The sequence below is a fragment of the Kocuria sp. PD6 genome (assembly GCF_031844145.1).
Classification (GTDB): domain Bacteria; phylum Actinomycetota; class Actinomycetes; order Actinomycetales; family Micrococcaceae; genus Kocuria; species Kocuria marina.
In genome coordinates this window covers 115,344-226,854 of record NZ_JAUZUS010000003.1, presented here as the reverse complement: position 1 = coordinate 226,854, position 111,511 = coordinate 115,344, and the positions used below count along the sequence as shown (strand labels likewise).

At 68.5% G+C, this 111,511-nt stretch carries 116 protein-coding genes, 4 tRNA genes and 1 riboswitch (2 of these 121 only partly in view); of the genes, 27 read left to right on the top strand and 93 right to left on the bottom strand.

Features of this window, described 5'->3' with window-relative positions; all coding sequences use genetic code 11:
• Positions 1–887, top strand: partial view of a type I pantothenate kinase gene (gene coaA / locus Q9R22_RS04150; RefSeq protein ID WP_131332476.1) — the 3' portion only. 70 nt of this gene lie to the left of the window's left edge; the window shows 887 of its 957 coding nt (coding positions 71–957); the start codon falls outside the window, past its left edge; it ends in the stop codon at positions 885–887.
• 36 nt (positions 888–923) lie between these two features.
• Complete coding sequence (gene mscL / locus Q9R22_RS04145; protein WP_242670606.1) at positions 924–1,391, top strand: large conductance mechanosensitive channel protein MscL; 468 nt, start codon at positions 924–926, stop codon at positions 1,389–1,391.
• Between the two features lie 86 nt (positions 1,392–1,477).
• Here the strand turns inward: mscL and glmM are convergent, their stop codons facing one another.
• The 61 genes from glmM to glp form a co-directional block, all read right to left on the bottom strand.
• Positions 1,478–2,827: a phosphoglucosamine mutase gene (glmM, locus tag Q9R22_RS04140; protein WP_131332475.1), complete on the bottom strand. Its 1,350-nt coding sequence runs from the start codon at positions 2,825–2,827 to the stop codon at positions 1,478–1,480.
• Between the two features lie 48 nt (positions 2,828–2,875).
• Positions 2,876–3,916, bottom strand: coding sequence for a polyphosphate kinase 2 (gene ppk2, locus Q9R22_RS04135; RefSeq protein WP_131332474.1), 1,041 nt, complete (start codon positions 3,914–3,916; stop codon positions 2,876–2,878).
• A gap of 184 nt (positions 3,917–4,100) precedes the next feature.
• Positions 4,101–4,601: a 30S ribosomal protein S9 gene (rpsI, locus tag Q9R22_RS04130; RefSeq protein WP_064847346.1), complete on the bottom strand. Its 501-nt coding sequence runs from the start codon at positions 4,599–4,601 to the stop codon at positions 4,101–4,103.
• Positions 4,602–4,633: 32 nt separating this feature from the next.
• On the bottom strand, positions 4,634–5,077 hold the full coding sequence (gene rplM, locus Q9R22_RS04125) for a 50S ribosomal protein L13 (protein WP_035959569.1): 444 nt from the start codon (positions 5,075–5,077) through the stop codon (positions 4,634–4,636).
• 237 nt (positions 5,078–5,314) lie between these two features.
• The gene (locus Q9R22_RS04120) at positions 5,315–6,295 is read right to left on the bottom strand and encodes a tRNA pseudouridine synthase A (RefSeq protein WP_311254075.1); all 981 of its coding nucleotides are present in this window, start codon (positions 6,293–6,295) and stop codon (positions 5,315–5,317) included.
• A gap of 83 nt (positions 6,296–6,378) precedes the next feature.
• Complete coding sequence (gene rplQ, locus Q9R22_RS04115; RefSeq protein ID WP_035959585.1) at positions 6,379–7,143, bottom strand: 50S ribosomal protein L17; 765 nt, start codon at positions 7,141–7,143, stop codon at positions 6,379–6,381.
• Between the two features lie 71 nt (positions 7,144–7,214).
• Entirely contained in the window at positions 7,215–8,234 is a 1,020-nt protein-coding gene (locus tag Q9R22_RS04110) for a DNA-directed RNA polymerase subunit alpha (RefSeq protein WP_064847278.1), read from the bottom strand.
• Positions 8,235–8,383: 149 nt separating this feature from the next.
• Positions 8,384–8,788, bottom strand: coding sequence for a 30S ribosomal protein S11 (gene rpsK / locus Q9R22_RS04105; RefSeq protein ID WP_012397714.1), 405 nt, complete (start codon positions 8,786–8,788; stop codon positions 8,384–8,386).
• 59 nt (positions 8,789–8,847) lie between these two features.
• Complete coding sequence (rpsM, locus tag Q9R22_RS04100; protein WP_035959599.1) at positions 8,848–9,216, bottom strand: 30S ribosomal protein S13; 369 nt, start codon at positions 9,214–9,216, stop codon at positions 8,848–8,850.
• 157 nt (positions 9,217–9,373) lie between these two features.
• Positions 9,374–9,487 (bottom strand): 50S ribosomal protein L36, encoded by a 114-nt coding sequence (gene rpmJ, locus Q9R22_RS04095; protein WP_012397712.1) that lies wholly within the window; start codon positions 9,485–9,487, stop codon positions 9,374–9,376.
• An 88-nt stretch (positions 9,488–9,575) separates the two neighbouring features.
• The gene (gene infA / locus Q9R22_RS04090) at positions 9,576–9,797 is read right to left on the bottom strand and encodes a translation initiation factor IF-1 (protein WP_012397711.1); all 222 of its coding nucleotides are present in this window, start codon (positions 9,795–9,797) and stop codon (positions 9,576–9,578) included.
• A gap of 362 nt (positions 9,798–10,159) precedes the next feature.
• Positions 10,160–11,308, bottom strand: a complete 1,149-nt coding sequence (gene rlmN, locus Q9R22_RS04085; protein WP_311254074.1) for a 23S rRNA (adenine(2503)-C(2))-methyltransferase RlmN — start codon at positions 11,306–11,308, stop codon at positions 10,160–10,162.
• 99 nt (positions 11,309–11,407) lie between these two features.
• Positions 11,408–12,241, bottom strand: a complete 834-nt coding sequence (gene map, locus Q9R22_RS04080) for a type I methionyl aminopeptidase (protein WP_131332472.1) — start codon at positions 12,239–12,241, stop codon at positions 11,408–11,410.
• Between the two features lie 153 nt (positions 12,242–12,394).
• Positions 12,395–12,961 carry an adenylate kinase gene (locus tag Q9R22_RS04075; protein ID WP_064847280.1) on the bottom strand — a complete coding sequence of 189 codons (567 nt, stop codon included), beginning with the start codon at positions 12,959–12,961 and terminating at the stop codon, positions 12,395–12,397.
• Between the two features lie 78 nt (positions 12,962–13,039).
• Entirely contained in the window at positions 13,040–14,353 is a 1,314-nt protein-coding gene (secY, locus tag Q9R22_RS04070; RefSeq protein ID WP_098054382.1) for a preprotein translocase subunit SecY, read from the bottom strand.
• 230 nt (positions 14,354–14,583) lie between these two features.
• Entirely contained in the window at positions 14,584–15,051 is a 468-nt protein-coding gene (gene rplO, locus Q9R22_RS04065) for a 50S ribosomal protein L15 (protein ID WP_064845207.1), read from the bottom strand.
• Between the two features lie 2 nt (positions 15,052–15,053).
• Positions 15,054–15,260 (bottom strand): 50S ribosomal protein L30, encoded by a 207-nt coding sequence (gene rpmD, locus Q9R22_RS04060; RefSeq protein WP_035959642.1) that lies wholly within the window; start codon positions 15,258–15,260, stop codon positions 15,054–15,056.
• Positions 15,260–15,988 carry a 30S ribosomal protein S5 gene (rpsE, locus tag Q9R22_RS04055; RefSeq protein WP_064845208.1) on the bottom strand — a complete coding sequence of 243 codons (729 nt, stop codon included), beginning with the start codon at positions 15,986–15,988 and terminating at the stop codon, positions 15,260–15,262. The genes rpmD and rpsE overlap by 1 nt, the downstream gene beginning before the upstream one ends.
• A complete protein-coding gene (gene rplR, locus Q9R22_RS04050; RefSeq protein ID WP_098054387.1) occupies positions 15,985–16,356 on the bottom strand; it encodes a 50S ribosomal protein L18 in 372 nt (123 codons plus the stop codon). Before rplR ends, rpsE begins: the two co-directional genes overlap by 4 nt.
• Positions 16,357–16,358: 2 nt before the next feature.
• Positions 16,359–16,895: a 50S ribosomal protein L6 gene (gene rplF / locus Q9R22_RS04045; protein ID WP_064845209.1), complete on the bottom strand. Its 537-nt coding sequence runs from the start codon at positions 16,893–16,895 to the stop codon at positions 16,359–16,361.
• Positions 16,896–16,926: 31 nt separating this feature from the next.
• Positions 16,927–17,325, bottom strand: a complete 399-nt coding sequence (gene rpsH / locus Q9R22_RS04040; RefSeq protein ID WP_035959672.1) for a 30S ribosomal protein S8 — start codon at positions 17,323–17,325, stop codon at positions 16,927–16,929.
• 74 nt (positions 17,326–17,399) lie between these two features.
• Positions 17,400–17,969: a 50S ribosomal protein L5 gene (gene rplE, locus Q9R22_RS04035; RefSeq protein WP_035959679.1), complete on the bottom strand. Its 570-nt coding sequence runs from the start codon at positions 17,967–17,969 to the stop codon at positions 17,400–17,402.
• A complete protein-coding gene (gene rplX / locus Q9R22_RS04030; RefSeq protein WP_035959685.1) occupies positions 17,969–18,307 on the bottom strand; it encodes a 50S ribosomal protein L24 in 339 nt (112 codons plus the stop codon). Before rplX ends, rplE begins: the two co-directional genes overlap by 1 nt.
• 1 nt (position 18,308) lies before the next feature.
• Complete coding sequence (gene rplN / locus Q9R22_RS04025; protein ID WP_035959693.1) at positions 18,309–18,677, bottom strand: 50S ribosomal protein L14; 369 nt, start codon at positions 18,675–18,677, stop codon at positions 18,309–18,311.
• Between the two features lie 553 nt (positions 18,678–19,230).
• On the bottom strand, positions 19,231–19,518 hold the full coding sequence (gene rpsQ, locus Q9R22_RS04020; protein WP_035959699.1) for a 30S ribosomal protein S17: 288 nt from the start codon (positions 19,516–19,518) through the stop codon (positions 19,231–19,233).
• The gene (gene rpmC / locus Q9R22_RS04015) at positions 19,515–19,811 is read right to left on the bottom strand and encodes a 50S ribosomal protein L29 (protein WP_035959707.1); all 297 of its coding nucleotides are present in this window, start codon (positions 19,809–19,811) and stop codon (positions 19,515–19,517) included. The genes rpsQ and rpmC overlap by 4 nt, the downstream gene beginning before the upstream one ends.
• 3 nt (positions 19,812–19,814) lie before the next feature.
• Positions 19,815–20,231, bottom strand: coding sequence for a 50S ribosomal protein L16 (gene rplP / locus Q9R22_RS04010; protein WP_064845210.1), 417 nt, complete (start codon positions 20,229–20,231; stop codon positions 19,815–19,817).
• Positions 20,231–21,055, bottom strand: a complete 825-nt coding sequence (gene rpsC, locus Q9R22_RS04005) for a 30S ribosomal protein S3 (protein ID WP_035959714.1) — start codon at positions 21,053–21,055, stop codon at positions 20,231–20,233. Before rpsC ends, rplP begins: the two co-directional genes overlap by 1 nt.
• Positions 21,056–21,421, bottom strand: coding sequence for a 50S ribosomal protein L22 (gene rplV, locus Q9R22_RS04000; RefSeq protein ID WP_012397693.1), 366 nt, complete (start codon positions 21,419–21,421; stop codon positions 21,056–21,058). It abuts the gene before it with no gap.
• A 52-nt stretch (positions 21,422–21,473) separates the two neighbouring features.
• Positions 21,474–21,755: a 30S ribosomal protein S19 gene (rpsS, locus tag Q9R22_RS03995; RefSeq protein WP_035959716.1), complete on the bottom strand. Its 282-nt coding sequence runs from the start codon at positions 21,753–21,755 to the stop codon at positions 21,474–21,476.
• A gap of 12 nt (positions 21,756–21,767) precedes the next feature.
• Complete coding sequence (gene rplB / locus Q9R22_RS03990; RefSeq protein ID WP_035959718.1) at positions 21,768–22,607, bottom strand: 50S ribosomal protein L2; 840 nt, start codon at positions 22,605–22,607, stop codon at positions 21,768–21,770.
• Positions 22,608–22,638: 31 nt separating this feature from the next.
• The gene (gene rplW / locus Q9R22_RS03985) at positions 22,639–22,944 is read right to left on the bottom strand and encodes a 50S ribosomal protein L23 (protein WP_131332471.1); all 306 of its coding nucleotides are present in this window, start codon (positions 22,942–22,944) and stop codon (positions 22,639–22,641) included.
• A complete protein-coding gene (rplD, locus tag Q9R22_RS03980) occupies positions 22,941–23,564 on the bottom strand; it encodes a 50S ribosomal protein L4 (protein WP_035959733.1) in 624 nt (207 codons plus the stop codon). The genes rplW and rplD overlap by 4 nt, the downstream gene beginning before the upstream one ends.
• 5 nt (positions 23,565–23,569) lie before the next feature.
• A complete protein-coding gene (rplC, locus tag Q9R22_RS03975) occupies positions 23,570–24,226 on the bottom strand; it encodes a 50S ribosomal protein L3 (RefSeq protein WP_035959743.1) in 657 nt (218 codons plus the stop codon).
• Positions 24,227–24,242: 16 nt separating this feature from the next.
• The gene (rpsJ, locus tag Q9R22_RS03970) at positions 24,243–24,551 is read right to left on the bottom strand and encodes a 30S ribosomal protein S10 (protein WP_003803825.1); all 309 of its coding nucleotides are present in this window, start codon (positions 24,549–24,551) and stop codon (positions 24,243–24,245) included.
• A 515-nt stretch (positions 24,552–25,066) separates the two neighbouring features.
• On the bottom strand, positions 25,067–26,257 hold the full coding sequence (gene tuf / locus Q9R22_RS03965; protein WP_064845211.1) for an elongation factor Tu: 1,191 nt from the start codon (positions 26,255–26,257) through the stop codon (positions 25,067–25,069).
• A 160-nt stretch (positions 26,258–26,417) separates the two neighbouring features.
• Positions 26,418–28,532, bottom strand: coding sequence for an elongation factor G (gene fusA, locus Q9R22_RS03960; RefSeq protein WP_131332470.1), 2,115 nt, complete (start codon positions 28,530–28,532; stop codon positions 26,418–26,420).
• Positions 28,533–28,611: 79 nt separating this feature from the next.
• Positions 28,612–29,082 (bottom strand): 30S ribosomal protein S7, encoded by a 471-nt coding sequence (gene rpsG / locus Q9R22_RS03955; protein ID WP_064845213.1) that lies wholly within the window; start codon positions 29,080–29,082, stop codon positions 28,612–28,614.
• The gene (gene rpsL / locus Q9R22_RS03950) at positions 29,082–29,456 is read right to left on the bottom strand and encodes a 30S ribosomal protein S12 (RefSeq protein WP_012397684.1); all 375 of its coding nucleotides are present in this window, start codon (positions 29,454–29,456) and stop codon (positions 29,082–29,084) included. Before rpsL ends, rpsG begins: the two co-directional genes overlap by 1 nt.
• Before the next feature lie 229 nt (positions 29,457–29,685).
• On the bottom strand, positions 29,686–30,504 hold the full coding sequence (locus tag Q9R22_RS03945) for an IclR family transcriptional regulator C-terminal domain-containing protein (protein ID WP_242670604.1): 819 nt from the start codon (positions 30,502–30,504) through the stop codon (positions 29,686–29,688).
• A 108-nt stretch (positions 30,505–30,612) separates the two neighbouring features.
• Complete coding sequence (locus tag Q9R22_RS03940) at positions 30,613–31,272, bottom strand: 3-oxoacid CoA-transferase subunit B (RefSeq protein WP_131332469.1); 660 nt, start codon at positions 31,270–31,272, stop codon at positions 30,613–30,615.
• A complete protein-coding gene (locus tag Q9R22_RS03935) occupies positions 31,269–31,967 on the bottom strand; it encodes a 3-oxoacid CoA-transferase subunit A (RefSeq protein ID WP_064845216.1) in 699 nt (232 codons plus the stop codon). The genes Q9R22_RS03940 and Q9R22_RS03935 overlap by 4 nt, the downstream gene beginning before the upstream one ends.
• A 32-nt stretch (positions 31,968–31,999) precedes the next feature.
• Positions 32,000–33,211 (bottom strand): thiolase family protein, encoded by a 1,212-nt coding sequence (locus tag Q9R22_RS03930; protein WP_064845217.1) that lies wholly within the window; start codon positions 33,209–33,211, stop codon positions 32,000–32,002.
• Positions 33,212–33,352: 141 nt separating this feature from the next.
• On the bottom strand, positions 33,353–33,751 hold the full coding sequence (locus tag Q9R22_RS03925; protein ID WP_131332468.1) for a carboxymuconolactone decarboxylase family protein: 399 nt from the start codon (positions 33,749–33,751) through the stop codon (positions 33,353–33,355).
• Positions 33,752–33,897: 146 nt separating this feature from the next.
• Positions 33,898–34,686, bottom strand: a complete 789-nt coding sequence (locus tag Q9R22_RS03920) for an alpha/beta fold hydrolase (RefSeq protein WP_131332467.1) — start codon at positions 34,684–34,686, stop codon at positions 33,898–33,900.
• Positions 34,683–36,125: a lyase family protein gene (locus tag Q9R22_RS03915; RefSeq protein ID WP_311254073.1), complete on the bottom strand. Its 1,443-nt coding sequence runs from the start codon at positions 36,123–36,125 to the stop codon at positions 34,683–34,685. Before Q9R22_RS03915 ends, Q9R22_RS03920 begins: the two co-directional genes overlap by 4 nt.
• Positions 36,125–36,697: a protocatechuate 3,4-dioxygenase subunit alpha gene (gene pcaG / locus Q9R22_RS03910; RefSeq protein WP_131332465.1), complete on the bottom strand. Its 573-nt coding sequence runs from the start codon at positions 36,695–36,697 to the stop codon at positions 36,125–36,127. The genes Q9R22_RS03915 and pcaG overlap by 1 nt, the downstream gene beginning before the upstream one ends.
• Positions 36,690–37,502 carry a protocatechuate 3,4-dioxygenase subunit beta gene (gene pcaH, locus Q9R22_RS03905; protein ID WP_085106480.1) on the bottom strand — a complete coding sequence of 271 codons (813 nt, stop codon included), beginning with the start codon at positions 37,500–37,502 and terminating at the stop codon, positions 36,690–36,692. The genes pcaG and pcaH overlap by 8 nt, the downstream gene beginning before the upstream one ends.
• Positions 37,503–37,547: 45 nt before the next feature.
• Positions 37,548–38,747: a 4-hydroxybenzoate 3-monooxygenase gene (locus Q9R22_RS03900; RefSeq protein WP_311254072.1), complete on the bottom strand. Its 1,200-nt coding sequence runs from the start codon at positions 38,745–38,747 to the stop codon at positions 37,548–37,550.
• Positions 38,748–38,935: 188 nt separating this feature from the next.
• Positions 38,936–39,712: an IclR family transcriptional regulator gene (locus Q9R22_RS03895; protein ID WP_311254071.1), complete on the bottom strand. Its 777-nt coding sequence runs from the start codon at positions 39,710–39,712 to the stop codon at positions 38,936–38,938.
• 268 nt (positions 39,713–39,980) lie between these two features.
• The gene (locus Q9R22_RS03890; protein ID WP_131332462.1) at positions 39,981–43,871 is read right to left on the bottom strand and encodes a DNA-directed RNA polymerase subunit beta'; all 3,891 of its coding nucleotides are present in this window, start codon (positions 43,869–43,871) and stop codon (positions 39,981–39,983) included.
• 65 nt (positions 43,872–43,936) lie between these two features.
• Positions 43,937–47,446 carry a DNA-directed RNA polymerase subunit beta gene (gene rpoB, locus Q9R22_RS03885; protein WP_131332461.1) on the bottom strand — a complete coding sequence of 1,170 codons (3,510 nt, stop codon included), beginning with the start codon at positions 47,444–47,446 and terminating at the stop codon, positions 43,937–43,939.
• 239 nt (positions 47,447–47,685) lie between these two features.
• Positions 47,686–48,429, bottom strand: a complete 744-nt coding sequence (locus Q9R22_RS03880; RefSeq protein WP_098054410.1) for an MBL fold metallo-hydrolase — start codon at positions 48,427–48,429, stop codon at positions 47,686–47,688.
• 134 nt (positions 48,430–48,563) lie between these two features.
• On the bottom strand, positions 48,564–49,709 hold the full coding sequence (gene gcvT / locus Q9R22_RS03875) for a glycine cleavage system aminomethyltransferase GcvT (RefSeq protein ID WP_131332460.1): 1,146 nt from the start codon (positions 49,707–49,709) through the stop codon (positions 48,564–48,566).
• A complete protein-coding gene (gene gcvP / locus Q9R22_RS03870) occupies positions 49,706–52,609 on the bottom strand; it encodes an aminomethyl-transferring glycine dehydrogenase (protein ID WP_131332459.1) in 2,904 nt (967 codons plus the stop codon). Before gcvP ends, gcvT begins: the two co-directional genes overlap by 4 nt.
• Positions 52,610–52,771: 162 nt before the next feature.
• Positions 52,772–52,905: riboswitch (glycine riboswitch) on the bottom strand.
• Positions 52,906–53,063: 158 nt separating this feature from the next.
• On the bottom strand, positions 53,064–53,450 hold the full coding sequence (gene rplL / locus Q9R22_RS03865) for a 50S ribosomal protein L7/L12 (protein ID WP_131332458.1): 387 nt from the start codon (positions 53,448–53,450) through the stop codon (positions 53,064–53,066).
• A 122-nt stretch (positions 53,451–53,572) separates the two neighbouring features.
• A complete protein-coding gene (rplJ, locus tag Q9R22_RS03860; RefSeq protein WP_035959878.1) occupies positions 53,573–54,106 on the bottom strand; it encodes a 50S ribosomal protein L10 in 534 nt (177 codons plus the stop codon).
• Between the two features lie 280 nt (positions 54,107–54,386).
• Positions 54,387–55,223: a formate dehydrogenase accessory sulfurtransferase FdhD gene (gene fdhD / locus Q9R22_RS03855; protein ID WP_064845229.1), complete on the bottom strand. Its 837-nt coding sequence runs from the start codon at positions 55,221–55,223 to the stop codon at positions 54,387–54,389.
• A 1-nt stretch (position 55,224) separates the two neighbouring features.
• On the bottom strand, positions 55,225–56,400 hold the full coding sequence (locus tag Q9R22_RS03850) for a molybdenum cofactor biosynthesis protein MoaE (protein ID WP_131332457.1): 1,176 nt from the start codon (positions 56,398–56,400) through the stop codon (positions 55,225–55,227).
• A complete protein-coding gene (gene moaC, locus Q9R22_RS03845) occupies positions 56,397–56,894 on the bottom strand; it encodes a cyclic pyranopterin monophosphate synthase MoaC (protein WP_085106393.1) in 498 nt (165 codons plus the stop codon). The genes Q9R22_RS03850 and moaC overlap by 4 nt, the downstream gene beginning before the upstream one ends.
• Positions 56,891–58,240, bottom strand: coding sequence for a gephyrin-like molybdotransferase Glp (glp, locus tag Q9R22_RS03840; RefSeq protein WP_131332456.1), 1,350 nt, complete (start codon positions 58,238–58,240; stop codon positions 56,891–56,893). The genes moaC and glp overlap by 4 nt, the downstream gene beginning before the upstream one ends.
• Before the next feature lie 66 nt (positions 58,241–58,306).
• On the opposite strand from glp, the gene moaA reads away from it, so the two are divergent.
• The 3 genes from moaA to Q9R22_RS03825 are packed head-to-tail and all read left to right on the top strand — an operon-like array spanning position 58,307 to position 60,960.
• Complete coding sequence (gene moaA / locus Q9R22_RS03835; RefSeq protein WP_131332455.1) at positions 58,307–59,383, top strand: GTP 3',8-cyclase MoaA; 1,077 nt, start codon at positions 58,307–58,309, stop codon at positions 59,381–59,383.
• 4 nt (positions 59,384–59,387) lie between these two features.
• Positions 59,388–59,651, top strand: coding sequence for a MoaD/ThiS family protein (locus Q9R22_RS03830; protein ID WP_131332454.1), 264 nt, complete (start codon positions 59,388–59,390; stop codon positions 59,649–59,651).
• A 4-nt stretch (positions 59,652–59,655) separates the two neighbouring features.
• Positions 59,656–60,960 (top strand): molybdopterin molybdotransferase MoeA, encoded by a 1,305-nt coding sequence (locus Q9R22_RS03825; protein ID WP_131332453.1) that lies wholly within the window; start codon positions 59,656–59,658, stop codon positions 60,958–60,960.
• 16 nt (positions 60,961–60,976) lie between these two features.
• Here the strand turns inward: Q9R22_RS03825 and Q9R22_RS03820 are convergent, their stop codons facing one another.
• The 6 genes from Q9R22_RS03820 to Q9R22_RS03795 all read right to left on the bottom strand — a co-directional run bounded on the left by Q9R22_RS03820 (position 60,977) and on the right by Q9R22_RS03795 (position 65,023).
• Complete coding sequence (locus Q9R22_RS03820; RefSeq protein ID WP_131332452.1) at positions 60,977–62,143, bottom strand: GNAT family N-acetyltransferase; 1,167 nt, start codon at positions 62,141–62,143, stop codon at positions 60,977–60,979.
• A 197-nt stretch (positions 62,144–62,340) separates the two neighbouring features.
• Positions 62,341–63,051 carry a 50S ribosomal protein L1 gene (gene rplA / locus Q9R22_RS03815; RefSeq protein WP_035959904.1) on the bottom strand — a complete coding sequence of 237 codons (711 nt, stop codon included), beginning with the start codon at positions 63,049–63,051 and terminating at the stop codon, positions 62,341–62,343.
• An 86-nt stretch (positions 63,052–63,137) separates the two neighbouring features.
• The gene (gene rplK / locus Q9R22_RS03810) at positions 63,138–63,566 is read right to left on the bottom strand and encodes a 50S ribosomal protein L11 (RefSeq protein WP_035959909.1); all 429 of its coding nucleotides are present in this window, start codon (positions 63,564–63,566) and stop codon (positions 63,138–63,140) included.
• A gap of 136 nt (positions 63,567–63,702) precedes the next feature.
• A complete protein-coding gene (gene nusG / locus Q9R22_RS03805; protein WP_131332451.1) occupies positions 63,703–64,575 on the bottom strand; it encodes a transcription termination/antitermination protein NusG in 873 nt (290 codons plus the stop codon).
• Between the two features lie 45 nt (positions 64,576–64,620).
• The gene (secE, locus tag Q9R22_RS03800; protein WP_064845237.1) at positions 64,621–64,887 is read right to left on the bottom strand and encodes a preprotein translocase subunit SecE; all 267 of its coding nucleotides are present in this window, start codon (positions 64,885–64,887) and stop codon (positions 64,621–64,623) included.
• A gap of 63 nt (positions 64,888–64,950) precedes the next feature.
• Positions 64,951–65,023, bottom strand: a tRNA-Trp gene (locus Q9R22_RS03795).
• A gap of 314 nt (positions 65,024–65,337) precedes the next feature.
• Here Q9R22_RS03795 and Q9R22_RS03790 point away from each other — a divergent pair.
• Both Q9R22_RS03790 and Q9R22_RS03785 read left to right on the top strand, forming a co-directional pair.
• A complete protein-coding gene (locus Q9R22_RS03790; protein ID WP_186313787.1) occupies positions 65,338–66,558 on the top strand; it encodes a pyridoxal phosphate-dependent aminotransferase in 1,221 nt (406 codons plus the stop codon).
• Positions 66,555–66,923: a hypothetical protein gene (locus Q9R22_RS03785; protein ID WP_131332449.1), complete on the top strand. Its 369-nt coding sequence runs from the start codon at positions 66,555–66,557 to the stop codon at positions 66,921–66,923. Before Q9R22_RS03790 ends, Q9R22_RS03785 begins: the two co-directional genes overlap by 4 nt.
• Before the next feature lie 521 nt (positions 66,924–67,444).
• Here Q9R22_RS03785 and Q9R22_RS03780 read toward each other — a convergent pair.
• Positions 67,445–67,822, bottom strand: coding sequence for a hypothetical protein (locus Q9R22_RS03780; protein ID WP_242670603.1), 378 nt, complete (start codon positions 67,820–67,822; stop codon positions 67,445–67,447).
• Between the two features lie 70 nt (positions 67,823–67,892).
• On the bottom strand, positions 67,893–68,804 hold the full coding sequence (ppk2, locus tag Q9R22_RS03775) for a polyphosphate kinase 2 (RefSeq protein ID WP_172644385.1): 912 nt from the start codon (positions 68,802–68,804) through the stop codon (positions 67,893–67,895).
• Positions 68,805–69,013: 209 nt separating this feature from the next.
• Between ppk2 (Q9R22_RS03775) and Q9R22_RS03770 the strand changes: the two genes are divergently transcribed.
• Positions 69,014–70,045 (top strand): 6-phosphofructokinase, encoded by a 1,032-nt coding sequence (locus tag Q9R22_RS03770; protein WP_085108437.1) that lies wholly within the window; start codon positions 69,014–69,016, stop codon positions 70,043–70,045.
• A gap of 72 nt (positions 70,046–70,117) precedes the next feature.
• Here Q9R22_RS03770 and Q9R22_RS03765 read toward each other — a convergent pair whose 3' ends face one another.
• From Q9R22_RS03765 to Q9R22_RS03755, 3 genes are all read right to left on the bottom strand, one after another.
• Positions 70,118–71,341 (bottom strand): folate-binding protein YgfZ, encoded by a 1,224-nt coding sequence (locus tag Q9R22_RS03765; protein WP_242670602.1) that lies wholly within the window; start codon positions 71,339–71,341, stop codon positions 70,118–70,120.
• Positions 71,338–71,946, bottom strand: coding sequence for an FABP family protein (locus Q9R22_RS03760; RefSeq protein ID WP_131332447.1), 609 nt, complete (start codon positions 71,944–71,946; stop codon positions 71,338–71,340). The genes Q9R22_RS03765 and Q9R22_RS03760 overlap by 4 nt, the downstream gene beginning before the upstream one ends.
• Positions 71,947–72,061: 115 nt before the next feature.
• Positions 72,062–72,670: a hypothetical protein gene (locus tag Q9R22_RS03755; RefSeq protein WP_035959995.1), complete on the bottom strand. Its 609-nt coding sequence runs from the start codon at positions 72,668–72,670 to the stop codon at positions 72,062–72,064.
• A 181-nt stretch (positions 72,671–72,851) separates the two neighbouring features.
• Between Q9R22_RS03755 and Q9R22_RS03750 the strand changes: the two genes are divergently transcribed.
• The 7 genes from Q9R22_RS03750 (at position 72,852) to asd (ending at position 78,752) form a co-directional block, all read left to right on the top strand.
• On the top strand, positions 72,852–73,541 hold the full coding sequence (locus tag Q9R22_RS03750) for a response regulator transcription factor (RefSeq protein ID WP_131332446.1): 690 nt from the start codon (positions 72,852–72,854) through the stop codon (positions 73,539–73,541).
• Positions 73,542–73,573: 32 nt separating this feature from the next.
• Positions 73,574–74,485 (top strand): mycothiol synthase, encoded by a 912-nt coding sequence (mshD, locus tag Q9R22_RS03745; RefSeq protein ID WP_131332445.1) that lies wholly within the window; start codon positions 73,574–73,576, stop codon positions 74,483–74,485.
• Between the two features lie 74 nt (positions 74,486–74,559).
• On the top strand, positions 74,560–75,510 hold the full coding sequence (locus Q9R22_RS03740; RefSeq protein ID WP_098055935.1) for an NUDIX hydrolase: 951 nt from the start codon (positions 74,560–74,562) through the stop codon (positions 75,508–75,510).
• Positions 75,511–75,648: 138 nt separating this feature from the next.
• Positions 75,649–76,467 carry a thymidylate synthase gene (locus Q9R22_RS03735; protein ID WP_131332444.1) on the top strand — a complete coding sequence of 273 codons (819 nt, stop codon included), beginning with the start codon at positions 75,649–75,651 and terminating at the stop codon, positions 76,465–76,467.
• Entirely contained in the window at positions 76,464–77,210 is a 747-nt protein-coding gene (locus tag Q9R22_RS03730; protein ID WP_131332443.1) for a dihydrofolate reductase, read from the top strand. Before Q9R22_RS03735 ends, Q9R22_RS03730 begins: the two co-directional genes overlap by 4 nt.
• 33 nt (positions 77,211–77,243) lie before the next feature.
• Positions 77,244–77,588 carry a GNAT family N-acetyltransferase gene (locus tag Q9R22_RS03725; RefSeq protein ID WP_242670601.1) on the top strand — a complete coding sequence of 115 codons (345 nt, stop codon included), beginning with the start codon at positions 77,244–77,246 and terminating at the stop codon, positions 77,586–77,588.
• A gap of 27 nt (positions 77,589–77,615) precedes the next feature.
• The gene (gene asd, locus Q9R22_RS03720) at positions 77,616–78,752 is read left to right on the top strand and encodes an aspartate-semialdehyde dehydrogenase (RefSeq protein ID WP_131332441.1); all 1,137 of its coding nucleotides are present in this window, start codon (positions 77,616–77,618) and stop codon (positions 78,750–78,752) included.
• Between the two features lie 84 nt (positions 78,753–78,836).
• On the opposite strand, the gene Q9R22_RS03715 is transcribed toward asd, so the two are convergent.
• From Q9R22_RS03715 to Q9R22_RS03670, 10 genes are all read right to left on the bottom strand, one after another.
• The gene (locus tag Q9R22_RS03715) at positions 78,837–79,244 is read right to left on the bottom strand and encodes a PGPGW domain-containing protein (RefSeq protein ID WP_035960049.1); all 408 of its coding nucleotides are present in this window, start codon (positions 79,242–79,244) and stop codon (positions 78,837–78,839) included.
• 88 nt (positions 79,245–79,332) lie between these two features.
• Positions 79,333–80,466, bottom strand: coding sequence for a UDP-N-acetylmuramate dehydrogenase (locus Q9R22_RS03710; protein ID WP_131332440.1), 1,134 nt, complete (start codon positions 80,464–80,466; stop codon positions 79,333–79,335).
• Between the two features lie 11 nt (positions 80,467–80,477).
• On the bottom strand, positions 80,478–80,960 hold the full coding sequence (locus Q9R22_RS03705; RefSeq protein ID WP_131332439.1) for a MaoC/PaaZ C-terminal domain-containing protein: 483 nt from the start codon (positions 80,958–80,960) through the stop codon (positions 80,478–80,480).
• On the bottom strand, positions 80,957–81,406 hold the full coding sequence (locus tag Q9R22_RS03700; RefSeq protein WP_064845251.1) for a MaoC family dehydratase N-terminal domain-containing protein: 450 nt from the start codon (positions 81,404–81,406) through the stop codon (positions 80,957–80,959). Before Q9R22_RS03700 ends, Q9R22_RS03705 begins: the two co-directional genes overlap by 4 nt.
• A gap of 62 nt (positions 81,407–81,468) precedes the next feature.
• Positions 81,469–82,425 carry a substrate-binding domain-containing protein gene (locus tag Q9R22_RS03695; RefSeq protein ID WP_131332438.1) on the bottom strand — a complete coding sequence of 319 codons (957 nt, stop codon included), beginning with the start codon at positions 82,423–82,425 and terminating at the stop codon, positions 81,469–81,471.
• The gene (locus Q9R22_RS03690; protein ID WP_131332437.1) at positions 82,425–82,751 is read right to left on the bottom strand and encodes a hypothetical protein; all 327 of its coding nucleotides are present in this window, start codon (positions 82,749–82,751) and stop codon (positions 82,425–82,427) included. The genes Q9R22_RS03695 and Q9R22_RS03690 overlap by 1 nt, the downstream gene beginning before the upstream one ends.
• Positions 82,752–82,787: 36 nt before the next feature.
• Positions 82,788–84,035, bottom strand: a complete 1,248-nt coding sequence (locus tag Q9R22_RS03685) for a Na/Pi symporter (RefSeq protein WP_131332436.1) — start codon at positions 84,033–84,035, stop codon at positions 82,788–82,790.
• Between the two features lie 309 nt (positions 84,036–84,344).
• A tRNA-Met gene (locus Q9R22_RS03680) sits at positions 84,345–84,418 on the bottom strand.
• A 54-nt stretch (positions 84,419–84,472) separates the two neighbouring features.
• Positions 84,473–84,544 (bottom strand) — tRNA-Thr (locus Q9R22_RS03675).
• A gap of 49 nt (positions 84,545–84,593) precedes the next feature.
• The gene (locus tag Q9R22_RS03670; RefSeq protein ID WP_131332435.1) at positions 84,594–85,010 is read right to left on the bottom strand and encodes an FCD domain-containing protein; all 417 of its coding nucleotides are present in this window, start codon (positions 85,008–85,010) and stop codon (positions 84,594–84,596) included.
• A 14-nt stretch (positions 85,011–85,024) separates the two neighbouring features.
• On the opposite strand from Q9R22_RS03670, the gene Q9R22_RS03665 reads away from it, so the two are divergent.
• Entirely contained in the window at positions 85,025–85,462 is a 438-nt protein-coding gene (locus Q9R22_RS03665; protein WP_207387883.1) for a hypothetical protein, read from the top strand.
• A gap of 242 nt (positions 85,463–85,704) precedes the next feature.
• On the opposite strand, the gene Q9R22_RS03660 is transcribed toward Q9R22_RS03665, so the two are convergent.
• Positions 85,705–87,996: a DEAD/DEAH box helicase gene (locus tag Q9R22_RS03660; RefSeq protein ID WP_396415662.1), complete on the bottom strand. Its 2,292-nt coding sequence runs from the start codon at positions 87,994–87,996 to the stop codon at positions 85,705–85,707.
• Between the two features lie 78 nt (positions 87,997–88,074).
• Entirely contained in the window at positions 88,075–89,823 is a 1,749-nt protein-coding gene (locus Q9R22_RS03655) for a DUF2079 domain-containing protein (RefSeq protein ID WP_242670600.1), read from the bottom strand.
• 103 nt (positions 89,824–89,926) lie between these two features.
• Between Q9R22_RS03655 and Q9R22_RS03650 the strand changes: the two genes are divergently transcribed.
• Both Q9R22_RS03650 and Q9R22_RS03645 read left to right on the top strand, forming a co-directional pair.
• Positions 89,927–90,925, top strand: a complete 999-nt coding sequence (locus tag Q9R22_RS03650; RefSeq protein ID WP_131332432.1) for a DNA-3-methyladenine glycosylase — start codon at positions 89,927–89,929, stop codon at positions 90,923–90,925.
• Positions 90,926–91,115: 190 nt separating this feature from the next.
• Positions 91,116–91,829 (top strand): VIT family protein, encoded by a 714-nt coding sequence (locus Q9R22_RS03645; RefSeq protein ID WP_131332431.1) that lies wholly within the window; start codon positions 91,116–91,118, stop codon positions 91,827–91,829.
• Between the two features lie 217 nt (positions 91,830–92,046).
• Here the strand turns inward: Q9R22_RS03645 and Q9R22_RS03640 are convergent, their stop codons facing one another.
• Positions 92,047–92,445, bottom strand: coding sequence for a co-chaperone YbbN (locus Q9R22_RS03640; protein ID WP_064846723.1), 399 nt, complete (start codon positions 92,443–92,445; stop codon positions 92,047–92,049).
• 115 nt (positions 92,446–92,560) lie between these two features.
• On the opposite strand from Q9R22_RS03640, the gene Q9R22_RS03635 reads away from it, so the two are divergent.
• Complete coding sequence (locus Q9R22_RS03635) at positions 92,561–93,601, top strand: LLM class flavin-dependent oxidoreductase (RefSeq protein ID WP_165489770.1); 1,041 nt, start codon at positions 92,561–92,563, stop codon at positions 93,599–93,601.
• Positions 93,602–93,914: 313 nt separating this feature from the next.
• On the opposite strand, the gene Q9R22_RS03630 is transcribed toward Q9R22_RS03635, so the two are convergent.
• A tRNA-Tyr gene (locus Q9R22_RS03630) sits at positions 93,915–93,996 on the bottom strand.
• A 267-nt stretch (positions 93,997–94,263) separates the two neighbouring features.
• On the opposite strand from Q9R22_RS03630, the gene Q9R22_RS03625 reads away from it, so the two are divergent.
• Positions 94,264–94,755, top strand: a complete 492-nt coding sequence (locus Q9R22_RS03625) for a YajQ family cyclic di-GMP-binding protein (RefSeq protein WP_035960096.1) — start codon at positions 94,264–94,266, stop codon at positions 94,753–94,755.
• Between the two features lie 232 nt (positions 94,756–94,987).
• Here the strand turns inward: Q9R22_RS03625 and htpX are convergent, their stop codons facing one another.
• Together htpX and Q9R22_RS03615 are read right to left on the bottom strand one after the other, a co-directional pair.
• Positions 94,988–95,887 (bottom strand): zinc metalloprotease HtpX, encoded by a 900-nt coding sequence (gene htpX, locus Q9R22_RS03620; protein ID WP_035960103.1) that lies wholly within the window; start codon positions 95,885–95,887, stop codon positions 94,988–94,990.
• Positions 95,888–95,907: 20 nt separating this feature from the next.
• On the bottom strand, positions 95,908–97,818 hold the full coding sequence (locus Q9R22_RS03615; protein WP_165489769.1) for a sigma-70 family RNA polymerase sigma factor: 1,911 nt from the start codon (positions 97,816–97,818) through the stop codon (positions 95,908–95,910).
• Between the two features lie 604 nt (positions 97,819–98,422).
• On the opposite strand from Q9R22_RS03615, the gene Q9R22_RS03610 reads away from it, so the two are divergent.
• Positions 98,423–98,899, top strand: a complete 477-nt coding sequence (locus Q9R22_RS03610; protein WP_064846699.1) for a Fur family transcriptional regulator — start codon at positions 98,423–98,425, stop codon at positions 98,897–98,899.
• A gap of 126 nt (positions 98,900–99,025) precedes the next feature.
• Here Q9R22_RS03610 and Q9R22_RS03605 read toward each other — a convergent pair whose 3' ends face one another.
• Positions 99,026–100,390: an SseB family protein gene (locus Q9R22_RS03605; RefSeq protein ID WP_131332428.1), complete on the bottom strand. Its 1,365-nt coding sequence runs from the start codon at positions 100,388–100,390 to the stop codon at positions 99,026–99,028.
• A gap of 267 nt (positions 100,391–100,657) precedes the next feature.
• Between Q9R22_RS03605 and Q9R22_RS03600 the strand changes: the two genes are divergently transcribed.
• Both Q9R22_RS03600 and rarD read left to right on the top strand, forming a co-directional pair.
• Positions 100,658–102,091: a DUF6882 domain-containing protein gene (locus tag Q9R22_RS03600; RefSeq protein ID WP_131332427.1), complete on the top strand. Its 1,434-nt coding sequence runs from the start codon at positions 100,658–100,660 to the stop codon at positions 102,089–102,091.
• A gap of 41 nt (positions 102,092–102,132) precedes the next feature.
• Positions 102,133–103,071 carry an EamA family transporter RarD gene (rarD, locus tag Q9R22_RS03595; RefSeq protein ID WP_131332426.1) on the top strand — a complete coding sequence of 313 codons (939 nt, stop codon included), beginning with the start codon at positions 102,133–102,135 and terminating at the stop codon, positions 103,069–103,071.
• A 122-nt stretch (positions 103,072–103,193) separates the two neighbouring features.
• Here rarD and Q9R22_RS03590 read toward each other — a convergent pair whose 3' ends face one another.
• The 4 genes from Q9R22_RS03590 to Q9R22_RS03575 all read right to left on the bottom strand — a co-directional run bounded on the left by Q9R22_RS03590 (position 103,194) and on the right by Q9R22_RS03575 (position 107,629).
• Positions 103,194–103,412: a methionine/alanine import family NSS transporter small subunit gene (locus Q9R22_RS03590; protein ID WP_131332425.1), complete on the bottom strand. Its 219-nt coding sequence runs from the start codon at positions 103,410–103,412 to the stop codon at positions 103,194–103,196.
• A complete protein-coding gene (locus Q9R22_RS03585) occupies positions 103,409–105,190 on the bottom strand; it encodes a sodium-dependent transporter (RefSeq protein WP_311254070.1) in 1,782 nt (593 codons plus the stop codon). Before Q9R22_RS03585 ends, Q9R22_RS03590 begins: the two co-directional genes overlap by 4 nt.
• A gap of 95 nt (positions 105,191–105,285) precedes the next feature.
• Positions 105,286–106,248 carry a polyprenyl synthetase family protein gene (locus Q9R22_RS03580; RefSeq protein WP_085108442.1) on the bottom strand — a complete coding sequence of 321 codons (963 nt, stop codon included), beginning with the start codon at positions 106,246–106,248 and terminating at the stop codon, positions 105,286–105,288.
• A 109-nt stretch (positions 106,249–106,357) separates the two neighbouring features.
• Positions 106,358–107,629: a geranylgeranyl reductase family protein gene (locus Q9R22_RS03575; RefSeq protein WP_311254069.1), complete on the bottom strand. Its 1,272-nt coding sequence runs from the start codon at positions 107,627–107,629 to the stop codon at positions 106,358–106,360.
• 274 nt (positions 107,630–107,903) lie between these two features.
• On the opposite strand from Q9R22_RS03575, the gene Q9R22_RS03570 reads away from it, so the two are divergent.
• The 4 genes from Q9R22_RS03570 to Q9R22_RS03555 form a co-directional block, all read left to right on the top strand.
• On the top strand, positions 107,904–109,328 hold the full coding sequence (locus tag Q9R22_RS03570; RefSeq protein ID WP_098054813.1) for an isochorismate synthase MenF: 1,425 nt from the start codon (positions 107,904–107,906) through the stop codon (positions 109,326–109,328).
• Between the two features lie 84 nt (positions 109,329–109,412).
• Complete coding sequence (locus tag Q9R22_RS03565) at positions 109,413–110,180, top strand: ABC transporter substrate-binding protein (RefSeq protein ID WP_064846690.1); 768 nt, start codon at positions 109,413–109,415, stop codon at positions 110,178–110,180.
• A 91-nt stretch (positions 110,181–110,271) separates the two neighbouring features.
• The gene (locus Q9R22_RS03560; protein ID WP_064846689.1) at positions 110,272–111,066 is read left to right on the top strand and encodes an amino acid ABC transporter permease; all 795 of its coding nucleotides are present in this window, start codon (positions 110,272–110,274) and stop codon (positions 111,064–111,066) included.
• Positions 111,067–111,300: 234 nt separating this feature from the next.
• Positions 111,301–111,511, top strand: the start of a protein-coding gene (locus tag Q9R22_RS03555; protein ID WP_064846722.1) for an amino acid ABC transporter ATP-binding protein. Its footprint extends 536 nt past the window's final position; 211 of the gene's 747 nt are visible here — the first part of the coding sequence; its start codon is at positions 111,301–111,303; its stop codon lies off the right edge, out of view.

Below are 111,511 nucleotides of genomic sequence, written 5' to 3'. Positions count from 1 at the left end.
TTTCGCACGAGATCGAGGTCCCGCTCACCGCGCAGGAGATCGAGAACCTGCGCGGTCTCGGTGACCGGTTGGACGTGGACGAGGTCCGCGAGGTCTATCTGCCCCTTTCGCGGTTGCTCACGCTGTACGACATGTCCTCCACGCAGCTCAATGCCGCCACCAACTCGTTCCTGGGCGAGCATCACGCGCGCACCCCGTTCGTGATCGGGATCGCCGGGTCCGTGGCGGCGGGTAAGTCCACCACGGCCCGCTTGCTGCGCGAGATGCTGGCCCGCTGGCCGTCCACCCCGAACGTGCAGCTGGTGACCACAGACGGTTTCCTCTACCCCAACGCTGAACTACGACGGCGCGGACTCATGGACCGCAAGGGCTTCCCCGAGTCCTACGACCGGCGCGGGCTGCTGCGCTTCGTCTCCGAGATCAAGTCCGGCGCCCCCGAGGTGCGTGCCCCCAAGTACTCCCACGTCACCTACGACATCCTCCCGGACGAAGAAGTGGTAGTGACCCGCCCCGACGTCGTGATCGTGGAGGGCCTGAACGTGCTCGCGCCCGCGAAGCTGGAGAGCGGCAAACGCACCGCGCTCGCGCTGAGCGATTTCTTCGACTTCAGCATCTACGTGGACGCCCGCACCCAGGACATCGAACGCTGGTACGTGGAGCGCTTCCAGGCCCTGCGCTCCTCCGCGTTCTCGGACCCCGAGTCCTACTTCCACCGCTACGCGGACCTCACGGACGAGCAGGCACAGGACGTGGCCACGGACATCTGGCGGCGGATCAACGAACCTAACTTGGAGCAGAACGTGCGCCCCACGCGCGGCCGCGCCCGGCTGATCCTCTCCAAAGACCACGATCACAAGATCCGCAGGGTGCTGCTGCGAAAGAACTGATATTTTCCGGCCCGTTTTCACTGTACGATGACCGCCATGCTCAGTGGTTTCAAAGAATTCATCATGAAGGGCAACGTGATGGATCTGGCCGTTGCCGTGATTATTGGCGCCGCCTTCTCCAAGATCGTCAATGCTCTCGTCGAGAACGTCCTCATGCCCGCCATCTCGGGACTCGTCGGTTCGCCCAACTTCGACAATTTCGCCGCCGTCACGTTCAACGGCAACCAGGTCAAGTTCGGTGTGCTGCTGACCGCGATCGTGAACTTCCTGCTCATCGCCGCCGCTGTGTACTTCTGCATCGTGCTGCCCATGAACAAGATGATCGAACGCCGCAACCGCCGGCTGGGCATCGAGCCCACCGAGGAGCCGGCCGACCCCAACACCGTGCTGCTCACCGAGATCCGCGACGCGCTCACCGGGCACAACACCGACGCGCTGCGCACGGACGGCACGCAGACCGGCCTCTCGGGGCAGCCCGGTACCACCGGAGGAACGATCCGCTGACCCCCACCACCCCTTCGACGTCAGGAAACGGCGAGGCCCCGCACCACTTCCGGTGCGGGGCCTCGCCGTTGGTCCGTACGGTGACGCTACAGGCTGAGGTGCTGTTCCACCACGGACACGAGCTCTTCCGCCTCGCGCTGGGCGATGTCCTGCGAAGCCGCCTCCACCATGACCCGCACCACGGGTTCGGTGCCGGAGGGGCGCAATAGCACCCGCCCCTCGCTGCCGAGCCGCTCCTCCGTGCGGGCGACGGCGTCGAGCACCGGTTCGCTCGTTTTGGCCGCCGCCTTGTCCACGCCCTTGACGTTGATCATCACCTGGGGCATGCGCGTCATGGACTTGGCGAGCTCCTGCAACGGCATGCCTGTCTGAGCCACCCGTGAGGCGAGCATCAGACCCGTGAGCAGACCGTCACCGGTGGTCGCGTAATCCGCCATGATCACGTGCCCGGACTGTTCGCCACCCAGGTTGTAGCCGTTGGCCACCATGGATTCCAGGACGTAGCGGTCCCCCACAGAGGCGCGCACGAGCTGGATCCCGGCCTCGTCCAGGGCCAGTTGCAGACCCAGGTTGCTCATGACCGTGGCCACGAGCGTGTTCTGGTTGAGCCTGCCCGCGTCCTTCATGGCCATGGCAAGGATGCACATGATCTGGTCGCCGTCCACCTCCGTGCCGGTGTGGTCCACGGCCAGGCAGCGATCTGCGTCGCCGTCGTGTGCGATGCCCAGATCCGCGCCCAGCTCACGCACGGCCTGCTTGAGCGGACCCAGGTGGGTGGAGCCCACGCCGTCGTTGATGTTCAGCCCGTCCGGTTCCGCACCGATCACGTGCACCTTGGCACCGGCACCGCGGAACGCGTCCGGTGAGGCCCCGGACGCCGCGCCGTTCGCGCAGTCGAGCACGATCGACAGCCCGTCCAGACGGTGCGGGATGGCACCGACCAGGTGCAGGATGTAGCGGTCCTCGGCGTCCGACAAGCGGGTCACGCGGCCCACTTCCGCACCCGTGGGGCGGCGGAAATCCTTGGCCTCGTAAACCTCCTGGATAGTGTCCTCGATCGAGTCCGGCAGTTTCTTGCCCCCGTGCGCCAGGAACTTAATGCCGTTGTCCGGCGCGGGGTTGTGGGACGCGGAGATCATCACGCCGAAATCGGCGTCGATGTCCCCCACCAGGTAGGCGGCTGCCGGCGTGGGCAGCATCCCGGCGTCGTAGACGTCCACGCCGGAGCTCGCGAGACCCGCGATCACGGCCGCGCCGAGGAACTCCCCGCTCGCGCGCCCGTCCCGTGCCACGACGGCGGTGGGTCGCTTCCCGGCCTCCGCGTGGCCGTGGCCCAGGACGATCGCCGCCGCCTGGGACAGCTCCATGGCAAGTTCTGCTGTGAGGAGGCCGTTCGCGAGACCGCGAACGCCGTCCGTTCCAAAGATTCTAGACATCGAGAGTCATCTTACGACCAACGCCCGCGCAAACCCTGCGCATTCGACTCAGCCCTTCCCAGGCCGGACCACCGGGAAACCGTCCGGGTTCTCGTTGCTGTCCTCCGTGAGATCCGCCGCCCCACCCACGATCTTGGTGTCCGGCGTGCCCACCACGGAGTGGTCCTTGTTGGGGTAGTCGAACTGCGTCAGGACGTAGCGCATGGCCTCGAGCCGCGCGCGTTTCTTGTCATTGGACTTGATCACGGTCCACGGGGCGTCCCCCGTGTCCGTGTAGAAGAACATGGCCTCCTTGGCCTCCGTGTAGTCGTCCCACTTGTCCAGGGATGCCACGTCCGTGGGCGAGAGCTTCCACTGCCGCACCGGGTCCGTCCGGCGGGACTGGAACCGCGCGAGCTGCTCCGCGCGCGTTACGGAGAACCAGAACTTGATCAGGTGCGTGTCCGAGTTCACGAGCATCCGTTCGAATTCCGGCGCCTGACGCATGAACTCGTAATACTGCTGGGACGTGCAGTAGCCCATGACCCGTTCCACACCCGCCCGGTTGTACCACGAGCGGTCCATCAGCACGATCTCCCCACCGGACGGCAGGTGCTTGACGTAGCGCTGGAAGTACCATTGCGTCTGCTCGATGTCCGTGGGCTTCTCGAGCGCCACGACCCGCGCACCACGGGGGTTCAGGTGCTCCGTGAACCGCTTGATCGCCCCGCCCTTGCCCGCGGCGTCCCGGCCCTCGAAGATGATGAGCAGCTTCTGGCCGGTCTCCTTGATCCACAACTGCAGCTTGAGCAGTTCGATCTGCAGGGCCCGCTTGGTGCGCTCGTAGTCCTTGCGGGGCAGCTTCTCGTCGTACGGGTAGCCCAGTTTCCACGCGGTGGACGGTTCCGCCCCGCTCACGTCGTGGAGTTTCTTCCCGAGCTCCGCGATCTCGTCGAGTTCGGCCGCGTAGTCCTCCACCACGGAGACCCGGTGCTGTTCCTTCTTGAGGGCCTCGTCCACCGCCACCCGCTGCTCTGTGCGCTGTTCCGTCTCGGCCTGCTGCTCCTCGACGACGGCGTTCCCCGACTTCTGCTCCGACTGCTTGCTCATACGGGCCCTCTCTCGATGGTACGGCGGGAGCGACGTCGCTCCACACCTTCATGTTACGTCCGTCACCGCGGCAGATGGCCGCATGGCAACGCCCGGGCAACGAAACAGGGTCCCGTTCCCCGGCCGAAACCGAGGAACGGGACCCTGCACGAAAACGCCCGGCCGAGGCTTGGGCTGCTTCGTTTTAGCGCTTGGAGTACTGCGGAGCCTTGCGGGCCTTCTTGAGGCCTGCCTTCTTGCGCTCGATGACGCGGGCGTCACGGGTCAGGAAGCCGGCCTTCTTGAGGGCGGGGCGGTTGTGCTCGGCGTCGATCTCGTTGAGCGCGCGGGCCACGCCGAGGCGCAGCGCACCGGCCTGGCCGGAGGGGCCGCCGCCGCTGATGCGGGCGATGACGTCGTACGCGCCCTGCAGTTCGAGCAGGCGGAAGGGGTCGTTGACCTCCTGCTGGTGCAGCTTGTTGGGGAAGTACTCCTCGAGGCTGCGACCGTTGACGCTCCACTGCCCGGAACCGGGGACCACGCGCACGCGGGCGATGGCCTGCTTGCGGCGGCCCACGGCCTGGCCGGAGACGGTCAGGGCGGGGCGGTCGGACAGGGCGGCACCGGCGACGGGCTCGGTGGACTCGGAGGTGTAGCTGGTCAGCTCCACGTCCTCGGTGATCTGCTCTTCAGTGTTCTGAGCCACGATTCTCCTTATGTGTTATTCGTTGGCCCGAATTACTGGGCGACCTGGGTGAATTCGTAGGGCTTGGGCTGCTGAGCCTGGTGCGGGTGCTCGGCACCGGCGTAGACCTTCAGCTTGGACAGTTGCTGAGCGGCCAGCTTGTTCTTGGGCAGCATGCCCTTGACGGCCTTCTCCACGGCGCGCGTGGGGTTCTTCTCGAGCAGCTCGGCGTAGCTGGTGGACTTGAGCCCGCCAGGGTAGCCGGAGTGACGGTAGGCGCGCTTCTTCTCGAGCTTGGCACCCGTGAGGGCGACCTTTTCCGCGTTGATGATGATGACGAAATCGCCGGTGTCCACGTGGGGAGCGAAGGTCGGCTTGTGCTTCCCACGCAGCAGTGTTGCGGTCTGACTGGCAAGACGACCCAGGACGACGTCGGTGGCGTCGATGACGTGCCACTGACGCTGGACGTCACCGGGCTTCGGAGTGTACGTACGCACGTTGATCTGCCTTCGTTTGTCTGCTGATGACACGAATGCTCGTGTCCGATGGTTCCGCTGTGCTTCGGGGCCCGGGTGAGATCCGGGCGGCATCCGTGCGTCCACAACCCGGTGCACCGCACGGCCCTGCGCTCTGCAACATGAGCGACCGATGCGGGTACACGTGAACCGGGGCAGAACACGCACAACAGCATTCCATATTACCGGATCTCCGCCCGCCCCGCCAGTCGTGGGGCGCTATTCGTCGTGTTGGGCGGGGCGCCGAGCGCGCGTGAGCCGGGCGCGTTCGGCGAGCTGGGATGGGTCGGGATAGCGCACGGCATCAAGGACGAGACCGTGCGCGGGTGCCATGAGGACGTTCGCGTCCCGGACCCGGGCGCGCAGCCGCTGACCCGGCCACGCGGCGTCGTACCGCCCCTCCCCCACGCGGACCACCGCGCCCACGATGCAGCGCACCATGTGGTGGCAGAAGGCATCCGCCTGCAGGGCGATCGTGATCATGCCGCTCTCGTCGCGGTGCACGCCCGCGCGCTGCAGGTCGCGGATCGTGGTGGCGCCCTCGCGGGGTTTGCAGAAGCTCAGGAAGTCGTGCAGCCCCAGCAGTTTGCGCACGGCCCGGTCCATCGCGGGCACGTCGAGGTGCCAGGGGACCCACCACGAGAACGTGCGCGTCAGGGGGTCGTGGCCGGTCACGGCGTCCGCCACGCGATACGTGTAGCCGCGGGAGAGCGCGGAGAACCGGGCGTCGAAACCCTCGGGGGCCACGACGACGTCGTGCACCACGATTGCGCCCACGGCGGGGTCCCAGCCGTGGGCCGCACGGTCCTTACCCAGGACCCGGTTGAGGGCGCCGTTGAGCTTGCGCGTGAGCCCCGCGGCGGCGGCATCGCGGGCCGCGACGTCCTGCACGTCGGCGGGACCGCCTGCGCTGAGATCGCCGGTGTCCGCATCACTTGCCAGGGGACCGCGGGGACGCGGGCACGCGAACCGGGCCCACAACGGCTCGGGAACGTTCACGTGGACGGTCTGTCGACGCGCATGCACACCCGTGTCCGTGCGCCCGGCCACGACCGTGGCGCACGGCGCGCGGAAGATCAGCTCGAGCGCGTCCTCGAGCGCGCCCTGCACGCTCGGTAGCCCGGGTTGTCGGGCCCAGCCCTTGAACGGGGCGCCGTCGTAGCCCAGTTCCACCCGCAGTCTGAGGGTCTCCCCCGTCATCTGTGCGTTCCTCCCGAGGATGACGACGCCGCCGCAGGAACCTGCGGCGGCGTCGTGACGGTCGTGCTACTCAGAAGTCCCGATCACTCGGAGATTTTCTGGGCGGCGGCACCGCCGGCGGGCTGGAAGCCGGCTGCCTCGGCATTGGCCGGGGAGTCGAACCAGATCTCGGCGGTCGTGCCGGAGTACCAGCGCGAACCGGGCACGTGGTACTTCATGGAGTTGCGGTTGCCCTTGACGGTGAAGCCCTCGGGGGCCTCGCCGGACTCGAGCGGCGCGTGGGAACCGGCGAACTCGGCGTCCTGGTTCTCCTCGGCGACCTCGGCGGCCTCCTCGGAGCCAATGGCCGGAGCCTGCTCTTCGGCGGGGATCTCGTTCTCCTTGACGTCCTCGGCGGTAGAACCGGCGGGGGTGTCCACGGGAGCGGCGGGCTCGGCGGCGGCCTTGGTCGTGGCGCGCTCGGCCTCGGCCACGGTCTCCCGCTTGGCCACGGGCTCCATGACGAGCTCGATCACGGCCATGGGGGCGTTGTCGCCCTTGCGGTTGCCGATCTTGGTGATGCGGGTGTACCCGCCGTCGCGGCCTTCCATGGCGGGCGCGATGCTGGTGAACAGCTCGTGCACCACGGACTTGTCCGTCAGCTGACGCATGACACGACGGCGGGCCGCGAGGTCACCGCGCTTGGCGAACGTGATCAGGCGCTCGGCCACGGGACGCAGGCGCTTGGCCTTGGTCACGGTGGTGGTGATGCGCTTGTGCTCGAACAGCTGCTGCGACAGGTTCGAGAGGATCATGCGCTGGTGGGTCGGCCCGGCGCCGAGACGGGGTCCCTTGGTAGGGGTAGGCATAGTAGGTCTCCTGATGATCGGGCCCGTGCGGTCCGCTCAGCGGCCGCGGGGCACGGAAAGTGGTGTGGGCGTCAGTCGAGATCGACGTCGAACGGGTTGTTGTTCTCGTCCTCGTCCTCAAGCGACGCCGCGTGGGCGGCGAGGTCGTAACCCGGAGGGGAATCCTTCAGGGCCAGACCGAGCTCACCGAGCTTCTCCTTGACTTCATCGATGGACTTGGCACCGAAGTTGCGGATGTCCATGAGGTCCGCTTCGGAGCGGCCCACGAGTTCACCCACGCTGTGGATGCCCTCGCGCTTGAGGCAGTTGTACGAACGCACGGACAGCTCGAGGTCCTCGATGGGCAGCGCCATGTCCGCGGCAGCCGCGGCGTCCGTGGGCGAAGGCCCGATCTCGATGCCCTCGGCAGCCGAGTTCAGCTCGCGCGCCAGGCCGAACAGCTCGACCAGCGTGGTGCCCGCCGAAGCCACCGCGTCACGCGGGGAGATGGCTTCCTTGGTCTCGACGTCCAGGATGAGCTTGTCGAAGTCGGTGCGCTGTTCCACACGGGTGGCCTCCACGCGGAAGGTCACCTTCAGGACGGGGGAGTAGATGGAATCCACGGGGATCCGACCGACTTCCGCGTCACCCGACTTGTTCTGCGACGCCGAGACGTAACCGCGCCCGCGCTCGATGGTCAGCTCGATCTCGAGCTGGCCCTTGGAGTTCAAGGTCGCGATGTGCAGATCGGGGTTGTGGACCTCGACACCGGCCGGGGCGGAGATGTCCGCTGCGGTGACCTCGCCCGGGCCCTGCTTGCGCAGCCACGCGGTGACAGGCTCGTCCTCCTCGGAGGACAGGGAGAGTTTCTTGATGTTGAGAATGAGCTCGGTGACGTCCTCTTTGACACCCTCCACGGTGGAGAACTCGTGCAGCACACCGTCGATGCGGATGCTGGTCACGGAGGCCCCGGGGATGGAGGACAGGAGCGTACGGCGCAGGGAGTTACCGAGGGTGTAACCGAAACCCGGTTCCAGCGGTTCGATCACGAACCGGGAACGGTTCTCGGCCACAGCCTCTTCCGTGAGGGTGGGGCGCTGTGCGATGAGCACTGATGTTTCCTTTCAGCGTGCCTCCGCCATATGACGCACGCAGGTGGTGGAAAACAAAATGGGTGGGTGCCGCGGTGAGCAGGCGTGAAACACCGCGTCGAAGCGTGGTCACCCGCACCCAGGGGGCACGGGCGACCAGGCGGGACGTGTCAGACGCGGCGGCGCTTGGGGGGCCGGCAGCCGTTGTGCGCGGACGGGGTGACGTCCTGGATGGACCCGACCTCCAACCCGGTGGCCTGCAGTGCGCGGATCGCGGTCTCGCGGCCCGAACCGGGGCCCTTGACGAACACGTCCACCTTGCGCATGCCGTGCTCCTGCGCGCCCTTGGCAGCGGCCTCGGCGGCCTGCTGCGCGGCGAACGGGGTGGACTTCCGCGAACCCTTGAAGCCCATGCCGCCGGCCGAGGCCCACGACAGGACCGCACCCGAGGGGTCGGTGATGGAAACGATGGTGTTGTTGAACGTGGACTTGATGTGGGCCTGGCCCTGCGTCACGTTCTTGTTAACCTTGCGACGCGGCTTGCGAGCAGCCGTCGCACGAGTCTTCTGAGCCATGAATTCTCCTACAAAGATCTTCGACGTAGATCAGCCACCGGCGGCGGTGGCGACCACGATTACTTCTTCTTGCCGGCGACCGTGCGCTTGGGACCCTTGCGGGTGCGAGCGTTGGTCTTCGTGCGCTGGCCGTGGACCGGGAGGCCACGGCGGTGACGCAGTCCCTGGTAGCTGCCGATCTCGACCTTGCGGCGGATGTCGGCGGCAACCTCGCGGCGCAGATCGCCTTCGACCTTGTAGTTGCCTTCGATGTAGTCGCGCAGCTCCACGAGCTGGGCGTCGGTGAGATCCTTGACGCGCACGTCGCCCGAGATGCCGGTGGCATCCAGGGTTGCGAGAGCGCGCGTGCGTCCCACGCCGTAGATGTAGGTCAGCGCGATTTCCAGCCGCTTTTCGCGGGGGAGGTCGACGCCTGCGAGACGAGCCATATCGGCGGTTCTCCTTGTACTGTCCGGAGGTCTTGAACACTGCGTCCCGGATGTTTCGTCACATCCGGTCTCCGGCCTCCGTGCCGGGGGTTGCCGCACCTGTGGGTGCCAGCTGCAGTGCCCGTTCTGTCAATCCACTTGCGTGGGGGCGTTCCCGTCAGCCCTGGCGCTGCTTGTGCCGGGGGTTCTCGCAGATCACCATGACCCGCCCGTTACGGCGAATCACCTTGCACTTGTCGCAGATCTGCTTGACGCTCGGTTGGACCTTCATCGCATTCCTTCGCGTACTCGTAATGGCGTGTGCACCGGAGACACCGCGCCCGGGCCGGGGTACCGGCCGTGCACGGTGGTTCTGGGTCTTACTTGTAGCGGTAGACGATCCGGCCTCGGGAAAGGTCATAGGGGCTGAGCTCCACCACGACGCGGTCCTCAGGGAGGATCCGGATGTAGTGCTGGCGCATCTTGCCAGAGATGTGGGCGAGCACCTTGTGACCGTTGGTCAGCTCAACACGAAACGACGCATTGGGCAGTGCCTCGACCACAGTGCCTTCGATCTCGATGACTCCGTCTTTCTTGGCCATATCCTCCGCTAACTTCTCGAGGGGTCCGGTTGTCCTACCGGACGGCGGTGCCCGGACCGGTAGTCCCCCCAGACGAACAACCCCGCACTACGATTCGCAGTGGGGGTCATGGGATGGGTGGGCACGGCTCGGTCTGCGAGCACAAACAACCAACGCACGACACTACGCTGTTTCGCCCGTCTTCGCAAGCTGGAGGGCAGCGCCAGACGCCGCCGCGCTGCCCCGCCGTCAGCCCCCGACACCGCGGTAGTGCTCTTCCGTGAGTGTGGTCCCGCTAGTCCCTGAGCCTGGTCCCGTCGGCCGACACCGGGCCGCCCGTTTGCTGGGCCCACCCCTCACGACGCGGGTGACCCCGCGCCGGCTCAGACGTCCGTGGCCAACTGGCCGCACGCGCCGTCGATGTCGGAGCCGCGAGTGTCCCGCACCGTGGTGGGGATGCCGTGGGCGCGCAAGCGCTCCACGAAGTTCTGCTCCACGCCACGGCGCGAGGCCGTCCACTTGGAGCCGGGGGTGGGGTTGAGCGGGATGGGGTTCACGTGTACCCACCCGGCACCACGCTTGTTGAGCTTCTCCCCCAGCAGGTCCGCCCGCCAGCCCTGGTCGTTGATGTCACGGATCAGCGCGTACTCGATCGACACGCGCCGGCCGGTGGCGTCGTAGTAGTCGCGCGCGGCGTCGAGCGCCTCGTCCACCTTCCAGCGAGTGTTGATGGGGATCAGTTCGTCGCGCAGTTCGTCGTCCGGGGCGTGCAGGGACAGCGCCAGCGTGATGGGCAGCTTCTCGAGGGTGAACTTGCGGATCCCGGGAACCAGACCCACGGTGGACATGGTGAGCCCGCGCGCGGAGATCCCGAGTCCTTCCGGGGAGGGGTCGATGATCCGATGTACGGCGCCCATGGTGGCCTTGTAGTTGGCGAGGGCCTCCCCCATGCCCATGAACACGATGTTGGACACCCGCTGGGGCACGTCCTCCGGGTCCCCCACCATGCCGTCGCGCAGCGCCCGCACACCCTGGACCACTTGATCGGCGATCTCGGCGGCGGAGAGGTTGCGTGTGAGGCCGGACTGGCCGGTCGCACAGAACGGGCAGTTCATCCCGCACCCCGCCTGGGACGAGATGCACATGGTCACGCGCTTGTCGTAGCGCATGAGCACCGACTCGACCATGGCGCCGTCGAACAACTGGTGGACGGACTTGACGGTCATCCCCTGGTCCGCGCGCAATTGCCGCACGGTGGTCAACAGCGGCGGCAGGGCCTTGGCCGCGAGCTCGTCCCGCTGGGCGGCGGGCAGATCCGTCATGGCCGCGGGGTCCGCCTCGAAGCGCTCGAAGTAGTGCTTGGACAGCTGCGACGCCCGGAACGCGGGGTAGCCCGCGTCCTGCAGGAACTGCTTGCGGCCGGCCATGTCGAAGTCCGCGAGGTGCAGCGGGGGCTTGCCGCGCCGCGCGGGCTTGAACACGAGCTGGCCGGTCTTGGGTTTCGGGGTGATCTCAACGGGTTGTGCCGTCATGGGAATCCTCTCCCTGTTCTCGGGGTGGTTCTGTGGTGTCAGGGGTCGGGTGGACGTTGCGGGACGAGCTGTGACGATCGGACCTGCGGCGGCAGGCCGTCAGGCAGCGGGGATCGGGACCGGGCGGACCCCCAAGGGTTCGAGTTCGGAGCGGCCACCGTCCTCCGCGGTGAGCACCCACACGCCCTGGCTGTGGCGGCACACGGTGTGCTCCCACTGGCTCGCGCGCGAGCCGTCCGTGGTCACGACCGTCCATTCGTCCTCGAGCACGCGGGTCTCGATCCCGCCGCGCACGAGCATCGGTTCGATGGCCAGAGCCATGCCCGTGACGAGTTTGGGCCCGCGATTGCTGACCGCGTAGTTGGGGACGTCCGGGGCCATGTGCATCTCGGTGCCGATGCCGTGGCCCACGTAGTCCTCGAGGATCCCGAGACGCCCGCCCACGGTGTCCCGCACGTGGTCCTCGACCGCGCGGCCGATGTCCCCCACGTGGGTACCGGTGGCCATCGCGGCGATGCCGCGCCACATGGCCGCACGCGTGACGTCCGACAGTTCCTGGTCGGCGGGGTCGTGGGTCGTCCCCACGAGAACGGTGCGCGCGGAGTCCCCGTGCCAACCGGCCACGATCGCACCGCCGTCGATCGATACGATGTCACCGTCCGCCAAGACGCGCTGCCCGGGGATTCCGTGCACGACCTCGTGGTTGACGGAGGTGCACACCGTGGCCGGGTAGCCGTAGTAGCCCAGGAAGTTGGACTGCGCGTCGTACTCGTCCAGGACCTCGCGGAATGCACGGTCGAGGTCCGCGGTGGTGGCCCCGGGGACGGCGGCCGCGACCGCAGCGTCGAGCGCGAGTGACGTGACCACGCCCGCCCGGGACATGGCCGCCAACTCGGCGTCCGACTTCAATTGGATCTTGCGGCGTCCGAACACGGTGCTCGGGACCTCCCCTGATGGTTGATGTTCGTCTGACGGGCGAGCCCCCGGACCGACGCGTCGCGCCGGTCTGGGGGCTCGTGATGGTTCTGGTGATCGACGGCGCACCCCCGGCCGCGGCCGAGCGGCGCCGTTCGTGTGGATTGCGGCTCAGGCGGGCAATGCCGCCAGGATGCGCTCGGTGACCTCGTCGATGCCGCCGAGTCCGTCCACGCGCGTGACGATGCCCCGGTCCTCGTACAGCTCCACGACCGGTGCGGTCTGCTCGTCGTAGACGTCCAGACGGTGCCGGATGACGTCCTCGGTGTCGTCCGTGCGGCCCTGGTCCTGGGCGCGGCCCAACAACCGGGAGACGAGTTCCTCGTTGTCCGCGGTAAGCAGCAGCACCACGTCCAGGGAGACCCCGTTGGCCTCGAGGATCCGGTCCAGTTCACGGACCTGGGCCACGGTGCGCGGGTAGCCGTCCAGCAGGAAACCGTCGCGGACGTCGTCGTGCGACAACCGGTCACGCACCATGTTGTTGGTCACGGAATCCGGGACCAGGTTCCCGGCGTCCGTGTAGCGCTGGGCTTCCTTGCCGAGTTCGGTCTGTTCCTTGATGTTGGCGCGAAAGATGTCACCGGTCGAGATCGCGGGAACGCCTAGTCGCTCGCAGATCCGCGCGGCCTGGGTACCCTTGCCCGCGCCCGGCGGTCCAATGATCAACATGCGGGTCATGTTCTCTCCTTGCGTCAACGTCAGGTTCTCCCCCACTCTACCGGGCGGTGGACCCGCCTGCCGTGGCCGTGCACGGGCTCAGGTGCGCAGCAGACCCTCGTAGTGGCGCTGTTGCAACTGGGCGTCGATCTGCTTGACGGTGTCCAGACCCACGCCCACCATGATCAGCAGCGACGGGCCACCGAAGGGGAAGTTCTGGTTGGCGTCGAAGAGCACGAGCGCCACGAGCGGGATCATGGACACGATGCCCAGGTACAGCGCACCGGGCAGCGTAATCCGGGAGAGCACGTAGCGCAGGTAGTTCTCGGTGGGACGGCCCGCGCGGATCCCCGGGATGAAGCCGCCGTAGCGCTTCATGTTGTCGGAGACCTCTTCGGGGTTGAACGTGATGGACACGTAGAAGTACGTGAAGGCCACGATCAGCAGGAAGTAGACCGTCATGTAGATCGGGTGGTCACCGCGGGCCAGGTACGTATTGATCCAGTTGACCCACCCCGGAACGGGGCTGCCGTCGTCGGGCATCGCGAACTGCGCGATCATCGTGGGCAGCATGAGCATGGAGGACGCGAAGATGATGGGGATCACGCCGGCCATGTTGACCTTGAGCGGGATGTAGGTGCTGGTCCCGCCGATCGTGCGGCGACCCACCATGCGCTTGGCGTACTGCACCGGGATCCGGCGCTGCGACTGCTCCACGAACACCACGCATGTGATGACCACCAGTCCCACGGCACACACGCCCAGGAACAGGCCCCAACCGCGGGTGCGCAGGATGTCACCGAGCGCGGACGGGAACGTGGCCGCAATGGAGGTGAAGATCAGCAGGGACATGCCGTTACCCACGCCGCGGTCCGTGATGCGCTCACCGAGCCACATGATCACGGTGGTGCCCGCGGTCATCGTGAGGATCATGATCACGAGCACCAAGAGGGAGTCGTCCGGGATGACGGGCAGGGGGCAGTTGCCGAGCAGGTTGCCCGAACGCGCCAGGGAGATCACGGTGGTCGCGTTCAACGCGGCCAGCCCGATCGTGAGGTAGCGGGTGTACTGCGTGAGCTTGGTCTGCCCCTGCGCTCCCTCCTCGTGCAGTTCCTGGAACCGCGGGATCACCACGCGCAGCAACTGCACGATGATGCTCGCGGTGATGTAGGGCATCACGCCCAGCGCGAAGATGGACAGCTGCAACAGGGCCCCACCGCTGAACAGGTTGACCAGGTCGTACGCGCCACCCGTGGTGTTGCCCAGGGCGAGACACTGCTGCACGTTGCCGTAGTCCACACCCGGTGCGGGGATGAACGTCCCCAACCGGTAGATCACAATGATCCCCAGTGTGAACAGCAGCTTGTTGCGCAGCTCCGGCGTGGTAAACGCCCGTGCGAAAGCACTGAGCACAGGTCCTCCTCCAAAAACGTGGTGGCCCGGTGGGTTCCGACCCCGGGCAAGTCTAGCGAAGGATCCGCTGCGACCCCGGCGGTCGGTCTTGCGACATCCTGGTAAAGCGATTCCGGCGCCGCGGTCCGGGCGTCGTCGTGGGGGTAACGCAACGGGCCCCGCGCCGGCAATCCGGCACGGGGCCCGTTCCAGTTCAGGGATTCACCCTACAACCGAACACTGGCATCGGTTCATGCGTTCTGCGTGGACCCACCAGCCGCGGCGATCTTCTCCGACGCGGACGCGGAGAACTTGTCCGCGGTGATGTTCAGCGCCACGGAGATCTCCCCGCTGCCGAGCACCTTCACGGGCTGGTTCTTGCGCACCGCACCCTTGGCGACCAGGTCCGCGACGGTGACCGTGCCACCCTCGGGGAACAGCTCGCCCAGGCGGTCCAAGTTCACGACCTGATACTCCACGCGGAACGGGTTCTTGAACCCGCGCAGCTTGGGCAGGCGCATGTGCAGCGGCAGCTGACCGCCCGCGAAACCGGCCTTGACCTGGTAACGCGCCTTGGTGCCCTTGGTACCACGGCCCGCGGTCTTACCCTTCGAGGCCTCGCCACGGCCAAGACGCGTCTTGGCCTGGTGCGAGCCGGGGGCGGGACGCAGGTGGTGGACCTTCAGAGCGTGGCGCTTGCTCTCGGTGTTTTCAGCCATGCTCAGGCCTCCTCAACCTCTACGAGATGCGACACCGTGTTGATCATGCCCACGGTGGCGGCATCGGCCTTGCGCTCCACGACCTGGCCCGGACGCTTGAGACCGAGCGAACGCAGCGTGTCGCGCATGTTCTGCTTCTGACCGACCACGGAGCGGACCTGCTTCACGCGCAGGGACGCGCCGGTGGCCTGAATGCGCTTTCCGTTCATCAGGCACCTGCCTTCTGGATGTCACGCAGCAACGGCGCGGGAACGACCTCGTCCATGGGCAGGCCACGGCGGGCCGCCACGGAGGCGGGCTCCTCGAGCTCACGCAGCGCCTGGATGGTCGCGTGCACGATGTTGATCTGGTTGGACGAGCCCAGGGACTTGGACAGCACGTCGTGGATACCGGCGCACTCGAGCACCGCACGCACCGGACCACCGGCGATCACACCGGTACCCGGGGTCGCCGGGCGCAGCATGACGACGCCAGCCGCGGCCTCACCCTGCACACGGTGCGGGATGGTGCGGTTCTCCACGCGGGGGACCCGGAAGAAGTTCTTCTTGGCCTCCTCCACGCCCTTGGAGATCGCGGCGGGAACTTCCTTGGCCTTGCCGTAGCCCACGCCGACCATGCCGTTGCCGTCACCGACGACCACGAGAGCGGTGAAGCTGAAGCGACGACCACCCTTGACGACCTTGGACACACGGTTGATGGTCACGACGCGCTCGAGGAACTTGTCCTTGTCGTCGTCGCGCCCGCCGCGGCCCCCACGACCACCACGGTCGTTGCGGCCACCGCGCTCGTTGCGACCGCCCCGGTCGTTACGACCGCCGCGGCCACCGCGGTTCTCGTCGGTCCCCTGGCGCTCCGAGGTGTTCGCCTCGGTCGTCGTGTTGGAACCGTTGGTGGCTTCGCTCACCTGAGTTTCCTTCTCGTTCTTCTGCTCGCTCACAGCGCCAGACCTCCTTCACGGGCACCCTCGGCCACCGCGGCCACGCGGCCGTGGTACTTGTTGCCGCCGCGGTCGAACACGACGGTCTCGATCCCCGCAGCCTTGGCACGCTCGGCGATCAGCTCACCGATGCGCTTGGCCTTGGCGGTCTTGTCGTCGGACGACGCACGCAGATCGCTTTCCATGGTGGACGCCGAGATCAGGGTGAAACCCTTGTCGTCGTCGATCACCTGGGCGACCATGTGGCGGGTGGAACGCGTGACCACCAGACGGGGGCGCAGCGCGGTTCCGGCGATGTGCTTGCGCACACGGCGGTGACGCCGTGCCCGCTGAGCAGCCTTCGACTTTCCCTTGATTACGAGAGCCATGATTACTTACCAGCCTTTCCGGCCTTGCGGCGGATCTGCTCGCCGGCGTAGCGCACGCCCTTGCCCTTGTAGGGATCGGGCAGACGCAGGGAGCGGATCTTCGCGGCGACCTGGCCAACCTGCTGCTTATCGATACCGGAAACGGTGACCTTGTTGGCGCCCTCGACGGACAGCGTGATGCCGTCCGGAGCGTTGAAGGGCACCGGGTGGCTGTAACCCAGAGCGAACTCCAGGTTGGCACCCCTGGCCTGGACACGGTAACCCGTGCCCACGATCTCCAGCTGCTTGGCGTAGCCCTGCGAGACACCCTGGATCATGTTGGAGATCAGGGTGCGCGTGAGGCCGTGCAAGGAACGGGATTCGCGCTCGTCGTTGGGGCGGGACACCTGCACGGTGCCGTCCTCGACGACCACGGTGATGGGCGCGGGCACGGTGTGGGTCAGTTCGCCCTTGGGGCCCTTGACCTGCACCACGGAACCGTCCACAGAGACCTCCACACCGGCGGGCACAGAGATCGGGAGACGTCCAATACGTGACATGTCTTCTTCCTTTCTTCTTCTGTGCTACCGGTTACCAGACGTACGCGAGGACTTCCCCGCCCACGCCCTTCTTGCCGGCCTGCTTGTCGGTCAGCAGCCCGGAGGACGTGGAGAGGATCGCGATGCCGAGGCCGCCGAACACGCGGGGCAGCTCGGTGGACTTCGCGTACACGCGCAGGCCCGGCTTGGAGATGCGGCGGACACCGGCGATCGAGCGCTCACGGTTGGAACCGAACTTCAGCGACAGGGTCAGGGTCTTGCCCACCCGTGCGGGTTCTTCGGACCAGTCGGCGATGTAGCCCTCGGCCTTGAGGATGTCCGCGATCCGAGCCTTGAGCTTGGAGTACGGCATGCTCACGGTGTCGTGGTAGGCCGAGTTCGCGTTGCGCAGCCGCGTCAGCATGTCTGCGACGGGATCTGTCATTGTCATGTGGGCTTCAGCCCTTCCTCGTCAGGGTTTCCCTGCCGGTTGCAGCCCGCAGGGACCTTCTGACGTCGATGGAATCAGTTGGTCTTGAACGGGAAACCGAGCGCCTTGAGCAGCGCGCGACCCTCGTCGTCGGTCTTGGCGGAGGTGACCACGGTGATGTCCATACCGCGCACGCGGTCGATCTTGTCCTGATCGATCTCGTGGAACATGGACTGTTCCGTCAGACCGAAGGTGTAGTTGCCGTTGCCGTCGAAGTGACGGTCGGACAGACCACGGAAGTCACGGATACGCGGCAGCGCGAGCGTGACGAGACGGTCCAGGAATTCCCACATCCGCTCGCCACGCATGGTGACGTGCGCGCCGATGGGCATTCCCTCACGCAGCTTGAACTGCGCAATGGACTTCTTGGCCCGGTTGACCACGGGCTTCTGACCGGTGATGGCGGTGAGGTCCTTGATGGCGTTGTCCACCAGCTTGGAGTCCTTGGCCGCCTCGCCCAGACCCATGTTGACCACGACCTTGACCACGCGCGGCATCTGCATGACGTTCGCGTAGCCGAACTGCTCCTGCAGGGCCGGGACGACGGTCTCCTGGTACTTGGTCTTGAACCGGGGGGTGAACTTGGTTTCGGTGGTTTCGCTCATCACAGATCCTTGCCGGTGCTCTTGGACACGCGAACGCGGACGGTCTTCTGCTTGCCGTTGCGCTCCACGGTCTCGGTGCGGTAGCCCACACGGGTCGGCTTGCCGGTCTCCGGGTCCACGAGCATCACGTTGGAGATGTGGATCGGAGCCTCGGACTTGACGAGGCCGCCGGCTTCGCCCTGGGCGTTGGCGCGCTTGTGCTTGGTCACGACGTTGACGCCCTCGACCACCACGCGGGAGGTCTCGGTGATCACGCGCAGGACCTTGCCCTGCTCGCCCTTGTTCTTACCGGTGATGACCTGAACCAGGTCGCCGGTCTTGATCTTGAATTTCGCCATGTCAGAGCACCTCCGGGGCCAGCGAGACGATCTTCATGAACTTCTTGTCGCGCAGCTCGCGGCCCACGGGGCCGAAGATGCGCGTGCCGCGGGGGTCCCCGTCGTTCTTCAAGATCACTGCGGCGTTCTCGTCGAAACGGATGTAGGAACCGTCGGGACGGCGCCTCTGCTTCTTGGTACGGACCACAACCGCCTTGACGACGTCACCCTTCTTGACGTTGCCGCCGGGGATGGCGTCCTTGACGGTGGCGACGATGATGTCGCCAATGCCTGCGTAACGGCGTCCGGATCCACCGAGCACACGGATGGTGAGAATTTCCTTCGCACCCGTGTTGTCGGCGACCCTCAGCCGCGATTCCTGCTGAATCACTGATTTACTCCTGTCGTCGCGCTGGTTCTCATCCGATGGTGCTGAATGCCGAGCCTTGCGGAACGGTGGTCGTGTGAACGCTCCACGCCACGGTGTTCCCCGTGACCGTAGGAGGGGTCCGGGGCGTGCGCGGAGTTCGTACGCGATGATCGCTCACACATGGATGGCGAACGGGTTCGCCGTGCTGCCCTGCTCGGATTCGTGGCTGAATGCAGAATCAACGAGCAAGTTGTGGCAGCAACCGCGGCGTGCAACGCGCGGAGCCGCCCACGGACGCACCGTGGGGCTTGCCGCCGTCCCGGTACGGTGCGCACAGCGCACGTGGGGCGGACGTGGATTCTGACTCAGCAGGGTCGAAGTCAGAGTGGGCACACGTGTGTCGACACGCGTACTGACCTACTCTACCGCGCCCCGGCGGGTAACGCCAATCGATGTACAGGCCGGCGGCCGGGGCGCGGGTGGACGCGGGAACGGCGCCGGGCAGCGCCGTCGTGCACGCGCAAGGGCCCCCGACCGCAACCGGTCGGGGGCCCTTGACGCTGTCGAGGAGGACTTACTTGGCCTTCTCGATGATCTCCACGATCCGCCAGTTCTTGGTGGCGGACAGCGGACGGGTCTCGGCGATGCGCACGAGGTCCCCGACGCCGCAGGTGTTCTGCTCGTCGTGGGCCTTCACACGCTTGGACTTGCGCAGCACCTTGCCGTACAGGGCGTGCTTGACGCGGTCCTCGACCTGGACGACCACGGTCTTGTCCATCTTGTCGGAGACCACGTAGCCCTGGCGGGTCTTGCGGTCACCGCGCTCGGCCGCGGCCGATTCGTTGTTAACCTGCTCGCTCACTTGGCATCATCCTCAGACTTGGCAGCCTTCTTCGAGGCCTTCTTCTCGGTCTTCTCAGCAGCCGGCGCCACGTCCTCGCGGATCCCGAGCTCGCGCTCACGCAGCACGGTGTAGATCCGGGCAATGTCGCGTTTGACGGACTTGAGACGCCCGTTGCTCTCGAGCTGACCGGTCGCGGCCTGGAAGCGCAGGTTGAACAGCTCTTCCTTGGACTTGCGCAGCTGGTCGGTGAGGGCACCGGTGTCGAGAGCCGCGAGGTTCTCCATGTTCAGATCCTTGGATCCAATAGCCATTGATCATTCACCGCCTTCGCGACGCACGATGCGTGCCTTCATCGGGAGCTTGTGGATGGCCAGGCGCAGCGCCTCACGTGCCACGTCCTCGCTCACGCCGGAGATCTCGAACAACACGCGTCCGGGCTTGACGTTAGCGATCCACCACTCGGGGGAACCCTTACCGGAACCCATGCGGGTCTCGGCGGGCTTCTTGGTCAGGGGACGATCCGGGTAGATGTTGATCCAGACCTTGCCGCCACGCTTGATGTGACGGGTCATGGCGATACGCGCGGCCTCGATCTGACGGTTCGTGACGTACGCCGGGCTCAGCGCCTGGATGCCCCACTCGCCGAACGTGACCTGGGTTCCGCCCTTCGCCTGACCCCGACGACGCGGGTGGTGCTGCTTACGGAACTTCACACGACGTGGGATGAGCATTACTTACCACCCTCTGCGTTGGTCGCCTCCGCAGCGGTGTTCTGCTGCGGGGCTGCGGCGGAGTCGCGCTCACGGCGTCCACCACGGTCGTTACGGTCATTGCGACGACGCCGCTCGCCACCGCCGCGACGGTCGTTGCGTCCGCGCGAGGACGGAGCAGCGGCCTGCTGGGCGGCGAGTTCCTTATCGGTGAGGTCGCCCTTGTAGATCCAGACCTTCACGCCGATGCGGCCGAAGGTGGTCTTGGCCTCGAAGAAGCCGTAGTCGATGTTCGCGCGCAGGGTGTGCAGAGGCACACGGCCTTCGCGGTAGAACTCCGAACGGGACATCTCCGCGCCGCCGAGGCGGCCGGCGCACTGGATCCGGATGCCCTTGGCACCGGCGCGCTGCGCGGACTGGATGGCCTTCTTCATGGCGCGACGGAACGCGACACGGGAGGCCAGCTGCTCGGCGACACCCTGAGCGACGAGCTGGGCGTCGGTCTCCGGGTTCTTGACCTCGAGGATGTTGAGCTGGATCTGCTTGCCGGTGAGCTTCTCGAGCTCACCGCGGATCCGGTCCGCCTCGGCGCCGCGGCGGCCGATCACGATGCCCGGGCGCGCCGTGTGGATGTCCACGCGGACGCGGTCACGGGTGCGCTCGATCTCGACCTTGGCGATGCCGGCGCGCTCCATGCCCGTGGACATGAGCTCGCGGATTTTCACGTCCTCGCGGATGTAGTCCTTGTAGCGCTGACCCGGCTGGTTCGAGTCCGCGTACCAGTGCGAGACGTGGTCGGTGGTGATGCCCAGACGGAATCCGTTGGGGTTGATTTTCTGTCCCACTTAGCGGACCTCCTCCTTCTCCGGTGTCGCCACGACCACGGTCACGTGGCTCGTGCGCTTGTTAATGCGGAACGCACGGCCCTGGGCACGCGGCTGGAACCGCTTCATGGTGGGTCCCTCGTCCACGAAGGCCGCGGAGACCACGAGGTCTTCCGGCTTGAACGCGAGACCCTCGCGGTCGGCCTTCTGCCGGGCGTTGGCCACGGCGGATTCGAGAACCTTGAACACCGGCTCTGAAGCTGCCTGCGGGGCAAACTTCAGGATCGCCAACGCCTCATTCGCCTGCTGGCCACGAATCAGGTTGACGACGCGCCGGGCCTTCATAGGCGTCACGCGGATGTAGCGCGCAGATGCCTTGGCTTCCATTGCTTTCCTTCTCTCGTCTTGTCGAAGAAGTGCAGCGTTGCGACCGCGAGGGTCAGCGACGCTTGCCCTTCTTGTCGTCCTTCACATGGCCGCGGAACGTGCGGGTGGGGGCGAATTCGCCGAGCTTGTGCCCGACCATCGACTCAGTGATGAACACCGGGACATGCTTGCGTCCGTCGTGCACGGCAATCGTGTGTCCGAGCATGTCGGGCACGATCATCGAGCGGCGGGACCACGTCTTGATGACGTTCTTGGTGCCCTTCTCGTTCTCCTTGGCGACCTTCACGAAGAGGTGCTGATCAACGAAAGGGCCCTTCTTGAGGCTGCGTGGCATTAGTCAGGCTCCTTAGCGCTTGTTCTTGCCGGTACGACGACGACGCACGATGAGCTTGTCGCTTTCCTTGTTAGGGCGACGGGTGCGTCCCTCGGGCTTACCGTTGGGGTTGACCGGGTGACGACCACCGGAGGTCTTGCCCTCGCCACCACCGTGCGGGTGGTCCACGGGGTTCATGACCACACCGCGGACGGTCGGGCGGATGCCCTTCCAACGGTTACGTCCGGCCTTGCCCCAGTTGATGTTGGACTGCTCGGCGTTGCCGACCTCGCCCACGGTCGCGCGGCAGCGCACGTCCACGTTGCGGATTTCACCGGAGGGCAGGCGCAGCTGACCGTACTTGCCCTCACGGGCGACCAGCTGCACGGATGCGCCGGCGGAACGGGCGAGCTTGGCTCCCCCGCCCGGACGCAGCTCCACCGCGTGCAGCACGGTACCCACGGGGATGTTGCGCAGCGGCAGGTTGTTGCCCGGCTTGATGTCGGCGTTGGGGCCAGACTCCACGACGTCGCCCTGACGCAGGCGGTTCGGCGCGATGATGTATCGCTTGGTGCCGTCCACGTAGTGCAACAGCGCGATCCGAGCCGTACGGTTCGGGTCGTACTCGATGTGGGCGACCTTCGCGTCCACGCCGTCCTTGTCGTGACGACGGAAGTCAATCACGCGGTACTGGCGCTTGTGCCCGCCACCCTTGTGACGGGTGGTGATGCGGCCGGTGTTATTACGACCGCCCTTCTTGGGCAGCGGACGCACCAGGGACTTCTCGGGCGTGGTGCGCGTGATTTCTACGAAGTCCGCAACCGACGAGCCACGACGGCCCGGGGTTGTCGGCTTGTGCTTACGGATAGCCATGTTTTGAGTTCCTCGTTAAAGTGGTCTCCGCTCAAGAGAGCGGACCGCCGAAGATGTCGATGGAGCCTTCCCGGAGGGACACGATGGCACGCTTGGTGGCCTTACGCTGTCCCCAGCCGAAGCGCGTGCGCTTACGCTTACCGGGACGGTTGAGGGTGTTCACGGACGCGACCTTGACACCGAAGATGTGCTCGATCGCGTGCTTGATCTCGGTCTTGTTGGCGGAGGGGGCCACCTGGAAGGTGTATTTGCCCTCGTCGATCAGACCGTAGGACTTCTCGGAGACCACGGGACGGATGATGACGTCGCGCGGGTCCTTGTTGTAGATAACGCTCACTTGGCGTCCTCCTGCTTGCTACCGGACGCGGCTGCGACGAACGAGTCGTAAGCGGCCTTGGTGAAGACCACGTCGTCCGAGACGAGCACGTCGTACGTGTTGAGCTGATCGGCGTACACGGCGTGCACGTTGACCAGGTTGCGCACAGACAGCGCGGCGTTGTCCTCGCCACGGTTCAGCACCACGAGCAGGTTCTTGCGCTCGGTGAGCGAACGCAGCGCCTCCTTGGCGGCCTTCGTGGACGGCTGCTCGCCGCTCACCAGGTCCGCCACCACGTGGATGCGGCCGTTACGGGCCCGGTCCGAGAGGGCACCGCGCAGGGCGGCAGCCTTCATCTTCTTGGGCGTGCGCTGGGAGTAGTCACGCGGCGTGGGGCCGTGCACCACGCCACCGCCGGTCATGTGCGGGGCGCGGATGGAGCCCTGACGAGCCCGGCCGGTGCCCTTCTGCTTGAACGGCTTGCGACCGGCGCCGGAGACCTCCGCGCGGGTCTTGGTCTTGTGCGTGCCCTGACGGGCGGCGGCCAGCTGGGCGACGACGACCTGGTGCAGCAGCGCCACGTTGGTCTGGGCGTCGAAGATCTCAGCGGGCAGCTCGACGTTGACGGTTTCAGTTGCCATGAGTATCAGGCTCCCTTCACGGTGGAACGGACGAGGACGACCGATCCCTTGGGGCCCGGCAGGGCGCCCTTGATGAGCAGCAGGGAGTTCTCGGCGTCGACAGCGTGCACGGTCAGGTTCATGGTCGTGTGACGGGCGTTGCCCATCCGGCCGGCCATGCGCATGCCCTTGAACACGCGAGCGGGGTACGATGCGCCGCCGATGGAACCCGGCTTGCGGTGGTTCTTGTGTGCACCGTGGGAGGCGCCCACACCGGCGAAGCCGTGGCGCTTCATGACACCCGCGGTGCCCTTGCCCTTGGTGGTGCCGACGACGTCGACCTTGGCACCGGCCTCGAAGAGCTCCACGGACAGTTCCTGTCCCAGCTCGTACTCAGCGGCGTCGGAAGTACGAAGTTCGACGACATGACGACGGGGCGTCACGCCTGCAGCGGCGAAGTGACCGGCCAGTGGCTTGGTCACCTTGCGGGGATCGATCGCACCGAAGCCGATCTGCACGGCGTTGTAGCCGTCCTTGTCCTCGTTGCGCAGCTGCGTCACGACGTTGGAGTCGGCCTTGACCACGGTCACCGGCACGAACTTCCCGTTCTCGTCCCAGACCTGGGTCATGCCGAGCTTCGTGCCCAGCAGGCCCTTCACCTGGCGTTCGAAAGTGGTAGTCATTGGGGTGCGATCCTTTTTACAGCTTGATTTCGATGTTCACGTCAGCGGGCAGGTCGAGACGCATGAGCGAGTCGACGGCCTTGGGCGTGGGGTCGATGATGTCGATCAGCCGCTTGTGGGTGCGCATCTCGAAATGCTCACGGCTGTCCTTGTACTTGTGCGGCGAGCGGATCACGCAGTACACATTCTTCTCGGTGGGCAGCGGGACGGGTCCCACCACCGTGGCGCCTGCGCGCGTCACCGTCTCAACGATCTTCCGTGCCGAGACGTCGATGACCTCGTGGTCATAGGACTTCAGCCGGATGCGGATTTTTTGTCCCGCCATGGCGTCGTGACTCTCTTTCTTCAAGTACTTCCCTGTATGGAGTCCGCGGACTCCTTGTGCTCGGCGATCGTGCTCGCCACCCCGCACAGACTGAATCCGGAAACTTCCGGGTTCCTCACCCTGTCGAGGCCCCGGCACCCGAACTCGGGCGTGTCGCGCGAGGAGCGCGCCGCCCGGTCCACACAATGATGCGGTGCCGGTTGAAAAATGGTTGTCCGCGGTGATATCCGCGTGGAAGTTCGCTGCATTGCGTTTGCTTCGGTTGCGCGACTGCTCCGCACCCGGTTCTCGCAATGGACTCCACGCGCTCGACCGGCGCACGGGAATCCCGCGTCGCTGAGCGAACAACAGCGACCATTCTGCCAGAGATCCGGGGGAGCGCGCAAACCGGCCACGTCCCTACTCCCTCGGGCCGGCGGGCACGCCGCCGCCCGAACATGCGAGAACCCCGCGGTCCTGAACGGACCACGGGGTTCTCGAAGGTTCGACTCAGCGCCTCACCGGATCAACGGGTCTTACTTGTTGATCTTGGTCACACGACCGGAGCCCACGGTGCGGCCACCCTCACGGATGGCGAAGCCGAGGCCTTCCTCCATGGCGATCGGCTGGATCAGCTCGACCGTCATCTCGGTGTTGTCACCGGGCATGACCATCTCGGTGCCCTCGGGCAGGGTGATGACGCCGGTGACGTCCGTGGTGCGGAAGTAGAACTGCGGGCGGTAGTTCGAGTAGAACGGGTTGTGACGCCCGCCCTCTTCCTTGGACAGGATGTAGACGTTGGCCTCGAAGTCGGTGTGCGGGGTGATGGAACCCGGCTTGCACACGACCTGGCCACGCTCGACGTCGTCGCGCTTGAGACCGCGCAGCAGCAGACCGCAGTTCTCGCCGGCCATGGCCTCGTCCATCTGCTTGTGGAACATCTCGATACCGGTCACCGTGGTCTTCTGCACGGGGCGGATGCCCACGATCTCGACCTCGGAGTTGATCGGCAGGGTACCGCGCTCGGCGCGGCCGGTCACCACGGTGCCGCGACCGGTGATCGTGAAGACGTCCTCGATGGGCATCAGGAAGGGCTTGTCGGTGTCACGCACGGGGTCCGGGACGTTCTCGTCCACGGCCTCCATGAGGTCCTCGACAGACTTGACCCACTCTGCGTCGCCCTCGAGGGCCTTCAGAGCGGAGACGCGCACCACGGGGGCGTTGTCGCCGTCGAAGCCCTGGTCGGACAGCAGCTCGCGGACCTCCATCTCGACGAGGTCGAGCAGCTCTTCGTCGTCGACCATGTCGGACTTGTTCAGCGCCACCAGCAGGTAAGGCACGCCCACCTGGCGGGCGAGCAGGACGTGCTCGCGGGTCTGGGCCATGGGGCCGTCGGTCGCGGCGACCACGAGGATCGCGCCGTCCATCTGAGCGGCACCGGTGATCATGTTCTTCACGTAGTCGGCGTGACCGGGGGCGTCCACGTGGGCGTAGTGACGCTTGTCGGTCTGGTACTCGATGTGAGAGATGTTGATCGTGATGCCGCGCTGCTTCTCCTCCGGGGCGGAGTCGATCGCACCGAAGTCACGCTGCTCGTTGACGTCCGGGTACTTGTCGGCCAGGACCTTGGAGATCGCAGCGGTGAGCGTGGTCTTGCCGTGGTCAACGTGGCCGATGGTGCCAATGTTGAGGTGCGGCTTGGTGCGCTCGAACTTGGCCTTCGCCATGATGTGTTCCTCCTAGAACATTGAGGTGAGACTTGCTCGACTGCTCCGGACCACGGAGCGTGGGACCACAGCGCTTCAGACGCTGCGCGTGTCGAAACCTGTGCAAGTCTACTTCTGGATTACGAATTTACTGAAATCACGGGGCGTGGGCCCCGCCGGCTCACTCGCCGCGGTTCTTCTGGATGATCTCCTCGGCCACGGCCTTGGGGACCTCCGAGTAGCTGTCGAACTCCATCGAGTACACCGCGCGACCCTGGGTCTTGGACCGCAGGTCACCGATGTAGCCGAACATCTCCGACAAGGGCACCAGGGCCTTCACGAGCTTGACACCCGCGACGTCCTCCATGGACTGGATCTGGCCGCGGCGGGAGTTCAGGTCACCGATGACGTCACCCATGTACTCTTCCGGGGTACGCACCTCCACGGCCATGAGCGGCTCGAGCAGGACCGGGTTGGCACGCCGGGCACCTTCCTTGAACACCATCGAACCGGCGATCTTGAACGCCATTTCCGAGGAGTCCACGTCGTGGTAGGCACCGTCGATCAGGGTGGCCTTGACGCCCACCACCGGGTAGCCCGCGAGGATGCCCAACTGCATGGCGTCCTGGATACCGTGGTCCACCGAGGGGATGTACTCGCGCGGCACGCGACCACCGGTCACGGCATTGTCGAACTCGTACAGCTCCTCCGCGTCCAGCGGCAGCGGCTCGAAGGAAACCTGCACCTTGGCGAACTGGCCGGAACCACCGGTCTGCTTCTTGTGGGTGTAGTCGACCTTGTCCACGGCCTTCTTGATGGTCTCGCGGTAGGCCACCTGCGGCTTGCCCACGTTGGCCTCGACCTTGAACTCGCGCTTCATGCGGTCCACCAGGATGTCCAGGTGCAGCTCGCCCATGCCGCCGATCTCGGTCTGGCCGGTCTCGTCGTTGAGGGACACCGTGAAGGTGGGGTCCTCCGCGGAGAGCTTCTGGATGGCGGTGGACAGCTTCTCCTGGTCACCCTTGGTCTTGGGCTCGATGGCCACGAAGATCACAGGCTGGGGGAAGCTCATGGACTCCAGCACGATCTGGTTGTTCGAATCGCACAGGGTGTCGCCCGTGGTGGTGTCCTTCAGACCGATCGCCGCGTAGATGTGACCGGCGGAGATCTCGTCCACCGGGTTCTCCTTGTTGGAGTGCATCTGGAAGAGCTTGCCGATGCGCTCGCGCTTGCCCTTGGTAGAGTTCATGACCTGCTCGCCGGCCTTCGCCTTGCCGGAGTACACGCGGATGTACGTGAGCTGGCCGTAGAACGGGTGCGAGGCGACCTTGAACGCGAGGGCCGCGAAGGGGCCGTTGGCGTCCGCGGCGCGGGTCATGACCTCTTCCTCGTCGTTGATGGCGTGGCCCTGCACGTCCTCCACGTCGAGCGGGGAGGGCAGGTAGTCCACCACGGCGTCGAGCATGGGCTGCACGCCGCGGTTCTTGAACGCCGAGCCACACAGCACGGGGTAGGCCTGGGAGGTGATCGTCAGCTTGCGGATGCCGGCCTTGATCTCGTCCTCGGTGAGCTCCTCGCCGCCGAGGTACTTCTCCATGAGCTCGTCGTCCGCCTCCGCGACGGCCTCGACGAGCTGGTTGCGGTAGTCATCCGCGCGGTCCTTCAGATCCTCCGGGATCTCGCGCGTCTCGTACTTGGCGCCCAGGGAGACGTCACCCTTGGAGTCGCCCTCCCACACGAGAGCCTTCATGGTCACCAGGTCGATGACGCCCACGAAGTCGTTCTCGGCACCGATCGGCAGCTGCAACACGAGCGGGGTCGCGCCCAGGCGGGACTTGATGGTGTCCACGGTGAAGTAGAAGTCGGCGCCCAGCTTGTCCATCTTGTTGACGAAGCAGATGCGGGGCACTTCGTACTTATCGGCCTGGCGCCACACGGTCTCGGACTGGGGCTCCACGCCCTCTTTGCCGTCGAAGACGGCCACGGCGCCGTCGAGCACGCGCAGAGAGCGCTCGACCTCGACCGTGAAGTCCACGTGACCCGGGGTGTCGATGATGTTGATCTGGTAGTCGTGCCAGTAGCACGAGGTCGCGGCGGACGTGATGGTGATGCCGCGTTCCTGCTCCTGAGCCATCCAGTCCATCGTGGATGCACCGTCGTGCGTTTCGCCGAGCTTGTGGTTGATGCCCGTGTAGAACAGGATTCGTTCGGTGGTCGTGGTCTTACCGGCATCGATGTGAGCCATGATGCCGATATTGCGGACCTTCTTGAGGTCGGTAAGCACGTCGAGTGCCACGATGGTTCCCTTCGTAAAAGGTAGTGCCGGGCCCTGGTGTCGGCCCCGCGCAGCGCGGGGCCGACAGGACTACCGAATTTTACCAGCGGTAGTGGGCGAAGGCCTTGTTGGATTCGGCCATCTTGTGGGTGTCCTCGCGGCGCTTCACAGCGGCACCGAGGCCGTTGGAGGCGTCGAGGATCTCGTTCTGCAGACGCTCGGTCATGGTGTTCTCACGACGGGCCTTGGAGTAGCCCACGAGCCAGCGCAGGGACAGTGCCTGGGCGCGGCCTGCCTTGACCTCGACCGGCACCTGGTAGGTGGCGCCACCGACACGACGGGAGCGGACCTCGAGGGCGGGCTTGACGTTGTCGAGGGCCTTCTTCAGGGTGGCCACGGGATCGGAGTTGGTCTTGTTGCGCACACCCTCGAGGGCACCGTAGACGATGCGCTCAGCGGTGGACTTCTTGCCGTCCTGCAGGACCTTGTTGATCAGCTGAGTGACCACGGGCGAGCCGTAGACGGGATCGACGACGAGGGGGCGCTTGGGAGCGGGACCTTTACGAGGCATTACTTCTTCTCCTTCTTCGCGCCGTAGCGGGAGCGAGCCTGCTGACGGCCCTTGACACCCTGGGTGTCGAGCGCGCCGCGCACGATCTTGTAACGGACACCCGGCAGGTCCTTCACACGACCACCGCGCACGAGCACGATGGAGTGTTCCTGAAGGTTGTGACCCTCACCCGGGATGTAGGCGGTGACTTCCACGCCGCCGTTGAGCTTCACACGGGCCACCTTGCGCAGCGCCGAATTCGGCTTCTTGGGGGTCGTGGTGAACACGCGGGTGCAGACGCCGCGCTTCATGGGGTTGCCCTTGAGCGCGGGAGCCTTGGTCTTCACGACCTTGGAGTGCCGGCCCTTGCGGACCAGTTGCTGGATAGTTGGCACAGTGCCTCCTGTTGGAACGGGACCGGTGGTGGCCGCCCCCGTTGATGGCGGAATATTGATCCCGGGCCCGCCGGGACGGATCAGCAGTAGTGACTGCGACGAAACCGTGTCCGAGCATGACGAAAGATGGCATCTAGGTACAAGGGGCGTACCACAGGACGGTGTCCGATTTGCCATCTGAGGACTGCCCGGAATCGAGCAATTCTTCCTTAGCATAGCAGCTCGCGTCTCAGGAGGAAAAATCGCTTCTGCCGGAGGTCACGACGTCCGCCGACAGGGCGGCGGCGCACCGTTGCAGGGCGGGGACCACGCGGCGGTCCAGGTGTTCCACGTCCCCGGATCCGAGGCCCACGCGCATGGACACGTTGATCGCGGCCACCACCGCTCCCGTGCCGTCCGTCACCGGCACGGCCACGGAGCGCAGCCCGAGTTCGAGTTCCTGGTCCACCACGGCGTGGCCGGCACGACGCACGGCGGCGATCTGCGCCCGCAGCTGCGTGTGGTCCGTGAGTGTCAGCGGGGTCAGGCTGCGCGGTTGCGCCCGCTCGAGCAGTTCCGCGAGCTCCTCGGGGGGCAGTGCCGCGAGCAGGACCCGGCCCATGGAGGTTGCGTACGCCGGGAACCTCGTGCCGAGCGAGATGCTCACGCTCATGATCCGCTGGGTGGCCACGCGCGCGACGTAGACGATCTCCGCGCCGTCGAGCACGGACATGGACGTGGATTCCCCGAGCTCGTCCGACAACGAACGCAGGTGGGGCTGGGCCAGTTGCGGCAGCGACAGCGCGGAGAGATAGGAGTAGCCCAGGCTCAGTACCTTGGGCGTGAGTTCGAAGCGCCGCCCGTCCGAGCGCACGTAACCCAGGGACTCGAGCGTGAGCAGGAACCGGCGGGCAGTCGCGCGGGTCAGCTGGGTCTGCCGGGCCACCTCGGACAGGCTCATGGCGGGGCGTTCGGCGTCGAACGCCCCGATCACGGCGAGCCCGCGCGCGAGCGACTGCACGAAACCGTCCCCGGGGGCGGAGTCGTTGCTACCGGTCGTGGTGACCACCCTCTCTCCCCCCACGACGCCGCGTGGGTCACTGATCGACACGGCGATGGCACCGCGAACGGTCCGCGCGACACCATCGGCACACTACCCGGCAGAATACCGAGCGGGTCACTGGGCGGGTGTCAGCTCCACATCCACCTGCTGGGCGAGTTCGTCGAAGCCGACACCGAAGGTCTCGCGCACCGTGACCTTGCCGTCCTCGAGGAGGAACACGCCGAGGTCCGTGTAGATCCGGGACACGCAGCCCACGCCCGTGAGCGGCATGGTGCACTCCTTCACGAGCTTCGACTGACCCTTCTTGGTCTTCAGGGTCATCATCACGAAGGTCTGCTTGGCGCCGGTGGCGAGGTCCATGGCACCGCCCACGGCGGGGATCGCGTCCGGCTTACCGGTGTGCCAGTTGGCGAGGTTGCCTTGCTGGTCCACCTGGAACGCACCCAGCACGCAGCAGTCCAGGTGACCGCCGCGCATCATGGCGAACGAGTCCGCGTGGTGGAAGTACGAGCAGCCCTCGGTCTCGACCACGGGGATCTTGCCGGCGTTGATCAGGTCCGGGTCCACCTCGTCCCCGTGGGCCTCCGCACCCATCCCGAGCATCCCGTTCTCGGTGTGCAGGGTGACGTCGTCCTCGGCGCTGAGGTAGTTGGAGACCAGGGTGGGCTGGCCGATGCCCAGGTTCACATACGCCCCGGCGGGGATGTCCCGCGCCACGACCTCCGCGAGTTCCTCCGGGCTCAACGGGTGATCACTGTTCTGCAGAACGCTCATGCCGCACCTTCCTCTCGCGGGTCCTGCTGCTGGGGCCGGTTGATCTGCACCACGGTGTCCACGTAGATCCCAGGGGTCACCACGACCTCGGGATCGATCTGCCCGCGCTCCACGATGTCGCTGACCTGCACGATGGAGTGCGTGGCCGCCGCAGCCATGATGGGGCCGAAGTTGCGCGCCGTCTTGCGGTACACGAGGTTGCCGGCCTTGTCCGCCCGGTACGCCTTGGTCAGGGAGAAATCCGCGTGGATGGGATACTCAAGCACCTGGTGCTTGCCGTCCAGCTCGCGCACCTCCTTGCCCTCGGCCAGGGGCGTGCCGTAACCGGTGGGCGTGAAGAACGCCCCGATCCCGGCACCGGCGGCGCGGATCCGCTCGGCGAGGTTGCCCTGCGGGACGACCTCGAGCTCGATCTCACCGGCGCGGTACTTCTCATCGAAGTGCCACGAGTCCGACTGGCGCGGGAACGAGCAGATGATCTTCTGCACGCGGCCCAGCTGGATCAGCTTGGCGAGACCCACGTCCCCGTTGCCGGCGTTGTTGTTCACGACCGTGAGGTCCTTGGCGCCGTGTTCGATCAGGGCGTCGATGAGTTCCACGGGCTGACCGGCCACACCGAAGCCGCCGATCATCACGCACGCACCGTCGTGGATGAGCTCCACGGCCGCCGCGGCGCTGTCTGCAATGTTGAGCATGGTGTGCCTTTCTCGAAAAGGTTGGAGGGGTCTCAGCCCTGGGCGTTCTCGTTCTCGAGCACCACCGCGAGGCCCTGCCCCACGCCGATGCACAGGCTGGCCACACCCCAGCGCTGCCCGCTCTCCTGCAACCGGCGGGCCAGGGTCCCCAACACGCGGGTCCCGGAGGCGCCGAGCGGGTGGCCGATCGCGATGGCCCCGCCCCACTGGTTGACGATGCTCTGGTCCACACCCCACTGGCGCAGGCACGCGAGCGACTGCGCGGCGAAGGCCTCGTTGAGTTCCACGGCGGCGACGTCGTCCCACGTGATCCCCGCGCGGCGCACGGCGATGTTGGCCGCCTCCACGGGCGCCTCACCGAAGAACTGTGGTTCGTTGGCGGCGGCACCGCGGCCGGCGATACGGGCGATGGGCTCGCGACCGAGCAGCTGCGCACCGCGCTCGCTGCCGAGCCACACGGCGGACGCGCCGTCGTTCATGGGAGAGGAGTTACCGGCGGTGACGGTCGCGTTGTCACCGCTGCGGAACACGGTGCGCAGACCGGCGAGCGTCTCCGGGGTGGAGTCCCCGCGCACGGTTTCGTCCCGGGTGAGCTCCACGCCCTTCTTGGTGTTGGGTGCCACGCTGACCGTGATGTCGTCGTACTTGCCCTCGTCCCACGCCTTGGCCGCGAGCTGGTGGGAGGTGGCCGCGAACGCGTCCTGGTCCTCGCGCGAGATGCCGTGCTTCTCGCGCAACTGCTCGGTGGCCTCACCGAGGGACACCGTCCACTCACTCGGCATGTCCGGGTTCACGAGGCGCCAGCCCAGGGTCGTGTTGGCGAGCTCGAGGTTCTGCATGGGGTAGGGCCGCTCGGTCTTGGGCAGCACCCACGGCGCGCGGGACATGGACTCGACGCCGCCTACGAGCAGCAAGTCCCCTTCCCCCACCTCGATCTGACGGGAGCCCATCATCGCGGCGTCCAGGGACGAACCGCACAACCGGTTGATCGTGGAGCCGGGGACGGACACGGGCAGACCCGCGAGCAGCGTGGCCATGCGCGCCACGTTGCGGTTCTCCTCACCGGCGCCGTTGGCGTTGCCTAAGTAGACCTCGTCGATCGTGGCGGGGTCCAGCTCGGGTGCGCGCTCCACGAGCGTGCGCACCACGAGGGCCGCGAGGTCGTCGGGACGGTGGCTCGCGAGCGCGCCACCCACCTTCCCGAACGGGGTACGGATGGCGTCGTAGACGTATGCGTGGTTCATGGGGATCCTCACCGTGGTAACTCACCCGGCCGCGGCCGGGGCGGCGCCGGGCTCGGGTGTCCGGTCACCGCGTTGCATGTGGTCAGTCTAGAGCGCAGTGATCGCGATGTGAACACTTGTTCGCATGACGAACAACTCCGGTCAACCCGAGTACTCCGACAGCGCCTTCTGCGCGTGCTTGAACGCGTTGTTGGCGGACGGGACGGAGAGGTAGATCGCGGACTGCAGCAGGATCTCCTTGATCTCGTCCGTGCTCAGCCCGTTGCGCAACGCCGCCTTGACGTGCATCTCGAACTCCTCCCAGTGACCGACGGCGATCAGCGCGGTCAACACGCACGCGCTGCGCATCCGGCGGTCCAGGCCGGGCCGGGTCCAGATCTCGCCCCACGCGTAGCGCGAGATGAAGTCCTGGAAGTCCTCCGTGAACTCGGTCTTGCCGGATTCCGCGCGGTCCACGTGGGCGTCCGAGAGCACCTCCCGGCGCACGGTCATCCCGTCCTGCAGGGCCTGTGCTTCGGTGCGTTGCGAGCGTGGGTTCATGTTTGTTCCTCGTTCCTGGTCTCGTGCTGGTTCGTGTCGTCGTTCCCGAGCTCGTGGCCCGTCATGCCGCGTCCCGTGAATCCGTGTCTCGTGCGCTCGCGGCTCCCCGCGGGTGCCGCGGATCGATCGAGCGCGCGTGGACCGCGTCAGCGCGCGGCCGCCACGAGCTCCGCGATCGTGTGGGCCACGAGCTCGGGTGCGGCCACAGGTACGAGGTGGGCGGCGTCGTCGACGACCTCGCAGCGCGCGTGCAGCGCGTCCGCGAGACCCTGGGCGACGTCGGGCCCCACCATGGCGTCCTGCGCACCGGCCACGACTGCGGTGGGGACGGACGCGGGGCGCGTGCGCTCCCGCACGTCGAAACCACCCAGCGCACGGCAGGCCGCGGCGTAACTGAACCGGTCCGTCCCCTGCAGGTCGTGCAGCAGCGGGGTCCCGCGTTCCGAGTGCTCGGCCAGGAAATCGGGGGCGAACCACGCCTTGGCACACCCGATCACCTGGGTGGGTGTGCCGGCACTCGCGACGAGCTCGGCCCGCTCGCGCCACATCCGCGGGTCCGGGAAGTAGTTGCTCGTGGCGATCAACGCCGCGGACGCCACCCGCTCGGGATCCTGGGCGAGCAATTGCTGCACCGCCGCTCCCCCGATCGAGGTCCCCACCATGTGCCACGACCGCGCACCGGTGTGCTCGGTGACGGCGTCCGCCACGGCGCGGGCGAGTTCTCCGAGCGTGAATTCCTGCGCGGGATCGCTGACCCCGTGGCCCGGAAGGTCCCAGCCGATCACGTGGAACCGCTCGGCCAGCAGCGGGGCCACGGCCGCGTAGAGATGGGTGACCGAGGTGCCCAGTGCGGGGCCGAGCACCACGAGGGGCGCACCCTCCGCGAGGTCCTGCGGTCGGGTGAATTCCACGAGTCCCGGTGCGGGAACCGTCATGCCGTCGTCCTTTCCTCGTGCCGGGCCACGGCCCGGTCACACAGTTCGCCCGACGCGCCCAGGTAACCGCGCGGGTCCAGCAGGCTCCGGACCCAGCGGGTCACGGCCTGCGGATCCCCGACGGACACTCCCTCGGGCAGAGTCGGGTCCTCTTGCGCCGCGATCTCCCGCGCCAGGGCGCTCGCGAGCGCGTCCGCGTCCCACGGCTCGGCGCGCACCGCGGCCTGCACGCGCTGTTTCGCGTTCTTGCCCTCGCGCTCGCTCAGCACCGGCGCGAGTGCCGCGCTCAGCCGTTCCGCCATCACGCCCGTTCCCGCGCGCTCAAGGTTCTGCGCCATGCGCTCGGTGTCCACCGTGAGCCCCCCGGCCAGCTCGGCAGCGTGCGACGACGCCGCGGTCGCCAGTACCGCGAGCTCGCGCAACGCGGCCCATTCGGCATGCCAGCCGCCGTCCGGGCGTTCGTCGTCCGCGGCGCTCGCACCCGCGAACACCTGGGACAGCAGCCCCGGGGCCGCGATGCCCGTGCGCTTGAGCAGTACGCTCAGCACGGGGTTCTGCTTCTGCGGCATGGCCGAGGAAACACCTCGCCCCTCCGCGGTGGGTTCGCGCAGCTCCCCCACCTCCGGCCGGGACATCATGAGGACGTCATTGGCCATGCGGGCCAGTGCGGCGGTGGTCTGCGCGTAGCCGCTCGCGACCCGCAGCACCGGCACGCGGTCGGTGTGCCACACACCGTTCGGCAGCTCCAGGCCGAGCTCGTCCGCCCAGTGGCCCAGCAAATCGGTGACCCGCCCGAAGGTCTGCTCCGACGTTGCGCCGTCGGAGCAGCGGGCCATCGTGGCGGCCAGGCTCCCGGACGCCCCGCCGTACGACACGGGAAGCCGTGCGGCGAGCACGGCGTCCACGGCGTCGTCGACCGCTGCGAGCCACGAGGCGGCCTTGAGACCGAAAGAAATGGGGAGTGCGTGCTGGGTGAGGGTCCGTCCGACCATCACGGTGTCGCGGTGCTCAGCCACGATGCGAGCGAGAGCATCCCCCGTGCGGGCGAGGTGCGCGAGGATGCTCGAGCGGACGTCATGCATCACCAGCGCGAGGGCCGTGTCCATGACGTCCTGGCTGGTCAACGAGGCGTGCACCGCACTAATCGGCGCGCCGTTCTCCTCGGTGACCGCCGCACGGTAGGCCGCGAGCAGGGGGATCACGGGATTGCCCCCGCCCTCGGACGCGATCGCGAGGTCGTTCAGGGCCGCTTCGTCGAGCGCCACGCTTTCAGCTGCGGCGTGGGCCGCCCGAGCGGCGTCGGGCGCAACGAGCCCGGACCGCGACTGGGCCGCGACCCACGCGTCCTCCACACGGAGGATCGCGCGGGTCACGGCACGGTCGTCGGCGAGCTCTGCGGCTCGGTGGCTCCCCGGAGTGAGAAGACCGGTGAAGATCATCAGATCCCCGGGTAGGCCAGGAACACGGTCTCGCGGTCCCCTTGCAGGTGCACGTCGAAGTGCAACGAGCCGTCCGACTGACGCTCTGCGATCATCGTGGCGCGTTCGGCCTCGGACAGCGAGGACAGCAGCGGATCGTTGGTCAGTGCGTCCGCATCCTCGGGGAGGTACACGCGGGTGAACAGGCGGTTCAGCAGACCGCGCGCGAACACCGTGAGGCAGATGAACGGGGCCTTGCCGTCCTCGGTAGGGCCGGGGTTGACCGTGGTGAAGTCGTAGTGCCCCACGTTGTCCACCGCCACGCGGCCGAAACCGGTGAAGGTGTAGCCGTCCCGCTTGAGCGAACCGGGCTCCTGCGAGACCTGGCCGTTCTCGTCCGCCTGCCAGATCTCGAGCATGGAGTCCGGAACCGGCGTGCCGTGGCCGTCGTACACCGTGCCGTGCAGGCGCACGGCGTTCGGGTGCGAACGGTCCACGAGGAATTCCCCGCCCTCGTAGGGCAGCGCGTAGCCGTAGAAGGGTCCGATGGTCTGGCCCGGGGTGGGCACCAGGCGCTCAGTGTTCTCAGACATTGCTGTCGTCCTCCGTCCAGGTTCGGTTCGAACCGCTCAGCACGATGTCCCAGCGGTAGCCGAGCAGCCATTCGTGCTCGGAGATGTCGTGGTCGTAGTCCGCCACGAGACGCTCGCGCGCCTTGGGGTCCACGATCGACTGGTAGATGGGGTCCAACGCGAACAGCGGGTCACCCGGGAAGTACATCTGGGTGATCATGCGCTGCGTGAAGTCCGTGCCGAACAGCGAGAAGTGCACGTGCGCGGGGCGCCATGCGTTGAGGTGGTTCTTCCACGGGTACGGGCCCGGCTTGATGGTGATGAACGAGTAGGAACCGTCGTCACCCGTCAGACAGCGGCCCACGCCCGTGAAGTTCGGGTCGATCGGGGCCGGGTGCTGATCGCGCTTGTGGATGTAGCGACCGGCGGCGTTGGCCTGCCAGATCTCCACGAGCTGGTTGCGCACGGGGCGGCCGTCGCCGTCCAGGATGCGCCCGGAGATCCGGATCCGCTCACCGATGGGCTCGCCGCCGTCCTGGATTGTCAGATCCGACTCCAGCGCGTGCACGTCCCGCTGGCCGAAGGCCGGCGCGTAGAGCTCGATGGTCTCCGGGTCCGCGTGGCGGGGGTCCTTGGTGGGGTGACGCAGGATCGAGCTGCGGTACGGGGCGTAGTCCAGACGAGGCTGGGTCTCCTCCGTGCCGGCCTTCTCGTACTGCTTGCTGATGGCGGCCATCTCGTCGTTGAGCTGGTTCTGGGTGTCGGCGGCGTCGTCCGCGCCCTTGACGTACGGCGGGTCGAAGGTGTCGTCGTTCTCGGTGGTCATGATCATCTCCTCGGGTGAGTGGATCGGAGTCTAGGTCCGGTGTGCTCAGGTGCGGTCCTGCCAGACGGTGTATGACTCGGCGAAGTAGCCCGAGCCGTACGTGGAGTTCGTGACGGTCTCGAACTCGCCCCGGCGGCGCTTCATGTTGAAGGGGTTCTCCCCCGGCTGGATGTGCATCAGGTTGGTGACCCAGTACGAGAAGTTCTGGGCCTTCCAGATCCGGTCCAGGGCCTTGGCGGAGTACCCGGCCAACCCGCGCTCGTCACCGGAACCGAAGAACTCGATGATCGCCGGCGCGAGCACCCGCACGTCGCAGAACGCGAGGTTCAGACCCTTGGCGCCCGTGGGCGGCACGGTGTGCCCGGCGTCCCCCACCAGGAACATGTTCCCGTAGCGCAGGGGCTCGCACACGTACGAGCGGAACGGCAGCACGGTTTTGTCGAAGATGGGCCCGCGCTGCAGCTGCAACCCGTCCGGGCCGTCGATGCGCCGCTGCAACTCGGTCCAGATCCGCTCGTCGTCCCAGTCGTCCACGTTCTCGTTGGGGTCGCACTGGAAGTACATGCGCTGCACGGTGTCGCTGCGCTGCGAGATCAACGCGAAACCGTACTGCGAGTTCGCGTAGATGAGCTCGGGGGCCGACGGCGGCGCTTCGCACAGGATCCCGAACCACGCGAACGGGTACTCGATGAAATTGTCCGTGCGCACGTCCTGCGGGATCTGACGCTTGCAGATGCCCTTGGAACCGTCCGCGCCCACGAGCAGGCGGCTACGGATCTCGAGCTTCTCGCCCTCCTTGGTGGTGCACAGCACCGTGGGCTGCTCCGTGGTCAGGTCCCGGACCTCGGTGTCCGTGACTTCCCAGCGCACGTCACCGCCGTCGCGCTCGCGCGCCGCCGCAAGATCCACGAAGACCTCGTTCTGGGGGTACAGCCACACGGAGTGACCCACGAGCTTTTGGAAGTCGATCCGACGGCTCTCGCCCTCGAAGCGCAGCACGGTGCCCTCGTGCTCGTGGCCGTGCGACAGCACGCGCCCGTCCACGCCGGTCTCGGCGAGCATCTGCACGGTCCCCGCTTCGAGGATGCCCGCGCGGTGGGTGTTAGCGATCTCGTCGTGGCTGCGTTTCTCCACGACCACGTTGTCGATCCCGGCCCGGTACAACAGGTGGGAGAGCATCAGTCCGGCGGGCCCCGCCCCCACGATGGCCACCTGGGTGTCGATGATCGTTCGCTCCTCGAGCATGTGTCCTCCTTGCGCACGTTGTGGGTCACATTATGTTGGAGCCACATGGCGCGTATCTCATTGATTCCGTTCAATGGGACGGGGGTCGCGTCTGTGACGCGGGGTACGACATGGCTGCGGCCGGTACGAGGCTCCCCGTTGCGCCTTGGGCGGAGGGGTTTCCCGCGAAGATCACCCACAAGAGGTTGTCAGAATGTCCCCAGGGCGCGGGAGATCCCGTGGCCGGCAACCCGTAACGTTTGCACGATGGCCGAGACGTCCGGATCCCGCATGTCGCTCAGGGGCAGCACCGCTCCTAGGGCCGCCGCGCGGTGCCCCGGGGGGACCTTGAGTGGGACCGCCACTCCCCCACTGCCCTCGTCGATGCGTTCGCGCTGGATCGCATAACCGCGCTGCGCGAAGACCCGCAGGTCCGCCGCGAAGCGTTCCTTGCCCACGAGGGCACCGCCCGGTTCGTCCGCGACCGCCCGCGCCGCGGCGGCGTCATGGTACTGCGCGATGAACTCGTCCGAACAGTGGCACAACAGGGCGAGACCCGTGGCCGAGCGGTGCAGTGGAAGGCGTCCGGCGACGATCGAGCGCAGTGGGACCGCCGAGTCACTCGCGGCGATCCGCTCGGCGAACAGGACGTCGTGGCCCTCGATCACCCCCACGTGCACGTGTTGGCGCAGCACCGCGTGCACGTCCGACATGAACGGGATCGCGACCGCTGCGAGGTTCTCGGCGGATGCCGCGCGGGACGCGAGCTCCCATAACCGGGTCCCCACCCGGTAGGTCTGCGCGGAACCGGACTCGAGCCACCTCGCGCGCTTCATGTCCCCCAGGATCCGGTGCACCGTGGAGGATGGCAACCCGGTGGCCGCGCAGATCTCGCGGAAGGTCAGCTCGGGACGTGCGGGGCCGAACGCGTCCAGGACGCGATCGAACCGGGTGATCAGTGATTCACCGGACGCCGAGTTGGCCATGCTTCGCCTCCGTTCATGGCTCCCGCGAAAGCCGAACCGCGGGATCCTTGCCCGCTCCAGCCTACGACCCCGCGGCCGTGCCTCTCCCGGCACGAGGCCGCGGCGAGGGTGGCCGCGACCGGGACGAACGCGTTCGGGTCGGTCGCAACCGGGGCGCGGTGGCCGGGTACCGCGCCGTCGTCCGGAACGGGTCCGGGTACGCGAGAGCCCGGGTGGCCCTCCCCGAAGGGAAGCCCACCCGGGCTCTCAGATCACACGCCTACTCGGCTCAGTGACCGCCGAAATCGTAGTCGTCCAGGGGGATCGCATGGAACTCGGAACCGAGCCCCCCGGCGTTCTCCTCGGCGTAGCTGAAATCGGTGAACGCGGAGGGATCCGTGAACATGGAGGCCTTGGCCTCCTCGGTGGGCTCCACGTCCACGCTGTTGTACCGCTCCAGACCGGTACCGGCGGGGATGAGCTTACCGATGATCACGTTCTCCTTCAGACCCAGAAGCGGATCCGACTTGCCCTCCATGGCGGCCTGCGTGAGCACACGGGTGGTCTCCTGGAAGGACGCGGCGGACAGCCACGAGTCCGTGGCCAGGGAGGCCTTGGTGATGCCCATGAGCTCCGGACGCCCGGCCGCGGGACGCTTGCCCTCCGCCACCGCGGCGCGGTTGGCCTCGAGGAAGCGCACGTTGTCCACCAGCTCACCCGGCAGCAACGAGGTGTCGCCGGACTCGATGATGGTCACGCGCCGCAGCATCTGGCGCACGATGACCTCCACGTGCTTGTCGTGGATGCCCACGCCCTGGGAGCGGTACACGCCCTGGACCTCATCCACGAGGTGCTTCTGCGCCTCACGAGGACCGCGGATACGCAGTACCTCCTTGGGGTCCACGGCACCGGTCACGAGCTGCTGACCGACCTCCACGTGATCGCCGTCCGCGACGAGCAGCTTGGCGCGGCGCAGCACCGGGTAGGCGAACTCCTCGTCACCGTTGTCCGGGACCACCACGATCTTCAGCGACTTGTCCGTGTCCTCGATGCGGATCCGGCCGGCCACCTCGGAGATTGGGGCCACGCCCTTGGGCGTGCGGGCCTCGAACAGCTCCTGGATACGGGGCAGACCCTGCGTGATGTCACCGTCCGAGGACGCCACACCACCGGTGTGGAACGTACGCATGGTCAGCTGGGTACCGGGCTCACCGATGGACTGGGCGGCCACGATGCCCACAGCCTCGCCGATGTCCACCAACTGGTTGGTGGCCAGCGAACGGCCGTAGCACGCGGCGCACACGCCCACGGCGGACTCGCACGTGAGGACCGAGCGCACGCGCACCTGGTCCACACCGGCGTTGTAGAGCTTGTTGATCATGGCGTCGGACATGTCCGCGCCCGACTCGGCAAGCACTTCGCCGTTCTCGTCCGCCACGGCGCTGGCCAGCACGCGGCCGTGCACCGTGTTCTCGATGTCCTCGTGCAGCGTGCGCACACCGGTGTCGGTGATGTCCGCGAGCGGCAGGGTCAACCCGCGCACCGTCTGGCAATCGGACTCTCGCACGATCACGTCCTGCGAGACGTCCACCAGTCGACGGGTCAGGTAACCCGAGTTGGCGGTACGCAGAGCGGTGTCCGCGAGGCCCTTACGCGCACCGTGGGTCGCGATGAAGTACTCCAACACGGACAGGCCCTCACGGTAGGAGGACTTGATCGGTCGGGGCATGATCTCGCCCTTGGGGTTCGCCACCAGACCACGGATACCCGCGATCTGACGCACCTGCATCCAGTTACCACGTGCACCGGAGGAGACCATCCGGTTGATCGTGTTCCCGGCGGTCAGGTTGTTGCGCATGGCCTCGGCGACCTCATCGGTGGCCTTGGACCAGATGTCGATGAGCTCGGAGCGGCGCTCGTCGTCGTCGATCAGACCCTTGTCGTACTGGCCCTGGATCCGCGCGGCCTGCGCCTCGTAGCCCTCCATGATGGCGGGCTTCTCCGGCGGGGTGGCGATGTCCGAGATGGCCACGGTGACACCCGATCGGGAGGCCCAGTGGAAGCCGGCGTCCTTGAGGTTGTCCAAGGTCTTGGCCACCTGGGTCATGGGGTAACGCTCTGCGAGGTCGTTCACGAGCGCGGACAGGTGCTTCTTGTCCGCGACGTTCTCGTCCCACGGGTAGTCGGCAGGCAGCGTCTCGTTGAACAGCACGCGACCAAGCGTGGTCTCCACGACGGCGGGCTGACCTTGCTCCCAGCCCTCGGGCGCTTCCCACCCGGCGTACGGCACGAAGTCCTCGAGCTCGATCTTGCAGCGCGAGTTCAGGTGCAGCTCACCGGAGTCCGCGGCCATGATGGCCTCGGCCACGGAGGAGTAGCTGTTGCCCTCCCCGGCCCAACCCTCACGCACGGTGGTGAGGTGGTACAGGCCGATGATCATGTCCTGCGAGGGCAGGGCGATCGGCTTGCCGTCCGAGGGCTTGAGGATGTTGTTCGAGGACAGCATCAGCACACGCGCCTCGGCCTGCGCCTCCGGAGACAGCGGCAGGTGCACGGCCATCTGGTCACCGTCGAAGTCGGCGTTGAACGCGCCGCACACGAGCGGGTGCAGCTGGATGGCCTTGCCCTCCACGAGCTGCGGCTCGAACGCCTGGATGCCCAGACGGTGCAGGGTCGGTGCGCGGTTGAGCAGCACGGGGTGCTCCGTGATGACCTCTTCCAACACGTCCCACACCTGCGGGCGGTAGCGCTCCACCATCCGCTTGGCGGACTTGATGTTCTGCGCGTGGTTGAGGTCCACGAGGCGCTTCATCACGAAGGGCTTGAACAGCTCCAACGCCATCTGCTTGGGCAGCCCGCACTGGTGCAGCTTGAGCTGCGGGCCCACCACGATCACGGAACGACCGGAGTAGTCCACGCGTTTGCCCAGCAGGTTCTGACGGAAGCGGCCCTGCTTGCCCTTGAGCATGTCGGACAGCGACTTCAACGCACGGTTGCCGGGGCCCGTGACCGGGCGACCGCGGCGGCCGTTGTCGAACAGCGAGTCCACGGCCTCCTGGAGCATGCGCTTCTCGTTGTTCACGATGATCTCGGGCGCACCGAGGTCCAACAGCCGCTTGAGGCGGTTGTTGCGGTTGATCACACGACGGTAGAGGTCGTTGAGATCGGACGTCGCGAACCGGCCACCGTCCAGCTGCACCATGGGGCGCAGTTCCGGCGGGATCACCGGGACGGCGTCCAGTACCATGCCGAGCGGCGAGTTGTTCGTGGTCAGGAACGCGTTGACCACCTTGAGGCGCTTGAGGGCGCGGGTCTTGCGCTGACCCTTGCCCGTGGCGATGGTCTCGCGCAGGGCCTCGGCCTCCGCGGCGAGATCGAAGGTCTCGAGGCGCTTCTTGATGGACTCGGCGCCCATGGAACCCTCGAAGTACATGCCGTAGCGGTCCACCATCTGGCGATACAGGGCCTCATCACCCTCGAGGTCGTTGACCTTGAGGTTCTTGAAACGGTCCCAGACCTTCTCGAGGTAGTCGATCTCACGATCGGCGCGCTTGCGCACGTTCGCCATCTGACGGTCTGCGGAGTCACGCAGCTTGCGCTTCTCGGCGGCCTTGCCGCCCTCCTCCTCGACGCGCGCGAGATCGTTCTCGAGGTCACGGGCGATCGCGTTGATGTCCGCGTCGCGGGTGTCCTCAAGCTGCTTCTTCTCACGGTCGATCGCGGCCTGTAGGTTGGGCAGGTCGTCGTGACGGGCCTGCTCGTCCACGGACGTGATCATGTACGCCGCGAAATAGATGACCTTCTCGAGGTCCTTCGGGGCGAGGTCCAGCAGGTATCCCAAGCGCGAGGGCACGCCCTTGAAGTACCAGATGTGGGTCACGGGAGCGGCGAGCTCGATGTGACCCATCCGCTCACGACGCACCTTGGCGCGCGTGACCTCCACGCCGCAGCGCTCGCAGATGATGCCTTTGTAGCGCACACGCTTGTACTTACCGCAGTAGCACTCCCAGTCCCGGGTGGGGCCGAAGATCTTCTCGCAGAACAAGCCGTCCTTCTCAGGCTTGAGCGTGCGGTAGTTGATGGTCTCGGGCTTCTTGACCTCGCCGTAGGACCAGCCGCGGATCTGATCCGCGGTCGCGAGGCCGATACGCATGAGGCCCAGTGAAGAATCGTTGGACATAAGGTCCTGTCCCTCTTTCTAAAATCCTGAAGTGTGTTCGGGCTGATCGATGAACGAAAGGGGTCTCAGACCTCTTCGACCGAGCTGGGCTCGGAGTGGGAGAGGTCGATACCGAGTTCGTCCGCAGCCCGGAAGCTGTCGTCCTCGGAATCACGCATTTCCACCGCGTTACCGTCCGCGGAGAGGACCTCCACGTTCAGGCACAGGGACTGCATTTCCTTGATGAGCACCTTGAAGGATTCGGGCACACCCGGTTCAGGGATGTTCTCGCCCTTGACGATCGCCTCGTACACCTTGACGCGGCCGTGGACGTCGTCCGACTTGACGGTGAGCAGTTCCTGCAGGGTGTAGGCCGCGCCGTACGCCTCGAGCGCCCACACCTCCATCTCACCGAAACGCTGACCGCCGAACTGCGCCTTACCGCCCAGCGGCTGCTGGGTGATCATGGAGTATGGGCCGGTGGAGCGCGCGTGGATCTTGTCGTCCACCAGGTGGTGGAGCTTCAAGATGTACTGGTAGCCCACGGACACGGGGTCCGGGAACGGCTGACCGGAACGGCCGTCGTAGAGCTTGGCCTTGCCGGAACGCCCGATCAGGCGGTCACCGTCCCGCGTGGGGTTGGTGTGGTCCAGCAGGTCGAAGATCTCGTCCTCGCGCGCGCCGTCGAACACCGGGGTGGCCACGTTAGTGGGACCGGTGGACTTCGGGAAGTTGCTCAGACCGTGCAGCCACTCGGGGTCGCCCTCGATGTTCCAGCCCTGCTTGGCGAGCCAACCGGTGTGGACCTCGAGCACCTGGCCCAGGTTCATACGACCGGGCACGCCCAGCGGGTTCAGGATCACGTCCACGGGGGTGCCGTCCTCCATGAACGGCATGTCCTCGATGGGCAGGATCTTGGAGATGACGCCCTTGTTGCCGTGACGACCGGCGAGCTTGTCGCCGTCCGTGATCTTGCGCTTCTGCGCCACGTACACGCGCACGACCTGGTTGACGCCGGCTGGGAGGTCGTCGTCCTCGTCGTCGCGGTCGAACACGCGCACACCGATCACGGTGCCGGACTCGCCGTGGGGAACCTTGAGGGAGGTGTCACGGACCTCGCGGGACTTCTCACCGAAGATCGCGCGCAGCAGCCGCTCCTCCGGGGTCAGTTCGGTCTCGCCCTTGGGCGTGACCTTACCCACGAGGATGTCACCGGCCTGGACCTCGGCACCGATGTGGATGATGCCTCGCTCGTCCAGGGCGGAGAGCACCTCTTCCGACACGTTGGGGATGTCACGGGTGATCTCCTCGGCACCGAGCTTGGTGTCGCGGGCGTCGATCTCGTGCTCCTCGATGTGGATGGACGTCAGGACGTCCTCGGAGACCATGCGCTGGGACAGGATGATGGCGTCCTCGTAGTTGAGGCCTTCCCAGGACATGTACGCAATCAGCAGGTTCTTGCCCAGTGCGAGTTCACCGTGGTCGGTGGAGGGCCCGTCCGCGATCACGGTGCGGGGCTCCACGCGGTCGCCCTCGGAGACGATCACGCGCTGGTTGTACGTGTTGCCCGGGTTCGAGCGCACGAACTTGTTGATCGGGTAGAGCTTGGTGGTGCCGTCGTCGTTCAGGACGGTCACGAGGTCCGCGGAGACTTCCTCGACCACGCCGGACTTGGTGGCCAGCACCGAGTCGCCGGCGTCCAGGGCCGCGTAGCGCTCCATACCGGTGCCCACGAGCGGCGCCTCGGACGTGAGCAGCGGCACGGCCTGACGCTGCATGTTGGCGCCCATGAGCGCGCGGTTGGCGTCGTCGTGCTCGAGGTACGGGATCAGGGCGGTGGCCACCGACACCATCTGGCGCGGGGACACGTCCATGAACTCGATGTCCGTGGGGGCCACGAGCACCGCTTCACCCGAGCCGTCGGAGGCACGCGCGAGGACGGCGTCCTCGGCGAAGCGACCGTCGTCGGTCAACGGAGCGTTGGCCTGCGCAATGGTGAGCCCGCGCTCGTCGTCCGCGGTGAGGTAGACGACGTCGTTGGTTACGGTGCCGTCCACGACGCGGCGGTAGGGCGTCTCGATGAAACCGAACGGGTTGATCCGCGCGTAGGTCGCGAGCGAACCGATCAGACCGATGTTCGAGCCTTCCGGCGTCTCGATTGGGCACATGCGGCCGTAGTGCGAGGGGTGCACGTCACGGACCTCCATGCCCGCGCGATCGCGGGAGAGGCCACCGGGACCCAGCGCGGATAGACGACGCTTGTGCGTGAGGCCCGCGAGCGGGTTGTTCTGGTCCATGAACTGCGACAGCTGGGAGGTCCCGAAGAACTCCTTGATCGCGGCCACGACCGGGCGGATGTTGATCAGGGTCTGCGGCGTGATCGCCTCGACGTCCTGGGTGGTCATCCGCTCGCGCACCACGCGCTCCATGCGGGACAGACCCGTGCGGATCTGGTTCTCGATCAGCTCGCCCACCGCGCGGATGCGACGGTTGCCGAAGTGGTCGATGTCGTCCACGTCCACGTGGATCTCACGGGCCTCGCCGTCACGCGTACCGGGCATGGTGGAGCCGCCGTCGTGCAGGGTCACGAGGTAGCGAATCATGGCGACGATGTCGTCGAGGGACAGCACCGAGGCGTCCGAGTCCGTGAACGGCTTGTCCAGACCGAGCTTGCGGTTGAGCTTGTAGCGGCCCACCTTGGCGAGGTCGTAGCGCTTGGGGTTGAAGTACATGTTGTCCAGCAGGGACTGGGCGGCGTCCACCGTGGGCGGCTCCCCCGGGCGCAACTTGCGGTAGATGTCCAGCAGCGCCTCCTCGCGGGTCTCCGTAGTGTCCTTCTCCAGCGTCGCGCGGATGGAGTCGAACTCGCCGAACTCCTCGAGGATCTTGGACTCGGTCCAGCCCAGCGCCTTGAGCAGCACGGTCACGGACTGCTTGCGCTTGCGGTCCAGGCGCACACCCACCTGATCGCGCTTGTCGATCTCGAGCTCGAACCACGCACCGCGGGACGGGATGATCTTGGCGGAGTAGATGTCTTTGTCGGACGTGCGGTCCTGGCCCTTCTCGAAGTAGGCACCCGGGGAACGCACGAGCTGGGAGACGACGACGCGCTCGGAGCCGTTGATCACGAACGTGCCCTTGTCGGTCATCAGGGGGAAGTCGCCCATGAACACGGTCTGCTGCTTGATCTCGCCCGTGTTGTTGTTCATGAACTCGGCCTTGACGTACAGCGGGGCCGAGAAGGTCGCGTCGCGGTCCTTGCACTCGACCATTGTGTACTTGGGGTCGTAGAACTCCGGCTCGGAGAAGGACAGGGACATGGTGCCCTGGAAGTCCTCAATCGGGGAGATCTCCTCGAAGATGTCGGACAGACCGGAGGTCGTGGGAACGCTGGTGTCACCCGTCTCCTGGGCTTCGACCACGCGTGCCTGCCAGCGCTCGTTGCCGACCAGCCGATCGAAGCTGTCGGTCTGCAGAGCAAGCAGGTTGGGGACGTCCAGCGGTTCGTGGATCTTCGCGAAGGAAACGCGGCGAGGAGTGTTATCACTCGTGGGGTGGTTGGCGGAGACGTTCGTATCGGTGCTCGAGGCGACCAAGATGTGATCCTTCCACAGACATGCAGTGAATACGCGAGGTTCCCGGGGAGAGAAAAAGGGGCCGGTTTTCGATGCTCGTCGACAACCGCCCCTGCGGCGCCCACCGCTATATGAAGGCACGCATGCATAAGGGACAACGCAAAGTACTAGCTTAGGCGAACTGCGCCCGTTTGTCCACACCGGTGCTGGACGAAATCCCGTCCGGGCCGTAAGATGCCCGCCCCTCGGGCGGCGCACCCTCAGGCGACCCCGTTCTCCCGGGCCAGTTCGACGGCGCGTCCCACGCCTTCACGCCACGGGTCGCCGTGTCCGGGCAGCACCAGGGTGGCTCCCGTGACCTCGAGTGCGGCGAGGGATTCCACGGCCATCGCGCTGTCCGCGGTGGCGGCGCGAGCCACGATGCGGGGGCCCGTGAGACCCGAGTAGGGGTCCAGGGTCACGAGCGCGTCCCCCGATATCACGGCGTCCGCTGTGGGGACGTACAGCGCGCAGTGCCCGTACGTGTGGCCCGCGGTGAACACGACCCGCGGGCGGCCCGGGACGGGGACGGTCTCCCCCGCGGTCAGCTCGCGGGTCACGGTCACGCCCCGCACCATCGCGGCGCCACCGGCAATCATGGAGGCGAGGATCGGCACGGCGCGCGGGTGACGCAGCGGGTAGACGGCCGTGGGGTTCTCGTGCGCGTAGCTGTAAGGGTGTGCCGCGAGGTGCTTGTCCCGCTGGTGGGCGTAAACGGGGATCCCGAGCCGGTCCACGAGTTTCGCGGCGACCCCCACGTGGTCGAAGTGCGCATGGGTCAACACGAGCGCTTTGATGTCCTCCGGGGCGTGGCCGAGTTCGCGCACGGCCCACCCGAGTTCGTTCCACACCCTGGGCAGACCGGCGTCCACGACCGTGAGGCCGTCCGAGTCCTCCAGGACATAGCAGTTCACGTTGTGGTTCTGGATCATATGGATCCCGGGGGCGGCGTCGCGCAGGAACACGGCGTTCTCCTTGTCCGTCCCGCCCCGATCACACGGGGCGGGACCCTCACCGGCCCGCGCGGTCCTCGGAACGTGCACGGCGGAGCGGGCCTGCCTAGAGACTACTCCGGGCGGCTCGCTCCCCACACCACCCTTCAGGACCGCTTGTAGAAGGGCAGCGCGGTGCGCGTGACCTCCACGGCGCGCCCGCGTGCGTCCTGGACGCTCACCTCACCGGCGTCGATCCCGTCGACGGCGTCCGTGGCCACGAGCGCCATGGCCACCGGCTTGCCCAGCGTGGGCGAGGGCAGCCCGCTCGTCACCTCACCCACGGTGCGCTCCCCCACGTGCACGGTGTAGCCCGCGCGCACGGGTTTGCGACCCAGGCCCTCCAGACCGATGAGGGTGCGTTCGGGCGTGCCTTCCAGCATCGCCGCGAGCACGTCCCCGCCAACCGTGGTGGTGCCGGCCTCCGCCTTCCTGCGCAGGGCGATCTCCACGAGCTTGCCGAGTCCCGCTTCGACCGGGGTGATCTCCGTGGACAGTTCGTGACCGTACAGCGGCATCCCGGCCTCGAGCCGCAGGGAGTCGCGCGCCGCGAGACCCGCCGCTCCCACGGGGGCCTCCTCCGTGCCGAGCTCGGCCGCGGTCGCCAGGAGCGCGTCCCACAGCACGGGCGCGTCCTGGTTGTCGCAGTACAGTTCGAAACCGTCCTCGCCCGTGTACCCGGTGCGGGCCACGAGCACGGCCACGTCCGCGCAGCGTGCGCGCACGCACGCGTAGTACTTCAGCGCGGCGACGTCCTCGGCCGGTTCCAAGCGCGTGGCCTCGAGCACCTCGAGGGCGCGCGGACCCTGGACGGCGATCAGCGACGTCGCCGGACCGTTGTCCGTGACGCGCACGTCGAAGCCCTGGGCGCGCTCCTGGAGCGCACGCACGACCGTCTCCTGGTTGCCCGCGTTCGGCACCACGAGGTACTCGTCCTCGTCCGTACGGTAGGTAATGAGGTCGTCCAGGATCCTGCCCTGTTCGTCCACGATGATCGAGTACTTGGCGCGGCCCACCGTGAGCCCGGAGAGCACACCCACGAGGGCGTAGTCCAGGAACGCGCCGGCCTGCGGACCCGAGACCGAGACCTCCCCCATGTGGGACAGGTCGAAGATCCCGGCGCCGCGGCGCACCGCGTGGTGCTCGGCGGTGTCGCTCGCGTAGCGCACGGGCATGGTCCAGCCACCGAAGTCGGTGAACCGCGCCCCCAACCGCTCGTGGGCCTCGTACAGTGCGGTGTGCTGCTCGCTCATCGAGTCTCCCCCTGTGCTACTGCTGCGGTGTTGTACGCGGCGTCGAACGCCTCGATGGGCGGGCACTCGCACACGAGGTTGCGGTCCCCCGCGGCGTTGTCGATCCGGCCCACGGGGGGCCAGTACTTGACCCGGCGCAGGGACGCGACCGGGTAGGCGGCCTGCGAGCGCGGGTAGGCGCGCTGCCACTCGTCCGCGGTGAGCACTTGGGCGGTGTGCGGGGCGTTGCGGATCACGGAGTCCTCGAGGGACACGGTGCCGTCCGCGATCTCCTGCATCTCCGCGTGGATCGTGCGCATCGCGGCGATGAACCGGTCCTGCTCCTCGAGGCCCTCGGACTCGGTGGGCTCGACCATCAGGGTCCCGGCGACCGGGAACGCGAGCGTGGGCGCGTGGAATCCGAAGTCCACGAGGCGCTTGCACACGTCCTCAGCCGTGACGCCGGAGGCCTTGGTCATGGGCCGCAGGTCCAGGATGCACTCGTGGGCCACGAGCCCGCCGTCCCCGGTGTACAGCGTGGGGAACACGTCCGCGAGCGCGCGGGAGATGAAGTTGGCCCCGAGCACCGCGGTGCGCGTGGACTCGGTCAGCCCCTGCGCGCCCGTCATGGCGATGTACATCCACGTGATGGGCAGAACCCCCGCGGAACCGTAGGGAGCCTGCGCCACGGGGAAGCCCGCGCCGTGCTCGTCCAGGTCCGCGTCCGCCGGGTTGCCCGGCAGGTACGGCACGAGGTGTTCGGCCACGGCCACGGGACCCACACCGGGCCCGCCGCCGCCGTGCGGGATGCAGAAGGTCTTGTGCAGGTTCAGGTGGGAGACGTCCCCGCCGAAGCGGCCGGGCCGTGCCAGCCCCATGAGCGCGTTGAGGTTCGCGCCGTCCACGTAGACCTGACCACCGGCGTCGTGTACCGCGGCGCACACCTCGGTGATGTCCGTGTCGTAGACGCCGTGGGTCGAGGGGTAGGTGACCATGATGCCCGCGAGCTCGTCCCCCACCGCCTCGATCTTGGCCGCGAGGTCCGCCTGATCGATCGTGCCGTCCGCGGCGGTCGCCACGACCACGACCTTGAGGTCCGCGAGCACGGCCGACGCCGCGTTGGTCCCATGCGCGGAGGACGGGATGAGGATCGTCTTGCGCTGACCCTCGCCGCGGGCCAGCTGGTACCGCCGGATGGCCAGCAGACCCGCGAGTTCACCCTGCGAACCGGCGTTGGGCTGCACGGACACCGCCGCGTAGCCGGTGATCTCCGCGAGCCATGTCTGCAACTGCTCGATCAGTTCGGTCCAGCCCCGGGTCTGATCCGCAGGGGCCAACGGGTGGATACTCGCGAACTCGGGCCACGAGATGGGTTCCATCTCCGCCGCCGCGTTGAGCTTCATGGTGCACGAGCCCAGCGGGATCATGGTGCGGTCCAGCGCCAGGTCCTTGTCGGAGAGTTCGCGCAGCCACCGCATGAGCGAGGTCTCGGAGCGGTGCGTGTGGAAGACCGGGTGGGTCATGTACTCGTCCGTGCGCAGCCACTCGTCCGGCAGTGCGTCCGCGCTCGCGGCTTCCCCGGAGTCCGAGGTGCGCGCGCCGCACGCCTCGGACACCGCGGTGAGCACGTCCTGGACGTCCCGCTGCGTATGGGGTTCACCGAAGCTCACGCCCACCGTGTCCTGGTCGATGCGGCGGAGGTTGATCCCGCGGTCCGCGGCCGCGGCCACGATGCCGTCCGCCCGGCCCGGCGCGGAGAAGGTCACGGTGTCGAAGAACCGCTCGTGGGCGACGTCGATCCCGCGCTCCCGCAACCCGGCGGCGAGCTCCGTGGCGAGACCGTGCAGCCGCTCGGCGAGGGCACGCAGTGCGACGGGACCGTGGTGCACCGCGTAGGCCGCGGCCACGATCGCGAGCAGGGCCTGCGCCGTGCAGATGTTGGAGGTCGCCTTCTCGCGTCGGATGTGCTGCTCGCGTGTCTGCAGCGCGAGCCGGTACGCGGGTGCGCCCGAGGAATCGGTGGACACCCCCACGATGCGCCCCGGCAAGGAGCGTTCGGTACCCTTGCGGGTCGCCATGAACGCGGCGTGCGGGCCCCCGAAGAACAGGGGCACCCCGAAGCGCTGGGCCGAACCGACCGCGATGTCCGCGCCCAGCTCACCCGGGCTGCGCAGCATGGTCAAGGCGAGCAGGTCGGTGCTCACGGTCACGAGCGCGCCCGCCTCGTGCGCGGCGTCGATCACCGCGGTGGGATCCGTGACGTCCCCGTCCGCACCGATCTGCGCGACGACGACGCCGAAGACGTCACCCTCCGAGACCGCCCGCGCGGCGGCGTCGGGATCACCGAGGTCCGCCGTGACAAGCTCGATACCCGCGGCACGGGTGCGGCCCGTGAGCACGGCGAGGGTCTGGGGCAGGCTGCGGCTGTCCACGAGCACGCGCAGGCTCTTGGATCGGCGGTTGGCGCGGCGCATCATGAGCACGGCCTCGGCCACGGCGGAGGACTCGTCCAGAAGGGACGCGTTGGCCACCTCGAGGCCGGTGAGGTCGATCACCGCGTTCTGGAACGTGAGCAGCAACTCGAGCCGGCCTTGGGAGATCTCGGGCTGGTACGGCGTGTAGGACGTGTAGAACCCGGGGTTCTCCAGGATGTTGCGTCGGATCGCGGCGGGCGTCACGGTGTCGTGGTAGCCCTGCCCGATCATCTGGCGCATCACGGTGTTGCGCGCAGCGATCGAGCGCAGGGCCGCGAGGGCCTCGGGCTCGTCGAGGGGTTCCGGCAGGTCCAGGGCGTCCCGGACACGGATGCTCTCGGGGACGGCGCGGTCGATCAGTTCGTCGAGGCTGGCTACCCCCACGGTGCGGAGCATGACGGCCATGTCATCGGCGTCGGGGCCGATGTGGCGTGACAGGAAGGACATACGAGGGTCTCCTGGGCTGCTTGTGGGCGCGCGAGGGCCCGGTGAGTCCTCCCCGCTCTGTATCGCAACCTGAGAGATTTCGCCGGCGGGCGCAGCAGCTCGCGCCCGTCGACCTGCCCCGTCGGTGCTCTCCCCGTGACAGGGGTGAGCTCTTCAGAGTGGCCCGGTGCGGCGGTACGGGTGCCTGAGAGATTCCCGGGGAGGGTTTGCTCCTTCGGCGATGGCGCGATGCCCGCGGTACAGGCACACGTGGTTCCGGCTCACGAGGATCCGCCATGCTCTCCCGCCGTACGGTGACGGCCAGATGGTCACACATAGTTTCGCACATCACACCGCTACGGGGAATGCGCGAAACCCCGCACCGATCATCGGTGCGGGGTTTCGCGGTGATGTCGTGCCGAACGAACCCGGGGGTCACGTCACGGGACACGGCGGGCGCACGAGGCGCCGTGGATCACTTGACGGTGACGGTGGCGCCGGCGCCCTCGAGGGCTTCCTTCGCCTTGTCAGCGGCTTCCTTGGTGGCGCCTTCGAGGACGGCCTTGGGAGCGCTGTCCACGAGGTCCTTGGCTTCCTTCAGGCCCAGGGAGGTCAGGCCGCGAACTTCCTTGATGACCTGGATCTTCTTGTCACCGGCGGATTCGAGGATGACGTCGAACTCGGTCTTCTCCTCCTCGGCCGCACCGGCGTCGCCGCCGGCGGGAGCGGCACCGGCCACGGCCACGGGGGCGGCAGCGGTGACGTCGAAGGTCTCCTCGAACGCCTTCACGAACTCGGACAGCTCGATGAGGGACAGTTCCTTGAAGGCCTCGATGAGTTCTTCGGTGGTCAGCTTAGCCATGGTATTGGCTCCTTACTTGTACGTGGTGCCGGTGCTGGTGGCGCCGGCGAGGTGTGCGTGGGAAGAACACGGGTGTTTCCCGGGCAATCGCCCGGGACCCCCCAACCGGGTCCCCGAAGGGATCAGGCGGCGTTCTCGCCCTGTTCGTCCAGCTTGGCGCGCAGGGCCTCGGCGGTGCGCACGGTCTTGGACAGCGGGGCCTGGAACAGCGCAGCGGCCTTGGACATCGACGCCTTGGCGGCGCCGGCGACCTTGGCCAGCAGAACCTCGCGGGACTCGAGGTCCGCGAGCTTCTTGATCTCGGACTCGTCCATCGCGACGCCATCCAGGTAACCGCCCTTGACGACCAACTGGGGGTTGTCCTTGGCGAAGTCACGCAGACTCTTGGCGGCCTCGACGGCGTCACCGGAGACGAACGCGATGGCCGAGGGGCCCGTGAGCTTGCCCTCGAACGCGTCGATACCGGACTCGCGAGCCGCGATGGCGGTGAGCGTGTTCTTCACCACGGCGTATTCGGCGTTCTCACCGAGGGAACGGCGCAGCGTCTTCAGCTGAGCCACGGTGAGACCGCGGTACTCCGTCAGGACGGCAGCGTGCGAGTTGGAGAAGAATTCCTTCAACTCCGCAACCGCGGCAGCCTTTTCAGGATTCGCCATGGTGCTCCTTCCTTACATGTGGGTGCCGGCCCGCGTCCCGTACGAGGACACGAAAAAAGCCCCGCGCAGATGCCCGGGGCTCGAGACCACGCCCTGATCACACGCATGAAAATGCGTGTTTTGAGGAGCGGAATTCGTGCTGGTTCACCTGCGCTGGACGGTTCACGTTTCCGAGAACCTCTTAGATCGCGCGTACCGGGGCACGCGTGATGACCGGCGGTCTTTGGTACATCCATCGTACCCCAGGGCGCGGGTGCCCATCAAATCGTCAGGGCCCGGTTCACTCCCCCGTGATGCGCTCCGGGTGGGTGTAGACGTTGCACCGACCCTTGCGGTTGAACCCCACGACCGTGACCCCGCGCTCTCGCCCGTGGGTCACGGCGAGTGCGGAGGGTGCGCTGACCGCGGAGAGCACGGGGATCCCGGCCATGGCGGCCTTGCTCACAAGCTCGAACGACGCCCGAGCGGAGACCTGCAGGACCGCTTCGTGCAGCGGCAGCAGTCCTCGCTGCACCGCCCACCCGATGACCTTGTCCACGGCGTTGTGCCGGCCCACGTCCTCCCGGACCACGAGGGGTTCGTCCCGGCCCACGGGGAACAGCGCCGCCGCGTGCACCCCGCCCGTGGCGGAGAAGACCCGCTGGTGCTCCCGCAACTCATCCGGCAGGGACACGAGCCGCGCCGCGGTGACGAGTGGACGCGGGTGCGCCACGGGGTACGCGGAGGACTTGACCACCCCGTCCAACGACGGCGTGCCGCACACCCCGCACGACGAGGATGTGAACACCTGGCGCTGGGCGTCCGCGCGCGGCCCCGGGGCCGCCGGTGCGAGCCGGACGTCCACCACGTTGTACGTGCGGTGCCCGTCCTGGTCCACGCCCGAGCGGTAGTCCATCTTCACGATGTGCGAGACCTCCGTGATCACGGCCTCGCTCAGCAGCAGCCCCGTCACGAGTTCGAAGTCGTCCCCGGGTGTGCGCATGGTCACGGTGAACTGTTGCCCGTTCAGCCGGATCTCCAGGGGTTCCTCCCCCGCGAGCCGGTCCGGCCCCGCGCGCACTTCCCCGTGGGCGTCGAACGTGCGCACGCGGGCGGGGACGATGATCCGAGCGGCCATCTCAGGCGTCCAGCCCCACCCAGTTGTGCTGCCCGTCCTCGAAGCTCTGCCGCTTCCAGATGGGCACGCGTTCCTTGATGAGGTCCACGAGCTGCGCGCACGCTTTGAACGCCTCGCGACGGTGTCCCGCGGCCACGGCCACCTCGAGCGCGCTGTCCCCCACGGCGAGCGCGCCGATCCGGTGCGCGGCCCACAAGCGCACGTCCGGGTGGGCGCTCGCGATCTCACCGACCACGTCCCGCATGACCTCGCCCGCGCTGGGGTGGGCGCTGTACTCAAGCGCCGTGACACCGTCCTTGCCGCCGTCGTGGTCGCGGATCACGCCGCTGAACCCGACGACCGCCCCGCACCGCGGATGCTGGACCGCACGCTGCGCCTCGGCCGCATCCAGGGGGTCGGTCGTGACGAGCGCCAGCAGCACCTCGCCCGCCGAGGGCTCGGCGCCCGGCGCGGCGTCGTCGTCGGACGACGACGACGCTGCGGGCACCCGCGCGCCGACCGTGCCCGCGGCGGGGGCGGCGTCATGGCCGGGCACGTCCGTGCGCTCGGCGTGGCCCGGGGAGTCCGGGACCGCCGCGGGGACGACCTCCCCCTGCGCGGAGCGCGTCACGGAGCGGTCCTCCCCGTGACCGTGCACGTCCTCGAGCTGCGCGCTGATGTGGTCCAGCAGGGGGTCCAACACGGTCATCCCGTCCTTGACGCCCCCGCGCGAGCCCGGGAGGTTCACCATGAAGGTCTGGCCGGTGTGCCCCGCGACCCCGCGGCTCATCACGGCCGTGGGGGTCTTCTGCAGCCCCGCGCTCCACAGCGCGTGCATGATCCCCGGCGACTCGCGCTCCAGCACCCGGGCCGTGGACTCGGGCGTGACGTCGTCCGAGTTCAGTCCGGTGCCCCCGGTCGTGATCACGAACCGCGGGGCGGCAGGCCCGGATGCCGATGTGAGGTTGCGCAGCAGCTTGAGGACCTCGGGCCCGTCCGGGATCACGCGCAGCGTCACGTCCAGGCCGCGGCCCCGCAACCAGTCCCGCAGTAGCGGCCCGCAGCGGTCCTCCGCCGTGCCCGACGCCGCCGAGCTGGACACCACGACCACCACGGCGCCGCGCCCCTCCAGGTGAGTGTCGCCCACCTCGTGTTGACGGGAGGGACGGCCGCGGGCCGGATCCGCGTGCTCACTCATCGGGCGCTCCAATCGCCGCTCTTGCCGCCGGACTTGGCGAGCACGCGGGTGTCGGTGATCGTGGCGGCCTTGTCCACGGCCTTGATCATGTCGTACAGGGTCAGCGCGGCCACGCTCGCCGCAGTGAGGGCCTCCATCTCCACGCCGGTGACACCGCGGGTGCGCACGGTCGTCTCGATCACCACGCGGTCCTCGCGCGGGGTGAGGTCCACGGTCACCTTGCTCAGGGGCAGCGGGTGGCACAGGGGCACGAGGTCCGGGGTGCGCTTGGCGGCCATGATCCCGGCCACCCGCGCCACGGCGAGCGCGTCCCCCTTGGGCAGCCCCCCCGAGGCCAGCAGGTCGATCACATCCGGGCGGGTCATGAGCACGGCCTGGGCGGTGGCCTCGCGCGAGGTCACCGCCTTCTCGCTCACGTCCACCATGTGCGCCGTGCCGTCCTCCCGCACGTGTGTCAGGTGCTGTTGTCCGGGCTCCGGCTCTCGTTCGCTCACGCTGGCTCTCCTGTTCGTTCCGTTCCGTCTGCTGCGCCCGCGGGCACCGGGTCGTCGTCCGCGGGCAGCACGCCGCCGTCCACCGGCAGTACCGCCACGGTCGTCCCGGCAGCGAGTTCGTGCTCCCCGGGCGGGATGCGCACCAGGACGTCCGCATGGGCGGCGGCGCTCAGCAGGTGCGACGACGCTCCCCCCACGAGACGCACGCACGGGACCGTTCCGTCCCCCGGGTGTTCCATACTCCCGCGGCGCAGCTGGGTCCTGGTGACCAGCGGTCGAACCGCCTCGCCCAATTCGGCCGTGAACCACCGCGGCGACGGGCAACACCCCCACGCGGCCGCGAGCGCGGGACGCACGAAGACCTCGCACGAGACCCACGTGCTCACGGGATTACCGGGCAGGCAGATCACGGGCACGCCACGGAACGTGCCGTGTCCCTGGGGGCCTCCCGGTTGCATGGCCACGTGGTCGAACCACGTGTCCCGGCCCCCCCGCTCGAGGCCCTGGCGCACGACCTCGAACGCGCCCGCGCTGATCCCGCCGCTCGTGATCACGAGGTGGGGTCTTGCCTCGGTGACAACGTGATCCAGGGCTCGCACGAAGGCGTCCGGGTCGTCGTCCACACGGACCCGGGTCACCGATTCGGCGCCCGCCTCGGACAACCACGCGGCCAGCAAGGGGCCGTTGGCGTCGTGGTACATCCCGGGGCGCGGCGCGTGCCCGTCGGGCGCGATCTCGTCCCCTCCGCTCACCACGACCACACGCGGTCCGGTGCGCACGGACACCTCGGTTCCCGGGCCCAGTCCGAGCGCGGCGCACGCACCGAGCGCCGCAGCCCCCAGCCGCGTTCCGGCGGGCAGCGCCACGGCGCCGCGGGCGACGTCGCTCCCGGCCGCTCGCACGAAGGTGCCCTCGGTGACGGACCGGGCGACGTCGGGGCTGATCGCCACGGCCGGGACGTCGAAGCGCGGAGGACGCACCCGTTCCACGGGGATCACCGCGTCCGCGCCCTCGGGGAGCACGGCCCCGGTCATCACGGCGGTCGCGGTACCGGGTGTGTGCCGCGCGGGTTCGGCACCCGCGGGCCGCACGTCCGCGACGGGCAGTTCGATCCCTTCAGCATCCCCTGGCTGGGGCGGGACGGAGGGGGTCAGATCGGCCACGCGCACCGCGAACCCGTCCATCTGCGAGTTCGCCAACGGTGGCAGGTCCGCCTCCGCCACGAGGTCCCGAGCGAGCACGCGTCCCGCGGCGCGCGCGAGGGGCAGGAGTGCGGCGTCGTCGTGGGACGCCGAGTTGAGCAACTCGACCAGCGTGCGCTGGTGCGTTTCTATACAGCGGGACATGGCTCCAGGGTAGCCACCCCGCCGGGGGTTCCGCCCGTGCTGGGGGCAGCACCTACACTGGACGGTATGTCCGTTTTCCTCGGTAATCCCCATGTCCTCCCCGTTCGCGGGGTGCCCACGCAGGGGCCGCTGACGGACCGCTTCGGACGTACCGCCACGGACCTGCGCATCTCCCTCACGGACAAGTGCAACCTCCGGTGCACGTACTGCATGCCCGCGGAGGGCATGCAGTGGCTGCCGCGGGAATCGTTGCTGACGGTCCCGGAGATCGTGCGTTTGGCCGCCATCGCCGTCTCGGACTTCGGGGTGCGGGAGATCCGACTCACGGGCGGGGAACCGCTCATCCGCCCCGATCTCGAGGAACTCGTGGCCGCCCTGACCGAGCGCATGCCGGGGATCCCCGTGTCCATGACGAGCAACGGCATCGGACTCGCCGGGCGTGCCCAGGCCCTCGCGGACGGCGGGATGACCCGCGTGAACATCTCCCTGGACACCCTATGCGCGGACACCTACGAGAAGCTCGCCCGCCGCGGGCGGCTCACCCAAACGCTCGAGGGCGTGGCTGCCGCCCAGGACGCGGGCATGAGCCCGGTGAAGCTCAATGCCGTCCTGATGCGCGGGGTCAACGACCACGAGGCGCCCGCGCTGCTGCGCTGGGCCCTGGACCACGACTGCGCCCTGCGCTTCATCGAACAGATGCCCCTGGACGCGGACCACGGCTGGACCCGGAAGAACATGGTCACGGCCAGCGAGATCCGCGAGTCCCTGTCCCGGGACTTCGACATCACCCAGGACACCGCACCCCGCGCGGGCGCCCCCGCGGAGAAGTACCTCGTGCGGGAACGCGGCCAGGACACCGTGGTGGGGACCGTGGGGATCATCGCGTCCGTCACGGAACCGTTCTGCGAGGACTGCACGCGCACTCGGATCACCGCGGAGGGCCACGTGCGCTCGTGCCTGTTCTCCCACCACGAGACGGATCTGATGCACCTGTTGCGCTCGAACGCGACCGACCGGGACATCGCCCAACGCTGGCGCGATGCCATGTGGGTCAAGCCGCGCGCCCACGGGATGGACCACGCGGGCCTCGACTCCGGGGACTACGTCCAGCCCGACCGCAGCATGAGCGCGATCGGGGGCTGAGACCGTGCTCGTGCGTTATTTCGCGGCCGCCGCTGCCGCGGCCGGGACAGAGGAAGAGCACGTGGAGACCACCACGGCCCTGACCCGCTCCGAGCTGCAGCAACTGTTGGTCACCCTGCACCCCGTGGCCCCACCGGGCGAACGCGCGCTGGCCCAGGTGTTGCCGCAGTGCTCGTGGCTCGTGGACGGTGTGGCCGCCCGGGACCCGGAGTCCCCCCTGGCCCCGGCCGCCACGGTGGACGTCCTCCCGCCTTTCGCGGGGGGCTGATCGGATGCCCGGTCCCACCCCACCCGCGTGGAGCAGCGGTCTCGAACCCCTGCATCACGCGGCACGCGACGCCGCCCGGACCCTCGCACACCGGGCCGGGTCAGCACTCGCGGACTCCCGGCCCGGCGGCGCGATCGAGATCGTCCCCCTGGACCGGGCGGCGGGTCGCACCGCGGCCCACGACGTCCGCGCGGCATGTCCCGTCCCGCACTACGCCTCGAGCGCGATGGACGGGTACGCGGTCCACGGACCGGGACCGTGGCGCGTCGTCGCCCCGGGCCCCCGTGCGGGGGCATCCGACGGACGGCGACTGGATGATCACCTGACCGACGGCGCTGCGCCGTCCGCGCCGCTGCCGAGTGCCGCGTCCGCGGTCACCCTCGCGCCCGGCACGGCCGTCCCCGTGGTCACGGGCGGCGTGATCCCGGACGGCACCACCACGGTCATCCGCGAAGAGTTCGCAACCCGCCGCGGCGAGCTCCTCGAGCTGTCCCCCGACAGCCCGCGCACGGAACTCGCGGGCAGGCACATCCGCCCGGCCGGAACGGAATGCGCTCGGGATGAGACCGTAGTGCGGGCGGGCACCGTGCTCTCCCCCGCGCACGCGGCGTTCCTGGCCGTGGCCGGACGGGACGACGTGCCGGTGCGTAGCGTCCCGCGGGTGGCCCTGCTGCTCACGGGTTCCGAGGTGCGTACCAGCGGACTCCCGGCTCCCGGGTACGTGCGCGATGCGTTCAGTATGTCCCTACCGCCCATGGTGCAGGCCTTCGGCGGACGCACGGTCACGGTGCGCCGCGGTCCCGACCACGCCGCAGCGCTGCGTTCGCTGTTCCGCGAACTGAGTGCCGAGCACGACCTCGTGGTCACCACGGGTGGCACGTCCCGCTCGCGCGCGGACTTCGTGCGGCCCATGGTGCAGGACGAGTGCCACGTGATCGTGGACCAGCTGGACCTCATGCCCGGTCACCCCACATTGTTCGGGGCCGCGCGGGACACCGCCGTGCTCGCACTGCCGGGCAATCCCCTGGGTGCCATGGTGGCGTTCCTGCTGCTGGGCGGGGCATTCCTGGCCGGTCAGCTGGGCCGCGAACCACGACCTTTCGCCCCCGCCGTCGCCGGGGAGGAACTGGCCGGGGCCCGCTCCGAACGACTGCTGCCCGCGCGGCGGCACGACGGCGGTTGGGTCCCGTGCCGCGCGATCGGCTCCAACATGGTGCGCGGGCTCGCCGCGGCGGAGGGTCTGCTGTCCGTGCCCCGGGAGGGGCTGGCCCGTGGACAGGAGACGGTAGTACTGCCACCGCCATGGTGAGTGACCGGCCCGGCGATCAGTGGATGCTGAAGTCCTGCTCCCAGATCGCGGACTGACCGGCATCCCGGAAGCCGAGCTGGGCGTTGACCCAGTTCATCCGGTCGTTGCCGCTGTGGGTCCACGAGTACACGGTCCGGACCTCGGGGGCCACGTTCACGAGCTGCTCGAGGTTGGCGAACTTGAGCCGCATCCCCAACCGGTGCCCGCGGTGGGTGCGCACCACGAGGGTCTCGTCCTGCAGCGCCAGGGCCGGGCGGTGCTGCGCGAGGATCAGTTCGGTCATCCCCACGAGCTCGCCCGTGCGCACGTCCTGGACCACGGCCATCAGGGACCGGTCGCCGTCCTCCTGACGCAACTGTTCCGTGCGGCGCACCCGAGCGCCGTCCCACGGGTCGGGGTCCGCCACGATCGGCCGCACGAACGAGTCGGTGGGGATCTTGGCGTGCAGCTGCGCGAGCGGGGCCAGGAGCTCATCCGGGGCCTCCCCCACCCATGTGTGCAGGCGGTAGTGGTCCGCGAACGGCACGGCCTCGAGGGATTCGTGGATGCGTGCGGCGCGCTGCTCGTCCAGCGGCACGGGCAGGAGCGCGAAACTGCTGACCGTGCGCAGGGTGTACCCGGCGTGCTGGGCGAACCTCGTCTGGCGGTGGCTCGCGGGCAGGCGCCCGGAACCATCGGCGGCGTCGAGCCATCGGACGGGAGCCACGGGGCTCGCACCGCCGTCGGCCGTGCCGTCCGCACTGCCGTCCCCGGGGCCGGAGGGGTCGCGCGCCTCGGACGCCGGGTGCTCGGTCACGAGGCGGATGAACCGGCGGGACTCACCCCGCGCGAGTTGCTCCGCAGCACTCAGAAGACCGCGCCCGATCCCCTCGGAGGTCTCGTCCGGGGCCACGTCCACCACGATCTGCGCCATGTCGGTGTCCGCGATCAGGGGCATCCGTACCTCGGCGCGTCCCACGAGACGGTCGCCGAGGTACGCGCACAGGATGTTCACTCGCTCGTAGGGGTCGTGCAGGTCACGGAAGATATCGTGGGGGCCGTTGCTGAGCTGACCGGTGCCCCACACGTGTCGCCGGGAGGACTGCACGAGCGCGGCCACGCACCCCAGGACCCGCTGCGCCTCGTCGTCGAAGGTGGCGGGGATGCGCAACAACTCGATGCGTACCGGTGACGGCTCCGTCACAGTGCTCTCCTTCCGCGCCGACCGGCCGGGACGGCACCCGGGCGACGGGCCCCGTCCACGGAACCCGGCCTCAAGTACATCATGAATTCGTAACGGCGTTTTCCGCCGTCCCACGAAAGAAGGGTCCGGCCGGTGACGGCACGGACCCTTCCCTCAACGGCAGGGAACGCGAGCGTTCCACCGTTACGTACCTGCGATCACGCCTGGGTGGTGACCTCGGTGGCGTTCGGGTCCACGGGGATGCCCGGGCCGAACGTGGTGGCCACGGTGGCCTTGGTGATGTAACGACCCTTGGACGCGGCCGGCTTCAGACGGAGCACCTCTTCCAGCGCGGCACCGTAGTTCTCGGCGAGCTTCTGGGCGTCGAAGGACGCCTTGCCGATGATGAAGTGCAGGTTGGAGTGCTTGTCCACGCGGAAGTCGATCTTGCCGCCCTTGATGTCGGACACGGCCTTGGCCACGTCCATCGTCACGGTGCCGGTCTTGGGGTTCGGCATGAGGTTACGAGGACCCAGGATCTTGCCCAAACGACCCACCTTGCCCATCATGTCCGGGGTGGCCACGGCGGCGTCGAAATCGGTCCAACCGCCCTGGACCTTGGCGATCAGGTCGTCGGAACCCACGAAGTCCGCACCGGCGGCCTCGGCCGCGGCGGCCTTGTCACCGGTCGCGAACACGACCACGCGGGCGGTCTTGCCCGTGCCGTTGGGCAGGTTCACGGTGCCGCGGACCATCTGGTCCGCCTTGCGGGGATCCACACCGAGGCGCATGGACACCTCGACGGTGGAATCGGACTTGCTGTTCTCGGCCAGTTCCTTGGCCAGGGCGACCGCCTCGGCGGGAGCGTAGAACTTGCCCGCCTCGATCTTCTCGGCAGCTGCCCGGTATGCCTTGCTGCGCTGTGCCATCTGCTTGTTCTCCTTGTGCAGTTGTGGTCAGCGGGCCGCGCTCGGCCCTGCCACGATGGTTGTCTTCGTTACGAGCTCGGAAGAGCTCAGTTGACCTCGATGCCCATGGAACGGGCGGTGCCGGCGATGATCTTCGCGGCGGCCTCGACGTCGTTGGCGTTGAGGTCTTCCTTCTTGGTCTCGGCGATCTCACGGACCTGGTCCATGGTGATCTTCCCGACCTTGTTGGTGTGCGGGACACCGGAGCCCTTGGCGACGCCAGCGGCCTTCTTGATCAGCTGCGCGGCGGGTGGGGTCTTGGTGACGAACGTGAACGAGCGGTCCTCGTACACGGTGATCTCGACCGGCACGATGTTGCCGCGCTGGGATTCGGTGGCCGCGTTGTAGGCCTTGCAGAATTCCATGATGTTGACGCCGTGCTGACCCAGCGCAGGACCCACGGGGGGAGCCGGGTTGGCGGCGCCCGCCTGGATCTGCAGCTTGATCAGGCCTGCGACCTTCTTCTTGGGAGCCATGTGATGGTCCTTCTTCTAGCTGTGCGTACCGCCGCACAGGAGCGTACGACGGCGGGTGGTCGCCGTGGCGCGGCGACCGAACGGAAACACCCCGGACCAAAGCACATCCGGGGCCGGTTTCCGAAATCTTGGGGGACTAGATCTTGGTGACCTGGTCGAAACCGAGGGTCACGGGGGTCTCGCGTTCGAAGATGGACACCAGCACCACGAGCTGCTGGGATTCCACCTTGATCTCGGAGATCGTGGCCGGGAGGGTCTCGAAGGGGCCCTCCTTCACGATCACGGACTCGCCGACCTCGAAGTCCACGGTGACCTGCTGGGCGCCACCCTGGGCACCCGCGCTGGAACCGGCGGTCTCGCCCAGGCCCTTGGCCTTCTCGGGGGTCTCGAACGTGGGGGCGAGCATGTCGAAGACCTCGTCCAGGCGCAGCGGCACCGGGTTGTAGGCGTCCTGGCCCACGAAGCCCGTGACACCCGGGGTGTGGCGCACCGCGCCCCAGGAGGCGTCCGTGAGGTTCATGCGCACGAGCACGTACCCGGGGATCCGCACGCGGCGCACGGTCTTGCGCTGCGAGTTCTTGATCTCCACGACCTCTTCCATGGGCACCTCGATCTGGAAGATGTCCTCTTCCATGTTGAGGGACTGGATGCGGGTCTCGAGGTTGGTCTTCACACGGTTCTCGTACCCCGCGTACGTGTGGATCACGAACCAGTCGCCCTCTTGGCGGCGCAGCTTGGCCTTAAATTCCACCGCGGGGTCGACGTCGTCCTCGGCGGCTTCCGCCGTGGCCGCGGCGTCCTCGGTGGGGACGGGCACGGCCTCGCCGTTACCCTCGGCGGCGTCGAGGTCGGCTTCCTGCACGGTGCGCTCGTCGGAGTCCTGCTGCGGATCCGTGGTCTCGGTGGTCTCGGACGTGCTCTGCGCCGACTCGTCCCGCGCAGCGTCCGCCATCAGGGAGTCGAGCTGAGCGGGCTGGGTGTCGTCGTTATCGAGCTCGTGATCGGTCACCGGGGATTCCTGCTTTCTGTGGACGTCTGGAAGTGGTGGAAGGACTTACTGGGCCTGGTCGCCGTTCCCGAACAGCCAGATGGCCACCTGACCGAAGCCCAGGTCCAACAGGGAGATCAACACCATCATGAACGCCACGAACGCCAGCACGACCAGGACGAAGTTGACCAGTTCCCGGCGGGACGGGGCGACGACCTTCTTGAGTTCTCCCACGACCTGACGGATAAACAGCCAGATCCGGCCGAAGATCCCACGTTTGTGATCGGAACCGGCAGGTTGACCCGGGGTCTGTCCTGTGACGGTGTGCGACATCGGCTCTCCCCTGCGTGAAGCAACTTCTCGGCGGTGGTGTGCGTGCCGTTGTGGGTCCTGAAGCAGGGCAGACAGGACTCGAACCTGCAACCTGCGGTTTTGGAGACCGCTGCGCTACCAATTGCGCCACTGCCCTTCGACACCGCGCCGCAGCCGTGCGCGACACGAAATCCGGTGCCCGAGCCTATCATCGGCCCGTCATCCCGCCGTCGGGAGTCCATCCCGGGGCAGAGCGCACCGCACTGGTGGCGGCACCAACAGACCATGGTACGCGCCCGCCGCGTCCCGTGCAAAGCAGGGGCCCGGCCACCTAAGCTGGGAGCGGTGTCCGCGTCCCCGGTCGGACCCCGGGCCCGTCAGGTTCCCGTACGGATCCGTGCGCGGGCCAGTGTGAGGCCCGCCCGCCGGGACGACCCGGTCAGTCCAAGCAGCCCAGTCAGCCCAGGAGAAATGATCACCATGTCACCAGCGCAGCAGCGCATCTCGCATCGGATCTCGGCGATCGCGGAGTCCGCGACCCTCGCCGTGGACGCCAAGGCCAAGGCCCTCAAGGCCGAGGGGCGGCCGGTGATCGGCTTCGGCGCGGGTGAACCGGACTTCGCGACCCCCGACTACATCGTGGATGCCGCCGCCGAGGCTCTCCAGGACCCCAAGAACTTCCGCTACTCCCCCGCCGCGGGACTGCCCGAGCTGCGTTCAGCGATCGCGCAAGCCACGCAGCGCGACAGCGGATGGGCCGTGGAGCCCTCCCAGGTGCTCGTGACCAACGGCGGCAAGCAGGCCGTGTACCAGGCGTTCCAGACGGTCGTGGACGACGGCGACGACGTCCTGCTGCCCGCCCCATATTGGACCACCTACCCTGAAGCCATCCGACTGGCCGGCGGCAACCCCGTGGAGGTCTTCGCGGGTGCGGACCAGGAGTACAAGGTCACGCCCGAACAACTTGAGGCCGCATACACGGAGCACACCAAGGCCCTGTTGTTCTGCTCGCCCTCCAACCCCACGGGTGCGGTCTACACCGCCGAGGAGACCCGGGCCGTGGGTGAATGGGCCGCGGCCAAGGGCATCTTCGTGATCAGCGACGAGATTTACCAGCACCTCACGTACGACGACGTGGAGTTCACCTCTATGGCCCGCGCCGTACCCGAGCTGCACGAGAACCTCATCCTGCTCAACGGCGTGGCCAAGACCTATGCGATGACCGGGTGGCGTGTGGGCTGGCTGGTTGGTCCCGCAGACGTCGTGAAGGCCGCGACCAACCTGCAGTCGCACCTGAGTTCCAACGTGAACAACGTGGCCCAGCGCGCGGCCCTGGCCGCACTGAACGGGCCCATGGACCAGGTGGAGCGCATGCGCGAGGCCTTCGACCGGCGTCGTCGCACGATCGTGGACGGGCTCAACGCGATCGACGGCGTGGTGTGCCCCACCCCCACCGGTGCGTTCTACGCGTACCCAGACATCACGGCGCTGTTGGGCCGCGAGTTCGCGGGCGTCACGCCCACCACGAGCGCGGAGCTCGCGGAACTGATCCTCGAGAAGGCCGAGGTGGCAGTGGTCCCGGGTGAGGCCTTCGGCCCGTCCGGGTACCTGCGCCTGTCCTACGCCCTGGGCGACGACGATCTCGCCGAGGGCCTGTCCCGTCTGCAGAACTTCCTGGGAGGCACCGAATGAGCGTCAAAGAGACCTTGCACGAGCTGGACGAATTGCTGCCCTCCGCCGTGGCCCTGCCCAGCTCGGCTGTGGTGGCCGGCGGACTGATCGGCGGTTACGCGGTGGCCCGTTTCACGGGGGTGCGCGCCCTGGGCGGCGCGGTCCTGCTCGCGAAGGGCGTGGTCGCCGGGCGCACGTGGTACCGCTCCGCGGGACCCGCCACGACCGCGGGCCTGAGCGTGCTGTACCTCGCCGGGTTCGGACTGTCCCACCCGCTGGCCAAGAAGATCGGCGCGTGGCCCTCGGTGTTCACCGTGGCCGCTGTCAACGCCGCGGCGTCGTGGGCGCTCGTGGACCGGCACAACTTCCGGGGCGAGACCGCCTGAGGCCCCCGCGCGGACGCACCCTTCACCGCGCACGCACCCTCCCCAGCGCACGCACCCCCGACGGCGGATGACCGCTGTTGGGGGCGCCGTTCGTTCAGGGGCGCCGTTCGTGCAGGGAGCGCCTTCCGTTCAGACGGCGCGGCCCGTTCAGGCCGTACGGCCCGTTCGGGGAGCGCCGTCCGCACGGGTGATCAGTGCGCGGATTCCCGGGCCGGGCGGCGTTGTGCGACGACGGCGACCGCGAGATCCGCCGCGAGCACGAGGCCGCGAGTTCGCTGTAGAGCCGCCCGGGCTCACCCAGCAGCAGGTCCCGGTGCAACCAGTCGATCGTGGTGCGCAGCGGCAGAGTGCAGTCTTTGCAGCAGGGCCATGAACCAGGCGTGGGAGGGGCGCGCGCCCTCGCGGGCGCGTTCGGACGACAGTGCGTTCCGTATTGCGGACATGATGAAGTACCTCTCGACGGCAGGTGGTGAGGACACCCCGCAGGCGAGTGCCCGGGGTGTGCTCGAAAGGAAAGCGGCTCAGACGGAGAGAGCCGGCGGTCCGCGTGGGGAGATGATGCGCACGGGTGACCACGCGCGCGGGGGCAGGGGGTAGGCCAGGGGGACGGGGCGCAGGGCATGACCCTGGGCGTGGGCCGTCCCGATCACGTGGGAGGACGGCCCCGCGGCATGACCGCCCAGCGAGAACGGCGCGTGGAAGGGCACCTGGTTCAGCGCCACGGCACACGCGATTCGTACGGCGCCGAGACGCCGCCCGGCGAGAAGCACGCACACGAGCCCCGCGGCCGGGAGGGTCAACGCCAGGAGGGCCATGTTCGGCGGGTTCGGGTCCACCGCGTAGTGGGACGTGGCCTCGCACAGGGTGGATACGCCAGCGGCCGCCCAGCCACGAATCAATCAGGCCGGGCGGCTCACGGGGTGGAACCAACCATGGACGCTTCCGGGGGACAGTGGGAGGAGCCGGGTATCAGTCGTCCACGGCGTCGCGGCCGCGGCGCACGATCAGCGGGTCTGGCGGGTACACCACGGAGGTGTCCTTGTCCTCGTAGTCGAACTGGTTGAGGAAGAAGCGCATGGCGTTGAGGCGGGCGCGCTTCTTGTCGTTGGACTTGATGGTGATCCACGGGGCGTGGTCCGTGTCCGTGCGGCGGAAGGTCTCCTCCTTGGCCACGGTGTAGTCCTCCCAGCGGTCCAGGGACGCGAGGTCCATGGGCGAGAGCTTCCAGCGGCGCACCGGGTCGATCTGGCGGATCGCAAAGCGCGTGCGCTGCTCGTGCTGCGTCACCGAGAACCAGAACTTGGTCAGGTGGATCCCCGAGTCCACGAGCATCTTCTCGAACACGGGCGCCTGCAGCATGAAGCTCTCGTACTGCTCGTCCGTGCAGAAGCCCATCACGCGCTCCACGTTGCCGCGGTTGTACCACGAGCGGTCGAACAGCACGATCTCACCGTTGGTGGGCAGGTGCTGGATGTAGCGCTGGAAGTACCACTGGCCCTGCTCGCGGTCCGAGGGCTTGTTCAGGGCCACCACGCGGGCGGCGCGGGGGTTGAGGTGCTCGGTGAAACGCTTGATGGTCCCGCCCTTGCCCGCGGCGTCCCGACCCTCGAACACGATCACGTGTTTGAGGTCGTTGTCCTGGCCCCAGTACTGGAACTTCAACAGCTCGATCTGCAACTGGTACTTCTCGAGCTCGTAGTCCTCGCGGGACATCCGCTCGTCGTACGGGTACCCCTCACGCCACGTCTCCACCGCGCTTCCACCCGGGTCGATCAGATCCGGGTCCGGGGACTGCCCGTCCCGCACGGTGTACCCCTGGTCCACGAGCTTGTCGATGAACTCGCGCAGGTTCTCCCGGGCCGGTTCTTGCTGGGCGGTCATAACGTCCTCCTGGTGGCCTGACATCGCGAACGGCGTGTTCACAGATCCTCCCCCGATCTTAGTTGTCCACATTAACCACGGGTGGACGGGGCCCACCGTGTGCCGCGCGTCCGTTCATCCGGTGTCCCGGGCAACGCCGAGCGCGCGTCACTAGGATGGAAGGGGAACAACGACACGACACGACACGACAGAGGGGAACTGAGGCACACATGCGAATCGGGCTCATGACCAGCGGCGGGGACTGCCCCGGACTCAACGCGGTGATCCGCGGCGCGGTGTTGCACGGCATCAAATCCTTCGATCACGAGTTCGTGGGCTTTCGGGACGGCTGGCGCGGCGTCGTCGAAGGGGACATCATCGACCTGCCGCGGCAAAGCGTACGCGGCCTCGCGCGCCAGGGCGGGACCATCCTGGGCACCTCGCGCACCAACCCCTTCGACGGCCCCCAGGGCGGTCCCGAGAACATCGCCAAGGTCCTGGAGCGTCACGGGATCGACGCCGTGGTCGCGATCGGCGGCGAAGGCACCCTGGCCGGCGCCAAGCGGCTCGCGGATGCGGGGCTGCCCGTGGTGGGCGTGCCCAAGACCATCGACAACGACCTGCAGGCCACCGACTTCACGTTCGGTTTCGACACCGCGGTCTCGATCGCAACGGATGCGATGGACCGGCTGCGCACCACCGGCGAATCGCATCACCGGTGCATGGTCGCGGAGGTCATGGGCCGCCACGTGGGCTGGATCGCGCTGCACTCCGGCATGGCCGCCGGCGCGCACGCCATCCTGATCCCCGAATTCCGGGAGTCCATGGAGCAGGTTTCCGAGTGGGTCCGTGAGGTCCACGAGCGTGGCCGCTCACCGCTCGTTGTCGTGGCGGAGGGCTTCATCCCCGACGACCGCGAGGAGGCCATCGCGGGCAAGGGCACCGAGGCGTCCGGGCGCCCGCGGCTGGGGGGCATCGGGGACTTCGTGACGCGGGAGATCGAGGAGAACACCGGCATCGAGACCCGCAACACGATCCTGGGTCACATCCAGCGCGGTGGCGCGCCCACCGGCTTCGACCGTGTCCTGGCCACGCGACTGGGGATCGCCGCCGTGGGGATGGCCACCGAGAAGCAGTGGGGCAAGATGTGCGCGCTGCGCGGCACGGACGTGGTGCGCGTGGACTTCTCCGAGGCGCTCGACGGGCTCAAGGTGGTACCGCAGGACCGCTACGACGAGGCCAAGGTGCTGTTCGGTCGCTGAGCCCCGACTCGTGGTGGCGCCCCGTTCCCCTCCGAGGGGAACGGGGCGTCACCACATGTCAGTCGTGTTAGGTCAGAGCCGCATTCCACCGCCGCGCGGACCGCGCATGAGCCCCTGGGCCCGGCCCACCACGGACCCGGCATCCGGGGGGACCACCACGGTCTGGGCGGCGGCCCACTGTTCGGCGGGTGCGTCCGCGGACGTGCCGCCCGCGGCGTCGTCGGACGCGCCGTTGCCGTTCGATGCAGCCTCCTCCGAGCCCTGCACGACGGTGTCCCGCACGGTGAGCACCGCGTCCGGGGCGACCGAGCGTTTGAGCACGGCGAGCGCGATGGGGCCGGCCTCGTGGTGCAACTGGGCCGCGGTCACGCGACCCACGACCTTGCCGTTCAGCTCGACCGTGGCCCCGGGGCCCGGGAGCGTGTGCTGGGAACCGTCCAGGTCCAGGAACGTGAGCCGGCGCGGCGGGTGGCCCAGGTTGTGCACGCGGGCCACGGTCTCCTGGCCCTTGTAGCAGCCCTTGGCCAGGTGCACGGCGGTGCGCATCCAGTCCAGTTCGTGCGGAATGGTCTTCTCGTCCGTGTCCGCGCCCCAGCGCGGCCGCCAGGCCTCGATCCGCAGGGCCTCCGCGGCCCACGAACCGGCGAGCGAGTACCCCTGTTCCTCGAGAGCCGCGACCGCGGTCTCCAACGACGCGAGCGGAATCAGGTGTTCGTACCACGAGCGCGCGGCACCCGGGTGGTCCTCGGTCACGGCGTAGGCGTGACCGCCCGCGCCGACGCCCGGCCACGGGTCGTGCCACACCAGCATGGGGTTGGTCTGGGCGGGAAGCAACTCACGAAGGTCCCGCGTGGCGACGAGCACCGCCCAGCGGTCACTGACGTCCTCGATCTCCACCCGCAGGGCGAAGCGCATGGTGGTCAGCCAGTCGGCGAGCCCTGCGGCCTCCCGGGCCTCGGTGATCAACCACGTGGTCCCGCCATCGTCGACCACGTGCGGAGCGAATTCCACGCGGCCCTGGATGCTCAGGAAGAGGGTTTCGGTACTGACCCCCGGGGTCAGTCCGGTGAGCACCTGCGACGACAAGGTGGTGAGCCAGCTCAGTCGATCGGGGCCACTCACGGTCACGACGCCGCGCTGGGACTGGTCCACCACGGCCCTCCCCCGGGCCAGGGCGCGCTGTTCGTGCACGGGGGCGCCGTAGTGCGCCGCGACCCCCTCGTCCAGCGCTTCCGCGGTCACGGCACCGTGGCGGTGCAACAGGACGGAGGAGTATGAGGGTGCGGTGTCAGTCACTTCTGGGGTTCGACCTTGCTCAGTTCGGCGGAAGCGTGCGTCGCGAGTTCGTGGCCCTGCGCGGCCATGTCCCACGCCCACATGAGGTGGTTGTTGACGAGCCCGTAGAGCCGGGTCCCGGAGACGTACTCCTTGGCACCGCGGGCGCGGATCACGGCGTCCGTGCTGAGGTCCACGCGCGGGCCCTTGATCTGGCCCAGGTACAGCTCGGCGACGCCGCCGGGCTGGGCGATCGTCACGGAGATGTCGAAGCCGCCGTCCGCGTTGCGCAGGTCCTCGACGTCCTGTGCGGACTTGAGCACGGGCACGGGGTCCGGCGGGAGCATCCCGGGTCCGATGTCGCCGTCCTCACGGTTACGGGCGAGCTCCCAGAACCCTTGTTCGTACGTGGCCTCGCGCTGGGGTTCGCCCTCTTCGTTGAGCAGCGTGGTCTGCGCGCGGTAGATCATGAACGGTAAGCCGGTCTGTTCGAACGTGACGCGTTGCCGGAAGGCACGCTGTTCGGCGGCGCCGTATCCCATGAAGCCGTTGCCCTCCCACGTGCCCAACAGCCATGCGAAGGGAACGAGTTCGGGGGTCAGGTCCGTGGGGATCTCGACGGGCACGAGTTACAGCTGGCCCTTGAAGAGGCTGAACACGACCTTCAAGGAGATTCCGAGGATGCACAGGCCCGCGAGGCCGAGCAGAACGAGGTAGAAGATTTCGAGAGCAAGCATGGCTTCACGCTACCACGGCGGCCAGTAGCTGGGTCGCGAAAACGGCCACCATACCGAACAGTGCCACGGGTGTGACACCGAGCGTGATCATGCCCCTGCGGCGCAGGTTCTCGGGGGCCGCGGAGATCACGCGGGCACCGGCGACCACCAGGATGATGGTCAGCGGGGCGCCCACGCCCGCGACGGTGAGCCACCTGCTCAGTCCCTGGTCGTGGGCCACGCGGGAGAACGCGATCCACCCCGAGGCGGCAACCGCGGCCAGGACCCCCGTCGCGGAGGCCAGCGCGGATTCCAGACGGTACTTGGCACCCTCCCCCCGCACGAGTTCGGCCACGCACACGGCCATGAAGGACACACCGATGATCGCGGGCAACCACACGAGGCGCTGGGACGGGACGAGTTGTACGAGCAGGCACGCGAGGGTGCCGGCCACCGCGATGAGCACGTTGTGCCGGCGCCGCGCCTGGATCCCCGCGGCGGCGGGCCACCCCACACCGATCGTCACGGCCATGGCCACGGACACGAGCAGCGGCGCCCACGAGCCGATCACGCCCGCCGTGAGCGCGAGGACGAGCGCCACCACGGCGGCGACGATGATGCGCGCGTACTTCATGGCGGGGTTCCTTCGGGGCCGAGGGCGGGCGGTGTGGTGCGTACCCGTTTCAGGGTAACCGGCGCGGGCCTCGCGGCGGGTCACGTGTACCCCCGCACGTCCACGGGGCCCGCCTATACTGGCCCGGTCATCGGCCGTGCCCGCGCGGGAGCGGTCACCTCGCGTCCGAGCGGATCCCACAGTGACCCACATCGCCCTGCTCAGCACCGCCTCCCCCGCCGTGGAGTCCGCACTGCCCGCGCTCGAGCTGCTGCCGCACCGGGTGCGGGTGCACGCCCCGGACGAGAGCAGTGCACTGACCGGGTCCGCGCGCCCGGACGTGGTGATTGTTGACGGCACCCGCAACCTCGTGACGGCGCGCAACACGGCCGTCTCCCTGTCCGGGCTCGAACGCCCGCTGCCCGTGCTCGTGACGGTGACCGAAGGCGGGATGGCGGCCGTGGCGCCGTCATGGTGCGTGAGCGACGTCCTGCTGCACACCGCGGGACCCGCCGAGATCGAGGCGCGGTTGCGCCTCGCGCTCGCCGACGCCGGGACGAACGCGTTCGAGAACGACGACGCCGTGATCCGCGCCGGGGCCGTGGTGATCGACGAGAACTCCTACACCGTGAAACTGGGCGGGCGGGCCCTGAACCTCACGTTCAAGGAATTCGAGCTGTTGAAGTTCCTGGCCCAGCACGCGGGGAGGGTGTTCACGCGCCACCAGTTGCTCTCCGAGGTGTGGGGCTACGACTACTACGGCGGGACGCGCACGGTGGACGTCCACATCCGTCGGCTGCGAGCCAAACTGGGTGCGGATCACGAGCACCTGATCACCACGGTGCGTAACGTGGGGTACAGCTACACCGCGGGCAGGGACCAGACGCCCTGATCGCGCGCCACAACCCACCGAGGAGGCATCCCATGTCCGTGACCGTGACCGCCCACGACGACATCCCGTTCCCCGACGATCTCGTGGCGCTCGCCGAGCGCGCCCACGCCGCGGACGGCGAGCCGCCGTTCTCCGACCAGACCCTCGTGGACGTGCGCTCCGGCCGTGCGGGTGTCACGTGCGTCGTGGCCACCGACGGCGAGCGCCTCGTGGGTGCCGCGGTGGTCGTGCCGCAGCCGGATCGCGCGTCCACGTACACGGTGGAGCTCGTGGTGGACCCCGAGCACCGCAAACGGGGTGTGGCCACGGCGATCGCGGGGCAGCTGCGCGCTCAGCTGGACGGCACCGTGGAGGCCTGGGCCCACGGAAACCACGTGGCCGCGCAACGCCTCGCCGAGCTCCACGGCCTCGAGGCCGTGCGGGACCTCTACCAGCTCAAGCGCGCCGTGGCCGGCGCCGAGGACGTCCCCCTGCCCGTGGACCTACCGGAACATCTCGAGATCCGGGCGTTCGAGGTGGGCCGGGACGAGCAGTCGTGGTTGCGGGTCAACGCCGCGGCGTTCGCCGAGCACCCCGAACAGGGCCGCATGACGCTCGCCGATCTGCAGGAACGCGAGAACGAGTCGTGGTTCGATCCCCGGGGTTTCCTGCTCGCGGTCGCCGCGGACGACCCGGACGACGTCGCGGGCTTCCACTGGACCAAGGTGCACCCGGCCTCGGGGGACGCCGCGGCCATCGGTGAGGTCTACGCCGTGGGGATCGCCCCGGACCACCAGGGCCACGGACTCGGCCGCGCCCTGACCGCGGCGGGCATCAACCACCTGGCCGAACAGGGGCTGGACGAGGTCATGCTGTACGTGGACGCGGACAACCCCGCGGCCGTGGCGCTGTACGAATCCCTGGGCTTCGAGCGCTGGCACGTGGACGTCATGTACCGCAGCTGAGACGGCTACGATCGTTACCGAACCCCGCCCGCGCCGCGCGGTCGAGTCGAGCGTCCGACTACGGAGAGCAGGTCATGGCGAAGAACAAGACCCTGAGTAAGTACGACATCCTCGCCGCCGGCTGTGTGTGCTGGCGGGTGGTGGACGGCGAACTCCAGGTGTTGGTCATCCACCGCCCCCGCTACGACGACTGGTCCTGGCCCAAGGGCAAGCAGGACGACGGCGAGACGCTGCCGGAGACGGCCGTGCGCGAGCTGCGCGAGGAGACGGGGTTGCACATCACCCTGGGGGTCCACCTCGCGGACACCGAGTACACCGTCCGCGGTCATGACAAGCTCGTGCGCTACTGGGCCGCGGAGGTCTCCCCCTTCGCCCACGCGTCCCCGGAGGACGACGAGGTGGACCGGATGAGCTGGTTGCCCGTGGCCCGGGCCCGCTCGATCCTGACCAACGAGGACGACACCGCTCCCCTGGACGAACTCGCCCGCCTGTACGCGCGGGCCTCCCTGGCCACCCGCCCCGTGATCGTGATCCGCCACGCCAAGGCCAAGCCGCGTTCCTCCTGGCAGCGCGCCGAGGGGGACCGCCCGCTCGCCGCCACGGGCAAGCGTCAGGCGCTCGCCGTGACCCGGTTGCTCGCCGCGTGGCAACCGAAGCGCGTGGTGACGTCCCCGTGGTTGCGCTGCATCTCCACCGTGGTGCCCTACGCCAAGAAGTACGGGATCAAGGTCAAGGAGCGCTCACAGCTGACGGAGGCCGCCCACAAGCGCCATCCCAAGCGCGCGGCCCAGGTCACCGAGCAGCTCTTCGACACCGAGCGTCCCGTGGTGCTGTGCACCCACCGCCCCGTGCTGCCCACCGTGTTGAAGGTGCTCGCCAAGCACCTGCCGCCCGCGCTCGCAGCGCAACTGCCGGACGCGGACCCGTACCTGAGCCCCGGTCAGATGATCGTGCTGCACATGCCCCGGGCCTCGCAGAGCGCCCGCGCGGTGGGCTTCGAGATCATTTCCCCGTTCGACGACTGACACCACCCCGACCGCCGGGCCCCCGGCCCGCGTTCATGCCCACGCCGACGCCGCTGTCCCCACCCCGGGCGCGCCCCGACCGTTCGTGAGGTGCGCGCCGCGCGGAGGCCGCCGCAGCGGCGTCGTGAGAGGAGACCCATGCCCATCCCCACTCCCTACGAGGACCTCCTGCGGAACGTGCTCGAGAACGGGACCCCCAAGACGGACCGCACCGGCACGGGGACGCTGTCGGTTTTCGGACGCCAGATCCGCTACGACCTGGGCGGCTCCTTCCCCCTGCTGACCACCAAGCGCGTGCACTTCCGCTCGGTGGCGCTCGAACTGCTGTGGTTCCTCTCTGGCTCCTCCAACGTGCGCTGGCTGCAGGAGCGCGGGGTGAGCATCTGGGACGAGTGGGCGGATGAGAACGGGGACCTGGGGCCCGTCTACGGCGTGCAGTGGCGCAGCTGGCCCGCCGGGCATGGGGAGACGATCGACCAGATTGCCCGCGTGGTCGAGTCCATCCGCACCACTCCGGACTCGCGCCGGCACATGGTCACCGCGTGGAACCCCGCGGAGGTGGACCGGATGGCGCTGCCCCCGTGCCACGCGCTATTCCAGTTCTACGTGCAGCCGCGCGAGGACGGCCCGGACGCCCTGAGCTGCCAGCTGTACCAGCGTTCGGCGGACCTGTTCCTGGGCGTGCCGTTCAACATCGCGTCCTACGCACTGCTCACCGTGATGGTCGCGCAGCAGTGCGATCTGGTCCCGGGTGAGTTCGTGTGGACCGGGGGTGACTGTCACATCTACTCCAACCATTTGGAGCAGGTGCGCACCCAGCTCGCGCGTGGGCCCTACCCGTACCCCCGGTTGCAGTTGCGCCGGCGTCCGGAGTCGATCTTCGACTACGAGTTCGAGGACTTCGAGGTGCTCGACTACCAGCACCACCCCGGTATCAAGGCCCCGGTGGCGGTATGAACGGGGACGTCGTGAACGGGCAAGGCTCGGACGCACTCGCCACGATCGTGGCTCCCGCAAAGGGTGAGCGGCGCCCGAACGGCGGGAGCAACGTCGCCGTGGGCGGGATCTGGGCGCAGTCCCCGGACGGCGTGATCGGGGCGGACGGCAGCATCCCGTGGCACGTGCCCGAGGACCTGAGGTTCTTCTCCCGCACCACCGTGGGGCACCCGGTGATCATGGGTCGGCGCACGTGGGAGTCCTTCCCTGAGCGTTTCCGGCCCCTGCCGGGGCGGCCCAACGTCGTGATCACCTCCCGTCCGGACTCGGTGCCCACGGACGGTTCACGGGTGTGGGCCGTGGACTCGTACGACGCCGCCGTGGCCCTCGCGCTGCGCCTGCTGCCCCCGGCCCCCGGCGCCGATGACGCCGCGCCCGCCGGGACCTCGTCGCGCACCGACGCTGCCTCCTCGGACGGGCCATCCCTCGTGCCGGGGACCGCGCGCGAGATCTGGGTGATCGGCGGCCCGGGGGTGTGGCGCGAGGCCGCCGCGTACGCTCCGCTGCCCCTGACCCGGGCGCTCGTGACCACCATCGAGCTGGACGTCACCGGCGACACCCACGCCCCACACCTCGACGACGAGTGGGCGCGGCGCGAGGTCGCGGACTGGGCCGAGTCCGCCAAGGGGGTCCGTTACCGGATCGACGAATACACGCGCGGTGCCGCGAGCGGGACCGTGACCAGGGGCGATGGGATAGCGTGATGGGACACACAGCTCGAGATGGAGGTCCCCGCCGTGACGACTGAACCCACACCGCAGATCAACAACAGCCCAGACCTGAAGGTCGTCCCCAACCACGACGCTTCACGTTACGAATTGTGGGACGGGGAGCAGTACATCGGGTTCCTGGGCGTGGAGGTGCTCGAGGACGGCACCGTGGACCTGCAGCACACGATCATCTCGGAGGCCTTCGGCCGCCGCGGATACGCGCGGACACTGGTCACGCGCGTGCTGGACGACTACCGGCAGCGCGGCCTCAAGGTCCGGGTCACGTGCAGTTACATCCAGGACTACATGCGTCGCTTCCCGTCCTACCGGGAGCTGCTGGCCACCGCCCCGGACCCGCGGACTCGGGGCTGAACACGGTGCCTCGTTAGACTGGGGCGCATGACTTCACAACCCGCCGCCGTAGGTTTCATCGGATGGCGCGGCATGGTGGGCTCCGTGCTCATGGACCGCCTGCGCGCCGAGAACGATTTCGCCCAGCTCGATCCCGTGTTCTTCTCCACCTCCAATGCGGGGGGTGCGGCCCCCTCGGTCGGGGGCGCCGGGGATCCTGGTGTGCTGCAGGACGCCCACGACCTCGAGGCGCTCTCCAAGTTGCCCATCCTGGTCACGACCCAGGGGGGGGACTACACCAAGGCCGTGCACGGTGAGCTGCGCAAGAACGGCTGGGACGGCATCTGGATCGACGCCGCCTCCACGCTGCGCATGAACGACGACGCCGTGATCGTGCTGGACCCCGTCAACCGGGACGTCATCGACGCCGCCCTGGACCGCGGCGTCAAGGACTTCGTGGGCGGCAACTGCACCGTCTCGTGCATGCTCATGGGCCTGGGCGGACTGTTCCGCAACGAACTCGTGGAGTGGGCCACGTCCATGACCTACCAGGCCGCCTCCGGTGGCGGTGCGCGCCACATGCGCGAGGTCATCCAGCAGTTCGGGGACATCCACGCGAGCGTGGCCGACCCGTTGGCGGATCCCGCCTCCGCAATCCTGGAGATCGACCGAGCCGTGCTCGCCAAGCAGCGCGGCGGTGAACTGGACACCACCCAGTTCGGGGTCCCGCTCTCCGGGTCCCTGATCCCGTGGATCGACGCCGATCTGGGCAACGGGCAGTCCCGCGAGGAGTGGAAGGCCGAGGCGGAGACCAACAAGATCCTGGGCCGCTCCGGGGACCGGACCATCCCGGTGGACGGGCTGTGCGTGCGGATCGCCGCGATGCGCTCCCACTCCCAGGCGCTGACCGTCAAGCTGCGCGAAGAGGTCCCCGTCGCGGAGATCGAGCGCCTGCTGGACGCGGACAACGAGTGGGCCACCGTGGTGCCCAACACCAAGGAGGACTCCATGCGGGACCTCACGCCGGTGGCCGCCTCCGGGTCCCTGCAGATCCCGGTGGGCCGCATCCGCACCATGTCCATGGGCCCGCAGTACATCTCCGCGTTCACCGTGGGTGACCAGTTGCTGTGGGGCGCTGCGGAGCCCGTGCGGCGCATGCTCAAGATCGCCACGGGGACCCTCTGATCAACGGGTCCTGATCCGGGCGTTTCGGTGCGCGCGTTGTGATCCGCGCGCGTTAATCCGTCCGTGCGGCGGGGCTTCCCGCGCCTAGCGAGGATCGTCAGGGGTCGTGGCACGCATGTGCCGCGGCCCCTGCACCAATGTGGGGGGTTTGTCCCGGGCGCGCCGATAGCGCCACTGCGCCATGACATTGGCCCACCATCGCCACGCACGCAGCGCGAGCCGCTTGATCCGCTGGTTCAGCCGGTGGGCCCATTCGAACTCCGTGCTCCAGATCCCCAGCCCCAGGAAGATCGCGAGCCACCCGGGCCCGGGCGTCACGAGCATCACGATCCCCGCGAGCACGAACACCCCGCCGAGCACGATCACGGTGGCCTTGTGCAGGACCCGCAGCACGGGGTGGCGCTCGGACCACGCGCGCAGCCGCAGCACCGCCCGGTGCACCCGGCCCCCGCGTTCGCCGCGCTCGATCTCCTCGTGCAGCTCGGAACTCATGCGCGCGTCCCGCACATGCGGTGCGCCGTGCCGACGCCGCTCGCCCCGATCATCACGACTGTTCCGTTCGTCCCATGGGTCGCGCTCGTCAGAGCGACAGCCCGATCAGCACGGGCTCGGGGGCCAGCCGTACGCCGAAGACCTGTTCCACGCCGCGCTGTACCGTGCTCGCGACGGCGGCGACGTCCTCCCCGGACGCGGTGCCCCGGTTCGTCATGGCCAGCGTGTGCTTGCCGGACAGCGCCGCGCGTCCTCCGGCGACCTCCCCGCCGTCCAGGTCCAACAGCTCGTTTCGGGTGCCCGGCAGCCCGAATCCCTTGCCGAAACCGGCGTGGTCGATCAACCACGCCGCGGAGAATTTCACCGCGCCGGGAACCTCCTGTCCCGTGGCGTCCAGGACCGGGTAGCGGGGGGCGTCCGCGGGGATCCGATCCGTGAGTTCGTCCTCCGGGACCACCGGATTGGTGAAGAAGGACCCCGTGCTGAACGTGTCCCGGTCCTCGGGGTCCAGGACCATGCCCTTGCCCGCTCGCAGTCGCAGCACGGTGTCCCGCACGGTCGCGAGCGGTGCGCTCTGTCCCGTCTCGACCCCGAGCGCCGTGGCCAGCTGGGCGTAGCGCACGGGCATCGATTGCTCCTGCCTGCGCAGGCGGAACGTCACGGAGAGCACCACGTAGCGCGGTGAACCGTGGGTCATGCTGCGCTTGAGCAGGGAGTCACGGTAGGAGAATTCCAGGTCCGCGAAACCGAACGTGAGTTCCTTCCGGGCTTCGCGGTCCCACACCCGCACCCGCACGATGCACTGGGAGACCTCCGCGCCGTACGCGCCCACGTTCTGCACGGGCGTGGCACCCGTGGTGCCCGGGATCCCGGCCAGGGTCTCCAGACCGGCCAGCCCGCGCTGCACCGTCTCCCGAACGGTGTCCTCCCACGGCTCTCCCGCGGCGACGTCCACGAGCGCAGTGTCCGAGTCGCCGTCGGCCGAGCCGCTTCCGTCCGTGACCGTGATCCCGCGCGTGGCCACGTGCACCACGGTCCCCGCGAACGGCTGATCGGACGCGAGGATGTTGGAGCCGCCGCCCACGATCAGCACCCGCTCACCGGCGTCGTCCGCGCGGGAGACCGCGTCGACGAGGTCCGCCTCGGTGGTCGCCTCCACGACCTTCTCGGCGGGGCCCCCCACGGCCGTGGTCGTGAGCTGGGACAGACGTGGTGCGTTCATGAGGCACCACTCTAGTGCGGGAACTTCACAACCGCCTGAGCCTTGACGAGCACCTTGAGTTCCTTGGCCGTGGCCGGATCCGTGTCCGGTTCGGAGAGGTCCGGAGCGGTCACGGTGAGGTCCACGCGCACCGTACGCGCCTCGGGATCCACGACTCCGATCACCCCGCTCACGGTCAGCGCGGTGCTCGGGACCACGCGGTCCTCGAACGTGTTGGGCACCACCACGGGCTTGCTGAACCGGGTCTGGTAGTCCACCACGGCGCCGGGATCGCCGGCCCACTCGGTCACCAGCGCCACGGCCGCACCCATGGTGAACATCCCGTGGGCGATCACGTTGGGCAGGCCCACGCCCTGCGCGAAGTCCTGGTTCCAGTGGATCGGGTTGAAGTCACCAGACGCGCCCGCATAACGCACTAGGTCCGCGCGCGAGACCCCCACGCGGCGCTCCCCGATGAACTGGCCCTTCTCGAGCTCGTCGAACGTGATGTTCACTGGTCCTCCCCGCGTACCAACAACGACGACACGGTGGTCGCCACCTTCTCCCCCGACACCGTGGTGATCTCCACGCGAGAGGTCACCATGGCCCCGGATCCCAGGGGACGCACGTTGTCCACCGTGACCGCGGCTGTCAGCTCGTCCCCGGCGACCACGGGGCGGTGATGCGTGAACCGCTGGTCCGCGTGCACTACGCGCGAGAAGTCGATCCCGGCCTCGGGATCGTTGACCAGGGCGGCGTCGGCCCGCTGGGACACGATGATCGCGAACGTGGGCGGGGCCACGAGGTCCGCGTACCCGGCAGCGCGCGCCGCGGCGACGTCGTGGTGGGCGGCGTCCGTGGCGTGGACGGCGCTCGCGAACTCGCGGATCTTCTCGCGGCCCACGAGGTACGGGGGGATGGACGGGTAGGTCCTGCCCACCACGTCTGCGGATATGGCCATGACTCTCCTCGATCGCTGGGAAGAATTTCTCCCAGCGTACTGGGCGAGCGGGCCCGGACGAACTACCGGGGGCCGAGCACGCGCTCGTCCAGCCGCGCCCGGGCCTGCGCGTAAGCGTCGTCGGACAGCGGGTAGAAGAACGCGCGCGGCACGATCTCCTGACCGTGCTCCAGCAGGTGGCGCGCGTACTCCTCCACCGCGGGGTTCTTCCCGAGCGCCTCGCGCGAGACGTAGACGTAGAGCTCACGGCCCAGCGGGTACCGACCGGAGACCACGGACTCCCGGTCCGGTGCGACGCCGTCCACCGGCAGCGTGGTCACCCGGTTGCGGTCCTCCTCGGGCGCGGCCAGGTAGTTGCCGACCCCCATGAAGGCCAGGGAGTACGGCGCCTCGGCGGCCCAGTGCGCGACCTGCGCGAGGTCCGCGCTGTGCTCGTAGTCCTCGCGGATGGCCCCGGGCTCCCCGTTGACCTTCTGGGTGAACTCGAGGAACGTCCCGGAGCCTCCACTGCGCCCGAACAGGTCGATCTCCTGGCCCGGCCAGCCGTCCCGCACGTCCGACCACGTGTCCACCGAGGATCCCGGTTCCCAGATCCGCCGCAGCTCCGCCATCGTGATGTCCCGGACGGCCTCGTTCTGCTCGTTGGCGATCAGCACGATCGCGTCCAGGGCGATGGGCAGTTCCACGTACTCCACGCCGTTGTCCGCGCACGCCGCGCGGAAGTCCACGGGGTCCTCGGGGCCCGGGATGGGGGTCGAGGCGTTGTTGATGTCCGATTCACCCGCGCAGAACTTCTCGAACCCGGCGTTGCTGCCCTCGGACGAGATCTGCGCGTTCGTGCCCGATTCCCGCACGGCCATCCGGGTGATCGGCTCGATCGTGGCCGATCCGGTGATCACCACGGCGTCCCGCTCCCCGGCCGCGCCGGCGGATCCCGCGGATTGCTCCGAGCACGCGGTCACCACGAACGCCGCCGCCACCGCGCAGGCGACCACTGCGGACGGTCGACGCGCGCGCATCACTTCCCCCCCGCTTCCCGGCCGGTGCGCGCGGCGCTGCCGTCCGCGACGTCGTCGGTCCGCTCGTCCCACGGGCGACCGGCGCGCTGTTCGCGCACCGCACCGCGCACGAACGCGCCCACCGCGCGCCAGTCCACCCGGGCCTCCTCCAGCAATGCGGCCAGCCGGTCGATCTCGCGGTGCTGGGCCGCCATCTCCTCGGACGCCTCCCGCCAGCGACGACGCCGCTCGAGTTCCTCCCGCAGTCGCGCGACCCGTTCCTCGGCGTCGGAGATCAGTTGCAGTAGTTCACGCTCGTCCGTGGTGGACGACTGTTCGGGGTTCATGCGTTCGCTCTCCTCGGCGCTCGATGGGGTTCGCGGTCAGAAGACGGAGGTCAGCAGGATCATCACGCCCGGGACGGCCACGAACACGCCGAGCACCCACATGACCACGTAGAGCTTGTTGCGGGCCCCCAGGTCCCCGATCCACACGGCGGCCTTGACGGGGATCGGACGCAGGAAGGGGATCCCCATGATCACGATCATCGCGAAGGCGTTGTAGAGCAGGTGCACCGTGGCCGCGGTCATCCCGGCCGTGCGTTCGATCCCGGAGAACCCGAACGCCGCGATGATCGCGGTCATCGTGGTGCCGATGTTGGCGCCCACCGTGAACGGGAAGATCTCGCGCAGCTGGAACTTGCCGGAGGCCGCGAGCGGCACCGCGAGCGACGTCGTGGTGGAGGACGACTGCACCAGGACCGTGATGAACAGGCCCGCCAGCACGCCGGACACGGGACCGCGGCCGATCGCGGAGTGGAAGATCTTCTCGGCCTGGCCCACCAGGAGCAGCTTGAGCAGCTTGGAGATCATGCGGATGACCAGCAGGATCAGCGCGACGCCCACGAGGATCATGGCGATCCCCGCCCAGACCTCGGGAAGGAAGGACGTCAGGGCGCCGCCGATCAGGTCCGCGCCGGGATCCGTGATCGCGGAGACCACGTCCCCGAACGTTCCGAACACGGACGAGACCGCTCCGCCGTCCGTACCGGCGGTCACCCCGGCGAACCACGTGGAGACGCGTTCGAGCAGACCGAACATCATTTCGATCGGCAGGAAGATCACCAGGGCTAGCAGGTTGTACATGTCGTGCACGGACGCCGCGGAGAAGCCGCGCCGGAACTGTTCCCGGTCACCGGCCGCACCCAGGGAGACCAGCGTGGAGGTCACGGTCGTGCCCACGTTCGCGCCCATCAGGATGGGGATGGCCGTGCCCAGCGGCAGGCCACCCGCGACCATGCCCACCACGATCGAGGTGGTCGTGGACGAGGACTGCGTGAGCACGGTGGCCAGGATGCCGATGGCCAGACCCACGAAGGGGTTCTCGGCGAAACCGAACAGCTCCTCCGCGCGGCCACCCGTGGCGGCGCTGAAACCATCACCGATCAACCCCACCGCGGTGATCAGGACGTAGATGCCGAAGGCCACCAGGAACCACTCGAGGACGTTACGCGTGCGCTCAGAGACCGGCAGGCGCGCCAGGATGCTGTGTGTCTGCTCGTCCTTCTCGGAACCCGACTGCGCGTCCTTCTCGGTGGGTCGCTGTGCCAGTGATGATCCGCTGCCCGCCATGGTGCCTCGCCCCTCCGACGTCCGATCGTGCCCGCCCGCCCCGGAGGCTGCTCCGGAGTGCGGCGCCCTGTTCCTCGAGTGGAACAGGGCCAAGCGGCCGCGAGGTGAATCGGGCCCGTCCGCGAGTTGACCTGATGGACGGGTGGCTAAGCAATCGGGGAGCGGGTCGCCCGTTCCCGGGCCGCTCGGGAGTGGGTCGCGCGGAACCGGACTGTTCAGGAGCGGGTCGTGCGGGACCGGCTGTCCCGGGCCAATTGTGCCCGGGGACGACGAAGGCGCCGCTCCCCGAGGGGAACGGCGCCTGAACGGTAGCGGTGGACGGGCTCGATCCGTCGACCTCACGATTATGAGTCGTGCGCTCTAACCAGCTGAGCTACACCGCCACATCATGGATGAAACCCACGGTTCACGCAGGAACCGCAGGTTCTCATCATGAGAGCCCCGACCGGGAATCGATCCCGGGACCTCCATCTTACCAAGATGGCGCTCTACCACTGAGCTATCGGGGCAACGCGGAATACTCTAACAGGAGATGAGCGGGTCGCAAAAACAAGCCCCTCACCCCACGAGCCGCGCCGATTCACCCGCCACGGCGTGCTCCTTGATGAGCCGTCGGGCCTCGGGTGCGCCCGCCCGACCGACCGCTTCCACGAGATCCCGGTGCAGGTCCAGGCGCGAACGGATGTACTCGTTCAGGGGCATCTCCAGGGACGGTTGCACCGAGGCGGTGTGCACCTCCACGACGTCCAACAGGCTCAGGTAGACAGAGCGCAGCAGCTCGTTGGGACTGATCCGGGCGATGCTCGCGTGCAACTGCCAGTTGGAGCGTACGAAGGCCACCGGGTCCTGGGCCTCCACCGCGGTGGCCATGCACCGGATGTCCGCGCGCATCTGGGCGAGCCCCGCCCTGGAGCAGTGTTCGAGGGCGTCCTCGATCAGCAACGGGTCCAGGGCGTCACGGATCCGCACGGCCACGGACGTGGCGTCTCATGCGGCCGTTCACGGCCATGGAGGACGATCGGGTCAAGGTCACGGCCACACTGGTCCCCCACGGGCCGGTGTTCCCCACTTATATGTTCCGCTTCGACACGAACCACGGGTCGGTCACGTTCTCCGGGGACACGACCCACAGCAAGACCCTGATCCGCCTGGCGAAGTACAGTGACGTCCTGGTGCACGAGGCGTTGCAAATCCCACCCGGGGTGGGGCTCACGGAAGAAGTGATCGACCACCACAAGAAGTCCCACGTGATGGTCGAGGACATGGGACCCGTGGCGCAGGCCTCCCATGTGGACCACCTGGTGCTCTCGCACATCGAGAACACGGGCGGCACCATCGATCCCGTGGAGTGGCACCGGCTGGCCAGCCGCGGCTACGACGGCGCGGTGACCGTGGGGCAGGACCTGCAGATCATCACGGTGGCCTGAGCCGCACGCGTCAGCGCACCTCACACCTCACGGGAACATGAGAAGCAGAAAAGGGCCGCGGCCGGGACGATCGTCCCGGCCACGGCCCTGTGTGCTGTCACTCACCGGCCACGCCGATGACCGACCACGTCAGCGACCGTCCCGGCTGGGCAGGTCCTGCTCAGTCGGCCGGCTCAGTGGCTCGCAGCGAACCGGCGAATCCGCGAGTCAGCGGCTCACGGTGAGGCAGTGAACCGACGGAATCAGCGACCCGAGTAGCCGCCGTTGTCCGGGCGGTTCTTCCGACGCGGCCGGTCCTGCTGGTAGGACCCGCCACGGGAACGGCCGCCGCCGCGATCGTCGCGGTAACCGCCACGATCCTGGTAGCCGCCCCGGTCCTCACGGTATCCCCCGCGGTCGTTGCGCGGGCCCCGATCCCCGCGGTAGCCCCCGCGGTCGTTGCGGGGTCCACGGTCACGGTCACCGCCGCGGAAGGGCTTGCCCCCGCGCGCGCCACCGGGTCCGCGATCCTCCTGGATCCGGATGGGCGAACCGTTGATCTGGGTGTTGGCCAGCTTGTCGAGGGTTCCCGCGGGGAGGTTCTCGGGCAGACCCACGAGCGTGAACGTGGGGCGGATGTCGATCGCACCGATCTGCGAACCGTTGAGACCGCCCTCGTGCGTGAGGGCACCCACCACGGCGCCGGGGACTACGCGATCGCGGTGCCCCACTGCCAGCTTGTAGGTCTTCATCCCGGCCTCGTCCCCCGGGGAACGGCGATTGCGGGGGCCGTCGCCGTCACGGCGCTCGCGGTCCCGCTTGCGCTGCGGCAGCTCGGGCAGGTCCTCCAGGAGGAACGGGCGGCCGTTCTGGGCGATCACGGCGAGAGCAGCGGCGACCTCGACGGCGTCGACGTCGTGCTCGGACTCGTATTGCTTCACGAGCTCACGGAACAGCGAGAGGTCCTCGGAGTCGATGGTCTCCTCGATCTGCTGCGCGAAGTTCTCCTTGCGGGTCTGGTTGACCTCGTCCGTGGAGGGCACGCGCATCTGTTCGACGGGCTGGCGGGTGGCTTTCTCGATCGCGCGCAGCAGGTACTTCTCGCGCGGGGTCATGAACAGGATGGCCTCACCCTTACGCCCCGCGCGGCCGGTGCGGCCGATGCGGTGCACGTAGGACTCGGTGTCGTGGGGGATGTCGTAGTTGACCACCAGGGAGATCCGCTCGACGTCCAGACCGCGGGCTGCAACGTCCGTGGCCACGAGGATGTCGATCTTGCCGTCGCGCAGCGAGTCCACGGTGCGCTCGCGCAGGTTCTGTGGGATGTCACCGTTGATCGCGGCGGCGGTGTAGCCGCGGGCCTTGAGCTTGTCCGCGATCTCCTCCGTGGCGGCCTTGGTACGCACGAAGACGATCACGCCGTCGTAGTCCTCGACCTCGAGCACGCGGGTCATGGCGTCCAGCTTGTGCGGGCCCATGACCTGCATGTACCGCTGCCGGGTGTTGCTGCCCGTAGTGGTCTTGGCCTTGACCGTGATCTCCTGGGGGTCGTGCAGGTACTGCTGCGCGATCCGGCGGATGGCCTTGGGCATAGTGGCGGAGAACAGAGCCACCTGCTTCTCCGTGGGGGTCTGCGCCAGGATCTTCTCGACGTCCTCGGAGAAGCCCATGCGCAGCATCTCGTCCGCCTCGTCCAACACCACGTACGCGATGTCGTCCAGCTTGAGCGAGCCCTTGGCCAGGTGGTCGATCACGCGCCCCGGGGTTCCCACGACCACCTGCGCGCCGCGCTTGAGGCCCGCGAGCTGCGGACCGTACGAGGAGCCGCCGTACACGGGCAGCACGGTGAAGTCGTCCAGGTGGGTCGCGTAGGAGCCGAAGGCCTCGGCGACCTGCAGCGCGAGTTCGCGGGTCGGCGCGAGCACCAGCACGCGCGTGCTGCGGTGTGGGCCGTGCAGGTCGGACAGCTCCGCGAGCTTGGACAGTGCGGGCACCGCGAACGCGGCGGTCTTGCCCGTACCGGTCTGCGCGAGCCCGACGACGTCGCGGCCGCTCAGCAACGCGGGGATTGTCGCGGCCTGGATGGGCGAGGGGTACTCGTAGCCCACCTCGTCCAGTGCCGCCAGCACGCGCGCGTCCACGCCCAGTTCGGCGAACGTAGGCAGGTTCGGTTCGGACTTCTCGGCGTCGGCGGGCTTCTCCGTGGAGCTGTTCTCGGCGCGCTTCTCGGCAGAGTCGTTCTCGACGCGCTGCTCGGCCGGCTCGGCGGCGTCGTCGTCCCGGGCCGTCTGCTCGGCCTCGGAAGGCTGGTCGGCGGGCTCGGTTGCCTCGCCGCTGTCGGTGCGCTGCGCGTCGACGACGACGTCGTGGTTGCCGGGGGCGTCGGTCACGGCGGGAGCGGCGTCGCGCTCGGGGGTTTCGCGCTCGGGGGTCTCGTTGTGGGGATTTTCGTTCTGGGACAGGGAGTCAGTGGACACGGAAGAACCTCGCTTCGGTGGAGTGGAGTGATTGTCACCGGTGCGCGCGGTACTACCGCTGAAGTCCTGGACCGACATGCCCGCTACGGCGAAACGGTTACGACAGACAAGAAACCGGGATGATAAACCACTAGCCTACCGCACGGCCGGGCCATGTCAGGCCGATCTGCGGGCCACCACGATGTTCGCCTCGTCACTGACGACCGTGTAGTCGACCCCGTACATGTCCCGCGCGTAGCCCGTGACGTCCGCTGGTGGCTCGCCGCTCCACGTCCCGCCGAGCCGGTCCACGACCACGTACTCGGGGGCGGGATCGTCCCCGTTGCCGATCCAATGCACGCGGGTGGTGCTCACGAGCCCGTTCATGAGCGAGAGGTCCGTGGCCACGCTCGCCCCGTGCGGGATGCGCTCCACCGCGGCGACCTTGGCGTCGTGACGCGGATCGGGTTGCCATGCCTCGGCGGTGGCCAGTTGCGCGAGCGGTTGCTGGGTGCCCACCGCGAGCGCGACGACCAGCGCCGCCCACGGGGCCGCGCGCGCCATGGTGCGCAGCACCGCACCCTCGCCGGGGAGGAACGGTAAGCCGTCACGGGTGAGGCGTCCGTTCGAGGGCCCGCTCCCGGCATGATCCCCCGCGGTTCCTCGGCGCGCCGGGCCGTCTCGGACGACGACGTCGCTCCCCGCCTTCCGCGCGCGATCCGCATCGTTGCGGAGCCGATCGATGGCGTCCACGAGCGCCACGAAGACCACGGGCATCAACACCGCGCTGTAGTGCCACCCTGGCCCCCAGTAACCGTGGTTGGGGGACAGCATGCGCCACGCGAGCGTGGGCAGCGCCACCAGCGCGAGGGGTGAGCGCACCGCCACCACGGCGCCGATCAGCAGCAGGAGCAGCCACGTGACGAACTTCTCAACCGGGACGACCTGCAACACGACCACGGAGGTGGGATCGCGCAGCAGAAGTGCCAGGTCGATCTTGTCCGAGTACGCGAACTCCCCCGCAGGGTTGAGCGCGGGCAGGATCACCCCCACCGCGAGCGCGGAGGCCAGGACGCCCCACACCATGAGTGCTGCGCCCCACCGCGCGGCCGGATCCCGCAGGACCGCTCTCGCGGGATCCGCCGATGCCTGTCCGGCGCCGCGGTCCCCATCGTGGCGGGCATCCGCGGTGACACGATCCTCAGTACCGTGCACGTGCGCGGCACTGCGCCCTGCGCCGCGGTGGGTGTAGGCGCGGAACTCGGCCCAGCGGCGTCGTACCGCACGGCTCCACCCACGCGCGAACGGGACCAGCGCGTGACCGAGCATGAGCGCCCCGATCACCGCGACCGTGACCCCCAGGTCTTCCTTGACGAGGGCCACGGGCACGCTCCACAGGGCGGCCGCGCGCCACCGCCGTTCCCGCAGTGCGCACAAACCGAGCGCGAGCAGCGGCACGGCGAGCGCGATCTCGTGGAACTGCACCGCGACCGCGTTCTGCAGTCCGAAGCTCGCCGCGTACGCCACGCCGATCGCGACAGCCGGGGCGGGGCGCAGGACATGCAGGGCACACCGCGTGACGACGGCGGCGGAGCTCCCAAAGAGGACGTCCTGCAGGATCATGAGGGTGAGCGCGGAGGGGAACACGGCGTAAATCGGTGCCAGGACGATCAGCAGCGGGTGGAAGTGATCCCCCAGGAGATTGAACCCGTGGCCCTTGATGTCCACGATCGGTGCGTGTCCGGAGGCGTACGCGGAGAGCAGTTGCGTGAAGATCGCGTTGTCCCACGAAGGGACGTCCCAGCGGATCCACTGGCTCCAGGAGAACGCGCAGTACACCGCGGTCGTGAACGCTCCCACGAGGACGGGTAGCAACCATGCGGGACGAGTCCGCCCGGGGTCGGCCGATGCGGGGGAACGGGCCACGATCCTCCCTCCGGGATGCCTGTGCCGGGCGGCGGGGTTGTCGGACCCAGTATGCCAGCCGGGTGCGCGCGAGGGTGTCGGAGACCCGTGGCATCATCTGCGCATGACCACCACGGTGCGGACAGCGCGAATCACCGGTTCGGGGGACTCCCCCACCCGGTTGCGCTGGACGCCACCCGGGCCCGTGCACCTGGGCCAGACCCTGCGGGTGCTCGGGCGCGGTGCGGACGATCCCACGGTGCGCATCCTGAACGAGGACTGCGTGTGGATTACCGCGCGCTCGAGCGGGTTGCCGGTGAGTGCGCGGTTCTCCCGCCCACCTCGCGTCGCGGGTGAGAACCCCCTGGACCGGGACGTCGTCGTGGACGCGTGGGGTCCGGGCGCGCAGCAGTGGTTGCCGTCCGCGCCCCGGTGGGTGGGCCACGGCGATTCGTGGGAGGAGTTCGAGTCCTCGGCGGGTTTTGCGCAGCTGCCGCACCGGCTCGTCAGGGCGCGCCACGACCACCCGGGGATGCGCTTGCCGGCCACGGGCACCGTCCTGGACCGCGCCGTCGTCTCCATCCTGGAACAGCGTGTCACGGCGATCGAGGCCGTGCGGGCGTACCGGGCGCTGCTGCGCTGGATCGGTGAGGAGGCACCCGGGCCCGCTCCGCGCGGGATGCGGGTGCCGCCCACGGCCGAGCAGTGGCGCAGGGTGCCGTCCTGGCAGTGGCACCGGGCGGGCGTGGACCCCGCCCGTTCCGCGACGGTCATGCGCACGGTGCAGCGGGCGTCGGCCCTGGAGCGCCTTGGCCGGGAGCCGGATCCGGCGCGGGTGCGCGCCGCGGTGCAATCGATCAGCGGGATCGGTGCGTGGACGGCCGCGGAGATCACCCAGTGCACCCATGCAGACCCGGACGGCGTGAGCGTGCGGGACTTCCACCTGGCCGACTACGTGTGCTGGTTCTTCGACGGCGCCCCCGGATCGGACGAGCGCATGCTCGAACTGCTCGAACCGTGGCGGGGTCACCGCCAGCGGGTCGTGCGGCTCATCAAGGCCAGTGGGCACCGCAAACCCGCGTTCGGCCCCCGCCTCACGCCCCAGGATCATCGTCATCACTGACGGGGTTTGATGGGCTCGCCCCTGAATCGGCGCCGTCGCGGCGAACGGGCTACTCCAGAGCGGCGTCGCCCCAATGAGCGGGCGGGGCATGATGTCGCGTGCCGCGCGTGTTGCTCCCCGCGGCCCCGGCCCGATTGAGGTTTGGCTTGCCTTCCTGGCGGGGTTTTCATTTGCGACGCAAACTATCTGCATGGCACAGCACACCGCGGTGGAACCGCACGCGACAAGGTCCGGGGAGAAAATGAACAAGCTGCGCGCCGGGGTCCTGGGCGCGAACGACGGCATCGTGTCCGTGGCCGCGACCGTCGTCGGCGTGGCCGGGGCCACCGCGGCCACGACGCCCGTGCTCGTGGCCGGTTCGGCCGCCGTGATCGGCGGCGCACTGTCCATGGCGCTGGGCGAGTACGTGTCCGTGTCGAGTCAGAAGGATTCGCAGGAAGCTCTCATCGAGAAGGAGAAGTGGGAGCTACAGGCCATGCCGGAGGCCGAGCTCGACGAACTCACGCAGATCTACCGGGATCGCGGGTTGAGCGAGACCACGGCCCGACAGGTCGCGGTGGAACTGTCCGAGAAGGACGTGTTGCGTGCCCACCTGGATGCCGAACTCGGGATCGACCCGGATGACATTCCCAGCCCGTGGGGTGCCGCGCTCTCCTCCGCGGCGGCGTTCCTGCTGGGTTCATTGCTGCCGCTGCTGGCCATCCTGCTCCCGCCCGCCCCATGGCGGATCCCCGTCACGTTCGTGGCCGTGCTCGTGGCGCTCGCGCTCACAGGGACGCTCGGTGCCCGGTTGGGTGACACCCCGCACGTGGCCCGCGCCGCGACCCGTGTGGTGGTGGGCGGTGCGCTGGCTCTGGGTGCGACCTTCCTCATCGGTTCCCTGCTGGGGGTTTCCGCGGCGTGACGGGCCGCGTGAAGAACGACTGACGGGCGGCGGGGTCCCACATCCCGCCGGACAAGCGGCCCGGGCATTCAGACCGGATATACGGAGAGGGCGGCTCCTTCGGGAGCCGCCCTCCGTGTTTCATGGGCGTGTGCCGTGTGGCGCGGGCATCACATCATCTGTGTATGACGAGAAGTGCGCGCCACTACCGGGTCTACATACGCCGTGGAACTCAGGATCAGTTCTGCTGATCCCCCGCGGCGCCGGTCTCCGCCTCGGCGGCCTGCTTCTCGACCTCCGCGCGGACCTCGTTCATGTCCAGGTTCTTGACGGCGTCGATGACCTGCTCGAGCGAGGATGCGGGAAGCGCGCCGGGCTGCGAGAACACCATGATGCCCTCGCGGAACGCCATGAGCGTGGGGATCGAGGAGATCTGGGCGGCGGCGGCCAGGCCCTGCTCGGCCTCGGTGTCCACCTTGCCGAATACGATCTCGGGGTTGTTCTCGGAGGCGGCCTCGTAGGTGGGTGCGAACTGCTTGCACGGTCCGCACCAGTCCGCCCACCAGTCCAGCAACACGATGTCGTTGTCAGAAATGGTCTGGCCCAGGGTGTCTTGGGTGATGTCTACAGTAGCCATGAAACCAGCGTAGGACCCCGTTCCGCCGAGCTCCAGAACGTTCACTGCGGGCACAAGGAACGCCCTGGGCGCCGCGCCGTCAGCATTCCCAGGAATCACCCGTGAGGAGCCACCCGTGACCTTCAGACTCGGTATCGCCACGTGGGGGGAACGCGCTCCCCACCCTGACACGGGTGAGCTTCCCAGTCCGCGGGAGGGGTTCCTGCAGCTCACCGAGTTGGCCCGCACCGCGGACCGGGTGGGCCTGGACATCGTGGCCGTCGGTGAGGGCCACGGGGCGGAGCACGTCAACCCGGATCCGTTGCAGCTGCTGGCCGCCCTGAGCTCCCACGCCCCGCGCGTCACCCTGTGCGCTGCCGCCTCCGTCCTAACCACCGTGGATCCCGTGCGCGTGGCCGAGCAGTTGCGCAGCCTGGGCACGGTCTCCGGTGGCCGCGCCGAGCTCGTGGCCGGCCAGGGCGGGACCGACCGGGATCTGCGGCTGTTCGGTGTGGATCCGCTCGACCAGGAGCAGATCTTCGAGGAACGCCTGGACCAGCTGCTCGAGCTGCTCGCCCCCGGCCCCACCGATCTCGCGGGCGTCCACCGTCCCGAGGCCGCGGGCGTCACCCTGCCACCGCCCGTGGGCGGGACGCGCGAGACGGTGTGGGCGGCGTCGTCGGGCTCGCCGCGTTCGGTGCTGCGGGCCGCGGGACACGGGATCGGCGTGATGCTCAACGTCATGGAAGGCCGCTGGGACCAGCTCGTGCCGTACGTCAAGGCGTACCGGGAGGCGCTGCGCGGCTTCAAGCACTCCACGCGCGGCGCGGTGGGCCTGCTGCTGCCGGGCCTCGTGGTGTCCGACGACGACGCCGCCCGTTCCCCCGACGCCCTCACCCTCGCCTATCCGCACTTCGCCGCCAGCACGAGAACCTTCGGCGCCGCAAGCGCCGACGACCCCGCGTGGACACCGGAGGAGTTCCGCGAACAGTGCGGGCCGGAGGGTGCGCTGCTCGTGGGCGGTGTGAGCGACGTCGTCACCAAACTGCGGGCCATGCGCGAGACGTTGGAGCTGGATCGGGTGCTCGTGCGCGTGGACGTGAACGGCCTGCCCCACGACGCGGCGCTGCGGACCGTGGAACTGCTCGGTCGAGAGGTCCTCCCGGCGCTGCGCTGAGCCCACCCGTGCTGCTCGGAACTCCCGCACCTGCCACCCACCCCGCTGCCCACATCCATGGGCTCCGCCCCGACACATCATGCCCCATCCTGCGGCTTTTACTGAGCTAAAACAGAAATGGGCGCCCTCAGCTGCTTGTGCTCCACGAGGAATTCGATGCGGTCGGCACAGAGGGCGGATGAGCCGCGGAGCAGGGCGCGGCAGAGCTTGGCAGGGAAGTCGCGACTGCAGCAGGGCCCTAGGACGAAAGAAGGGGCTCCCCGGATCATGTCATCCGGGGAGCCCCTTCGGGATGATCGCTCATCCCCGTGAGTGGCAGGTGAGGGATTCGAACCCCCGTAGGCAGTGCCAGCTGATTTACAGTCAGCCCCCTTTGGCCGCTCGGGTAACCTGCCGAGAGCGCACAAAGCGCATTGCACCCCCGCCGTGCGGGAGCACCTCAACATTACACAGCACACCCCCCGTCCCCCAAATCAGCGCGGGTGCCCCCAGAACCCCTGAACGGCCGGGAGCGTGACATCGGTGCCCCCACGCGGGTGACCACGAACTGCGCGGGGAGCCCGATCACCACCGATCCGCCCTGTTCCGGCACGAATGCGCTCATCGCGGGCAATTAGGCTGGTGGGTGACATCACGCACCCAACATACCCAGGAGGACAACCGTGGCTTCGGAATCATCATTCGACGTGGTCAGCAAGGTCGACAAGCAGGAAGTGTCCAACGCCCTGAACCAGGCCCAGAAGGAAGTGGCCCAGCGCTACGACTTCCGCGGGGTGGGCGCGGATATCGACTTCTCCGGCGAGAAGATCCTGATCAAGGCCAATTCGGAGGAGCGTGCCCAGGCCGTCCTGGACGTCTTCCAGTCCAAGCTGGTCAAGCGCGGGATCTCCCTGAAGTCCCTGGACGACGGTGAGCCCTACGCCTCCGGCAAGGAGTACCGCATCGAGTGCTCTATCAAGGAGGGCATCGCCCAGGACCAGGCCAAGAAGATCACCAAGCTCATCCGTGACGAGGGCCCCAAGGGTGTCAAGGCCACCATCCAGGGTGATGAACTGCGCGTCTCGTCCAAGTCCCGTGACGACCTGCAGGACGTGATCGCGCTACTCAAGGGATCGGACGTGGAGGTCGACCTGCAGTTCGTGAACTACCGCTGACGTGACCCGGCCCCGGCGCTGCGCCAGCACCGCGTCGGCCCCACGCCCGTCACACGCCGGTCGGCATCCGCAGACCAGGAAGCCGTGAGCCCCGAGCGGGGATCACGGCTTCTTCCGTACGGGGTTCGCCCCCCCCGGGCACCACGGCGGACACGCGGGCCGCAGTCGTGGGACGACGCGACGGGCCGGTCGCACGCGACGCCCACCGCGACGTCGAAACCCGAACGCCGCGTCAGCGGCCGTAGAACCCGCCGTTGCGCGCCATGTTCTGCAGCCGCTGCACGCGGTCATCGGTGGAGGGGTGGGTGCGGAACAGGCCGGAGACCGCACCGCCGCGGAACGGGTTGGCGATCATCAGGTGGGACGTGTTGACCACCTTCTGGTCCTCCGGGTTCATGGGCCGCTGGGACGCGCCGCCCTCGATCTTGCGCAGTGCCGAGGCGAGCGCAAGGGGGTCGCCGGTGAGCTTGGCGCCGTCCTCGTCGGCGTCGTACTCGCGCGTGCGGGAGATGGCGAGCTGGATCACGGTGGCCGCGACGGGTGCGAGGAACGCCATGAGCAATCCCACGAGCATGTTGCCACCGCGGTTGTCGTCACCGCGCCCGCCGCCGAAGATGGCCGCGAACTGCAGCACCTGCGCGGCGGACGTGATGAGTCCCGCCACCGCGGCCGCCACGGACGAGGTCAGGATGTCCCTGTTGTACACGTGCATGAGTTCGTGGCCGAGCACCGCGCGCAGCTCGCGTTCGTCGAGCATCTGCAGGATCCCCTCGGTGCAACACACCGCGGCGTTGTCCGGGTTGCGTCCGGTGGCGAACGCATTGGGGCTCATGGTGGGCGCGATGTACAGCCGCGGCATGGGCTGCTCCGCCCGGCGGGAGAGCTCCTCCACGATCCGGTACATGGCCGGTGCCTGTTGCGGGCTCACGGGCACCGCTCGCATGGACCGGATGGCGAGCTTGTCCGAGTTCCAGTAGCTGTATGCGGTACCGATCAGCCCGATCACCGCGAACAGGATGATGAAGAACGAGCTGCGCGTGGCCCCGGCGATGATCCAGCCGATCGCCAGCAACACCACCCACATACCGCCCAACAGCAGCACGGTCTTCAGTCCGTTGTAATGGCGGTGCATTCAGTGTTCTCCTGTGGGGTCTAGCGGGGCAAGAAAATGTTGAGGGATACCGACGGTACCAATGCGGACGGCGGCAACGGCGGCGCGGGCAATGGGGGAAATGTGGGCAGCGGGGGCAGCCCGTCGAGGCAGATGATCTCCCACCCTCCCAGTCCGAGCGACACCTCGCAGCCGGGGTCCGTGGTCGTCGGGGGCGGTGGTGCCACCCCCGTCGAGGGGGACGGGACCGGTGTTTGCGTAGCGTCCGACGGCGCGGGGGAGGGTCCCTCGCCCGGGTCCGCGGGGTTCCCTCCCGGGTCCGCGTCACCCGGGGGCGGGCTCGGCGACGGCGTGGGCGGGACGTCCGGATCGGTGCCGAGGTCGGGGGCAGAGGACGACGTCGCACCGCCCGCTCCGTTGCCCGGCGCACCCGGGTCCCCGGGCAGTGGCGCACCGCCCGGCCAGCGACCTTGCGAGTCACCCTGATTGCGGCCGGCCTGGCCGTCCGTGCCTTGTCCCTGGGGGACGTCCTCGCGGGCCTGCTTGGGGCGGGACGCGTCGGAATCGCCGAGGGCCACGGCCCCCCCACCGTCGGAACCGCCCGAGTCCCCCTGAGCAACGGACGCGGAATCTCCACCATCGGCGGCACCGCCGTACGAGTCCCGACCGGCGGAATCCCCATCGCGGGAATCACTGCCGTCCGCATCGTCGTCGCGACCGGCTGCGGGTGTCTCGGAAGAACCGCGGGCGCCGGACGCAGCGGCGTCGCCGTCGGAAGAGTTCACATCCGGGGGGACTGCGACGGCGGGCGCACCGCCCGAGGGATCGTCCGGCGAGTTGGACACGGCCACGATCCCCACGGCCGCGGCGGCCGCAACCAGGACGCCGACCGCGGCGATCGCCAGGCCCATACCGGACGATGCGAACGCAGCAATCCCCGTGGACTGCCCTGCCGCCACGGCCCCGGACGAGGCGCCCGCGCCGGCCCCGGAGCCGCCGGCACCCGGACCCCCGGACGCTGCGGTGGCGCTCCCCACCGCGCCGTCGAAAGCCGGGATCCCCGCGACTCCCGGAGCCTGGGACGCGGCACCCCCGAAGCCCGCCAGGGACGTGCCGGCGAGCGCGTCCACGAGCCGACCGCCCGCACCGGCCCACAACGGAAGCCCGGCCAGGACGGGCAGGAGCCAACCCCGCATCCCGATCCCGAGGTCCTGGAGCTGCAGGTACTCGGCGGTGCAGCGGGGACAGCGGTCCAGGTGTTCCTGCACGACCTTGGTGCGCGGCGGGGTCAGGGAACCGCGCGCGAACGCACCGAGCTGTCGTGAATACTCGCCGCAGTCCTCGAGGGCCCGCGCCGAGACGTGTTCCTGCATGTAGGCGGTGCGGAGTCCCTCCCGTGCGCGCGTGCCCAGCGCGGAGACCGCGTTGGGTTGAATGCCCACGGCGGAGGCCACCTGACGCGGCTTGCGCCCCTCGATCTCGAGGTACCACAGCACTTCCTGCCAGCGCTCTGGCAGGGACGCGAACGCGCGGGCCACCACCACGGAGTCCGCCTGGCGCACTACGGTGTCCTCGAACAGTTGCACACGATCCAGCGGCCCGTCCGGCTGGGGGTCCACGGGACGCGTGCGGCTCAGCTCGTTGGCGCGGTCCGCAGCGAGCCGGGACACGGCCGTAACGAGGTAGGCGCGCAGGAACTCCCGGGGGCCCTTGCCCTCCTTGAGCAGCGCGAACACGCGCGTGAACGCCTCGGAGACGAGGTCCTCCGCTTCCGGTTCGTTGCGGGAATGCATGCGGGCCACGGCCAGCGCCGCCCCGCGGTGCCGTTCGTAGAGCGTGGCGAAGGCATGCGAGTCACCCTCGCGGACCGCGCGTAACAGGTGTTCGTCGCTGATGCGTTGGCCGCCCTGGCCCGGGTGGTCCCCGGTGCCGGGAACTGCTCTGTGTGACATGGCGCTCTCTGCCCACTGGAAGTAACTCGGTACCTCCATTGTGACAGCCGCGGGCGCTGCGCGGCATTCCGCGACCCCGCCCCTCCCCCGCGTTCCCGCAGTCACCGCGCCGGCCCGGTCATGGCCGGGGGCGGGACCGGCGCCCCCACGCCGGTCCCGCCCCCGTCTCCTAGTGCCACCTCCCTCCCCCGCGCCGGACAGCCCGTCCGACAAAGAGACGCTCTCACCCGCCGCGTGCCGCGCGATGTGTCCCCGTGGTGATCGCGGCACCGGTTCGCCGGTCCCAGAGCGATCGGACCGTCCGGGATCCCGCGCAGCCCGCGCGGGATCCACTACGTAGACGCACGGGATCGGAAATCATGACGCGAGATCCGAAAACTTTTTTCGCGGGTCCCGCCACGGATGACGACGCCGCTGCCCGCGGCCTTCCGCGGGCCCGTCCCGGACCACGACGGCCCCACGCGGCGGGCGGGCCGCGAGCGCACCACGGCGGTGACCCGGGGCCGCGGGGGGGCATGTCGGCGGGGACGGCGGCGTTGACAGCGCGGGAGCGCCGTGAGTGCAACTATTGTGAGTGGCTCAGAATAAGAATAGAATGGACCCCATGGAGACCACCGTTCAGGCTGCACCGCACCCGTCGCGGGATGCGTGGACCTCGCATCTGCGCTCGCACGGGCGCAGGGTCACCAGACAACGTCTTGCCGTGTTGGACGCCGTGTCCGCGGTTCCACACGCCACCGCCGAGGACACCGTGCAGCAGGTCCGCTCCGTGCTGCCCAACATGTCCGTCCAGTCCGTCTACGTGGTCCTCGCGGACCTCGCGGCGATCGGGATGGTGTCCAAGTTCGAGCCGCCCGGATCCCCCGCGCGCTACGAGATCCGCACCGGGGACAACCACCACCATGCGTACTGCGTGCGCTGCGGAGTGGTCCAGGACGTGCCGTGCGCCGTGGGCCATGCCCCATGCCTCACGCCGTCCCAGGACCACGGCTTCGAGCTGCTAGCCGCGGAGGTCGTCTACCGGGGTGTGTGCCCCCGCTGCCAGGAAGAGCTCGCGGCGAGCGCGACCGAGGCCCGCTGAGCCACGCTCTGACACCGGCTCCCTGACGCGCGGCCCCTGACATACAGCCCTGGCGCACCCCCGGACACGCCCCGCGGGTGTGGAAACTGCGGACGAGATGCGCCGCAATTCCGACCCACCGACCTCTCAGTCGCGAGGCTGCGAGGTACCGCCCTGTTCTCGCTGCGTGACGAGCTCCAGCATCTCCCGCAGCTGCGCCGTGGGCAGGGTGGCCACGGGGGCCATGGCATTGAGGCAGATGGCCGCCGCACCCGATTCGAGCGCGAACTCCAGGATCTTCCGGGACGGGGCCGAGCGCACCGTGAGCGCCGGGTCGAGGGCGGCCACCTCCGCCGCGGACGTGAAGACCAGCAGGGTGTCCGGTGCGGCGCCCTCCTCGGAGGGTTGGACCATGACCGGGATCGCGTTATCCCCCTCGTCCCGGGTGCCGAGCATGAGGTGGCCGTTCGGATTGAGCAGGGCCCCCAGGACGTCCGCCATGGCATTGTCCAGCAGCGCTTGCTTGAGTGCCTCGTTGTGGGGTGAGCGGCCCACCCACTCGATCTGCTGGCGGGGGATCCGCAGGGCGTGTTCGGACGCCGGGTCCACCACGATCTCGTCGTACTGGGTGTCCTGCACGACCATCTCGATCATCGCGCTCGCGCGCTGGCGCAGCAGGACGGGTTCGGCCAGATCCGGGTTCTTGTTGCTGCGGGTGAACATCTCGCGGGCCTGCTCGGCGGTCGTATACACGGCCAGTGCGCGACCGCCGTCGGGCTGGGCGACCGCCTGGACCCGGATGTGGGACTGCGGCCCCACGGGCTGACCGTCCTCCCCCGGGACCAGGTCCGATCCGGAGATGTCCAGCAGCACGGTCCCGGCCAACGCCTCGCGTAGGGCCCCGGCCAGGGTCCGCTCCCCGGGTTCGCGAGTGAACGCCTCGGCCGCCGCCCGCAACCGGGGGTGCACGTCCCCGTGGGAGTCGTCCTCGGAGGTCGGTGCGAACGGCAGCTCGACCCCGGCCTCATCGGCCAGTTCCAGGGCCCACAGCGGCGTGCGCTCCTGGGTACGCGGGAACTCAGTCAGCTGAGCCAGCACGTCCCGGCCCGTGTAGGCACCCTCGTCCGCGTAGGGGCGGGGCAGCTCCCGGAAATTGTAGGACGCGCTCGTGTGCAGCGTAGGCTCGGGCCACCCGCTCGCGGCGATGCTCACGGACGCGGTGAACCAGCTCCCCCGCCCGGGCACCGCGCAGCTGCGCTGCAGTTGCGCGATCGTCTCCAGCACCGGGCTGTCCTGCTTGATGGGCCCTGCCGCCCCGGGGATCACGGAGCCGTCCCTGTTCTCGACCACCCGCAGATGGACCCGCCCGCCCTGGGGCTTGAACTCCACGAGCATGGTGTCCCAGCCCGGTTCCGTGCGCAGGACGGACATCACCCATTCGCCCACCCGTGTCACGAGTTCACGCTCACCGGGTGCGGAGGTCGTCGATTCGGGCCGAGGCTCAGAGGTCATGGTGTGGTGTCCCTTCGACCCGTGAGCCACGGGTCCGCTCGCTGTAAGATCGCGCGATCTCCCCCGGTCGCTGCCGGGCGCCGCACGCCCCCAGCCTAACGAACCGCTCGCGTGCGAGGCCCCAACACGGCCGCGGGGTACGACGTCGCTCGGTGCGGCCGCGGCGTCGTCGTCGGGTACGTGCCGCGGGCGGATACAGGGGCCTCACAGGCACCGACGTGCCGTCCGGGGCGCGCTGGCGTCCTCGCCAGTTGTTAGCCTGGAACCATGACGAAAACTTTGCAGGAGTTGATCGACGCGTCGATCTTCCTTTCCACCGAATACCAGGCAGTGCTGGCGGAACTGTCCCAGGGCGCGGAGTGGGACGTGGACTTTTCCGCGCCGTCGTTCACCCTGCAAACCACGCCTCCCGTCACCCTGACCCCCTACCTGCTGGGCACCGAATCGGCGTCCCGCGGGTCCTTCGTGTGGTCGTGGCAGGAACTCGGGCACTTCAACCCGCGCGTGGTCTCCGCCGCCGTGCAGGCCAAGCAGGCCGGTGAGCGTCACGAGGTCTCCGAGCTGACCACGGACGAGCTGCCCCTCGAGGACGGTCTGGCCCGCCGGCTGACCCTGGCCGCCAAGGCCGTCACGGGTCTCTACGCCCACTACCCCGCGCGCGCCGGTGGCAACATCACGGCGTGGTTGCTGCTGGACGGCCCCGAGTTCGAGCTGCCCCGACTCACGGAGCAGCGCATGATGCAGGTCATCGGGGAGTCCCTGACCACGGGCACCGCCGTGGACCACAACCTCGCCGTAGCCAGCTACGCCAAGCTGCGCGGCGCCCACGTGGAGTGGGACACGGACGCCACCTGTGTGGTCACCGTGCACGACGGCGCTCAGCGCTTCTGGTTCGACGACCACCAGATCACGGGCGTGGAACCCGCTGAGCCCTCCGTGGGCGAGGACGAACTGCGCGAGCTCGAACACCAGGCGCAGACCCACCGCGAGGCCCTGCTCGAGGACCGCCGTGCCGCGGTGGCCCAGGCCGAGCAGCTCGGTGAGCAGCAGCGCGTGGAGTCCGCCGAACGCAAGCGGCGCGAGCGTGAAGAAGCCGCCGCAGCGGCGTCGTCCACGTCCGAGCGGGAGGAGCCGCTGCCCAGCGAGCTGTCCCGCGAGGAGATCGAGGCGCCCGAGCCCGAGCAGCCCGAGGGGGACGTGGCCGTCCCCGCGAGCGAGGTGCGGGACCCGGACCGCCCGTTCGACCAGGAACCCACCTCCGGACCCGCCGAGCCGGGTCGCGTGGAGACCACGGTGCTGCCCGGTCCCTCCGGAGATGCGGCCACCGCCGGCCCACAGGCCTCCCCGCACCCCAACACCACGGCCATGTCCCGGATCCCGGACCCCGAGTTCGCCGCGGCCCAACCGGGGATGCAGGACGAGGACGCGGCGCGGGACACGCGCGAACCCACTGCGCCGGAACCGAGCGAACCCGCGACGGAGCAGCCAGTCCTGCGGGACGTCTCCGAGGACACCGTGGCCGGCGAGCGGGCCGAGCAGGAGACGGTGGTCGCCCGCGAGACCGTCGCCGGCCCCGGCGCTGCTGAGGACGACATCTCCGCCCCCGCCGTGGTGGACGGCCAGAAGGTCGAGACCAACGAGCAGGCGGAGAAGAAGGGCAAGAAGAAGCGCGGTTTCCTGAGCCGTTTCTTCGACCTCTGATCGCGAACCGACGCGGCGGTCACCGGGGATAGGATCGGACGGTGACTGACAACGCGACTTCCGGCCCGGGCCCTCACCAGCAGAAGAGGGCCCGGGCCGGTTTCGGCTACGGGTTCGCCGCGTACGGGATCTGGGGGTTGCTGCCCCTGTACTTCGTGGTCCTGGCCCCGGCCACGGCGTACGAGATCGTGGCCCTGCGCATCGTCTTCTCCCTGGTGGTCTGTCTGCTGATGCTGGCCGTGACCCGCTCCGTGGGCCGGTTCATCCGGTTGTTGCGGGACGGCTCGGCGGTGCTCGCGCTCACGGTGGCCGGTGTGCTGATCGCCGGGAACTGGTTGCTGTACACGGTCGCCACGACCACGGGGCACACCCTCGAGGCGTCCCTGGGGTACTTCATCAACCCGCTCGTGGCCATCCTGCTGGGTGTCCTGGTGCTGCACGAGAAGCTGCGCCCCCTGCAGTGGACCGCGATCGCCGTGGGTGCGCTGGCCGTGGTGATCATGGCCGTGTTCTACGGCGCGGTGCCGTGGCTCTCACTGGGCCTCGCCTTCACGTTCGGCTTCTACGGCCTGGTCAAGTCCCGCGTGGGCTCGCGCTATCCCGCGCTGATCACCCTCACCGGGGAGACCGCCATGATCACGCCGCTCGCGCTCGTGGCGGTCGCGCTGCTGGGCGCCCAGGGACAGATCACCCTGACCTCCGAGGGCACCGGGCATTTCCTGTTGCTGCTGTCCTCCGGCGTGATCACCGCTGTTCCGCTCCTGCTGTTCGGCGCCGCCGCCGCCCGGCTACCCCTGAGCACCGTGGGCATGCTGCAGTACATCGCACCGATCGGCCAGTTCATCCTGGCCGTCCTGGTCTTCCACGAGGAGATGCCCCCGGAGCGCTGGGTCGGTTTCGGCCTCGTGTGGCTCGCCGTGGTGCTGCTCGTGCTCGACGCCGTCCGCGCACCCCGCGCGCCCCGTCTCCCCCGCCGCTGAGCGCACCAGGTCTCACCGCCGCTGAAAGCACCCGATCCCCCGCCGCTACGCGCACCCGGGGCCCGGAACGAGAAAAGGCCACCCCTGGCCAGGGGTGGCCTTCTCTCATGGGACCGCGTGAATCAGATCCGCGACTCGGGAGCCGCGCCGGCGTTCACCCGGGATTCCGGGTCACCGTCGGTGGCCGCGCGGTGCGCGGCGTCCTCACGGGGGCCCTCCGACGGGGTGTCGAGCTCGTCGACCTCCTCGGGCGAGCGCTTGATGTTGATCAGGGCGAGCAACAGCCCACCCCACACGGTGACCATGGCCACGATCATCATGACGACGGAAATGGTGCTCATGAGAGTTCTCCTTCCGAGCGGCGGGACTGGACCTGGGCGGACGACCGGCCCGCGGCGTCGCCGACAGGGTCGGTGTGACCCGATCCGGCGTGCGCCCACGGGGCCTGGCGCTGCACCACGGTCCCGTCCTCGATGGCGCGCAGGGAGAAGTCCTGGCCCAGTGCGGGGGTGCGGGTCGCGGTGTCCTGGTAGTGGGACAGGGGCTTGTGGCGCGCGAGGGTGCCGCGGTCCACGTAGGCGTCCTGGATGGCGGGGGCGGGGCTCGTGAAGGCCTCCGCGGTGCGCCGGGACCAGGGCAGTCGGGACAGCAGGTAGGCAATGACGATCAGGGCCACGGCCATCCCCCACCCGAACGTGTTCACGAACCACTGCGGCATGTCGTTGTAGCCCTGGGACACGGTCTCGGTGAGCTGGTCGATGAGGATGTAGCCCAGGATCACCGGGGTCACACCGCCCACCATGATCATCCACGTGCGCCCGAGCTTGAAGGACGAGACCGAGTTGATGTGGTCACGCAGCGTGGGCAGCGCCGAGAAGCCCGCGGTGAGCAACAGCACGGACACCAGGGCCGCGGCCACGATGCCGAAGTTGTTCACGAACGCGTCCACGACGTCCAACAGGTTCAGCCCCGTGGTCGTGGGGAAGAACAACAGGGAGATCGCGGCGAGCGGGATGACCACGATGGCCACGGCCGCGGGGCGCGAGAGCCCGAGCTTGTCGCGGAAACCGGCCACGATGACCTCCACGATGGAGATCAGGGACGTGAACCCGGCGAACGCCAGGGCACCGAAGAACAGCACACCGATCAGCGTGCCGAACGGGGCCTGGGAGATGATGGCCGGGAAGGCGATGAACGCGAGACCGATCCCGGACGTCGCGACGTCGGCGACTTCCGTCCCCGAGGCCGAGGCCATGAAGCCGAGTGCTGCGAACACGCCGATACCGGCGAGGATCTCGAAGGACGAGTTCGCGAAACCGACCACGAGCGCGGAGCCGGAGAGGTCCGAGCGGGGCTTGAGGTAGGACGCGTAGGTGACCATGATGCCGAAACCCACCGAGAGGGAGAAGAAGATCTGCCCGTAGGCCGCGACCCACACGGAGGAATCACCCAGTGCGGACCAGGACGGGGTGAACAGGGCATCCAGACCCGCGGCGGCACCCGGCAGCGTCAGGGCCATGCCCACCATGATCAAGAACATGACCACGAGCAGCGGGATCAACACCACGTTGATCTTCCCGATCCCGTTCTGCACGCCCATCATCAGCACGATCAGCAGCACGAGCCACGCGATGGCCGTGGTGATGAACACCGGCCAGATGAAGTCGAAGCCGATCGTGACCTCGTCCGAGACCCGCATGTAGTCGCTCATGAAGAAGGTCGCGGGGTCGTCCCCCCACGCCTTGCTGAACGAGAACACGGTGTACTGCATGGCCCATCCGATGATCAGGGCGTAGTACACGGCGATCACCACGCAGATGGCCAGCTGCCACCACCCGATGGCCTCGAGTTTGTGGTGCAGCCGTCGGAAGGACAGCGGGGCGGACCCGCGGTAGCGGTGACCCACCGCGTAGTCGAGCATGAGCAGCGGGATACCGGCGGTCAGCAGGGCCACCAGGTAGGGGATGATGAAGGCGCCGCCGCCGTTGTCGAACGCGACGTACGGGAACCGCCAGATGTTGCCGAGCCCCACGGCGGAGCCGATGGCGGCGAAGATGAACATGGTGCGCCCGGAAAATGCTTCCTTCGCGGCGCGACCACGTGTCGTGTCTGTGGACATGGATGAACCTCACGCGGGACGAATCCCATCGGCGCGCACGCGGAAGCCCTCATGGCGCGCAAGTGGATTACGGATGCGCCAAGCTTACTGAGAACTCAGCCCCTGCGATGCACCACGCCGTGCGCGAATTCGATCAGTGCCGCTTTGGCCACGGAATCGTCGAGCGGTTCGAGGGCCGCGATGGCCTCGTCCGCCCAGTCGTTGGCGATCTGCCACGCCTCCGCAGCCGCGGGGTGCTCGGACACGGCCTCGACGGCGCGGGCCAGGGCGGCGTCGTCGGACAGGTCCCCGTCCACGAGCTCGAGCAGCTCGCGCGCGGAGGCCGCGGCGGCCGGGTCGGAGCCGGCGGCGTCGCGGCGCAACAGCAGGACCGGGAGGGTGTCCACGCCCTCGCGCAGATCCGTACCGCGTATCTTGCCGGAGACGTCCGGGTGGCCGGTGAGGTCGATGATGTCGTCCGCGAGCTGGAACGCGAGTCCTACCTTCTCGCCGTAGACGACCATGAGATCCACCACGGAGCGGGGCCCCCCGCCCAGCAGGGCGCCGTACTGACCGCTCGCGGCGATCAACGAACCGGTCTTACCGGAGAGCACCTTGATGTAGTGGGCCACGGGATCCTCGTCCGGGGCGGGACCGGTGGTCTCCTGCAGCTGCCCGATCACCAGGCGCTCGAACGTGGTCGCCTGGATCATGAGGGGTTCCTGGCCCAGGGCGGAGACCATGGCGGAGGCACGCGCGAAAATCATGTCCCCGGTGAGGATGGCCACGGTGTTGCCCCACACCGTGTGCGCGGTCTGCACGCCCCGGCGCATGGGGGCGGAGTCCATGACGTCGTCGTGGTAGAGGGAGGCCAGGTGGGTCAGTTCCACGACCGCGGCGGCCTCGATGACCTCGTCCGTGACCTCACCGGCCACTTCCGCCGCGAGCAGCGTGAGGAGGGGCCGCACCCGTTTACCGCCGGCGTCGAGCAGGTGCCGGGCCGTGACGTCCGCGATCCGGTCCGCGGAGTGCACGGACTCTGCCAGCCGCTGCTCGATCCGATCGAGGCTGCGCAGCATGAGCGGGCCCAGGCGGGAGTCCTGGGCGATGAGCTCGAACCCTTCGGGCAAGCGCAGGGAATCATTCGGGCGGCTGGGGTCAGTCACGATCCACCACTCTATCGACAATTCAGCTCGCGGGGGTCAGTGCGTCCAGCACCGCGATCGCGCGATCGGTCACAGTCCGGGCGGGCCGGTCCGACAGTTCCGTCATGACCCGCACCGCGAAGCGCATCATGGCCGGGACACTCATCCCCGCCCGTAGGGCCGCGGTGAGGATCGCCGGGTGGCCGATGAGCTCGGCGAGCGCCCGGCCCTGCGTGAAATGGGCCCCCCATTCGGCTCGCACGAGCTGCGGGTAGCGGGCGAGCGCGTTCTCCCGTTGCTGGGGCCCGTTGGCCTCGGCGGCGTCCACGATGCACGACGCCGCGAACAGCGCGGACTCCATGGCGTTGGAGATCCCCTCCCCGTTGAACGGGGACACGAGCCCCGCGGAGTCCCCGAGCAGCATGAGCCCGGGAACGTAGTGCGGGGTGCGGTTGCCGGCCATGGGCAGCGCGGCCGAACCCACCCGGCCCACCTGGTGCTCCGGGTCGAAGGTCCACTCGGCGGGCATGGACGCGGCCCAGTCACGCAGCACCGCGCGGTAGTCGAGCTTGCCGAACGCGGGCGAGGTGTCCAGGATGCCCAGGCCCACGTTCGCGGTGCCGTCCCCCACACCGAAGACCCAGCCGTAGCCGGGCAGCAGGGAGCGCTCGGGGTCCGTGCCGTCCGCGAGTTCGAGCCACCCCTCCATCCAGTCGAGCTCCGAGCGCGGGGAACGGTAGTACGTGCGCACGGCCACGCCCAGGGGCCGATCCGTGCGCCGGTGCAGACCCGCGGCCACGGCGGTGCGGGTTGAGTTGCCGTCCGCGGCGAGCACGAGATCCGCGCGGTGCTCCTCCGTCTCGGAGGTGCGTCGCCCAGTCGCCGGGTCCATCACGGCTGCCTGCACGCCCACGATCCGCCCGGTGTCATCACGAAGCACGTCCCGCACCGTGCGGTGCTCGATCACGTGCGCACCGGCACGCCGGGCGTGCCGCACGAGGTCCTCGTCGAAACCCGCGCGCGTGCGCACGAGTCCGTAGGACGGGAAATCGGTCAGTTCGGGCCACGGGACCTCCACGGTGCGCCCGGACGCCACGAGTCGCAGTCCCTTGTTGGCCTTATAACCCTCCGCGGCGCCGTGCGGCAAGCCCATGAGCTGCATCTGGCGCACGGCCCGCGGCGTGAGGCCGTCCCCGCACACCTTCTCCCGCGGGTAGCCGCTCTTCTCGAGCACGGTCACCGCGATCCCCTGGCTCGCCAACCAGTACGCCGCCGTGGCACCGGCGGGGCCTCCCCCGCTGATCAAGACCTTCACTGCGCCGCGGCCCTCCGCTTCCTGTGTTCTTCCTTGTGATGTCGGCGCGCCCGCGTGCTGGACGGACCACCCGCCCATTGTGTCATCGCCCGCCGACGCCGCTGTCCCCGCCGTCGTCGCGGCCGCCGCCATCCGTGCGGTGGCGCGGGCCTCGCCATGTACACCGTGCCCGCCGTCGTCGCTCCGCCCGCGGACTCGGCAGGAAGCCGGGCCGGTCCCGGTCCCACCCGACCGACACCGCCGCGCCCACGCGCGCGTCCTATGCTTGAGGACGATGACACCCGAGTTCCCCGCACCCCGCCTGAGTGCGCTCACCCTTCCCCTGTCCGAAGTTCCCGCGGCCGCGGAGTTCGCCCGCAACCCGGACGTCCGGCGGTTGCTGGGCAGCGCGGACCCGGCCACGTGGATCATGCGCGGCAAGGGAATCGTCGGCCTCGGTCGCGTGGCGGCCTACCGCGTGCGGGGCGGGACCCGGTTCACCTCCGCGCGCGTGTGGTGGGACGAGCTTCGCCAGGACGCGACCGTGCATGACTCCGTGCAGCGCCCCGGCACCGGTTTGCTGGCCTTCGGGGCGTTCGCGTTCGCGCCGTCCTCCACGGTGGACTCCGGGCTCATGGTCCCCGAGCTCGTGATCGGCACCGACGCCCATGGCGCGTGGCTCACCCTGATCTCCACCGGACCGTCCGAACCCACGGTCGAGGACGTCGACGCCGCGTGGCGTCGCCTCGTGCGCGCCGCACCCGCGGTGGCGCGGCCTGAGGAACCGGACGCAGCGGCGTCGTCGTACCCCACGGCCGTGCCCGGGACCCTGGACGAACAGCGCTGGATGGAGGCCGTCGCGGACGGCGTGGGGATGATCCGCGCGGGGGAGCTCGACAAGCTCGTGCTCGCGCGGGACGTGGTCGTGGACACCGGGCGGCCCATCGAACTCGGTGCGGTGCTGGGGCGGTTGAGCGAACGCTTCGCCACGTGCTGGACGTACTGCGTGCGCCTGGGCCCGGAGCAGGAAGGCTCCGAGCAGGAGGGCCCGGACGACGGGGAGGGTGCGGGCCGGTTGCTCGGCGCGACCCCCGAGATGCTCATCCGGGTGCATCGCGGCACCGCCACGGCCCGTGTGCTCGCCGGGACCCTGGACCGCCAGGACCTGCCGGACGGCGCCAACCCCGAGGACTTCGCCGGTACCGAGCTGGGCGGGTCCGAGAAGCAACAGCGCGAACACCGCTTCGCCGTGGACTCTCTGATCACGGGGCTGTCCCCGTACGCGGATGAGGTCTCCGGCGGCGAGCACCCCTTCATCCTGGCGCTGCCGAACGTGTGGCATCTCGCGTCGGACGTCACCGCGCAATTGCGTGCGGGCGTGGACGGGACCCTGCCCTCGGCCCTCGAACTCGCGGAGGCCGTCCACCCGACCGCCGCGGTGTGCGGGACGCCCACCGAGACCGCCGGGGCCGTGATCGAGGACCTCGAACGCATGGACCGTGGGCTCTACGCCGGCCCTGTGGGCTGGCTCGACGGCGCGGGTAACGGCGAGTGGGGCATCGCCCTGCGCGGCGCCGTGCAGCTGGACGCGCACCGGGCGCGCGTGAGCGCCGGCTGCGGGATCGTGGCCGAATCCGATCCGCGCGCCGAGCTCGCCGAGACCTGGGCGAAACTGCGCCCCATGCTCGAGTCCCTGCCCGCACGGTGGGACCGGGAGTAAAGGGATTCCGGGCCGATCCGGGCACCCCGTAGTAAAATCGCCACGAGTTTCACCCGGAACCCCACATCTCCCCGAGGAGCACACATGTCAACCCTGCGCCGACTCGTTCCCGCGCTCGCCGTCCTCTCCGCCGCAGGCTTGGCACTGACCGGTTGTGAATCGACCTCCGGGGGCGGCTCCCAGGCCGGTGGCTCCGACACGTTCACCGTGTGCACCAACTCTCCGTACCCGCCGTTCGAGTTCGAGAAGGACGGCAAGATCGTGGGCTTCGACATGTCTCTGGGGGACGAGATCGCCAAGGACCTGGGCCGGGAGAAGAACGTGGTGCAGGCGAACTTCGAGACCCTCGAGTCCGGAGCGGCGCTGGACACCGACCAGTGCGACGCCGCCATTTCCGGGATCACCATCACGGACGCCCGCAAGCAGTCCGTGGACTTCTCCAAGCCGTACTTCAACGACCAGATCGCCCTGCTGACCACCAAGGATTCCGGGATCCGCGACTTCGACTCCGTGGGGGACAAGACCGTGGGCGTACAGCAGGCCACCTCCGGTGAGCAGTTCGCCAAGGACAAGCACCTGAAGACCCAGCAGTTCGAGGACGTGGAGCTCATGTTCCAGTCCCTCGAGTCCGGTGGCGTGCAGGCCGTGTCCGGGAACATCTCCACGCTGTCCAAGCGCGCGAAGGACAACCCGGACCTCGAGGTCGTGCAGACCGTGGACACCAACGAGAACCTGGGCGTGGCCGTGAAGAAGGGCAACACCGAGATCCTCGACTCCGTGAACAAGACCCTGGACCGCATCACGAGCGACGGCACCATGGACAAGATGAAGAAGGAGTGGATGGGCCTGTAGGCTCCACTCCCCGAGAGCAGGACATCCGTGCCGGGCGGTGTGACACCGCCCGGCACGCATATGTGGGCAACCCACGGACAGGGAGACATCCATGGCCATGACCACCCGGCAGCGCGCCAAGCTGTCGCGGGGCATCCAGTACGCCGTACTCGTCGTCGTACTGGTAGCACTCGTGTTCCTCGCGGACTGGAACGTGCTCTACCAGCGCGTGTTCAACCCCGAGGTCGCACTGAACCAGTTCCCCGGGATCATCACCGTGGCGCTGAAGAACACCCTGATCTACACGGTCCTGGGCTTCGTGGTGGGCCTGACCCTGGGTGTGGTCCTCGCGCTCATGAAGCTCTCCTCCGTGGCGCCCTACCGGTGGATCGCGACCCTCTACATTGAGTTCTTCCGCGGCGTGCCCGCGCTGCTCGTGTTCCTGGCCCTGGGCTACGGCATCCCCCTGGCCTTCGGCTTCCGCTTCAACCACTACGTGACCGTGATGATCGCGCTCGGCGTGGTCGCCGCCGCGTACATCGCCGAGTCCCTCCGCGCAGGTCTGCAGGCCGTGCCCCCGGGGCAGTACGAGGCTGCCCGCTCCCTGGGCATGTCCCACACCCGCGCCATGGTCACGATCGTGATCCCCCAGGCCCTGCGCATCGTCCTGCCGCCGCTGACCAACGAGGTCATCCTGCTGACCAAGGACTCTTCCCTGGTCTATCTGCTGGGCATGGGCGTGCAGCAGTACGAACTCACCAAGTTCGGCCGCGAAGGCATCTCCGACGCCGGTGCCGGGCTGACCCCGCTCGTCGTGGCCGGCATCTGCTACCTGATCATCACCGTGCCGCTGGGGCTTCTGTCCCGCCACTTCGAAACCAAGACCGACCGGGTCAAGAAGTCCTAGGAGCTCCCAGTGTCCACTTCCGCAGCCTCCCCCGATCCCGCATCCTCCGACCCGTCGGCGACCCCCGGGGCGGATCCCGCCCGGGGTTCCCAGCACGACGCCGCCTCTACTGCAGGTCCCAGCTCTGCCGCGACCGGTCCGGGCCGTTCCGCTGCCCGGCCCCCGGGTGTATCTCGAGCGTCCTCCGACGACGCCGCTGCCGCGTCCGACCGGGGCCACTCCGGTTCCGCCGCGGTGCACGTGCGCGAGCTGCACAAGTCCTACGGGGACCTCGAGGTGCTGCGCGGGATCGATCTGGACGTGGCCACAGGTGAGGTCGTGTGTCTGATCGGGCCCTCCGGTTCCGGCAAGTCCACCCTGTTGCGCTGCCTCAACCTCCTGGAGTCCCCGCAGTCCGGGACCATTTCCGTGGGCGGGTTCACGGTCACGGACCCAGATCTGGACG

Bases quoted from the DNA above. Each gene is read 5' to 3' on its own strand.
- ppk2 (WP_172644385.1), bottom strand. From the start codon at position 68,804: ATGACCGCCCAGCAAGAACCGGCCCGGGAGAACCTGCGCGAGTTCATC.
- infA (WP_012397711.1), bottom strand. From the start codon at position 9,797: ATGGCCAAGAAAGACGGAGTCATCGAGATCGAAGGCACTGTGGTCGAG.
- rplB (WP_035959718.1), bottom strand. From the start codon at position 22,607: ATGGCTATCCGTAAGCACAAGCCGACAACCCCGGGCCGTCGTGGCTCG.
- htpX (WP_035960103.1), bottom strand. From the start codon at position 95,887: ATGCACCGCCATTACAACGGACTGAAGACCGTGCTGCTGTTGGGCGGT.
- Q9R22_RS04075 (WP_064847280.1), bottom strand. From the start codon at position 12,961: ATGACCCGCATGTTGATCATTGGACCGCCGGGCGCGGGCAAGGGTACC.
- gcvT (WP_131332460.1), bottom strand. From the start codon at position 49,709: ATGAGCGAGCAGCACACCGCACTGTACGAGGCCCACGAGCGGTTGGGG.
- Q9R22_RS03890 (WP_131332462.1), bottom strand. From the start codon at position 43,871: ATGTCCAACGATTCTTCACTGGGCCTCATGCGTATCGGCCTCGCGACC.
- Q9R22_RS03895 (WP_311254071.1), bottom strand. From the start codon at position 39,712: ATGGCCAACTCGGCGTCCGGTGAATCACTGATCACCCGGTTCGATCGC.
- mscL (WP_242670606.1), top strand. From the start codon at position 924: ATGCTCAGTGGTTTCAAAGAATTCATCATGAAGGGCAACGTGATGGAT.
- Q9R22_RS03900 (WP_311254072.1), bottom strand. From the start codon at position 38,747: ATGCTCGAGGAGCGAACGATCATCGACACCCAGGTGGCCATCGTGGGG.
- glp (WP_131332456.1), bottom strand. From the start codon at position 58,240: ATGTCCCGCTGTATAGAAACGCACCAGCGCACGCTGGTCGAGTTGCTC.
- Q9R22_RS03605 (WP_131332428.1), bottom strand. From the start codon at position 100,390: ATGACCTCTGAGCCTCGGCCCGAATCGACGACCTCCGCACCCGGTGAG.
- rplQ (WP_035959585.1), bottom strand. From the start codon at position 7,143: ATGCCTACCCCTACCAAGGGACCCCGTCTCGGCGCCGGGCCGACCCAC.
- rplA (WP_035959904.1), bottom strand. From the start codon at position 63,051: ATGGCACAGCGCAGCAAGGCATACCGGGCAGCTGCCGAGAAGATCGAG.
- Q9R22_RS03925 (WP_131332468.1), bottom strand. From the start codon at position 33,751: ATGAACCCACGCTCGCAACGCACCGAAGCACAGGCCCTGCAGGACGGG.
- rplD (WP_035959733.1), bottom strand. From the start codon at position 23,564: ATGGCAACTGAAACCGTCAACGTCGAGCTGCCCGCTGAGATCTTCGAC.
- Q9R22_RS03695 (WP_131332438.1), bottom strand. From the start codon at position 82,425: ATGCGCGCGCGTCGACCGTCCGCAGTGGTCGCCTGCGCGGTGGCGGCG.
- rpsG (WP_064845213.1), bottom strand. From the start codon at position 29,082: ATGCCTCGTAAAGGTCCCGCTCCCAAGCGCCCCCTCGTCGTCGATCCC.
- Q9R22_RS03650 (WP_131332432.1), top strand. From the start codon at position 89,927: ATGACCACCACGGTGCGGACAGCGCGAATCACCGGTTCGGGGGACTCC.
- Q9R22_RS03600 (WP_131332427.1), top strand. From the start codon at position 100,658: ATGACGAAAACTTTGCAGGAGTTGATCGACGCGTCGATCTTCCTTTCC.
- Q9R22_RS03930 (WP_064845217.1), bottom strand. From the start codon at position 33,211: ATGAACCACGCATACGTCTACGACGCCATCCGTACCCCGTTCGGGAAG.
- Q9R22_RS03710 (WP_131332440.1), bottom strand. From the start codon at position 80,466: ATGAACGCACCACGTCTGTCCCAGCTCACGACCACGGCCGTGGGGGGC.
- mshD (WP_131332445.1), top strand. From the start codon at position 73,574: ATGTCCGTGACCGTGACCGCCCACGACGACATCCCGTTCCCCGACGAT.
- Q9R22_RS03740 (WP_098055935.1), top strand. From the start codon at position 74,560: ATGGCGAAGAACAAGACCCTGAGTAAGTACGACATCCTCGCCGCCGGC.
- Q9R22_RS03730 (WP_131332443.1), top strand. From the start codon at position 76,464: ATGAACGGGGACGTCGTGAACGGGCAAGGCTCGGACGCACTCGCCACG.
- tuf (WP_064845211.1), bottom strand. From the start codon at position 26,257: ATGGCGAAGGCCAAGTTCGAGCGCACCAAGCCGCACCTCAACATTGGC.
- Q9R22_RS03755 (WP_035959995.1), bottom strand. From the start codon at position 72,670: ATGAAGTACGCGCGCATCATCGTCGCCGCCGTGGTGGCGCTCGTCCTC.
- Q9R22_RS03660 (WP_396415662.1), bottom strand. From the start codon at position 87,996: ATGTCGGTCCAGGACTTCAGCGGTAGTACCGCGCGCACCGGTGACAAT.
- Q9R22_RS03580 (WP_085108442.1), bottom strand. From the start codon at position 106,248: ATGCTGCGCAGCCTCGATCGGATCGAGCAGCGGCTGGCAGAGTCCGTG.
- Q9R22_RS03735 (WP_131332444.1), top strand. From the start codon at position 75,649: ATGCCCATCCCCACTCCCTACGAGGACCTCCTGCGGAACGTGCTCGAG.
- rplL (WP_131332458.1), bottom strand. From the start codon at position 53,450: ATGGCTAAGCTGACCACCGAAGAACTCATCGAGGCCTTCAAGGAACTG.
- Q9R22_RS03690 (WP_131332437.1), bottom strand. From the start codon at position 82,751: ATGAACCCCGAACAGTCGTCCACCACGGACGAGCGTGAACTACTGCAA.
- rpmC (WP_035959707.1), bottom strand. From the start codon at position 19,811: ATGGCTATTGGATCCAAGGATCTGAACATGGAGAACCTCGCGGCTCTC.
- Q9R22_RS03640 (WP_064846723.1), bottom strand. From the start codon at position 92,445: ATGGCTACTGTAGACATCACCCAAGACACCCTGGGCCAGACCATTTCT.
- Q9R22_RS03590 (WP_131332425.1), bottom strand. From the start codon at position 103,412: ATGAGCACCATTTCCGTCGTCATGATGATCGTGGCCATGGTCACCGTG.
- Q9R22_RS04120 (WP_311254075.1), bottom strand. From the start codon at position 6,295: ATGACGGGGGAGACCCTCAGACTGCGGGTGGAACTGGGCTACGACGGC.
- pcaG (WP_131332465.1), bottom strand. From the start codon at position 36,697: ATGTCTGAGAACACTGAGCGCCTGGTGCCCACCCCGGGCCAGACCATC.
- rpsS (WP_035959716.1), bottom strand. From the start codon at position 21,755: ATGCCACGCAGCCTCAAGAAGGGCCCTTTCGTTGATCAGCACCTCTTC.
- Q9R22_RS03700 (WP_064845251.1), bottom strand. From the start codon at position 81,406: ATGGCCATATCCGCAGACGTGGTGGGCAGGACCTACCCGTCCATCCCC.
- rpmD (WP_035959642.1), bottom strand. From the start codon at position 15,260: ATGAACGGAAAGCGCATTCAGGCCACCGGCGCGTCCCTGCGCGTGAAG.
- rpsJ (WP_003803825.1), bottom strand. From the start codon at position 24,551: ATGGCGGGACAAAAAATCCGCATCCGGCTGAAGTCCTATGACCACGAG.
- Q9R22_RS03560 (WP_064846689.1), top strand. From the start codon at position 110,272: ATGGCCATGACCACCCGGCAGCGCGCCAAGCTGTCGCGGGGCATCCAG.
- ppk2 (WP_131332474.1), bottom strand. From the start codon at position 3,916: ATGAGCAAGCAGTCGGAGCAGAAGTCGGGGAACGCCGTCGTCGAGGAG.
- Q9R22_RS03665 (WP_207387883.1), top strand. From the start codon at position 85,025: ATGCGGCCGTTCACGGCCATGGAGGACGATCGGGTCAAGGTCACGGCC.
- Q9R22_RS03585 (WP_311254070.1), bottom strand. From the start codon at position 105,190: ATGTCCACAGACACGACACGTGGTCGCGCCGCGAAGGAAGCATTTTCC.
- rpmJ (WP_012397712.1), bottom strand. From the start codon at position 9,487: ATGAAGGTCCAACCGAGCGTCAAGCAGATCTGCGACAAGTGCAAGGTG.
- Q9R22_RS03570 (WP_098054813.1), top strand. From the start codon at position 107,904: ATGACACCCGAGTTCCCCGCACCCCGCCTGAGTGCGCTCACCCTTCCC.
- Q9R22_RS03940 (WP_131332469.1), bottom strand. From the start codon at position 31,272: ATGAGCGTTCTGCAGAACAGTGATCACCCGTTGAGCCCGGAGGAACTC.
- Q9R22_RS03685 (WP_131332436.1), bottom strand. From the start codon at position 84,035: ATGGCGGGCAGCGGATCATCACTGGCACAGCGACCCACCGAGAAGGAC.
- Q9R22_RS03645 (WP_131332431.1), top strand. From the start codon at position 91,116: ATGGCACAGCACACCGCGGTGGAACCGCACGCGACAAGGTCCGGGGAG.
- fdhD (WP_064845229.1), bottom strand. From the start codon at position 55,223: ATGGCCGCTCGGATCATCGTCCCCGCCCGCGTGCGCACGTTCGACGCC.
- rlmN (WP_311254074.1), bottom strand. From the start codon at position 11,308: ATGACGGCACAACCCGTTGAGATCACCCCGAAACCCAAGACCGGCCAG.
- rplK (WP_035959909.1), bottom strand. From the start codon at position 63,566: ATGGCTCCCAAGAAGAAGGTCGCAGGCCTGATCAAGCTGCAGATCCAG.
- Q9R22_RS03610 (WP_064846699.1), top strand. From the start codon at position 98,423: ATGGAGACCACCGTTCAGGCTGCACCGCACCCGTCGCGGGATGCGTGG.
- Q9R22_RS03825 (WP_131332453.1), top strand. From the start codon at position 59,656: ATGCCCGGTCCCACCCCACCCGCGTGGAGCAGCGGTCTCGAACCCCTG.
- rplE (WP_035959679.1), bottom strand. From the start codon at position 17,969: ATGAGCGAAACCACCGAAACCAAGTTCACCCCCCGGTTCAAGACCAAG.
- Q9R22_RS03565 (WP_064846690.1), top strand. From the start codon at position 109,413: ATGTCAACCCTGCGCCGACTCGTTCCCGCGCTCGCCGTCCTCTCCGCC.
- Q9R22_RS03785 (WP_131332449.1), top strand. From the start codon at position 66,555: ATGAGCGTCAAAGAGACCTTGCACGAGCTGGACGAATTGCTGCCCTCC.
- asd (WP_131332441.1), top strand. From the start codon at position 77,616: ATGACTTCACAACCCGCCGCCGTAGGTTTCATCGGATGGCGCGGCATG.
- rplV (WP_012397693.1), bottom strand. From the start codon at position 21,421: ATGGAAGCCAAGGCATCTGCGCGCTACATCCGCGTGACGCCTATGAAG.
- Q9R22_RS03920 (WP_131332467.1), bottom strand. From the start codon at position 34,686: ATGACGGTTCCCGCACCGGGACTCGTGGAATTCACCCGACCGCAGGAC.
- rplF (WP_064845209.1), bottom strand. From the start codon at position 16,895: ATGTCACGTATTGGACGTCTCCCGATCTCTGTGCCCGCCGGTGTGGAG.
- rpsK (WP_012397714.1), bottom strand. From the start codon at position 8,788: ATGGCTCAGAAGACTCGTGCGACGGCTGCTCGCAAGCCGCGTCGCAAG.
- rpsM (WP_035959599.1), bottom strand. From the start codon at position 9,216: ATGGCTCGTCTCGCAGGCGTCGACCTCCCCCGCGAAAAGCGGCTGGAA.
- rpsH (WP_035959672.1), bottom strand. From the start codon at position 17,325: ATGACAATGACAGATCCCGTCGCAGACATGCTGACGCGGCTGCGCAAC.
- Q9R22_RS03770 (WP_085108437.1), top strand. From the start codon at position 69,014: ATGCGAATCGGGCTCATGACCAGCGGCGGGGACTGCCCCGGACTCAAC.
- Q9R22_RS03615 (WP_165489769.1), bottom strand. From the start codon at position 97,818: ATGTCACACAGAGCAGTTCCCGGCACCGGGGACCACCCGGGCCAGGGC.
- Q9R22_RS03790 (WP_186313787.1), top strand. From the start codon at position 65,338: ATGATCACCATGTCACCAGCGCAGCAGCGCATCTCGCATCGGATCTCG.
- rplR (WP_098054387.1), bottom strand. From the start codon at position 16,356: ATGGCTCTCGTAATCAAGGGAAAGTCGAAGGCTGCTCAGCGGGCACGG.
- rplX (WP_035959685.1), bottom strand. From the start codon at position 18,307: ATGGCGAAATTCAAGATCAAGACCGGCGACCTGGTTCAGGTCATCACC.
- pcaH (WP_085106480.1), bottom strand. From the start codon at position 37,502: ATGACCACCGAGAACGACGACACCTTCGACCCGCCGTACGTCAAGGGC.
- rplP (WP_064845210.1), bottom strand. From the start codon at position 20,231: ATGCTCATCCCACGTCGTGTGAAGTTCCGTAAGCAGCACCACCCGCGT.
- Q9R22_RS03850 (WP_131332457.1), bottom strand. From the start codon at position 56,400: ATGAGTGAGCACGCGGATCCGGCCCGCGGCCGTCCCTCCCGTCAACAC.
- moaA (WP_131332455.1), top strand. From the start codon at position 58,307: ATGTCCGTTTTCCTCGGTAATCCCCATGTCCTCCCCGTTCGCGGGGTG.
- rplO (WP_064845207.1), bottom strand. From the start codon at position 15,051: ATGGCTGAAAACACCGAGAGCAAGCGCCACGCTCTGAAGGTCCACCAC.
- rplJ (WP_035959878.1), bottom strand. From the start codon at position 54,106: ATGGCGAATCCTGAAAAGGCTGCCGCGGTTGCGGAGTTGAAGGAATTC.
- gcvP (WP_131332459.1), bottom strand. From the start codon at position 52,609: ATGTCCTTCCTGTCACGCCACATCGGCCCCGACGCCGATGACATGGCC.
- Q9R22_RS03915 (WP_311254073.1), bottom strand. From the start codon at position 36,125: ATGATCTTCACCGGTCTTCTCACTCCGGGGAGCCACCGAGCCGCAGAG.
- Q9R22_RS03935 (WP_064845216.1), bottom strand. From the start codon at position 31,967: ATGCTCAACATTGCAGACAGCGCCGCGGCGGCCGTGGAGCTCATCCAC.
- secE (WP_064845237.1), bottom strand. From the start codon at position 64,887: ATGTCGCACACCGTCACAGGACAGACCCCGGGTCAACCTGCCGGTTCC.
- glmM (WP_131332475.1), bottom strand. From the start codon at position 2,827: ATGTCTAGAATCTTTGGAACGGACGGCGTTCGCGGTCTCGCGAACGGC.
- Q9R22_RS03715 (WP_035960049.1), bottom strand. From the start codon at position 79,244: ATGAGTTCCGAGCTGCACGAGGAGATCGAGCGCGGCGAACGCGGGGGC.
- rplC (WP_035959743.1), bottom strand. From the start codon at position 24,226: ATGACTACCACTTTCGAACGCCAGGTGAAGGGCCTGCTGGGCACGAAG.